We start from the raw sequence: 95117 nt of genomic DNA on the forward strand, positions 1-95117 counted from the left end.
GCCCCAATCAGAGGGCGCCCTTGCGAGCTCCGACAGGCTGGGAGGGACCGCGTCCTCGCGGTCCGCAAGAATATCGGGCACAGGGGACTGTGCCTCCCACAAGGTCCCACGGGAGGGACGGCGTCCCCGCCGTCCGCAAGGAAAGCAGACCCCGGGGGCCCGCGCCGAACCAGCGGCCCTTGGAAACGGTGCCGTCGCGGCGCGGCGACCATGCGGCCGGGCGCTGGCCGATGCTCAAATCGAAGGCCCCCAGGGTGAGGCTGTAAATGAGGTTGCCGACCGCGCGCAGGGCCTGTTCGGGCCGCTCCAGCCGGCCCATGACGCGGCGGAGCATGCCGTCCAGCTCAGTCGTGTTGGCAATGATGCGCATCAGGTTGGGAATGTGCCTTCCATTACCAAATCAGAGTGCCAGGCTTCCAATTGTAGTGGAAGACAGCTTCTATTTCCTCTTCGGTGAGCGGCCGGCCGCGATCGAGCGCGCGGCGGAGGAGTTCAATCCCCAAATGGGGATACTCAAATGCGCCAAAGCCTGGGCCGGGGGCACCAGGCCACCGGGCGACATATTGTATCAGCAAGTCCCAATACTCGTTCTCTGGGTCATTTTTCATAAACCGAGAAGGCTGCGGACAAAGCTGGTAACATTTGGGAAGGCGCTGTAAAATGCGGGGGCACCGTCGACCACAGCCGGGTGGTCATGTGCGAAGGCCCCCAGGGTGAGGCTGTAAATGAGGTTGCCGACCGCGCGCAGGGCCTGTTCGGGCTGCTCAAGCCGGCCTATGACGCGGCGGAGCATGCCGTCCAGCTCAGTCGTGTTGGCAATGATGCGCATCAGGTTGGGAATGTGCCTTCCATTACCAAATCAGAGTGCCAGGCTTCCAATTGTAGTGGAAGACAGCTTCTATTTCCTCTTCGGTGAGCGGCCGGCCGCGATCGAGCGCGCGGCGGAGGAGTTCAATCCCCAAATGGGGATACTCAAATGCGCCAAAGCCTGGGCCGGGGGCACCAGGCCACCGGGCGACATATTGTATCAGCAAGTCCCAATACTCGTTCTCTGGGTCATTTTTCATAAACCGAGAAGGCTGCGGACAAAGCTGGTAACATTTGGGAAGGCGCTGTAAAATGCGGGGGCACCGTCGACCACAGCCGGGTGGTCATGTGCGAAGGCCCCCAGGGTGAGGCTGTAAATGAGGTTACCGACCGCGCGCAGGGCCTGTTCGGGCTGTTCGAGCCGTCCAATGACGCGGCGGAGCATGCCGTCCAGTTCGCTCGTGTTGGCAATGACGCGGATCAAGTTTGGATTCTGCCCTTTTACAAGATCAGGGTTAGGTCGTCAGGCTTCCAATCTTCTGGGAAGACGGCATCGACCTCCTCTTGGGTGAGCGGTCGGCCGCGCTCAATGGCACGCCGCAGGAGTTCAACCCCCAAATCGGGGTACTCACAACCATAAAACCCAGGTGTTGGGCTGTTGGGCCAGAGGATGGCATACCGTATCAGCAATTCCCAGTATTCATCAATTGCAGCTTTCATGGGCCAATCAGATTGCGGACGTAGCCGGTAACGTTTGGGAAAGCTTTGTAAAAGACCGGATCGCCATCGATTACAGCCCGGAAGGCATGAGCGAAGGCCTCGTGGGCATCCATACCGGGACGTGCCCAATACCTTGGGCGGCGGGCGCCCTGGACGCGGCCTCTGGTCAACGCCGCCACCATGCCAACAAATTCGGCTCGCGGATCATCCTCGTCAAGGTTTGTGGCAATGGGTCGGTGCCGCGATTCCCGGATTCCGGCGGTTGACCGCTCCTGACAGGTGAACGGCCTTTGGGGCCCCCATTTGCAGACCGCCGGGATCCGACCCTCAGCGGGATCGTGGCGCATGGATTGCGCGGTCACCACTTCGTCCTCGACAATTCCGGCAGGGAAGCAACCATCCAGGACCCGAAACGGCGATTTGGGTGTATCGCTACAGGTTGGCACGCCCGAGCAGGGCACGAGGCTGGATCCCATGAACCCCGGTAGCATTGTTCGGTGTCGCAACCGCGAGTGGGTGCTGCTGCCCGCAGCCACTGACGATGTCTTTGTGCTCCGGCCCCTGACCGGGACGCCGGACGACGTTGTCCATGTGCACCGGGGCCTTGCGAACCACGTCGGCTACACTCTGCCCTTCGAGCGCGTGACACCCGCCTGGTTTCCCATGCCGGCGGCCGACGACGTCGCCGACGCGGCGAGCACTTATCTCCTCTGGCAGGCGGCGCGGCTGGTGCTGCGGGAGGGAGCGGCACCGTTTCGCTCGCTCGGGCGCATCTCCATCAGGCCGCGGACCTACCAGTTCGTGCCGCTCCTCATGGCCCTGCGGCTCAATCCCGTCCGGCTCTTCATCGCCGACGATGTCGGTGTGGGCAAGACCATCGAGGCGCTGCTCATCGCGCGGGAGTTGCTGGACCGCGGCGAGATCCGGCGCTTCTGCGTGCTCTGCCCGCCGTATCTTTGCGAACAGTGGGCCCGGGAACTGACGGAAAAATTCAATCTCGAACCCGTTGTGATCCGCTCGGGCACCGTGGGCCAGCTCGAGCGCGAGACCCCGCCCGGCAAGAGTATTTACGAGCATTTCCCTGTCCAGGTGGCGAGCATCGACTTCGTGAAGACCGACCGCAACCGCCACCAGTTCCTCCAGTTTTGTCCGGAACTCGTGATTGTCGACGAGGTGCACGGCGCCGCGGCAGCCCTGGGCGCGCGCCAACAGGAACGGCACGCGCTCTTGCGCGAGCTGGCAAAGAAACCGGATCGGCACCTGATTCTGCTGACCGCCACACCGCACAGCGGCATCGAGGATGCCTTCCGATCGCTTCTCGGCCTTTTGCGCCCGGAGTTTGCCGAATGGAACGTCGGCCAGTTGACCGAGCCCCAACGCATTGAGCTCGCCCGCCATTTCGTCCAGCGCACCCGTCGCGACATCGAGCAAAGCTGGGAGGCTGAGACCTGCTTCCCGAAGCGGGAAGCCGCGGACGAGACCTACGAACTCTCGGGCACGTATCGCGAACTTTTCGAGCGCACCTGCGCGTTTTGCTCGGAAATTGTGCGCACTGGCGAGGGCCTGGAGGAGCGCAAACGCCGGGTGCGTTACTGGGGTGCGCTGGCGCTCCTGCGCTGTGTGATGTCCAGCCCGGCTGCGGCGCAGGCGGCGCTGGCCAGGCGGGATGGCCCGCCCGGCCAGGCGCCGGCGTCGGACGAAGCGCCCGAGTTCCAATCCTTCGTCTTCGAGTCGACCGAGGATCGTACCGAGGATGAGGCGCCCACCCCGGCAGTCGGAGCGGTGGAGGATGTCCTGGCCGGAGAAGACCGCCGGAAACTGAGGGAGCTGGCCCGCCTGGCCGGGCGACTGCACGGCACCAGCGAAGACACCAAACTTCAGCGCGCGATCGAGGTCGTCGAGCGCCTGGTTACAGAGGGCTACCATCCCATTGTCTGGTGCCGTTACATCGCCACCGCCGAGTACGTCGCACAGCACCTGCATCAGCGGCTTGGCGAGGACGTGCAGGTCGTCTGTGTGACCGGCCGCATGGGCGATGAAGAGCGGGAGGCCAGGATCGCGGAGATCGAAGCCGACCGCCCCCGCGTGCTCGTTGCGACCGATTGCCTCTCCGAGGGCGTCAACCTTCAGGAGAAGTTCACGGCCGTCTTCCACTACGACCTCCCCTGGAACCCCAACCGCCTCGAGCAACGCGAGGGGCGGGTGGACCGCTACGGCCAGCCCGCCCGGACGGTCAGGGCGATCCGGTTCTTCGGACGCGATAATCCGGTGGACGGCGTGGTGATCGAGGTTCTGCTGGACAAGGCGCGAGAGATCCACCGCACACTGGGCACACACGTGCCCGTGCCGGAAGAGAGCGAAAGCGTCATGCAGGCCGTGCTGGAAGCGCTTTTCCTGCGGGGCGGGGGGCGGGGAGCTGGCCAGCAGCTGGCCCTCAACCTCGGGATCCCGCAGATGGCCGAACTTCACCGCCGGTGGGAGCGGGACGTGGAGCGCGAGCGGCTCAACCGCACCCGCTTCGCCCAGCGTGCCCTCAAGCCCGAGGAAGTCCGGCGCGAACTCGAGGCCACCGATGCGGTGCTGGGCGATCCCATGGCCGTGCGCGAGTTCGTGCTCACCGCGGCTCAGCGAATCGGTCTGCCGGTGGCGCAAGACCCCAAACGGGCCGGCATCTATCGCATAACCCTCGACCCGTCGGTGCTCGCGACCCTTCCGGACGTTATCCGCCTATCCCTCGCCCGCGGCTCGCCGCTCGCCACTCGCCAGTCGCCGAAACCATGGCTCATCAGCTTCGACTCGCCCACACCCGAGGGCGCCGAATACCTCGGGCGCAATCACCGGTTTGTCGCGGCGCTCGCACATTTTCTCTTCGAAGAGGCGCTGAGCCGACGCGACAAGGCCACCGTCTCGCGCTGCGGCGCCGTGCGCACGCGGGCCGTCCAGGTGCTGACCACGCTCCTTTTGCTGCGCGTGCGTTACCTCGTCGAACAGCCGCAGGTTCGGTCGCCTTTATTGTCCGAGGAGGTGCTGGTCGTGGGCTTCGCGGGTGCCCGGCCGGAGAACGCGCAGTGGCTGGACACCAGTGAGGCGCTCCGGCTGCTGGCCGGGGCCAAACCCGACGCCAACCTCTCGAAGGCCGAGAAGCAGGAGCTGGTCCGGCGAGCGCTCGGTCAGATAGGCGAGTGGCGAGCGGCGAGCGGCGAGCAGGGGAGTGGCGAGTGGGGGGAGGGCCATCCATTGCAGAGCGCCATTCGAAAGCGCATCCAGGAGCGCGCAAAAGAGTTGGAAGAGAGCCACAAGCGGATCCGGCAGGCGGTGTCGCTGCGGGTGCGCGGGCTTGACGTGAAGCCGCAGTTTCCTCCCGATCTCCTGGGACTCCTCGTGCTGCAACCGTTGGTGCTGCCATGAGCGTCTTTCCGTCCATACGCATCGAAGGCGGCCTGCTCGGGCCGGATATTCTGGAACAGCTCCTGGCGGGCGATCTTCCGGGCCAAAAGCCGCGGGATTTCGGGCTCGACGGCAAGCGAGGCCTTACCGATGAAATTGCGGCTGTCTTCGCGGATGCGCGCGCCCAGTGGGAGGTGTTCCAGCGACGGCTGGAGCGGCTGCCCGCCGATGATCCGGCGACATCGGTCACGCGCGATGCCTGGATGATTCCGTTCCTCAGCCTGCTCGGTTACGAGCTTCGGTACAACCCGCGGGCCTACGAGGTGGACGGCCTCACCTTCGCCATCTCCCATCGCGCAGGTGAAGCGGAGGACGCGCCGCCCGTGCACATCGTCGGCGCACGGCAGGAGCTGGGCCGTCTGGCACCCACCGGGCGGCCGCGGCTGGCCCCTCACTCCCTCCTGCAGGAATTCCTGAACCGCAGCGAACAGCTCTGGGGTATCGTCACCAACGGCCTCATTCTGCGTCTGCTCCGCGACTGCACCTACGTGCGCCGCCAGGCCTACGTGGAGTTCGACCTGCAGCGGATTTTCGAGGAGCAGCGGTTCAACGACTTTGCCGTGCTCTACCGCCTGCTCCACAGAAGCCGCCTGCCACGCTCCGTGGCGGACGCGAAGGATTGCCTGCTCGAGCGGTATCACCAGCACGCTCTGGAGCAGGGCGGTCGGGTGCGGGAGCACCTGCGCGACGGCGTTGAGGCGTGCATCAAGCGCCTGGGGAACGGCTTCCTCGCGCACCCTGCCAACCAGGCGCTGAGGCAGCGGGTGATGGTGGCGAATGGCGAATGGCGAATGGCGAATGGCGAGTGGCGAATGGCGAATGGCGAATGGCGAGCGGCGAGCGGGGAGCCGCGGCCATTGTCGCCGGGGGAGTTCTACCACCAACTGCTGCGCCTGGTGTACCGGCTCCTTTTTCTCCTGGTCTCCGAGGATCGCGGGCTGATCAGCACCAAGGCGCTCTACCGCGAACACTACGGCGTCGCCCGGCTGCGGCGGCTGGTCGATCGGCGCAGCGCCTACACCGAGCACGACGATATCTGGTGCAGCCTGAGGGTGCTCTGGAAGGTGCTTTCCGACGAGAAATGCGCTGCGCTCTTGGGTGCACCACCGCTCAACGGCGAACTGTTCGAGCCGTTGGACCTGGACGACTACACGATCACCAACCGCGACTTCCTCGAGGCGTTCTGGCACCTCGCGTATTACCGCGAATCGCCCTCCGCGCCGCCGCGCCGGGTCAATTACGCCGCCCTTGACGTGGAAGAACTCGGCTCGGTTTACGAGAGCCTGCTCGACTATCACCCGCAGATTTTGGCGAATGGCGAATGGCGAATAGCGAATGGCGAAGGGGAAGGGGCGAGTGGCGAATGGGGAGTGGCGAATGGCGAAGGGGAAGGGGCGAGTGGCGAATGGCGAGTGGCGAGTGGCGTCAGGTTCGACCTGGTCTTCGGCTCGGAGCGCAAGAGCACCGGTTCCTACTACACGCCACCGGAACTCGTCGCGGAACTCGTCCGATCCGCCCTGGACCCGGTGATTGCCGAACGGCTCGCAGAAGCCAGGCGAATGGCGAATGGGGAGCAGCGAATGGCGAATGGTGGATGGCGAATGGCGAATGGTGAATGGCGAATGGCGAATGGCGAGTGGCGAATGGTTCCAAAGGCGATCCAAATGAGGTTCACCCATGAAGTCTTTCCAAGATTATCGCGACCTGGAAGTTTGGAAACTGGCCATGGCCATTGCGCAGGAAGTCTACCGGCTCACGCAGGACTTCCCACGGGACGAGCTCTACGGCCTGACCAGCCAGATGCGACGGGCAGCGGTCTCGATTCCGGCGAACATCGCCGAGGGTTGGGGGCGCCGCTACACAGCGGAGTTCATTCAGTTCCTCCGTCAGGCCAACGGGAGCCGGACAGAATTGGAGACACTGCTCATCCTCAGCTCGGAAATCCACCTGTGTCCGCCCGAAGCGGCTCAGCCGATCCTCGACAATCTCCAGGTGATCGGCAAGCAACTGAACAGCTTGGAACGCAGCCTCCAACGGAAGAAGAACTCGCCCTAGCCTGGTCCCGCACCCCATTCGCCATTCGCTATTCGCTATTCGCCGAGCACGCCCTCCTCTCCCTCCGCATCCTCGACCCCGCCTGCGGCTCCGGCCACTTCCTCCTCGCCGCCGCCCGCCGGCTCGGCAAGGAACTGGCAAGAATCCGAACCGGTGAAGACGAACCCGCACCCGAGCGCGTGCGCGAGGCCACCCGCGACGTCGTCGCCCACTGCATCTACGGCGTGGACAAAAACCCCCTGGCGGTGGAGCTCTGCCGCGTGGCGCTCTGGCTCGAAGCCCATTGCGAAGGCAAACCGCTCACCTTCCTCGACCATCGCATCCGCTGCGGCGATTCGCTGGTGGGCGTCTTCGACCTGGCGGTGTTGGAGACCGGCATCCCCGACGAAGCCTTCGAGCCGGTGAGTGCCGACGAAAAGGCCGTGGCGACCCTCCTCAAAAAGCGCAACCGCGAAGAGCGGCGCGACCTGCAACAAGGTCAGCTGCGCCTGGGTTTGCATCCCCGGGCCGCCCTGCCGGCCCTGGCACAGCAGCACGCAGCGCTCGATGCCATCGCCGACGATTCCCCCGCCCATGTCCGAAACAAAAAGGAACTGTTTGAACGCCAGCGCAGCGACCGCGAGCATCGCCGGCTCCAGGAGGCCTGCAACCTCTGGACGGCGGCGTTTTTTCAGCGAGTGGCGAGCGGCGAGCGGCGAGCGGAAGGGCAAGGGAAGCGAGTGGCGAGCAGCGAGCAGCGAGTGGAAGGGGAGGGGATGCGAATGGCGAATGGCGAGTGGCGAATGGCGAATAGCGAGCGAATGGCGAATAGCGAATGGCGAATGGAATCGGCCATCACCACCCAAACGGTCGTGGATCGTCTGGCCGGACGGCAGAATCCCCAAGCCCAGGCAAAGGCCGATGTACTCGCCGCTGCTCATCGCTTCTTCCACTGGCCGCTGGAGTTTCCCGAAGTATTTGTGGCGAATAGCGAATGGCGAATGGCGAATGGGGAAGCGAATAGCGAATCGCGAATGGCGAATGGTGGGCAGGATCCATTCGCCACTCGCCACTCCCAACTCGCCGGCTTCGACGTGGTGCTGGGCAATCCGCCGTGGGAGCGCATCAAGCTGCAAGAGCAGGAGTTTTTTGCCGCGCGAGATGCGCAGGTGGCCGACGCCCCCACGGCCGCCCAGCGCAAACGGCTCATCGAGGGTCTCAGGCAGCACAAACCTGATCTATGGCAGGCTTATCGGCAGGCACTTCACGCTGCCGAGAGCGTGAGCCGCTTTCTGCGCGGCTCGGGCCAGTATCCGCTCACCGGCCGGGGCGACATCAACACCTATTCGGTCTTTGCCGAGCGCATGCGGCGCCTGCTTCGCGCGGGCGGGCGGGCCGGGGTCATCGTGCCCACCGGCATCGCCACCGACGACACCAACAAGTTCTTCTTCGCCGACCTCGTCGAACGGGGCGAGCTGGTGAGCCTGTTCGACTTTGAGAACCGACAGGCAATCTTCCCAGCGGTGCACCGAAGCTACAAGTTCTGCCTCCTCACCCTCCGCAGGGCAGGCGACCACGCGCCACCTTCCAGTCCACCATTCGCCATTCGCCATTCGCCCCTAATGATTCATTCGCCATTCGCCGAATTCGCCTTTTTCTGCCACGAGGCCCGCGACCTGGCCGACCCGGAGCGCCGGTTCACCCTTACGCCGGACGATTTCCGCCTGCTCAACCCCAACACCCGGACCGCGCCCATCTTCCGCAGCCGGCGGGACGCGGAGCTCACCAAGCACATCTACCGGCGGGTGCCGGTGCTCGTGGACGAGGGCCGGGCCGGTGCGGGAAACCCGTGGGGCCTACGCGATCGAATTAGACGATTCTTCGACATGAACAAAACAGAGGTTCTCGCGCTTTGCTGCCGGGCCCAACCCGGATTACCGCAACCTGCTGGTTCGTGCGCAATGTACGAAGCGAAGATGATCCACCAGTTCGACCACCGCTTCGGCGACTACGCCATGCAGCCGCACGGCTCGAAGGACACGCACCTGCCCGACGTGCCCCTTGAACGACTTGCCGACCCGGACTACCGTGTGCTTCCCCGTTACTGGGTGCCCGAGGCCGAGGTGGAAGCGCGCCTGCGCGCCAAAGGCTGGGACCGCGGCTGGCTCCTCGGCTGGCGGGACATAGCTCGATCCACGGACGAGCGCACCGTCATCGCCGCCGTCATCCCGCGGGTGGGGACCGACTTCACTATCCGCATTGCCATGCCGCAGGCTGTACCTACAGCATTCGCATTGCTCGCCATGCTTAACAGTTTTCTATTCGACTACGTTTCCCGGAACAAACTCGGCGGCACGCACCTTTCTGACTTCATCGTGGAGCAGCTCCCCGTCCTGCCGCCCGAGACCTTCGACCGTCCGCTGCCCTTCGCTTGGCAATCCGACCATTCGCCATTCGCCATTCGCCATTCGCCACTGACCATTCGCCATTCGCCTCCCACCATCGGCGACTTCATCCGCCCGCGGGTGCTGGAGCTGACCTACACCGCCTGGGACCTGGCGCCCTTCGCCCGCGACCTTGGCTACGATGGCCCGCCCTTCCGCTACGACCCGGAGCGCCGCGCCCGGCTGCGGGCCGAGCTGGACGCGCTCTTCTTCTTGCTCTATCTGGGCACGCCGGAGGAGTGGGAGCGAGAAGCGACGCCCGAGCTCAAGGCGCTGTTCCCCACGCCGCGCCACGCGGTGGAATACATCCTCGACCAGTTCCCCATCGTCCGCCGCAAGGACCAAGAGCGCTACGGCGAATACCGCACTAAGCGCCTGGTCCTAGAGGCATGGGAGAAGCTCGTGAGCGGCAAATGACACCTTTCGCTCGAGTCCCCGTTATGGATGAGCATGGAATGAGCCGCGTGAAGGAAGCTCAGAAGCGGTGGGATTGGATTAACGGGTGGCTGGCCGCGGCCCTGCATGCCTGCATTCGCGGTACAAAGTTGTCGGTGAGCCCTAGCCTGACAATCACGGAGGTGCTCAAGGAGTACTCCCGGAAAGTGAGAGGCGGATTACAGGGTGGCAGGAGCGTGCTCAGCACGGTGGTAGAAGATTGGGAAAGCGATTATGTGTTTCAACTCGAGCAAGAGCTATGGGGCGCGGACTGGCAGCATTACATCAACTTCTTCCCTGGGAAGAACCAAGCGTCAGTTCATCTGCAGACATTCCATTTCGTGCTGTGCTTCTACGTGGTGGAGCGGTGCCTTAAACTTTTGGTAAATCAAACTGAGCGCTATAAAATTAGCCGTGGGCGGCTGCGGCAGTGGATATTTGGGAAGGACAAAGGTCTTATGAGTGTCCAGTGGCCGAAAGGGATGCGGGCACTGGGTCTGCCATTCTGTTTGGCGGCGACGACACGGAACGTCGAGGTGCCAGATGTGGCTCGGGCGAGGTGGCAGATGTTGGGTCAAGAGTCGCTAGAGGGGGACATTCTGCGCTTTTACCGGGCGACAACGGGAAAAGCGCACTATGTAGAAATAGTGGAGGCGGCGCTGAGGAATGCGCACGAAGATCACCTGACAAAGAGCTTTCGCAAAAGGAAAGGAGAGAAGTTGCCCGACGCGACGCGTGCTTATTGGTACGATGTATTGTGGCACTACTCAGAAGCGATCCGGTACAGGCCTTTGCTACCCTCTCAACATGGCATGGCGCATCCGTATTACTGGAACCGGACAGTACGGTGGTTCACGTCGGTAGTGATCACCGGGCTCCTGTTGATGGCCCAAAGCATGGGAGCTTCGGTGGCGAGGGTGTGGGACGCACGAACTCAAGACGGGCTATGGCATGCGCTGGGAGGAAATGGAAGGTTCGGTGACGGGGGCATAACGATCAGTTGCCCGCGCCAAGAAGGGGGAGATGGTTGGACATAGGTTGGTAGGGGGCATCCAGATTGCGTTAGCTTCTGGCGTGGTGCATTGGAGTCGATGGGCGTCCGGCAGCCCCGGTTAGTCACAATATTAATGGCGGCAAGAGGCCCGGGGAATTCGTTAGAGCGGTGTAGTAGGAGGGAGATGACTGTTTGCATCTTCGACCTGCACGCACGCATCCCGGACGATGATCACGCCTTCATCGGCTCCTTGGTGAACGGGGCCGGTGTACCGTGACTGGAGGGACCAAGCTCGTTATTCGTCCGGCTCTTCCGTAGCACGTCCGGGGAGCGGGAGCCGACACCGGAGCTCAAGGCGCTTTTCCGGACTCCCCGCCAAGCGGTCGAATATATCTTCGACCAGTTCCCCATCGTCCGCCGCAAGGACGAAGAGCGCTACGGCGAATATCGGACCAAGCGGCTGATTCTGGAGATCTACGATGCCATGGCGGCGGGAAGTTCAGGGCGGTCTGCCATGGCGGACTGAAGGAAAGGGTGAAGGCGATCCATGAGCGCCAAAGAGTCCAAAACTTGGACGCTTCGGGCGCTTACCGACCTCCGGACCGGCGGCGGGTGCGGTCGGGCCCGGCCGGGTCGTCACCACCAGCTGGCCTTGCCAGCAGGACAGACGTGACGAACATTGTCCTTGTCAGAAGGACAGGGATGCGACAGGCTTGGGGCGTGGCTTTGCACCCGGTGCTCCAAGAGAAGCTGACGGCGGGGCTGGAGCCGGTTTCGGTAGAAGGCTGGACACGGCGGGACACACGCCTTCCGGCGATCCGCAACAAGGTGCATACCGGGCTGGGCATGCGGCGGGTTGGCAAGACCACCTTCCTGCGCCAGCTGCAGCAGGAACAGCAGCAGGCCCTGGGCCCGCAGCGCGCGGTGTACCTGAGCTTTGATGACGACCGCCTGGCCGACCTGTCGCTCTCTCAGCTGGATGCGCTCCTCGAGGAGTACTACCGCACCTTTCCCGAGTTTCGCAACTACCCGCTCATTCTCACCGACGCTCCTAAAGGTCCTTCTCTCAGCCACACTCTCGTGCTTCCCTCTCGACTGCGTTGCCCGCCAGAAAAGGTGGCGGAACCCACTTGAACTTCTTCATCTTCGAGCAGCTCCCCGTCCTCCCGCCCGAGACCTTCGACCGTCCGCTGCCCTTCGCTTGGCAATCCGACCATTCGCCACTCGCCATTCGCCATTCGCCACTGACCATTCGCCATTCGCCACTGACCATTCGCCATTCGCCATTCGCCATTCGCCATTCGCCTCCCACCATCGCCGACTTCATCCGCCCGCGGGTACTGGAGCTGACCTACACCGCCTGGGACCTGGCGCCCTTCGCCCGCGACCTGGGCTACGATGGCCCGCCTTTCCGCTACGACCCGGAGCGCCGCGCCCGGCTGCGGGCTGAGCTGGACGCGCTCTTCTTCCTGCTTTATCTTGGCACACCAGATGAGTGGGAGCGAGAAGCGACGCCCGAGCTCAAGGCGCTGTTCCCAACCCCGCGCCGCGCGGTGGAATACATCCTGGAGCAGTTCCCCATCGTCCGCCGCAAAGACGAAGAGCGTTTCGGCGAGTACCGGACCAAGCGGCTGATTCTGGAGATCTACGACGCCATGGTGGCGGGAGGTTCAGGGCGGTCTGCCATGGCGGACGGAAGGAAAGGGTGAAGGCGATCCATGAGCGATAAAGACTCCAAAACCTGGACGCTTCGGGCGCTTACCGACATCTGGACTGGCGACGCCGACGGCAAGCCGGATCGCCTGATCACCACCGGCCTGCTCGGGTCCATCCGCTGGTGGTTCGAGGTGCTCGTGCGGGGACTGGGCGGCCGCGCCTGTGATCCCACCAGCGACGTGCGCTGTCCCGATTCTCACGTAAAGGACCCGACCAAGCCCGGCCACCACTGTGTGGTCTGCGAACTCTTCGGCTGCACCGGTTGGGCCCGCAAGTTCCGCTTCGAAGTGCTGGACAAAAGTGGCCTGACCAGGATTTCGCAAATCAAGAAGGACGACATTTTTCAGCTTCGGTTCACCGAGCTCCGTCCGATCCAACCCGAAGAATGGGCCTTGCTAGACCTCACGCTGCGCCTCATCGCCGACTACGGCGCCATCGGCGGCAAGATGACGGCTAAGAATACCGACTGCGGCTTGATCAGGCTCGAGCAAGATGATTTGGTTCAGGCGCAAAGCCGGAGGGCACAACTAGAACACTATGTCCACAGCTCCCACTGGCGCCGCCTTAAGGATCATGGCTTCGTTTGGGCTTCCCTGAGTAATCTCTGGTTCGTCGCAGGCCGATTTCTGAATGCGGGTCAATTTGATGCCGTTTTGACAATCGACGAATGGGTGAAAGGAAGGCGAGGCGTCAGCAAGAAGGTGCTCAGCTTCAAGGAACCGGAGGAGCGCCGGAGGACGTTCGGCTTCGTCAAACCGGGGACGGTGGAGTTCGATGCGATTAAAAAGCGATTGCAGGAGAAGGCATGGAGCGGCTTAGAGGCGGAGTTTCGCAGAGGAGAACAGATTTTGGAGGAGCTCCTGCGAGCGGCAGGAGTGGAATCATGACCTTCGACTTCTACGCTCTACTAGCCGAGCTCGGAGCTTGCCCAACCGACGGTAAGCCCCCGGAGTGCCTGGTCTCGGGCTTGTTGGAGGGATGCACGACCTGGTTCGCCGTAAACAAGATTCGAGCCGACGAGTACGATGCGCGCATGAAAGCTAAACAAAACGAAGGCAAAAAGAAAGCGCTGAGCCGGGAGAATGGCAAGCACGAGAAGGCCAAGAACGACGCCCGGCGCTGTTACATGGAACGGGCCAAGGGCGCAGGATTGCAACTGCCGTCTGCCCTCGATCTTGACCCCTGGCCGCCCGCTCTTCTTCACAACTCATGGCTCGCCATCGCGGTCGAGTTCGAGCTCTTGACGCCCTGGTACTCCAAGGACGACCGGCTCTTTCACGTGCTGGACAACCCGGTGCGGAAGGATCGCGTGTTTGGTGTGCCGTACATGGCGGCAGCGAGCTGGAAGGGCATGCTCCGGTGGGCCTGCCGGATGCAAGACGGACTGCGAGACCACCTCGAGAGCGGCAAGCGCTTTGAGGAATGGAACGACCCCGAATGGGTACTTCACCTCTTCGGCAACGAGAAGGGGGAAGAAGAAGACTTCCACCAGGGGGCGTTGGGCTTCTACCCGACCTGGTTCGACAAGATCGGCTTCGAGGTGATCAACCCGCACGACCGCAGCCGCCGCGCCGGCACTCAACCCATCTACTACGAGGTGGTACCGGGACGGCGGCCCAAAGCGGGAGGTTCAAACGCGGACCAGGAAGGCGGAAAAGGCTTTCTGTGCCTGCTGTATGCCCCTTGGCCGGGGATGAAAGCCGAAACGAAGCCGGAAGAAGTGTTGCACCACCTGCTGGAAGCTATCGAAACCATGCTCACGGTCTACGGTGTCTCGGCCAAGCGCACCGTGGGCTGGGGCACGGCGGAGATCAAGAAGTGGCGCGCGTGGAAAAAGGAGACACCAGACAACAACCCCATCGAGGCGGACAATCGTGAGGGGCTTTTGCAGCAAATATTTCCGAAATCCGGAGGTGGGTCATGAGCCACGGCGCCCAGATGCTCCAGACCCTCCGTGACCACCGGCCGCTGCTTTTGGCGTGCGAGGCCATCGGCTGGCTCCACATGACGGGCAAGGCGCACCCGGATTTTCTCCGGCACCACGGTGGAACGGGTACCCAGTACGACGACCGCGATTGGCTGAACAGCGTTAGTCCGCCGTTTCCCTGGGACGCCAAGCTAAGCTGGCTATTAAACGAGGACACCCCTTGGCACGCACGTCTCTCGTCACATTGGCCCGCCACCCTGACCGAGTTTATCAGGAAGCATCGGGGGCGCGATCCCGGTATTCTTGGTCTCCTGCAAGCCGCGCACGGGATGGCTTCCGGCATCGAGAAAAACCTTCCCGGGGCAACTTCTAAATACCTGAGTCAGGACGCCACGCACATGTGGCTCGTATCGCCGTTCGGCCACCCCATTCGCAACCTGCTGGCGGATCCGCCGCCGCTCTTGCAGCCAGATGGCTGGCGCGAGTTGCTCGAGCGAATCGAGAAGCTTCTCGACGAACTTGCAGGATTGGGCTCATCGCCTCCACTCGATCCTGAACCTTGGTGGGAATGGCGCGAGCACGCGATCGGGCGGGAGGGCTGGCTGCGGCAGGCGTTTCTTTCGACCCTGGCCGAAACGCGGCTGCCGAACAACGACGTCACACTCTGGGACCAATCCTACGTGGCTGCCGCTCTGTTCAAGTCCGCTGTGGCCGGTGCAGTGCTCACCGGGCAGGGCTTTGAATGGGCCAACAACCTTAAACAACAAACGCGCTGGCGGGTGCTGACCGTGGGCCTGGGTACGCGCCACTACGAGGCGCGCGCCGTGAAGATCGGTGATTGGGTCGGGGCGCAGCGCGTCATCGAGGATTTCTTCGAGCAAGTTCGGAAGCTGATCGAGGTCGATTTAGCGCTGGGGTCCCTGGTCTATCGCGACGACGAAACGCTGGCCTTCACCTTCCCCGGCGAGCGCGACGACGAAACGCTGGCCTTCACCTTCCCCGGCGAGCGGGACGACGGCAAGGGAAGCTTCGCCGGCGATCAGGCAGAGTGCCTGTGCGCAGCGATTCAGCAGCAAATCGACAAGCTTGCCCAAAGCGCCGAGCTCGAGACTCCACCGCTGTGTCAGCTTTCCACATCCACCCGCTCGTTCGTGCCGATGGTCGCGGAGCTGCGAAAGGTTCGAGACCAGTTGACGGTTCCAATCGCCCGGGGGTGGACGATCCCGAACCAGACTCCGTCATCCGCCGGAACCCGCCATGTCTGCCCGGTGTGCCTGGTGCGCTTCAATGAGCCACCTGCAAGCGCGAACACGGAGAACGCGCGCAAGAGCCACCCGTGCCGCGTTTGCCGGGAGCGCCGACGCGGCCGCCTGGACGCCTGGCTGGCCGGCGAAGGCGACACGATCTGGATCTCGGAGGTGGCGGATGCCAACGACCGCGTCGCCCTGCTGAGCCTGAGCCTCAACCTCGAGCCCTGGCTGGAGGGGGAGCACGTCGATTCGCTGCGGGCGCAGAGCATCGCCCAATGGCGGCGGTTCAACCCGGTCTTGAAAAATAGTTCCAACCCTATCGACGCGGGTGCGCCGTTCGAGTCGCTGCGGCGGTACGTGCAAGGCAAACTCAGCGTCTACGACAGGAACGACCCCGTGCTCTCCAGCCTTCAAGAGGGCTATCAGCACGAGAACAACTGGCCCAGCTTTTTTTCGAAAATCGTGGAAGATCGAGCCGACGCGCCCGAGTGGGACAGGCTCGATGATGAGAAGCGGGTAGGTTGGCTTGCCCACCAGCTTTTCCGGAAGCTCCCTTCACCCGGGCGAGTGCATCGCTTCTGGCGCACCTGCGAGGCATTTTTCGACGAGCTGCTCGAACGGTTTCGGGAGATCGCGGCTGATCATGCCAACCGCTGGCGCACGCGACGGCTCTTGCTTCAGCCAAGTTCAGGCGGTCCCGGCAGTTGGGAGAACCGGGAGACCTATCTGGGACGGTGGCGTGGCGCGCCATTCGAGGTCGTCTACCTGGCCGAGCGACAGGCATTCATCACCATCTCGAACCTGGCGCGGTGTTTCGAGGCTCATGAGGATGGTGACGCGCTGGTGCAGGCATCGCAAGAGGAGACCATTTACGTCAAGGGCGACGACCAGCAGGAGCTTCCCCTGCAGGTGAAGTCGGTCTCCACGCCTGACAAGGTCGGCACGTATGCGCCCGTGATTCCGCTCGAGCGCAGTCCGCGACGGTTCCGGGTTCTGGTTCCGCTCGACCGCGCCACGGCCTGCATCGAGACTGCCATCGCCAAATGGCAGGAAGAATTCGCGCGGGTCTGGGATCGGATGCCGCTGCGCATCGGCGTCGTGGCGTTCCCGCGTTTGACTCCGTTCCAGGCCGTGATCGAGGCCGTGCGCAATGTCGAGGCGGCACTGGATCGGCAGGGGAGCGAAACCTGGCGCGTGCTCGCATGCCGCACACGCGAAGGCGTGACATCCCTGTCGCTGGAACATGAACGCGGTCAGGAACTGGTGGTTGTCCCGACGCGGGTTCCCGACGGACGCGAGGACGTGTTTTACCCGTATGTCAGGGTAGAAGATGGGGAGCTGCGCGCGCCACGCGATTTCAAGCACCCACAGGGTTACGTCTACCGCCACATGGCCGACTTGCGACCGGGTGACGGTATCTTCGTCCACCCGAGTCGCATTGCAGCTGTGTTTTTGGACACGACGGCGCGGCGATTCGAACCGCACGATGTCAGGCCCCTGGGGGAATTCGAACGGATGCGGGCAACCTGGGAGCTGCTGGTGCGCCACGCGCCAAGTATGACCGCGCTTCAAGGAGCCTGGTCCGAAATCGAAGAGCGCTCGCGCGCCTGGCGCGATCCCGATGGGCGCTGGCTACCTGGCGTAAAAAAGGAGTGGCTCGACCTTGTCCGGGCGATTCTTGGAGACCGCTTGAACGTTCGCGGTGCGGCACTTGAGAGCCTCGTGGAGGCGGCGGGACGAGGAACCCTGGAATGGGCGCTCGAGTGGCACCTCACCTGGCTCAAAACGGGTCTGGAAGGAGCAGGAACATGAGCAACAGCTATCAGCAGTTCACTGTCATCGGAATGGCGATCGACCCCATCCACGTGGGGACCGGCGGAGCGCGCCTCGGACGTGTGGACCTTTCGATCGTCCGAGACCCAGTCACGCGCGTACCGAAGATTCCCGGCTCAAGCCTCGCCGGAGTCTGCCGGGCGTACGCAGCCATGGACCAAGGCAAGTACCCCGATTGCGCCGGGCAGGGCCAACCGGGTAAGGCCGGCAAAGGCGGGCATTGCGGGCGGGCCGACTGTCCGATCTGCACTGTCTTCGGTTTTGCTCGCGGCACCGGCGGTGGGTTCGCGGGCCTTGCGGCGTTCGGGGACGCCCATGTCCTTCTCTTTCCGGTCGCGACGCGCGAGGGGCCTGTGTGGGTGACCTGCCCGGACGCGCTGCGAAGGGTCGGCCGCGAGATCAAAGGGGAACTGGGCGACGCTGTGTACCAACAACAGGGCGGCGGCAAGAAGCCGTTGAACCTGGGCTGGCTACTGCTGGAACGCAAGCACCTGTCCGATGACAGCTTCTGGGAGACTCTGAAGAAAAGGATTCCCGCCTACGACTACATCATCGAGCGGGTGGTGATCGTGTCCGACAAACTCTTCGCACACATCGTGAACAGCAACCTGGAGGTGCGGACATCGGTCTCCATCAACCCCGAAACCGGTGCGGCCGAGGAGGGCGCGCTCTTCAGCTATGAGGCGCTGCCGCGTGCCACGGTGCTCGTGTGGGATGTGGTATGCAAGAACCCGCAGCATTTCCAGGTTGCCGGACAGAAAGTTGCCGCTCAGATCAATGGAGCGGTCATCCAGAACTGTGAGAAGGTCTTCGCCGTGGTCAGCACAGCGCATCCGTACCTCGAACATCTCGGCATCGGCGGCATGGGCACACGGGGCATGGGCCGGCTCCGGGTGATCCACACCGGCGCCCTAGGGAGTGACGGCGGGCAATCGCAAAGTGTTCCAGCCACGACGGGAGGTGACTGATGGACAATCTGGACCTTAAGTGCGCAGAGTACGGCCGTAGGTTGGCGGAGGTAAAAACGGACGAACGCCAGCTTGTGGACGAGAAGGTGTTCGCCAACGCCCTCAGCGTGTTGGAAGAACAGGGTCCGTACGCTTGCTTCCTTTACCTGCAAGCCCGCGAGGGCGAGGTGGGTCGGAAAATCACGGAGGAAGCGACGGAATTTCTCAACAAGACTTTGAGGGCAGGCAAGAACGACAAGAAACCACTCGACTTTTTCGAGGATCTGGCGTTGGACGACTTGCTCTTCGCACGGGATCTGCTCAGGCAAGTCTTCGTGTACGCGCGTTACCACGCCAAGGCGCGCGGGAGTGTTGGAGAGAGAGAATGACGTGGTCACTTTACCGATGGGCGTGGCTGCTCGAGTCGCCGCTTTACGTCGGCATGCCGCCGGCCGGCAGCCTGAACCGGTGCCGCCTCTACGTCCCGGCGCGCGCCCTGTGGGGCTCAATCACGGCGGAACTGGCTCGGGACAAGGCAGACAACAGCTTCCCCAATTACCAGGAGGTCGGCGATAAGATCCGTCAGAGTGTGCGTTTTACATACCTCTTTCCGGCGGAAAAGGACGAATCGCAATGGCACGCGTGGCTTCCCCGCTACGAGCAGGGAAGGGGTTTGGTCTGGCAGCGGGAGGACGACGGTTCTCTCAAAGTCTCGGACCGCGAGTTTCGCATGCGACTCCTTTCGACGCGGCCGTCCACGGCAATTGACCCCTCCTCGGACACGGCGGCCGAAGGCTCGTTGCGGGAGACAGAATGCATCAATACCAAGTGGCGCGAATTCGAAAGCTTTTCGAGCGGGCCCGTGGGGTTCGCAGGCTATGTGTTCCTGAGCGGCGACCTGGACAAGGACCTTCGAAAGGATCTCGAGGCTCTGGATATGATGACGGTCGGCGGCGACACGCGTTACGGATTGGGACGTCTGCGCCGTATCGGTAATATGGCGCCGGCGGTCGACGTGTTTGGTTGCACGGTCGACCCGGGCATGGGTTATCCCCTCATCGAAGCAGACCGTGTGCTCGGCCACGCGGAGGTAAAAGAGGATGGGTCCCCGGAACTCCGTGGAGCTATGGAACTGCTGCGCGGCTGGGATTACGGCAGGGACGACCACTGGCGCAGCTCAAAACCGTTGTGGGTTCCTGGTTCGTCGGCTGACAAAGCCCGAAAGTGGCGCATCGACGAGTCGGGTCATTGGTCAAGTTCCGATTGAACGCACGCGACGAGATCAGCGGCTGTTTGGATCGCAGGAATCGGGCTGAGCGCGAAGAACCATGAACATCTTCGAACTGCAAGCGCGCGTCTTGGACGGTGACCGCGCCTTCATCGGCTCCTTGGTGAACGGGGCCGGTGTACCGTGACCCGAGGGGCCAAGCTCGTTATTCGTCCGCCTCTTCCGTACCACGTCCGGGGAGCGGGAGCCGACACCAGAGCTTGAGGCGCTCTCCCGGACTCCCCGCCAAGCGGTCGAATATATCCTCGACCAGTTCCCAATCGTCCGCCGCAAGGACGAAGAGCGCTACGGCGAGTATTGGACCAAGCGGATGATTCTGGAGATCTACGACGCCATGGTCGCGGGAAGTCCAGGGCGGTCTGCCATGACGGACGGAAGGAAAGGGTGAAGGCGATCCATGAGCGCCGAAGACCCCAAAACCTGGACCGCTTCCGGCGCTTACCGCCCCTCGGAGACATCCGGACCGGCGGCGGGCGCGCTGGAGCCCAACCGGCTCGTCGCCACCAGCTGGCCTTACCAGCAGGACAGACGTGACGAAAAGTGTCCTTGTCAGAAGGACAGGCATGCGACAGGCTTGGGGCGTGGCTTTGCACCCGGTGCTCCAAGAGAAGCTGACGGCGGGGCTGGAGCCGGTTTCGGTAGAAGGCTGGACACGGCGGGACACACGCCTTCCGGCGATCCGCAACAAGGTGCATACCGGGCTGGGCATGCGGCGGGTTGGCAAGACCACCTTCCTGCGCCAGCTGCAGCAGGAACAGCAGCAGGCCCTGGGCCCGCAGCGCGCGGTGTACCTGAGCTTCGATGACGACCGCCTGGCCGACCTGTCGCTCTCTCAGCTGGATGCGCTCCTCGAGGAGTACTACCGCAACTTTCCGGAGTTTCGCGGACGCGAGGTGGTGTGGTGGTTCTTCGACGAGATTCAGGTCGTCGCGGGGTGGGAGCTTTTCGTGCGGCGGCTCATGGACACCGAGAAGGTCGCGGTGGTCGTCTCCGGTTCTTCGGCGAGGCTGCTTTCGCGGGAGGTCCACACCTCGCTGCGCGGACGGGGATTCGAGACCGTTCTGCGCCCGTTCAGCTTCCGCGAGTTCCTCCGGCACCGGGGAGAAGAGCCCGGGAAACCGGTCTCCCGTCTGAGTCCCTCGGAACGCTCTTGGATCGAAAAACGCCTGCGCGAGTATCTCGAGGTCGGCGGTTTTCCGGAAGCCCAGGGGATCGAGGCGCGGCTTCGCATCCAGTTGCTTCAGGGCTATGTGGACACGCTTCTTTTGCGCGATGTGGTGGAGCGCTACCAGGTCAGCCAGATCGCTGCCCTGCGGTGGGTGGTACGGGCCTGTCTGCGCAACCCGGCCGGACTCTTGAGCGCCCACGGACTTTATCGCGACCTCAAGTCCCAGGGCCATGCGGTCTCGAAAGACACCGTTCATGCCCTGCTCGGGTATCTGGTGGACGCCTTCCTCCTGACGCTCGTGCCGCTGGATACGGAATCCGAGAGGCAGCGCAACACCAACCCCCGAAAAGTCTATCCGGCGGACCCCGGCTTGATCCGGGCGTTCGACACGAGCGGACGAGCCAACCCGGGCCGCGCCCTGGAAACGGCGGTGCTCAACGAACTGGAGCGGCGCGGCGCCGAGGTGGGCTACGTCAAGACCGGAGAAGGTTACGAAGTGGACTTCCATGCGCGCCTGCCCGAGGGCCAGAGTTTCCTGGTGCAAGTGTGCGCGGATGCTTTGGCGCCGGAGGTTCTGGAGCGCGAACTGCGCGCCCTGAAGGCGGCTGCTCCCCGATATCCTCGCGCGGAACGGGTGCTGATCGTTCTTACGCGGGAGCAGGCGGCTGCGGTGTCGGAGCCCGGCATCCGGGTCTGTCCGGCGTACGAGTGGTTCCTGGAGGAGCTTGAGCCATGACGATCTTCGACCTGCACTCGGCCGTGCTGGCCGACTATCGCGACTTCGTCCGGTCGTTTTTTCTGATCGCGGACGAGCGGGCGCGGGCGTTTGTGGACCGGGCCCTGGAAGAGGAGCAGCAACTGTGGCCGGAGCCGTTGGTGCAACTGAGCCCGGCGTATGCGCCGGGGGCGGCGGTGGATGAACTGGCGCGGCAAGGGCTTGTGACGGAGGAGACCGCGCGCATTTTCCGGCACCCGGACGGCAGGCCGTTTCGGCTGTATCGGCATCAGGAGGAGGCGATTCGGAAGGCGCTTGCGGGGGAGAGCATCGTGGTGACCAGCGGCACCGGCTCCGGCAAGAGCCTGTGCTATTTCCTGCCTATCCTGGACGATTTGATCCGGAGGCCCGACACGGGACGGCGGGTGGCGGCGCTGGTGGTGTATCCGATGAACGCCCTGGTCAACTCCCAGTTCCAGGCCTTGAGCGCGCTGAAAGAGCGCTACGAACGAGCGCTGGGACGCACCTTCCCGGTGACATTCGCGAAATACACGGGGGATACGACCGAGGCTCAGCGCCAGAACATGCGCGAGAATCCGCCGCAGGTCCTGCTCACGAACTACGTCATGGCCGAGTTGTTGCTGGTGCGGCCGGAGGATGGGCGGTTTCTGGACCGGGCCGGAGGCGGGTTGCGCTTTCTGGTTTTCGATGAGCTGCACACCTATCGGGGGCGTCAGGGGGCCGACGTGGCGATGTTGGTGCGGCGGCTGAAGGCCCGCTGTGGCGGTGCCGGCCTGGTGCACATTGGCACCAGCGCCACGATGATTGCCCGGCCGGGCGCGAGCGTGGTGGAGCGGCGTCAGAGCGTGGCGGAGTTTGCGACCCGCTTCTTCGGTCACCCGTTCGGGCCCGAACAGGTGATCGAGGAAACGCTGTCGCCTTTCACCGTGGGGGGTCCGCCGGAGGTGGAGGAGTTGCGGCGGGCGATGGCGGCGCCGTTGCCGGGCGACCTTGCCGGGCTGCGGACGCATCCGTTGATGCGCTGGCTTGAGCACGAGCTGGGTCTTGAGCGGGGCGCGGACGGTTCGTTGCAGCGCCGGGCGCCGAGGCCTTTGTCCGAGCTGGCCCGGCAACTGTCCGGGATCGTCGGGGTTGACCGGGGGGAGTGTGAGGGTCGGTTGCGGGAGCTGCTGGTGCTGGGGAGTCGTGCGGGTGTTGAGGGCGGGGAGCGGCCGGTGGCCTTCAAGTTGCATCAGTTTCTGACGCAGGGACGGACCTTGTATGCCACGTTGGAGGGGCGGGAAGAGCGGCGCTTTTCATTGGAGGGCCAGCTGCAGGCGGGGGAGGGGCGCCTGTTTTTCCCGGTGAAGTTCTGTCGTCAATGCGGTCAGGACTACTACCACGTCATCGAGTCGGACGGACGTTATTTGCCCCACCCGGTGGGCGCGGAGCCTGAGGACGAGGATGGTCGTGTGGGTTACCTGATGCTGGCAAACGAGGAGGAAGATTGGTCTCAGGACCAGCTCCCGGAGGAATGGTTCGAGACCAACGGCAGACTCAAATCGACCTGGCGGAGCCGGGTGCCGCAGGCCGTGTGGGTTTTGCCGGATGGACGGTTCAGCAGCACGTCGCGCCCCGGCGCGTTGAAGATGTGGTGGCAACCGCATCCGTTTTCGCTCTGTCTGGTCTGCGGCGAGTACTACACGGGGCGGGGGCGGGAGTTCATGAAACTGGCCTCGCTGTCCAGTGAAGGGCGATCGAGCGCCACCACCGTTCTGGCCACTTCGCTGCTGCGTCATGCGAGCCTGACCCGGGCGGCGCGGGACAAGTTGTTGACGTTTACGGACAACCGGCAGGACGCCTCGCTGCAGGCCGGGCACTTCAATGATTTTGTTCATGTGGCACTTTTGCGGGCGGCCCTGTACGCGGCGTTGAAGACCCACAAGGAGCTCACCTTCGACCGCATTGCGCAGGAGGTGGTCAGGGCTGCGGGGCTGCGCATTGCTGACATTGCCAGGAACCCGCAGTTGGACCCGGACAGCGACGCGGCGCGGGAGGTCTGGGAGGCGTTCACCGAGTTGACCGAGTACCGTCTTTATGAGGACCTGCGCCGCGGTTGGCGGGTGGTGCATCCCAACCTTGAACAGGTGGGTCTGCTGAAGGTGGAATACCGCGGCCTGGAGGAGCTCTGCCGGAGTGCTGAACTCGGAGCGTTGCATCCGCGGTTGGGTGACGCCGCGCCCGGGGAGCGGATGGCAATGCTGCGGCCGATCCTGGATCAGTTTCGGCGGAAGCTTGCGATTCAGGCGAGGGTGCTGGAGGAAGGCTTCCAGCAGCAGTTGCGGCGCCGGGCCGAGCAGCATTTGAACGAGTTTTGGGGGCTGGATCCCGAATCCGATGAATTGCGGGGTTCGCGCCGTTTTGTGAGCCCGGGAGCCACGGGCAGGCCGGCGGGGGGATTCAGTCTTGGGGAGTCCAGCCTGATTGGCCGTTACCTGAGGCGGTCGCTGGGCGTCCAGGGAGAGGCGTACTGGCAGGTGCTGGATGGTCTGCTGTCTCTGCTGGTGAGGCACGGGCTGTTGGTGAGTTGCGGACAGCAGGGAGACCACCGGTTCTACCAGTTGGAGGCGTCGTGCCTGCGTTGGCGGCTGGGTGATGGGTCGCCTCCGGAGCCCGATCCGCTGTATTCACGCCGGTCGGGGCATCAGAGTTACGCATCACCAACCCGGGCGGTGAACGAGTTCTTCAAACGGTTTTACCAGATCGAGGCGGCAACGTTCGCCGGCTTGGAAGCCCGGGAACATACTGCGCAGGTGGTGCAGGCGGGGGAACGGGAGCGACGGGAGCGGCGGTTCCGGTGGGAGGACCGGGATCGGACCAAGGAGGCCGACCTTGGTCGGCGTCTGCCCTATCTCGTTTGTTCACCCACCATGGAGCTGGGGGTGGATATTGCCGATCTGGAGCTGGTTCATCTCCGGAATGTGCCGCCCACCCCGGCGAATTATGCACAACGGAGCGGCCGGGCCGGTCGGCAGGGCCAACCGGGACTGATTGTGACCTACTGCGGGGCGCTGAACAGTCACGATCAGTACTTCTTCCGTCGCCGTGTCGAGATGGTGGCGGGGCAGGTGCGCCCGCCCCGGCTCGATCTGGCCAACGAGGCGCTGCTGCGCGCCCACATTCACGCGGTCTGGCTGGCGCACGTGCGGCTACCGCTGGGTGGTTCGATTGAGGAGGTGATTGACACGAGTCTGCAGGATCTGCCGTTGCGCGAGCACGCCGCTGCACAAATCCGGCTCAGCGAGGCGGCGCGAGGTGAGGTGGAGTGCCAGGTGCGCGAGATCCTGAAGCGTGACGAAGCGGCACTACGGGAGGTGGGCTGGTTCAATGAAGGCTGGGTGCGGCGGGTGATTGAGGAGGCTCCCAGGGAGTTCGACCGCGCTTTTGACCGCTGGCGCGAGCTTTTTCGGGCGGCTCAACGGCAACGGGAGGCGGCCCGGGCCGAGGAGGACCGGGCGCGGACGCTGGACGAGCAGCGCCGTGCCAGAGACCGGCAGGAGGAAGCGCGACGCCAGTTGAATCTCCTGCTTCAGGTGGGGGTGGCCCGTGAGGAAGGCGATTTCTACCCCTACCGATACCTGGCCAGCGAGGGGTTCCTGCCCGGCTACAACTTCCCCGCGCTCCCTGTGCGGGCGTGGGTGCCGCGAGGCGAGGAGGGCGATTTCATCGCCCGGCCCCGGTTCCTGGCCATCCGGGAGTTTGCTCCCCAAAACTTTCTGTACCACGAAGGGCGCCAGTGGGAATCGGTGGCGTTTCAATCGCCGCCCGGAGGGTTGGACGAGCGCAAGAGCCGCAAGCGCCTGTGCCGCACCTGCGGGGCGTTCGCAGAGCCCGACCTCGACTTGTGCCCCGTGTGCCAAACCCGGTTCGATGGATCGAACAGCCTGGTGACGACTCTTCTCGAGATGCCCAATGTCCGCATGCGGCGCAGGGGCCGCATCACGGCCGATGAAGAGGAGCGGCTGCGACGGGGCTACCAACTGGAAACATACTTCCAATTCGCCCCCGAAGCGTCGGGTTCCGGTCATCGTGCGTTCGAAGCCGACGTTGTGACCGGCAGTGGGCCTGTGATCAGGCTCGTTTACGCCCCAACGGCCACGCTGTTACGGATCAACCACGGCTGGAAAGCATCGGACGCGCAGGGATTTCTTGTGGATTTTGAGAGCGGCGAGGTGCTCGCCTCGCCACCCGACGAGGACAGACAGCCCTCGAGTGGGAAACGTCTGGAGCGGGTGCGACTCATGGTGCGTGCGACGCAGAACCTTCTTTTGGTCCGGTTTCTGGACTCCGAGTTCAGCCGTGATGAAACGGTCGAGGCGACGTTCCGTTACGCCCTGAAACGGGGGATCGAGGAGACGTTCCAGCTCGAAGAAACCGAGCTTGCCGCGGAACGCGTGGGTGAGGGAGAACACCGGGCAATCCTACTTTATGAGGCGGCCGAAGGTGGGGCCGGGGTGCTGCGACGACTGGTGGATGAAAGGGACGCGTTTGCCGAGGTGGCCCGGACCGCGCTTGAGATCTGTCACTTCCGGATCGAGGCAGGCGAATGGAGGGACCTCAAGCAGGACTGCCGCGCCGCCTGCTACGAATGCCTGCTGAGCTTCACCAACCAACATGAGGCACTGCACCTGGACCGGCACCGCATCCGCCCCCTGCTGGTCAGCCTGGCGGAAAGCCGTACCGAGCGCCGGATGAAAGAGCGGTCCCGTGAGGAGCACCTGGCCTGGCTGCGCTCGCTCACGGATACCCGCTCCGAGATTGAACGGCGGTTTCTTGAGGCGCTGGCTGAGGGCGGCCACAGGCTGCCCGATGAAGCGCAAAAGTCCATCAGCGCCGCGTCCTGCATCGCCGACTTTTTCTACGAACCGAATGTCTGCGTGTTTTGCGACGGCGCCGTGCATGACCAGCCGGAACAGGCAGCCCGGGACCAGGAGATTCGATCCGAGTTGCTGGCCCGGGGCTACCGGGTCGTTGTGATCCGCTACGACCGTGACCTCCAGCAGCAAATCGCCCAGTACGGTGACATCTTTGGGAAAGGCAAACCGTCGTGAGAGAGACTGCTTGCCTGTGTGTCTTCCGCTGGCCCGACACGATAGAGCCCGTGCCTCAGCGCACATGAGATCGATTCGCGCAAAACCAATTCGCACCAAACTGTTCCGTGGGTCCAAAGCCAGGGGGCATTGCTCTCAAGGGACGGCGACCCGGTGCAACGGAAGGGGTTGCAACCGGCAGCCACCTGGAAGTGGGTGAGCGGTCCTGACCTGAGGGAATCGGCTTGAGCGGAACCCGAATGGGATCGCTTATGCCTGCAACAACCACCTGGACATCACCATCCCGTACGAGTGGCAGGGCGTGCGGTACGAGTACCGCCCGGATTATTTCATCCGGTGGCGCTGCCAGAACGGACGGGAAATCAAGGTGATTCTGGAGGTCAAGGGTTTCGAAACGGAACAAAACCGTCAGAAGGAAACCGCTGCGAGGAGGTGGGTCCGGGCGGTCGATCACCATGGTGAGTTCGGGCGCTGGGCATTCGCTCTGTGTAAGAACCCTGGGAGCTTGAGGATGGCATTGGTAAATGAGGTCAAAACACTCTGCGGCGCGCCGTCTTGGCGGGAATGCCCGAGCCGGTGACCTGGCGCTCGAGCACCCGGCAGAGCAGGGGTTTTCGGACCGAGGTCAGCTCCGGGAGGAAGGCCAAGCTTTTTCTTCCGAACAAGCTCTGCCGCCAGTACGCTCGGAAGTACTCTCTGAACCGAGGGTCGTCTAGTCTACGACCTGTGCCCGGAGAATCGGCTGCGCAGGGGGAAGCCATGAACAGGAACGAGGTCAATATCGCTTTTGAGATTCTCTTGGAGGAGATCGAGTTCGTCGCCAACCAGCTCCACGAGTCCGGAGCGGCTGCTCTCCGTGCCGGGGATTACGAGAAGGCAAGGCAGGCGATCGAAGAAGCAATCCGGCTTGCCGAGTTCCGGGCGAAAGTCAGAGCCCTCCAGAACGAATGGGCGGGCCTGGTGTCACGGGGGCTCAAAGCACTTGGGGCAAAGCCACGACGAACCGCCAGGGAGCGCCTTCAACGCGGGCTTCGCACCCCGGAAGATGCGTTTCGCAGACCGATCCTGGAGAGCCTGGTGGAGCTTGGCGGCAGTGCCCCCATCGGCGAGGTTCTTGAAAGGGTGGGTGCCAGGATGAAGGGCGGACTCAACCAGTACGATTGTCAACCGCTCCCGTCGGATCCGCGCTCGGTGCGCTGGAAAAACACCGCACAATGGTGCCGGAACACCCTTGTCCGGGAAGGGTTGATGAAGAGCGACTCGCCCCACGGCATTTGGGAGATTACCGAGGCCGGGAGGAAATGGCTGCTCCATGAGAGCGGGCAGTAAGGGGCTTCTCGACTCCACAGTTACTGCCATGATTGCCGGGGCTGGTGGATCCAACCGGCCTGAATTGCCTGTCGCATCGCCAAACGACAGCGGGATACTGCCCGGGTCGAGAAGACCACGCCCGGACAGCGGACGAGCGGCGCCGCGTCCCGCTGCGGGCCGAGCTGAACGAGTCGCCCTTCCTACTCTAACTCGGCATGCCCGGGGAATGGGCGCGCGAAGCCACTCCGAACTGAAAACCCTGATCCCGACCTCGGGCCCCGCGGTCGAACGTATCCTCGACCAGTTCGCCATCGTTGGTTGCAAATGGGGTGGTAAGACCTTTCACAGCTGCCATGCATTTTTCCCCGGCGACTCGGTTGCGTGGGACAAACCTTGGCAGGCCCTCAAGCCGCAGATGGACTCGGCAGTCCTCGAGAAGATGCCGGGCAGCGTTTCGTTCCCCTGCGAGCCCGGGGAGCAAAAGCGGCTTGGCCTGAAACCGATTGATTGGCGGGGCCACGACGCTTATCGTTAACCGGAGACGCTCCAATGGATGAGAAGACTCGACCGACCGACACGTTGTTTGGGACAACGCTCCCGGCGGAGCTGGAGCGCTTCCTCAACGACATCAACCCCTGGTGGCAGGGCAAACCCATGCCTCCTTTGCCCCCGTTCCGCCGGTGGTTATTTGACCATGCCCTGCAGCGGTTGAAATCGGGACTCGCCCCGGTCACGGTGATTCGCGGGCCTCGTCAGGTCGGCAAGACCACCCTGCATCAGCAGATCATTGACCATCTCCTCTCCACGGAGAATGTCAACCCAAGGCGCATTTTTCGTGTCCAGTTTGATGAGATTCCATCGCTGAAGAGGCTTGAGGATCCCATCCTCAGCCTCTGCCGCTGGTATGAGAATCGGGTGCTCGGAGGCACCTTCAACGAGTGGGCGCGCAAAGGGGAACCTGTGTTCGTCTTCCTTGATGAGGTTCAAAACCTGACCGACTGGGCGCCGCAGGTCAAGGCGTTGGTGGATCACCATGCAATCCGCGTGTTACTGACGGGCAGCTCTGCGCTGCGCATCGAACATGGGCGGGATAGCCTGGCGGGCAGAATCTCCACCCTGGAGTTGGGCACACTTCTGCTGCGCGAGATTGCGGCGTTGCGTGGTTGGGGCGACCTGTCTCCTCTACTCCCGCTGAATGGCCTGAAGGAGCTCAAGGAGCGCCGCTTCTGGGAAGACCTGCGGAAGTATGGAAAGAAACATCAGGAAGTGCGGGATCGGGCTTTTGCCGCTTTTTCGGAACGCGGGGGCTATCCCGTGGCGCAGGCGCGCGTGGATCGCCCATGGGAAGAGGTTGCCGACCAGCTGAACGAGACCGTCATTCGTCGGGTGATCCAGCATGACCTGCGTCTCGGTGAACGGGGACGCAAGCGGGATCAGAATCTTTTGGAAGAGCTTTTTCGGCTTTCCTGCCGCTATGCAGGGCAGTCGCCGGGGCCTGCCCTTTTCGTGCAAGAGCTGCGGCAGGCACTGAATACCAATGTCGGCTACCAGCGGGTTCTGGCGTATCTGCGGTTCCTCAACGACACCTTGTTGATTCGCCTGGTTCCACCCCTGGAGCTTCGCCTCAAGCGGGCCAAGGGCTCTCCCAAGATTTGTCTTTGCGACCACTCGTTGCGAGCCAGCTGGCTCCAGGAGGTGATTCCTCTGACTCCGGAGGATCTTCAGCAAAACCCTCATTTGAGCGATCTGGCTGGGCATATTGCGGAGAGCGTGGTCGGATACTTTCTGGGCACCATGCCGGGCCTGGACCTGGCCTGGTTCCCAGGGCGCGGGATAGAGCCAGAGGTCGACTATGTCATTACGATCGGCGAACATCGGATTCCCATGGAAGTAAAATATCGTCACCGCATCGACGAGCATCGGGATACGTTGGGGCTGCGGGCATTTCTGGAAAAGACCGTCTATCATGCGCCCTTCGGCATTTTGATTACGCTCCGGGACGATGTCCCCATTACCGATCCGCGCATCATTGCGCTCCCTCTCTCATCGCTCTTGCTCATGAGGTGAGAAGATGACGACAGCTTTCTCGCGCGGCCCATACAACCGGACCGCCTTGAAAGGTCCGGAGTGTTGGGGGAACGAAGTGTTCCGGGTCATATGCCTCGGGGTGCGAAATGGGATCGCTGAGGGTTTGGATCGACGAGTCTGGGAAGGGCGACATGTTGGTCGTCGCCGGAGTTCTTTGCGACTGGGACGCAGTGCCGGGGATTGTCAACGAATGGCGAAACGTGAAGACTGCGCTCGGATTACCACCAGAGGTGGAGGTCAAATGGAATGTCCCTGAAGGTCATCCCACCCGTCAGGCGCTCGCACAAGTTCAGAGGACGAGCAAGGAACTCCGTGAACAAGCGGTAAAGTTTGTCGCAGGACGATACGATCTCACCTTCATTGCCGTTGTGATGCTCGAGCAGAGGGACTTGTCGTTCTGGAAAAAGTGGGTGTGGCGGAAGACAAGCGTGCGAGACTTCTATTGTGAGGGGCTCAAGTACCTTGTCCAGCGCGTGGCTCAGGAGGTTGTCGAGGCCCGGTTTCAAAGCTGCGTCATCATCTGCGACACTCCGGAGCTGGGACGGGAGTCTTTCACACTCAGAGCGATCCGGCGAGGGTCAACGGCAGTGGAGAAGACCTATCAAGACTGGTACCGGAACGGCGCAGGGCGGGGTCCTGGCGGGCAGCACAAAGTGGTTCCGCTTTGTGAAATCGGTTTTCATCCTTCGGTTTTGATCGGCGATGCCACGTATCACGACATGCTGCAAATCGCTGATGTCGTGGCCGGGGTCACAAGGGAATGGGTTGGCGCTGCACGGGAAAACCGTGAGACTTCCTGGAAAGTCGAGTGCTTCAAGGCGATAAGCGGTCGCTTTCGAAGTCGTCACGGAACGCCGGGTCTCTTTGGCGATGGTTTTGTATTATGGCCATCGAATCCCGGATTGTGGGAGCAGCTCAAACGAAGCTTGGGGTACGTAATGGAACGATGACTCCTCGTGGACCACGCCGTTCTGAACTTTCCGTTTGAGAAGCCGGGGCACCAAATGGGCCTGTGAAGATGGGCAGCCGGTCCTTGAGAAGGACCGGGGCCAGCCGCCTCATCTCCTGAAGCTCCACGTCTGTCCCAGGGTGGCAAAGTTTCGGAGACCCAGAAAGAGGATGGGCCGCCTCCGGACCTCCGGGATTCCCTCCGTGTGGACCACGTCTGCCAGGAAGAGGGCGTGGTCCCCGTCCGAGGGCCACTCCCGCGTCTTCAGCTCAAAGACCGCCAGCGCCGTGGCGGGTACCCGGGTGCGATCCAATCTCCGGGCCGGGCGGAGCTCCACCCCGAGCCGGGCTGCCTTGGAGCTTTTCCGCCCCGTGAGGTAGCCGGCCCGCACCACCCAGGCCCGCTCCTCCCAGGGGAGGAAGCAGAGGGCGGCCTCCCCCAGCTCCCGGAGGAGCCCCAGGCTGTAGTTTTGCCGGTCCACCGCCAAGAGGAAGCGGAAGGGGCTTTTGGAGACCGGAGTCCACCAGGCCATGGGGAAGAAGTTATCCCCCACGGCCAGGAGGGCCAGGTGCATGGGGTAGAAGAGGCTCCTGTACCTCACAGCGCCACCTCATCCCCCGCGTCGCCCAGAACGGCCTCCAGCACCTTTCGGGCCGCCTCCTCCGGAGCCAGGGCGCCCCGGGGCGGACCGCCCAGCGGAGTCCAGAGGGGAGTGGCCACCGCAGGGAGGCGCACCAGGATCAGGCGCACCCCATCCTTGCGCAGCTCCTTCCGGGCCACCTCGAGGTAGGCCTCGAGGGCGGCCTTGGCGGCGGCGTAGGCGCCAAAGCCCGGCACCCGCACGTAGGCCGGGTAGGCCCCGAAGAAGACGGCCCGGGCACCCTGCCCGAAGCGGGCGTACTTCAGGACATTGGCAGCGGAGAGAAAGTGGGCAGAGAGCATCGCCTCCAAGAGCTGCCGCCCGGTCTCCCGCGCCGGGGCCCGCCCCGCTACTCCCACCGCGTGGAAGAGGAGGTCCACCGGACCCGCTTGCTCCAAGAGGGCACTTGCCTCCAGCTCGTCCGAAAGGTCGCCCCGAAGGGAACTTCCTCCCAACTCCTGCGCGAGGTCGCGGAGCACTTGCGGCCTCCGCCCTACCAAAAGGAGTTCGCCCTGGCCCTGTAACTGCCGGGCCAATGCCTGGCCCAGCCCGCCCGTTGCACCTAGGATGAGGATTCGCATACGCGCTTTTTCGAGCCTTCGAATGGAACGTTGTTTGAACCGGTCCGTAAAACCTCGCGACGAACCGCCCCCACCAGGTCACTAAAGATTCGGCGGTGGAACGGGTAGAGGAGCCACCAATAGAGGAAGCCGCTGAGCCCTCGGGGAGCGAAGTAGGCCGTCTGGATCAAGCGGCATCCCTCGTCCTCGGGGTGGAGGCACCACTCCAACCAGGCTTCGCCAGGTAGTCGCATCTCCGCCCGTAACCGCAGGAGGCGGGCGGGCTCCAGGGCCTCTACGCGCCAGAAGTCGACCGCCTCTCCCGGGAGGAGCTCGGTGGGATGACGTCGACCCCGCCGGAGACCCGGCCCTCCCAGGAGCCGGTCCATGAGCCCGCGGAGCTGCCAAGCCCAACCCCAAACCAGCCAGCCCTTGTCCCCGCCCAGGGAGGTGAGGACCCGGAAGACCGACTCGGGTGGAGCCTCCACCCGAAGGGTCCGCACCTCCCGGATCATCCCTTCCCGGTCTTCAAGAAGATATCCGGGGCCGAAAAGGGCCCCAGACCAGCGGGTCTCAACTTTTCCCAAGGCCAGCCGTTCCAAGGCCAGGGCCACCGCTTTCTCGTAGGGGATGGGGTTCACTTCGGGGAACAAGGCCCGGGCCCGGGCGGTGTCCGCCACCAGAGGGTGAAGGATGCCCTCCACCAAGGGGACGGCCAGGCGATTGGGGATGGGAGTGACCAAGCCCACCCAGAGGGCGGCGAGCCGCGGTGCCAGGACAGGCACGGGCAGGATGACCCGCCTGAGCCCCCGCAGCCGGGCGTAGGTCTCCATCATGGCCCTGAAGGTGAGGGGCTCCGCTCCCACCTCCACCACATCAAGGGGCCCCTTCTCCAGGGCCAGGAGGAGGTAGGCCAGGACGTCCCGGACGGCGATGGGGGACACGAGGTTCAGCACCCAACGGGGGGCCACCATGACCGGGAGCCTTTCGGTAAGGTAACGGACCATTTCAAAGCTGGCCGAGCCCGAACCCACGATGGGCCCCGCCCGAAATTCCGTGGTGGGGAGGTGGGCCCGGAGGATCTCACCCACTCGTGCCCGGCTTGTCAGGTGTGAGGAGGGCCGGGCCCCTTTGGGCAGAAGACCTCCCAGGTAGACCACGTGCCCAAGTCCCGCCTCCCGGGCCGCTCGGGCGAAGGACTCCGCCTGGCGCTCTTCCGCCTTCTGGAAATCCTTCTCCGAGAGCATGGCGTGGACCAGGTAATAGGCGGTTCCCACCCCCTCCAAGGCCCGCTTGAGAGCCTCGGGGTCTTCCATGCTCCCCCGGTGGACCTCCACCCGGCCCGCCCAAGGGCGGCCCTCAAGCCGGGCCGGGTCGCGTACCAGGACCCGCACCGAGTGCCCCCGCTCCAAGAGCCGGGGGACCAGCCTGCCCCCTACGTATCCCGTGGCCCCGGTGACCAGTACCCGCATTGTGCCCACTTTAGCAGCCAAACCGGAGTCGGCAACCCGTGCAGCCTCAACCTGCATGGCGCACTCTGCAACTGGAACCTCTCCTGCTTTTGCGGGCGTTGGTGGTGGGTCTTCCCAAAGCGCGTCAGCCAAAGCCACGACGAACTGCCAAAGAACGCCTTCAACGCGGGCTTCGTACCTTGGAAGATGCGTTTCGCAAACCGATCTTGGAGAGTCTGGTGGAGCTTGGCGGCAGTGCCCCCATCGGCGAGGTTCTCGAAAGGGTGAAGGCGAGCCACTAGCGATGGAGACTGTAAAACCTGGACCGCTTCGCGCGATCACCGACATCCGGAGACATCCGGAGTGGCGGCGGGCGCGGTCGGGCCCAACCGAGTCGTCACCACCAGCTGGCCTTGCCAAAAGGACAGACGGGACCACAGGTGTCCTTCTCAGAAGGACAGAAATGCGGAAGGCCTGGGGCGGGGCATTGCATCCGGCGCTTCATGAGAAGCTGACGGCAGGTTGGAGCCGGGTTTTCGGGGGCGGGCGGTGGGCGTGAGTGGGTGGTTAAAGGCGTTCGGGCGGCACGAAGCTGAGAGATTCGTCCAGCCAGGTGTCGTGCCGCAACACACGCAAACGTTGTCGATAGGCTTCCCGGGCTGCCCGATGTTGGGCCAGGACACAGGCCGCCGCGGCGGCGCGTTCCGATCCCGGAACCCAGTGGCGGAGCATGTGGGTCAACGCCCGACGCAGTGAACCGGGCAGGAAACGGCGGAACAGTTCGTCTTCCAGACTCAGAAAGGCACGGGCACTGCCCGGATCGCCCTGGCGCCCGGCGCGGCCGTACAATTGCCGGTCAATTCGCGGACTTTCATGCTTTTCCGTAGCGATGACGTGCAAGCCGCCCAGGGCGGCCACGCCCGGGCCCAGTTTGATGTCCGTGCCGCGTCCGGCCATGTTGGTGGCGATGGTGATTCGTCCCGGTTGACCGGCCTGCGCGACGATGGCGGCTTCTTCGCGATGCCGCGTGGCGTTGAGGAGGTTGAACTCCAGGCCAGCTTCGCGCAGCCGGCGGGCCAGTTCTTCGCTGGCGGCGACGCTGCGCGTGCCCACCAGGACCGGTCGGCCGGTGGCATGGACCCGGCCGATCTCCTCCACCACGGCGCGCCATTTGCTTTCGGTGTCCGGGAACACGCAATCCGGCCACTGTTCACGGATGCAGGGTCGGTGTCGCGGGATCACGAGGACCGGCAGTCGGTAGACGTGCCAGAATTCGGCCGCGGCCTCTTGGGCGGTGCCGGTCATGCCACAGAGGTGGCGGTAGAGGCGGAAGAATCGCTGGAAACTGAGCCGGGCCAGGGTCTGGTCGGGCGGCGTCAGGGGCAGGCCTTCCCTGGCTTCGATGAGCTGGTGGAGCCCGGCGCGCCAGCGTCGGTGCGGCATGAGCCGGCCGGTGAATTCATCCACCAGGATGACTTGCCGATCCTGGACCACGTACTGGACGTTGCGATGGAAGAATTCGCGGGCCACCAGGGCCTGACGCAACAGTTGTTCGCGTCGCCACGGGCTGCGCCAGTAGCGGGGCACGGTTTCCCAAGCTTCCTCCAGGGCGGCGCGGCCGGGCGGGAGCAGCTCGACGTCGCGATGGCGGGGATCCACGCGGTAGTGCCGACCCGGCTGCAGCGAGGCGGCCACCGCCCAGGCCCGGCGGTAGATTTCCTCCTCTGCGGGCGTGTTGGTGGAGGCCGAAATGATCAGCGGGGTGACGGCCTCGTCAATGAGGACACTGTCCGCCTCGTCCACAATGGCGGTGTGGAGGCCCCGTTGGACGCAGGGTGCCGGGTGCGGTTGCGTGCCCACCAGTTGGGCCAGCCAGAGTCGTGCCGGATGGGAGCCGGCCGCCCCCAGGGCCAGACGGTCCCGGAGAAAATCGGCCACCACCTCCTTGCTGGTGGTGTAGGTGACGTCGCAGGCATAGGCGCGGCGACGTGCCGCGGCGTCCATGGTGGAGAGCACGCAACCGGAGGTTACCCCGCAGAACTCGAACAGGGGTCTCATCCAGGCGGCATCGCGTTCGGCCAGGTAATCGTTGACCGTGACGACGTGGCAGGGGCGACGGGTCCAGCCGAAAAGGACTGCGGCCAGGCCGGCGGTGAGGGTTTTGCCCTCGCCGGTGGCCATTTCGGCAAGGAACCCGCGATACAGCGCCAGGGCACCCAGGATCTGCTCGGGAAACGGTTCCAAGCCGATTGTGCGTGTCGCTGCTTCCCGGACCGCTGCCAGGGCCTCCCGGAGAACCGGTTCACTCACCCGGTCGGGTCGGCGGAACTGTTCGCGGTACCCGGTCAGGCGCTCGCGCAGCACGGCGTCCGAGCAAATCCGCAGTTGGGGGGCCAGCCGGATCACTTCCTCGGCCGTGTTGCGGAGCTGGTGCAGTCGGGCGCTCCGACGTTGCCAGTAGCCGATGCAGCGGTCCACCAGGGCGTCCAGGCCCCTGGTCAGGGGCGGCACCCGCGTGGGCGTCCATACTGCGATCTGGAGCGTGCTCGCGTTCACCACCCGTATTCGCGTTGGAGGAGTTGGTGCAGCCGCCGGCCCCACTGCCGGAGCAGCGGTTCCGGGGGCAGGGTGTAGCGGATCTGTCCGGAACGGCCGTGCATCAATGTCACCGCCGGATCCTGCGCCAGTTCGGCCCGGACCAGGAAAAACGGTTCGGCCGCGCGCCGGCCGGAGGGATCATCCAATGCGACCGGGATTTTGCCGCCGCCGCGCCATCCGAGGGCCGGGGAGGGCAACTGACGGTGCTCGGCCGGCACAACACGCTGGGCCGTTACGTTGAGGGGGGTGCCGGCCTGGCCGCGGAACCGCACTTCTGCGGCGCGCAGAGGTTGGGCGAACAGCCAGGCGGCTTCCCGCTGTGTCACCGCCGCTTCGAAAAGGAAATTTTCCTCGCTGAGCACCAGGCCCAGGGTGGTGCCCCGCGGGATCCAGCGTCCCACGGCCTGATCCAGCTCCGGTGCCACCCAACGGCCCGCGTGCGGGGCGCGGACCAGCTGCAGAGCCTGTTCGGCTTCGATTTCGCGGATTCGTTTTTCCAGGGCGGCGCGCCTAGCCGCCAGCGGTCGCAGGTCGGCGGTGGCGTCGTGCAGGGCCCGGCGTTCGCGGGCCACCGTTTCCTCCCATTGGGCCCGGGCCAGCTGTCGTTCCCATTCCAGCTCCGGATTCTCCAGCCGCAGCAGCGGGTCACCGGCCTGCACGTTGCGGCCGGGTGGGGCGAGGATCTCCACCAACCGACCTTCCGTGGGCGCCGCCAGCAGGGTGTACCGATCGGATCGGAGCACACCCTCGGCCCGGAAGTGATGGGGCAACGGCACCCCGCCCAGGACGAGGAACACCCCGGCCAACGCGGCGCCGCTGACCGTCCAGGCGCGCAGCCGACATCGTTCCAGACGCGGGCTGGCTGCCAGGTAGGCCACGGCACGGACCAGGGGTGCCACCACCCAGCCGATCAGGCAGGCCACGGCCATCAACACACCCAGTAGGAGGAACCGTTTGCCGACGAACAACAGGATGCCTGCAAACACCACGACGCGGTACACGTGCCCGCACACCGCATACAACAGCAGCCAGACCGCTTCACGCCGGCTCCGGGCCGGACTCACGGCAGTCGTGCAACCGAAGGCAAACCGTTCCACCACATAACCCAGCATCTGGTTGGCCCGACTGTACAGGTTGGGGATGTCCAGCAGGTCCGACAGCACGAAATACCCGTCGAACCGCATCAGCGGGTTGGCGTTGAACAGGATGGTGGAGACGGAGGCCACGAACATCATGTTGAACGCCAGGGAATGGACGGTGCCCGGGGCGGTACCCGCCCACACGAAGGTCATCAGCGCCGCCACGAACAATTCCACCCACATGCCGGCCAGCCCCACCCAGATGCGATGGGCCCGTTCGCGAAATCCCCAGGCCGAGGTTACGTCCACGTAGGGCACGGGCGTGAAAATGAGGAACATGATGCCCAGGGTGTGCACCTCGCCACCCAGATGGCGGCAGACCAGGGCGTGTCCCAACTCGTGCAGCAACTTGAGCAGGGCGAACCCGACGTACAACAGGAGCCAGTTGTCGGGGGCCAGGATCCGATCCGTTTGCTGCATCAACTCCGGCGCGTGGTCCACCGCCACCTTGACGGCCCAACCCACCGTCGCCACCCACAGGCACCAGCCGGCCGGGCCCAAAAACCAGCGCATCAAGGGCAGGACCCGCTGGAGGAACCGGTCGGGATCCCACAGTGGAATGCGCGCGAACATGATGCCCAGGAGTCGCGCCTGCCACTGGCGGCGTTCGCGCTGGCGTTGACGTTCGAACAGGCGGGCGCTGTCCGGCGGTTGATCGGATTGCAGCAGGTTGGCCTGATGCAAGCGGGCCAGCAGTTGGATGGTCTCCTCCTGGCCGGGCGCCGTATCCGGCTGGGCGCGCACGCAGGCTTCCCAGGCCTGTTGCACGGTGAGGTCGGGTCGCAGCCGCGCCACGAAGGCCCAGGCCCGGGCCGGGAGCCGGAAGAACTGGTTGGTGAGGGGATCCTCCAACACGTACCAGAGTTCACCCCGGAAAAACTGTCGGCGCACGCGCACGTCCGGCCGGAGCGTGAGCCGTTGGTCGGCCGCTCGATGCCAGCTTTCACTTGGGACGCTGCCGGGCAGCATGGGATCAGAGCCAGAAGAACAGGCGCAGGAAATCGACCGTGCGATGGGTGAGGATCCAGAAGAAGGTTCGGTGACCGACCTCCAATTTGGCCACGCCGGTCATGCCGGGACGCCACCATTCGGGGGGCGGATCCAGCGTGGTGCAACGGACCAGGTAGACGTTTTGACCCTCGTGGGTTTGGGCGGCGGGTTCGATTCGTTCGACGCGGACGGGAAACTTGAGGCGGGGCTGGCTCAGGAAGGCGACCTCGCCCGGCGCGCCGGGCCGGACCTCGTGGATGTCGGTCTCGCGCACGCGGCATTCGAAGTACAACCGGTCCAGTCGCGCCACCCGGAACAGCGGGTCGCCGGGCCGCACGGGCGCGCCCAGGTGTTCCTTCAGATCGCCCTCCACCACCACGCCGTCAAAGGGACTGCGCAGGTGGGCTTGGGACAGCCGGTGCCGGATCAAGCCGAGGCGTGCCCGGGCCTGTCGGGCTTGGGCTTCCGCCACGCGCATGTCGGCCAATGCACCGGCGGCGCGGGCCTTTTCGGCTTCGCGCAGGGCGCGGTCCAGATCGGCCAGTGCGGCCGCTTCTTCCAGCAACAGCTCGCGCGTGTCCAGCGACAACAACAGGTCGCCCGAGGGCACCACGTCGCCGACCTCGTGAGGCACCTCGGCGATGTAACCGGCAAACGGCGCGGTCAGTACCGCCACGTCCTCGGTCTGCAGTTCGAAGGGGGCTTCCACGCGGTAGGTCATGCCGCCCAACAGCAGGACGGCCAGGGCAGTGACCCCGGCCAGGGCGCCCACCTTGGCCCAGGTGTGTTCCGGGCCCAGCCAACGGGCCAGGCGACGGCGAGCGGCTGCGGCGGCGCGGGCGCCGACCCAGCGGTCCGCCTCGAACCGTTCGGCCAGTCGGCGGACCACCAGTTCGGCCACCAGCCCGAGAAACTGTTGATCCGTCTCACCGAAGGGGCGGTTGGCTCGTTCACAGGTCAACACGCCCACGACCTGACCCTGGACTCGGAGCGGGACGGAAATCACATACGCCACGCCCTGGAAGGCCGCCAGGGCGGCGTGGTCGCGGGTCACGTGCGGGTCGGAAGGGTCGGCCGGCCACCGGAGGATGTCGTTCTGGTCCATGGCCTCTTCCATGGCCTGTTCCAGTCGGCGCACGGCTTCCATTTTCCGTTCGAACCGGTCGGTGTGACTGATGGCCTGCAGACGGATGTAGGGTCCGCGGCGCCAACCCAGAGCCACCCGCGTGCATTCCAGGCGGCCGGCCAGTTCGTTCACCAGGGCCAGTGCCAGGGCCGGGAAACGGTCGTGCGCATTGAGGACGGCCATCAGGTCCGTTACCGAGGCGAGTTGACCCAGTGTTTCCCGGGCTTGTTGCACCCGCTGACGCAGTTGGTAGAGCCGGGGTGTATCGGCCATCAACCGCAGGTGCCGCAGAGCCGCTGCGGCCTGAACCTCGCTGGCCGATTCCAGGTAAAACACCGAGATCAGGCGCGGGCCGGGCTCGGCTGTTTCCCATCGCACGGCCAGTGCATACGAGCCGGGGCCCTTGCCGGCACCGTTCAGAGGTGCCAGCGCGGCTTCGCGTCCGGCCACGGCCCGGGCCACCTCCGGCGCGGCCCGCCAGAAGAGTTGCAGGCCGGGTTGAAGGTGGAGGTGTTCCGGCCATTGTCGCACCGGCTGCAACGGCGCGCCATCCTCCTGTCGGAACAGCACGCCGGCCCGGGCACCGGCCAACAGGGTGGTGGTTTCCTGGAACAGAGCCCAGAATTCTTCGGGCGGGCCTTCGAACAGGCGCAGCGTGTTCAGGCGTTGCAAACCCGCCTCGAACCGTTCAGCGGCTGAGGCCGGGATTTCCGTCATGTTCGCCGTGTTCATGGCACTTTCAGGGTTGGCGAGGGGGGAGGTCCGGCGGTGGTTTCGGGGATGAGTCGACCGGCCACGCCCGGGGCCACGGCGCCCTCGGGGTTTTCGAACCAGACCTCCACGCGCCGCAGGCCGCTGGCCGGATCTGCCACCGGCGAGACAAAGGCGACCCTGCCCTGCACGCGCACCGGTGCCGGTGCAGCGTCCAGTTCCACCGTCACCGTCCGGCCGGGCTGCAGTGCGGCGCACCATGCCGGTTCCAGGTTGGCGGTGAAGCGCACGCGGCGGGTGTCCACCAGCCGAACCAGCGGTTGGTAGGCCTGCACCGCTTCCCCCACCTCGGGCAGGACGTCCACCACCACACCGTCGCAGGGCGCCACCAGCCGGCGCCGACGGAGTTGTTCCTCGGCCATTCGCAGTTCGGTTTCGGCGATCTGGTAATCGGCCCGTGCCTTGTCGAGTTCCTCCTTCTTCACCGAAATGCTGTTCTGCTCGAAGAGCCGCCGGAGGGCTTCGTATTCGGTCCGGCGGTTTTCCAAAACCAATCGTCGGCGTGTGACTTCGAGCTCTTCCAGGGCGGTGTCGAGTTCCAGCAACACATCCCCGGCGCGCACGGCCGAGCCTTCGCGCACGGGGCATCGGGTGACGATTCCCGCCACCGGCAGGCTGAGTGTGCCGTCGTACATGGCCTCGGTGATGCCGGGGGCCGGTTCGGTCCCCCGTGCCAGCCAGGCCACCATGCAGGCTGCAGCCAGCCAGGTCCGCACACGGGCGGAACAATCCCTTCTGCGGTGTACAAGTTTCGAGTTTTTCATGGGGTCACGTCCGGTTGCCGCCGCAGCGCCTCCAGGGCTCGACGCTGAGCCGGGGTTTCGTGCCCGGCCGGATCGGTGGGCCGGGCGGGCTCCGGGTTTGCCGAACCGGCTGCGACGATTTCATCCGCGCGGGTCTGCCACCGGCGCAGACCCGCCGCCAATTGCGTGCGATCCGGTTCGCATCCGCGTGCCTCCAGGAGCCGCCCGCTGACCACCTCCAGCTCCAGGATTGCGCGTTGACGTTGGACCAGGGTTTCCGCCAGCTGATTCCGCGCTTCCAAAAGGTCCTGCTCGATTTCCAGCACCTTGCGACTGTCCAGCTTGCCCACTTCCAGGCGGGCCAGTGCGGATTCCAACAAGGTGCGATTGAATCGCACGAGGGCCTCGTAACCTTCGATCCCGGCGCGTGTGGCCCGGAGTTTTTGCCGGACCACCTCGAGGGCGTTGGCGATCTGGCGTTCCAGTTCGCGCAGCGCCAGTTCCGCCGCTTCATATTGGAGTCGCGCGGCGCGGAATTGGTTCCGCTGTTTGATGCCACCGCCCACGGGAAATCGCAGTTCCAGTCCCAGTGTCCAACTGGGGAATCCGCCATCCTCCACCACCGCCCAGGAATCCCCCGGCGTCTCGCCCAGGCCGTTCCAGCCGTAGCTGCCCACGAGGTTCAGCTCGGGCAGCCGCTGGTTGCGCTGGTAACCCACGCGATTGGCTTCCTGCATGACCTTGAAGCGCTGAATCTGATAGTCCGGATTCCGTTGCCAGGCAGCCTGCCACAAGGCGAAGGAATCCGGTTCTGCGGCCTCCGGCGGCGGGGTGTCCACGGCCACCACCCGGGTCCGGCTCTCGCTCAGCGTGCGCGAGCAAAACGCCAGGACGCGGGCGGCTGCTTCTTCCCGTTTTTGCAGGGCTTCCTCCAGCTTGGCGCGTCGTAGCGCCACACCCGCCTCCGCCTCCAGGATCTCCAACTCCGAACCCCGCCCCGCCTCAAACCTTTTCCGGTTGTCTTCCAGCAGTTTTTCCGCCGTGGCCAGCGACTCTTCAAAGAACCGGACCTGCTCCTGGGCCAGGTACAGGTTCCAGTAGGCGTCCTCGGCCTGTGCCAGCGTGATCATCAATTGTCGCCGGTACTCGTGAAAAGCGATGTCCGATTCCAGCGCCGCGATGCGCAGGGCCGCCAACGTGGCCGCGGGCCCGGCGTCCTTCAGCAGTGGCTGCGTCACCGACACGCCCACGAACGTGACAAACTCGCCATTGGTGGCGCCGCGGAACAAAAACAGCGGCTGGCTTTGCAGGTTGTTTTTCAGATCCCGGAGCGTGTAGCCCACCCGCACGCGCGCCCCGCTGGGTAACAAACCCTCCAGGCCGCCCTGATAGATGTTGTTCCGCTCGCTGAAGACGCTGGTCAACGTGCTTCGTTGTTGCTCGACGGTGTTGAGTCGTTCGTTGATCTGGCGCTGGACCGAGGCGAACAGTTCCGGTTCAAACGCGCCCCGCTCGGCCCGTGCCCGGCGCCAGGCCGCCACGCTCTCCAACCAGCGCGCCTGCAGCGTCTCGTTGGCCTCCAGTACCGTCCGCAGGTAGTTGGTCAGGGTCAGCTCCCAGACCGTGTCCGGTCCGGTTTGCGCCTGTCCCGGACCCTGCCCCGCGGGTGCCCGGTTCACCAGCACCCAAACCAGTGTCCAGCCAGACAGCCAAACCGTTACCGCAGTCAGGGGTCCCTTCACGGGTTGCCAACTTACCCGGTCCGACCCGCCCGGCAAACTTCGGTTTTTTACGGACCTGCGACTCCGGGTCGTTCCGGACAACCGCCCGGTGGCGTCCCCGGGGACCCCCACTGCGCCCCCGCAAAAGGAATCCGCCGCGACTAGCGAACCGGTGTCCAGCCCTGACCCGGTCGGTACTCGCGCGCCCCGCTTTCACGGGGACACCGGCACCCCAGGAGTCCGGCCGTCACCAGCACCAACACCAACAACCATGCCCAACGCGTTTTCACGAGGCCAATGTAAACCGGGTTGTCAGCCGGACAAGGTTGCGCGACATTCAGTTGCGGAACGAGGCATTTATGGCAGTGGGCAAATCGCTGAAAGGTTATTTGCTACTGGACAGCGGGCAGTTGAGCGGATCGTTCTTCGCGCGGACGGTGATTCTCATCTGCCGGCACGATGAGGACGGTGCCTTCGGCCTGGTGCTGAACCGGCCCACCGGCACGCGCGTGGGCGAGGTGCTGCTGGCCGACCTGCCGGATTCGCTGCGTGAGTTGCCCCTGTATCTGGGCGGCCCGGTCGAGCCCACCACCATGTGTTACCTTCACTCGGACGTCCTCCTGCCCGACGCCGACGTCATGCCCAATCTCAGCCTGGGGATGTCCCTGGAAAAACTGGTCGAGCTGGGCGAGTCGTTTTCACCAGAGAAAAAGGTCAAATTCTTCGCCGGCTATTCCGGTTGGGCCCCCGGTCAATTGGAGGATGAAATCCGGCGCAAGGCCTGGCTGACCCACCCGGCTTCGCTGGACGTGGTGTTCGACGAGGACACCGAGAACCTGTGGGCCCGGGTCCTCCGCAAAAAGGGATGGCGTTACCGGCTGCTTTCGCAGATCCCGGACAATCCCTCCCTCAACTGAACCCGTGAGGATCTTCCAGGCCGTGTCTCCACCCGATCGAAACCGGGCGGGGGAGGGGACCCACTCGCATGACACGCCAGCGCCGTTAACCGGCTTCGCAGCCGGTGCGTGGCATGTGCGAGGGCTTGTACGCCGCCGCCCGGCGCTCACGCCAGGGCACGCACCCTGGCCACAATCGCATCGGCGTTGATCCCGTACCGGGCCAGCAGTTCGTCCGGTTTGCCCGAGCGCGGCAGCTCGCGCACCGCCAGTTTGTGGACCTGCACACCCTGCGCGCTCAGTTCCCCGGCCACGGCATCGCCCAGACCGCCCTCGGCGTAGTGGTCCTCCACCGTCACCACCAGGTTCCGCGTTCGTCGCGCCGCGTTCAGAATTACGTCCGCGGCCAGCGGTTTGATGCTGTAAGCGTCGATGACGGTGATCCCGATGCCTTCCTGGGCCAGGCGATCGGCGGCCTTCAGGGCCTCGTGCAGGGTGACACCCGCGGCCACCACCGTCACGCGGTCACCTTCCTTCTGTCGGAGCACCTTGGCGCCGCCAATGGGGAAGGTTTCGTCGTTGTTGTAGATCACGGGCGTCTTGGGCCGCGAGGTCCGCAGGTAGCACAGCCCCTGCCGCAGCGCCATCTGTTCCACCAGCTTCTCCGTGCTCACCGCGTCACAGGGATACAACACCACCGAATCGGCTACGGCCCGCATCATGGCAAGGTCTTCCAGTCCCATTTGCGAAGGGCCGTCCTCGCCGATGCTCACGCCGACGTGCGAACCCACCAGCTTGATGTTCGCCCGCGAAATCCCCGCCACGCGGATGTGGTCGTAGGCGCGCGTGAAGAAACAGGCAAACGTGGAGGCAAACGGCACAAACCCGCGCGTGCTGAATCCGACCGCCACCGCCACCAATGTCTGCTCGGCGATGTAACACTCGGTGTACCGGTCCGGGAATTTCTTGGCGAACTTTTCCGCAAAGGTGGAGTTTTTGGTGTCGCCGTCCATGGCCACGATGCGCTGGTCCACCTCGCCCATCCGCGCCAGGGCGTTTCCGTAAGCCTCGCGCGTGGCCACCATCTGCCCCACCTGATAGTGCAGGGGCGGATACGCGGCGGGCACGGGTCGCTCCGGCGGTGTCATGGGGGATGGGGCCGGGATCTGGACCCCTGCCGCCGATCGCGCCGTGGGCACCAACTCCGCAATGGCCCTGGCGGCTTCATCCTTGCTGAGCGGTTTGCCATGCCACCCGTCCTTGTCCTGGAGGAACGACACCCCCGCGCCCTTGTAGGTCCGGGCCAGAATGCAGAGGGGTTGATCGCCCAGGCCCACCCCGCTCAACACCTCCAGAATTTCCTCCAGGTCATGGCCGTCCACGTCTTCCACCCGCCAACCGAAGGCTTCGAACCGGCGCCGATACGTCGCCAGATCGTGCCCGAACGCCGTGGCCTCGCTCTGGCCCAGCCGGTTCACGTCCACGATGCCGATGAGGTTGTTCAGTTTACGGACGCCGGCCAGCGAAGCAGCCTCCCAAACGGCGCCTTCGGCAATCTCACCGTCGCCCATCAGCACATAGGTCCGGTAGTCCAACCCGTTTTGACGGGCGGCCAGGGCCATGCCGACCCCGATGCCCAGCCCCTGGCCCAACGAACCCGTGGCCACGTCCACAAACGGCAGCCGCGGCGTGGGATGGCCTTCAAGGTCGGAGGTGATCTGCCGGAGCTGGCCCAGTTGTTCAACCGGCAGGAAACCGGCCTCGGCCCAGGCCGCGTACAACAGCGGCGCCGCGTGGCCTTTGGATAGAATGAATCGGTCGTTGTTCGGATGCTTCGGATTCTTCGGGTCGAACCTCATGTGCCCGAAGAACAGCGCCGCCACCAGGTCGGCGGCGGACAGGCAGGATGTCGGGTGCCCACTGCCGGCCGCCGTGGTCGCGGTGATGCAGTGAATCCGCAACTGATTTGCGATTCCCCTCAGCAGTTCCAAGTCGGTCTCAATCATGCGGCTGGCAAGCATAAGCAGAGGTCGGCTCCGGGGAAAGCAGGAAAAAAAAACAATCCACCGACGCGGCCCGGTGCGCAGTGAAAAACAGGGACGCATTGTGCCGCGTGAGAACGATCGGCCCCGGTAGACCATGGACGCGTTTGCGCCGTGCCAAACCGACCCGCCGGGCAGGCCCCAATACCAATCCCCGGGGGCTTGCCCCGACGGCGCGGAGGGTGGCCCTCAAGGAGTGATGGGCCGCCCCGACGTTGTGTGACCACAACCGACTCACCCGGGCCAAGGGGTGAAATCCGGGAATCGCTGCATGGAGACGGTCGGTTTTGCCGGGACGCCCGCACCGGTGGCGTAGGGCTTCTCCGTCCGCAAGCCGGCCCGGCTTGTGTCGCCGTGGAACGGTTGTCAGGTCCGGGTGCTCCAGCCTCCGGACCCCTCCAGCGGAGCAGCTCGCGACCCGGCCCCCGGCCTCTTGTGAATCGCACCCGGCCGCAGCCCCTGCACCCTTGAGCCCGTTCTTCTACCCCCTGGCAGCTCCGATCGAACCGGCGCGGGCCCCGGCCAAAGATCCCACCGGTTTCCAGTCGTCACCAGTGCCGGAATCACCTACGTTCCGTGAGGATTCAAGGATGGATCGGCAGTGCCCATGGTCGGCTGAGGGGTTGGTACGCCTGTTTGCAGGCGTGCTCACCTGCGTGTTGATGGGGTCTTGGGCGGGTTTGCTCATCCGCATCGGGGCCGGTGAGGTCCCCGTGCGCGTGGGCTGGCTGGCCTTGCCCGGGCTGGCGGGTTTGGCGACAGCGCTGGGTTTCACCCTGCAGCGCTGGACCTGGGACCGTTTTCGGCGGCAGTTGATCGGCTTTTCGCTGTCGTTCTACGTGGGTCTGGTCCTCCTGAGCCTGGCTCATCACTGGGCCGGCCGCAGCACAGCCCCGCCGGATTACCGGCAGGTGCTCGTGGCCGGTCTGAGTTTTCAGGGGGCGGCGCTGCTCCTGATCACGCGGTTCCTCCGCAGTCACGGCACCACCTGGCGCGACTCCTTTGGCCTGGATCAGAGCCCCGTGCGCGCCCTGCTCCTCGGCGCCGCCGCCGGGTGTGTGGTGCTGCCCGTGGCGTGGACCTTGCAATTGCTCACCATGGCGCTGTTGCAGCGTTTGCACCTCACCGCGGAAGTCCAGGTGGCGGTTCAGGTGCTGCAGGATACCACCGATTGGCGCCGGCAATTGTGGTTGGCCGCGGTCGCCGTGGGTCTGGCCCCGCCCGCCGAAGAGGCCTTGTTTCGCGGGTTGTTGTTCCGTTCCCTTCAGGCGGCCGGGTACCCCCGTCTGGCCTGGTGGGGCACGGCCCTGCTGTTTGCCCTCGTGCACGCCAATGCAGCCTCGTTCATCGCGCTCGTGTTGCTGGCGCTCTGGTTGACTTGGTTGTTCGTGAGGACGGGCAACCTGCTTGCCCCCATCGCAGCTCATGCGATATTCAACGCCCTGAACTTCGCCGCCATCCAGCTTTATCAGCACACCTGGAGCGGCTCCGGATGAGACTCCCCGGATGGACGAGTTTGCCTTGATCGAAACCCTCGTGCGCGGCCTGCCGGGCCGACCCGAAGTGATCGTGCCTGCCGGTGACGATTGCGCCGTGCTCCGGCCCGCAGGCGACGACCGCGACTGGCTGTTCAAAACCGATGCCGTGGTCGAAGGGGTCCACTTCACCCCGGACGCGCCCCCGGAAAAGGTCGGGCACAAGGCGCTGGGACGGTGCCTGAGTGATTTGGCGGCCATGGGCGGGCAACCCTTCGCCGCCGTGATCACGCTGGGCCTGCCCGCGTCGTTTCAACCGGATCACGTGCAGCGCGTGTATGCGGGTCTGTCCGATCTGGCCCGGCGCCATCAGGTGGCCGTGGTGGGGGGCGAAACCACGCGCAGCCCGGGCGGCATGTTCCTCTCGGTCGCGCTCTGGGGCTGGGTGCCGCGAGGCCGCGCCGTGTTGCGGTCCGGCGCCCGCCCCGGCGACGCCATCTTCGTCACGGGTGAACTGGGTGGTTCGGCAGAGGGAAAACACCTGGATTTCGAACCCCGCGTGGCCGAGGCATGGTGGCTGGTCAACCATTTCGACGTCCACGCAATGATCGACCTGAGCGATGGCTTGGCCAGTGACCTGCGCCACGTGTTGCGCGCCAGCGGAGTGGGGGCCGAACTTCTCAAACGCGCCATCCCCATCAGCCGGGCCGCCCGCCGGGCCGCCCTCCGTTCCAGCGCCGCCAAACCGCCACTCGTCGCAGCCCTCACCGATGGCGAGGATTTTGAGCTGCTGTTCACCGTGGCGGCCCGCGACGCAGTCCCCCTGCTGGATGCTTGGAAAAAGGCGTTCCCCGGCCTCCGCCTCTCCTGCATCGGCAAGATCCTGGCCGAACCCACCCTGGTCCTCCGCGACCGCCAGGGTGTCCAACCCCTGACCCTCCAGGGCTACCGCCACTTCGCCGAAACCCCGTCCGACCCCGAAACCTGATCGCGTCCACACGCCGTTCAGTCCCGGATCCACGCCCAGTCCCGAAACTCGTACCGGACCGGCCCGGGCCCGTTGCCGCCCAGTTTCAAGACCCGAATCTCCGCCGCATCCAACCGACCGTTCGGATCCGGCCGACTCCAACCCGCACCCCATACGCCCTGATCAAACCACAAAAACACCTGTCTCCATTCCCCCGCCGGCACATCCCCCAGATCCAGGACATAAGCCGCCCCCGACGTTTCCTGCGCAATCAGCCGATAAATGGCGCGACCTTCGTCCCGCCGAAACCAGAACGTCACCCCGCGCGCGTCAGCCGGCGCAAACTCCCCCGGCTCCAGATCCAGTTCCGGATAAAACCACGGGTCCGACCCCGCCGGTTCGGCCACCACCTCCACCCCGCCCGCACCCGACTGCACCCGACACCGCCCGGCTCCGGAAACCCCGGCCCGCCATCGGCCCGCCTCATCCATCCGCGGAAGCCGCTTCAAGATCGCGCGAGCCGGCACCGGCACCGGCATCACCCGAAACGACAACACCGAGTCCGGTTCTCCGGCCCACCGACCCAGCAGCCGGACCGGTTGAATCCACCCAGATTTCCCCGGCTGCACCCGCAACTGCAGGACCTCCTCGCGCATCTCACCCGGCGCCAACGTCATCTCCCCGGTAAACCGGGCTTCCCACCCCTCGGGCACCCGAACCTCCACCCGACCACGCACCGGCCGGGACCCGAAATGGTACAAACGAATCGGGACCTCAACCGGCCGATCCACCGCAACCCGGTACGCCGACTGCGCCAGTTCCACCCGTTCCGCCGGCCATACCGCCTGCAGCACCACCGGAGAGGGTTGACCCGGCCGCTCCACCGGCCGTGCCGGCGCAGATTCCTCCGCCCAGCCCGCCGCCCGGCCCGCTCGAAACACCACAAACTGCGGTGCCCGACCCGCCCGTAAAACCCGCACCGCCGGCTGCAGCCGACCCAACACGTCCCGGATCTGCAAGGGCGGGCCCGGCAGGGTCAATTCCTTCGGACCCGCATCCGACCAAACCACCGCCACATCCCGTTCATCCCCGTCTGGCCGGGCCCGAAACACATACACCTGCACCCCCTCCGGCCCGGTTCGCATCCGGCCCACCGGTCGCGCCCCGGCCAACCACCGCCCCACCGCCGCCAACGCCACATACCCCGGCCGGGGCGTCAGGTCCCGTCGCAACAACCCGAACTGCGTAGGGCCCTCCACATAGTGCGGCAACAGAAAGTAAAACACGGCCGCCGCACCCTCGTGCAATGCACAGACAAACGTCTTCACCACACGCTCCGCCTGCAGCCGCAAATCTTCCTCGCTCAACTCCTGGAGCCCTGCATCGCCGCTCCAACGCACCGGCCAGGCACACTCCGTCACCCACATCGGCCGCCCTGCCGATACCGCCCGATGCCGTCGGTAAAGCTCCGGATACCGCTCGAACGGCTCGTAGTGATGAAAGTTGTAAGTGTCGAAAAAGGGCCAGGCCACGTTCGCATCCAGGTCGGCCAAGTGAGCCGGGCGCGCTCCCGCAAACACGTTCCAGCACACCAGCGTCTCCGGCGCGCCGGACCGGATCCCCCACCAGGCCGCCTTTTGGTACGTGGCCATTTCCGAACCCGTGTGCCCGCCAAAGCCGGGGATGTCCGCCTCGTTCCACGGCTCAAAGGCCGTCACCTGCCCCGCCCACCGGCGCGAAATCTCCCGCCAAAACCGCCGGACCACCCGCAAATCCCCGGGAAACCGTCGCGGATCGTCACCGGCCCACGCCGGCGCATCGTGAACCACCTGCAACACCTGCAAACCCGCCTCCCGCTGCACCCGCGCCGCCACGTCGTAGCGCGTCGGCCCCGCCCACTCGGCCGGACCCGGCTCCAATTCCGCCCAGCGCATCCGATCCCGCACCCGCACCACACCGGCCCACCGACACAACCGCGCCACCGCCTCCATCCGGGCCGGTTCGTAAAACCAGGACATCGCCACATCCACGCCGATGGGGGAATCCGGACCCGGAGGCACGCGCATGCGTCCCAACACCGCCAACGAAATCCACCGGGCCGTGTCACCCTGCATCGGGCGCAACCGGTAAAACCCGATCGGAAGCCGACCCAACTCCACACCAGACCCCTCCGCCTTGACCCGACGCAGCGTTCGTCCGTCGTAATCCTCCAAAGCCCAATCGCCCGATCCCGCAGGCAACCACACCCTCACCGGCTCCCCCTCGAGAAACACATTGCCCGGAGCCATGTGGTTCACTCCCTCTGCCAGGGCCACCGTCACCGGCCACATCAGCTCCGGCACGCTTAGCGCCCAAATCAAGACCCGGATCCTGAGGAAAGCCCACGTCATGGCAACGACCCTCTCAAACACCCGGACGCCACGCGTTTGGTACCGTCACCTGGCACAACCCCGCACCAGTGGCCCGCCATTTCGAGAAACCCGGCCAACCGACCGCGGAGCGAAGCCCGCTGGATTCGAACGCCGGCCCTGAACAGACTTTCCACCTTTGCGCCGGGTCTTCCCCCGGCCATGGCCGGCCCCCGCCGGCCAACCGCAGCCGCAAGCGGGATCCCGCGCCCGGCCTCAAACACCCGTCACTTCGGCCAGCGGCAGCGTGATCCGCACCACACCCGCAGCCGGTTCGCCCGCCGGAACCACTTCCAGTCGGCCCCGATGCGATTCCACGATCCGCCGGGTCACCGCCAACCCCAGCCCCAGTCCCACGTTCCGTGTCGTGAAAAACGGTTCCCCGGCCTTTTGCGCCGTTTCCTGGGTGAACCCGCTGCCCTGATCCCGGATCTCGATCGCCAGCGCCGGATGACCACTGCCGTTGGTCTGGGTCGCCAACTCCACGTGGACCACGGCCTGATCGGGACTGGATTGCAGCGCGTTCAACAGCACCTCCGTGAGCGCATGACGCAGCGCCCCGCGGTCCCCGCGCACAAACACCGGCCGGCCCGGATCCCGAAACTCCAGTTCCACCCGGCACTGCGGCAGATGCTTGCGCGCCTCCTGAAACGCCTCCTGCACCAGCGGCGCCAGCGGCACGGGTTCGTCCCCCACCACCGCCTCCGCTGCCAGAAACCGCATCTGCTGCAGCAACCGGCTGATCCGCTGCACACCCGTGGCCAGCGCATGATCCAGCGAACGCCGGAACTCCGGATCCTCAAACCGTTCCGACAGGAGCTGCTGATGCGTCGTCAGCGGCACCAGCGCATTGCCAATCTCGTGCACCAGCCGGTCCGCCATGGTCCGCAGCAACCGCAGATGCGCCGTCTCCAGCTCCAGCTTCTGCAGCCGTTCCGCCTGCGTCCGGTCGTCCGCAATCAGCAGCGCCGACGTCAGCGCCCCGCCACTGCCCTGACTACGGAACGGCACGATGCTCACCATGAACACCGTGCCCGGCTGATCCTCCGGCGTGTAACGGAATGTGGGCAGACCCGCACCGGTTTTCAGCACCTGGTACACCTTCGACCCCAACGCCGCCGGCAGATCCGAAAAGTCCGGTTCGCCCGTCCGCCGGCCGCCGCTCCGGAACAACCGCCGCGCCGCCCGATTGGCATGCAGAATCGTCAGGTTCGGCCCCACCACCACACACGCACTGTTCAGCTCCCGCAGAATCTCGGCCAGCATCTGGTGGTTGGCCTGCAACTGATCGTGCAACCAGATGTTCCGCAGCGCCAGACCCACCTGCTCCAGTAAATGAAACACCAGCTCCAGCTCCGCATTGCTCAGCGGTTCACCCGTGATGTGCCCGTCAAACAACGCCACCCCCAGCAAACGCTCGCGGTCCATGATCGGCACCGCCACCTGCATCCCCAGCAACTCAAACTCCTTCTGAGCCTCCGGATCCTGCAACAGCTCCGGACTGTTCCGCCTCAGGATCCGGCCCCATTGCTGCAGCGCACCCCCCAAACCCGCCTCCAGCGACAACTCCACCTGCTCCACCAAACTGCCCGGCATGCTCAACCAACACGCCGCACGCAACCGCTGATCCGCGTCCGCCGACGCTACCCCCGCCGGCTCCAAAACCGGCCGCCGCAAAAACACCACCGCCCGGTTCACCCCAAACAACTCCCGCAACAAAAACAGGAACTGCCGCAGTAAACCCTCCGAATCCAGCGAATGCGTCAAAATGGCCGAAAACTTGCGGAGGATTTCAAACCCCTGCCGCCCCGGCGCCGGACCAGCCGGCACCTCCGGGGCCGCTTCCGGTGGCCGCACCGCCGCCAGCGGAATGAAGTCCGTCCCCGACGACGTCTTGGCAGTCAACCGACTCGTATGCCCGTTGGACGGCGCCGGTTCCACCGCCACCTTCGCACCCACCAAACGCTCCACCACCGCCTGGAAAAGCCGCGGCCGAATCGGCTTGCTCACCACCTGCGACACCCCCTGCAACACCGCCTCCTCCTCCCACTCCGGCTGCCGCGCCCCCGCCAACACCACCAACGGACACTTCGTCGTCCGACGCCGGATCCGCTCAATCATCCACAGCGCCTGCACACCCGTCAAATCCACGTCCACCACACACAACTGCACCAGCCCGTGCGCCAGCAACGGTTCCGATTCCTCCAACGAAATCCGATGCACCACGCGGTACTCCTGTGGATTCAGCGCCGCCCGTACCGCTTCGGCCGTGTCCGGATGATCCGCCAGAACTAGAATGGTCTTCATCCCGTCTTCACACCCCTCGGCGGTGAACCTGCACAAGCCACCTGCGCCGGTTACCCGACAAACCCTCTGCCGCGAACCCTCGCCGGGTCCAGGTCCGCTGCCGCTGGATCATGGATACAATCGCCACGCAGTTAACCGCCTTCGCCGCGGGCCGTCAATGCTCCGCCATGATGCACCATCTCCCGTATCCCGCCCATCGGGCTGCACCCGAAACCGGCATCCGGATCAAACCCGGCCCCTCCCGGGCAAACCCCTGGATCACACCCCGGTGCTTCCCCGGTCCCCACCCGACCCCAACCCCGCCGGCACAGCCACTTCAGACACCCGCGGCAGCCCCTCCAAAAACCGCAAAATCTCCCTCAGCCGCGCCCCCGGTGCCTTCCGTGTCAAACGCGGAAACCGGCCATTCCACTGCAACCAATCCCCCTGCCGGCTCAGCATCAATCGATCCTGCCGCACCTCCACATGCGTGATCCCCCGGGCCGCCGCCGCCAGCTTGATCCGCACCGTCCACAGCAACCATTCCACCGGTTCCGGCAACGGACCAAACCGGTCCCGCAATTCAGCCTCCAGCGCCTTCAACCCCTCCTCATCCGTCACCTGCGCCAGCCGCCGATACACCTCGATCCGATGCCGCGGCTCCGGTACATACCGATGCGGCAAAAACGCCGCCGGGCCCCCAACCTCGCCCGCGCCCCCCGACAGCACATCCAGAAAATCCAGCCGCAGCGTCACCTCCACCCGCCGCGGCAACGGTTTGCCCTGCAGCGCCGCGATGCTCTGCTGCAGCAACTGGCAGTACAGCTCAAACCCCACCGCGGTAATGTGCCCGCTCTGCTCCGGACCCAACAGATTGCCCGCCCCCCGGATCTCCAAATCCCGCATGGCCACCTTGAACCCGCTACCCAACGACGCATACTGCCGCACCGCACTCAACCGTTTCCGCACCTGGGTCAACAACCGCCCGTGCCGCGGCAACAACAAATACGCGTACGCCTGGTGCTTGTAGCGGCCCACCCGGCCCCGCAACTGGTACAAATCGCTCAGCCCGAACCGGTCCGCCCGATCAATGATGATCGTGTTGGCATTCGGGATGTCCAGGCCGCTCTCAATAATCGTCGTGCTCAACAGCACGTCCGCCTCCCCGTTCACAAACCGCGTCATCACCTCCTCCAGCTCCTCCGCCTTCATCTGACCGTGCCCCACCACGATCCGCGCCTCCGGCACCAGCGCCTGCAGCCGCGCCCGCATCGTCTCAATCGTCGTCACCCGATTGTGCAAAAAGTACACCTGGCCGCCCCGGTTCAACTCCCGCAAAATCGCCTGCCGAATCACCCCGTCATCCCACGGAATCACAATCGTCTCCACCGGCAACCGGTCCTGCGGCGGCGTCTGGATCAAACTCAAATCCCGCGCCCCCATCAACGCCAGATACAACGTCCGCGGAATCGGCGTCGCGCTCAACGTCAGCACATCCACCTCCGTCCGCAACTGCTTCAGCCGTTCCTTGTGCAACACGCCGAACCGCTGCTCCTCATCCACCACCACCAACCCCAGATCCCGAAACCGCACATCCGGCTGCAGCAACCGGTGCGTCCCGATCACAATGTCCACCGCCCCGCTGGCCAACCCCTCAATCACCCGCCTCTGCTCCCCGCGGGTCCGAAACCGCGACAACAACTCCACCCGCACCGGGTAATCCGCCATCCGATCCCGAAACGTGTTGTAATGCTGCTGCGCCAGCACCGTCGTGGGCACCAGCACCGCCACCTGCTTGCCGTCCATCACCGCCTTGAACGCCGCCCGCAACGCCACCTCCGTCTTCCCAAAACCCACATCCCCGCACACCAGCCGGTCCATCGGCCGCGGCCGTTCCATGTCCGCCTTCACCTCCGCAATTGTCCGCAACTGGTCCGGCGTCTCCTCATACGGAAACGCCGCCTCAAACTCCCGCTGCCAGGGCGTGTCCGGCCCGAACGCATGCCCCGGCCGCGCCGCCCGCGCCGCCGCCACCGCCAACAGCTCCGCCGCCACATCCCGCACCGCACGCTCCGCACGCTCCCGCGCCAGCCGCCACCGATGCCCGCTCAACGTATGCAGCGGCGGCCGCACCCGGCCCGCACCCACATACTTGCTCACCAAATGCGCCTCGCTCACCGGCACGTACAACCGCGGCGGCGGCTGGCCCGGCTCCTCCGGCGCATACTCCAACACCAGACACTCCGTCCCCCCCGGCCCACCCGCACCCCCCTCCGGCAACGTCGTCAATCCCAGATACCGCCCAATCCCGTAATTCAAATGCACCACCAAATCCCCCACCTCCCACTCCGAAAAATCGATCTCAAACACCGACCGCATCGCCGCCGCATGCCGCGATTTCAGCCGCCGCGGCCGCGGTACCCGGGTCCGACCAAACACCTCCGCATCCGACACCACCACCAAACCTGCACCGGCCGACCAAAACCCGCGCCGCAACGATCCCGCATGCACCTCCGGCCGAAGCCCATCCCCCGCCGGCGTCAAATCCACCCACAACTCCTCAAACCGCTGCCGTTCACCCGTCGTAGGACAAAACACCACCACCGACATCCCCTGCCGCAACCACCGGTGCATCTGCTCGAAAAACGCCCGCCGCTGTACCTCGGCCACCTCCGGCGGCGGCGGCCGCTCCGGCAACGGCCGAAACACCTCAAGGTCCTCCCACACCACCTCCTCCCCGCTCAAACCCGACACCCCTTCCTCCAACCCCACCGCAACCCCCGCCCCGCCACCCTCCACCGACCCCCGCAAACCGTCCGGAGTCTCCCACACCTCCGCCCCGGCACCCAACACCACTTGCGCAGCCGCCCGCGACCGCACCCGATCCTCCACCCCGGCCCAATCACTCCAACACGGATCCTCCACACCCACGCCCTGCAACAATTCCCTCGCCCGCAACCGCACCTCCATCGGATCACTCCACACCACCACCGTCCCCGGCGGCCAATGCTCCGCCAACCCCCCAAGCTCCGGCCCCGCCCCCTCACCAGCCGCCGCACTCCGCAACGCCCGCCGAATCAACCCCAGCTCCCCGGCCGGCCCCAACACCACCGACTCCCGCTGCCCCCGCGAAACCTGCGTCAGCGGATCAAACTCCCGAATCGACTCCACCGTGTCCCCAAAAAACTCCAGCCGCACCGGCCACGGTTCCGTCGGCGGAAACACATCCACAATCCCACCCCGCATCGACACCTCCGGCTTCTGCGTGACCTGCACCTCCGGCTCGTACCCCTGCGCCTCCAGCCACTCCACCAGCTCCAACGGATCGATCCGATCCCCCCGCCGCACCCGCCGCAGCCGCCTCTCCAGCTCCCCGGGCGCAAACGTCCGCTGCATCAACGCCACACCACTCGTCACAATCACCAGCCCCGACCCGCCACCCAACCGCACCTCCGCCAGCCGCACCAGCGTCTCCAGCCGCTCACTCACCGTGTCCACATGCGGCAGCCCATCCTCTCCCGGCAACACCTCCCACGCAGGAAACGTCAACACCTGACCCGCACCCGGTTCCGCCTCCGCCGACCCCGCCCCGGCCCACTCCTCGCGCCCCTCCATCACCCGCAACCACGTCTCCAGGTCCTGCTGAAACCCGTCCAAACGCCGCGCGTCCGGAACCACCACCACCAACGGCCGGTCCCCAAAACAGCGGTGTAACCACGCCACCAAAAAAGGCCGCGCCGGCTCCGCCACCCGACCCGCACAACACACCGCCCCCGCCTCCACACGCCGCACCAGCTCCCGTGCAGCGGGAGTCGTCTCCCACCGGGTCCAACCCGGCACCTCCATGCGCCCGAGCGCTTTCTCCACCAAAAACCGCTGGAACCTGAGCCCGACCCGCCACCCCGTCAAGCACACGCCCCCTCAACCCGACTCCGCCAGCGACCGCGCCAGCAACTGCGCCATGTGCAGCGCGGGCACCGACGCCATATGCGCCACCTGCTGCCGGCAGCTCGTGCCCGACGCCACCACCACCGTCCCATACGGCGTGTGCGCAATCTGCTCCACAAACGGTTCCCCCACCCGCAACGACAACTCATACGTCGCCGCCATCGCCCCAAACGCACCCGCCATCCCGCAACAACCCGTCTCCAACAACCGCACCGTGCGCCCCGGCAGCCGACCCGCCAGCCGCGCCATCACCGGCCCCAACCCCTTCACATGACAATGCGCATGAATCAACACCAGACCGGCCCCGGATTCCCACCGCACCCGATCCGGCTCCGCCGCCAGCGCCCGCTCCACAAACACCTCAAACAACACGCACCGACCCGCCACCGCCTCCGCACCCTCCAACCCCAACTGCCCGTAATCCTCCGCAAACATCGTGTAACACGACGGCTCCAAAAACACCACCGGCACCCGCGGATCCTCCCCCCGCAGCAAATCCAGGTTCCACCGACCCAACGCCCGCGCACGCTCCAGATCCCCCTGACTGAACGCCGGCCGACCACAACAACGCCGACCCCGCACCAGCTCCACCTGATACCCCAACGCCTCCAACACCCGCACCGCCGCCCGACCCACCCCGGGCTCGTGATACCGCACAAACGTGTCATCCCACAAAAGCACCCGGCCACGATCCCCGCCCCCCACACGACCCCGCCGCGCAAACCACCGGTCAAACCGCTCCCGCGCAAACGCCGGCAACGGCCGCTCCGCCGAAATCCCCAAAACCCTCTCCATCCCCCACCGCACCCACCGCCACCGGAGCATCGCATTCGCCAACCGCGGAAACCGCGTCCCCCACGGCCCCAACAAATCCACCCGACTCACCCACCACGCCCCCCACGGCATCCCCACCGCCCGATGCCGCGCCTGCAACAAATCCGCCTTCAATAACGCCAGATTCACATTCGACGGACACTCCACCTCACACCCCCGACACCCCAAACAACTCTCCAGAGCCAACTGTAACTCCTCCGAATCCCACAAACTCCGCCCCTCCAGCCCCCGACCCTCCAGGACCGACCGGATCAAATTGGCCCGGCCCCGCGTCGTCAGCGCCTCCCAGCCCGTCACCGGCCACGTCGGACACATCACCGGCGTCGACTTCAAACATCCCCCACACCCGTTGCACTGCTCCAGGTTCGCCACCAACGATCCGTCCCGCGGCCCGTACACCAACATCGGCTCAAACGGCAGCTTCAACTCGTACCCCGGCCCCTGCCGCAAATCCCGGTCACACGCATACCGACCGTCCGGAATGATCTTTCCCGGATTGAACAGTTGATGCGGATCAAACGACCGTTTGATCTCCCGCATCGCCCCCAGCAGATCCTCCCCCAACTGCGCCTCCATGAACTCCGTCCGCGCGATCCCCACCCCGTGCTCCGCCGCCAGCGACCCCCCAAAACACGCCACCAACCGCGACACCCCCTCCGCCACCTGCCGTAACCGCCGCACATCCTCCGCCCGATGCAGATCCAACACCGGCCGCACATGCAGCAGACCCGAGGCCGCATGCCCGTAAAACGACGCCTCCAAACCCAGCTCACCCAACAACCCCTCCAACGCCTCCACATACGCCGGTAACCGTTCCGGCCGCACCGCCGTGTCCTCAATGATCGTCGTCGGCTTGGCCGGCCCCTTCCGACTCGTCAGCAGGGACAACCCCGCCTTTCGCAGCGACCACACCAGCCGCATCTCCCGTTCCCCGCGCAACACCAGACAACCCAAACCCAACCGCCGCCGCTCCAGAGCCGCCAGCTTCTCCTCCACCGCCTCCAGAAACTCCACCACCAACAGCGACTCGCACGGACGGTCGTCCAACCCCAGCAGCGCGCGCGCCTCCGCAAACGCCGGTTGCCCCCGCGTCTGATCCAGCAGCAACCGGTCCAGATGCTCCACCGCCGCCGGCTTCAAATCCAGCACCGCCACCGCCGCCTCCAACGCCTCCCGACGCGTCGCAAAAAACAAAATCCCCAACCCCTTCTCCGCCGGCAGCGGCACCACCCGCAACACCGCACTCAAAATCCCCGCCAGCGTCCCTTCACTGCCGCAGATCAACTGCACCAGATCCCCCGGCCGCTCCAGGTACCGGTCCAACGCATACCCGGGCCAGCGCTTCAACAGCCCCGGCGGCATCCGCTCCCGAATCCGCAGCTCGTGCAACTGCACCACGTCATCCGCCACCCGACGCTGCGCCGGCAACGCATCCTCCCCGGGCCGCAACCACCGGATCCGCCCATCCGACAACACCACCTCCACCGCCACCACGTGATCCGCCGTCGTCCCGTACCACGGCGCCCGTGCCCCCGACGAATTGTTCGCAATCATCCCTCCAATCGTCGCACGGTCACTCGTCGCCACGTCCGGCCCGAAACAAAACCCGTGCGGCCGCAAAAACGCATTCAACCGATCCAACACCACCCCCGCCTCCACCTCCACCGTCCGCGTCTCCGGATCCAACCGCCGGATCTCCCGCAGGTGGCGCGAAAAATCCATCACCACCCCGTCGCCCAGGGCGCCCCCCGCCAGACCCGTGCCGGCCCCCCGCGGGATCACACTCAAACCCGCCTCCAACGCCGCCTTCACCAGCGCACTGGCCTGCCGCCCGTTCCGCGGAAACGCCACCGCCGCCGGCTCAATCCGGTAAATCGAGGCGTCCGTCGCGTACAACTGACGGGTCACATTGTCGAACGCCACCTCACACGAGGCCGCCGACAACAACGCGCGCTGCTGCGTCGTGGTCATGGGTCCACCAACGGTTCCCCGCCCATCCACACCCCACCGCTTCCCCGCGCCCGCCTGCCTCCGCCACCCGCACCGCCCGGCCGAACTGCCCGGCCAACCCGCCGTCCACACCCGCCCCCGAATCCATCCCGGCAGCCCCGCCCCATCCCGCGGGACGCCCGGATCACGACGACGGGCCCTCGCCCGGGTCCGCATCCTCACCCGCCGCCAGTTTCCGCACCTGCAACGGAATGCTCACCAGCGGCTCGCCGTCCATCCGAATGTCCACCGCATACAACCCCGGCGCCGGAAACGACACCTGCTGCATGTTGAAAATGAAATTCCGCGTCGCAAAATGCGTCTCCTCCGGCAGGTAGATCTCAAACCCGATCTCCAAAGGCGGCACAATCGGCCGCCCGTCCGCGTCCATCAACTGCAACTGCAACCGATGCACCCCCTCGTCCGCCGTGGTGAACGTCAAACGCAACGCCACCGCACATTGCGGGTGCACCGCCGGCATCCGCGGCGCACAAATCGTGTCGAATGCACCCAGCAAATTCAACTTGCCGCGATCATCCGTGGCGGCATCGCACAGGACGGCCACCTGCACGTTCATGCCCCCGAGTCTACAACCCGCCCCCGACCCGCACCAGTCACACCTTGCCGCACCCCCTGAACCCCCGCGCACCGCCACCATTCCCCAAGGGCCCCTCGTGACACCCACCCGGCCCGAAAGGACCGCCTCCCCTGACTCCGCAAAACCACGGGCACCATGAACCTCGCTCCCCCGGCGGCTCCGTCCCCTCACAACCCGCCCCGCAGAATCCAACCGCCCTCCGCTCCAAACCCCCTCTCCATGTCCGACCTCCGAACCCTTTGTGTCACCGGTGTTCCTCCACTCCGCACCCTCGTGGGGGGCGGCGCGCAGAGCGACCTGCACCCGGCAGTGCTGGTACAGACGCCGGAACGGATCAGCTACGACCCCGGTCGGAAATGTTGTCCGGGACGGTCGATGGGTGTAGAGTCGAGATGCTGCGAACCGGCTGGTTTGCTGCATGGATGGCCGGGTGCGTTATTCGTGGAGCGGTGTCCGCGACCTCACCGGCCGGGCTCGCCATTGCGACGAGTGATCAAATTGCTGACCACTGCCCGGCACTTCAAGCAGACCGGACCTGCAAATCTTCCCCGTTCAACCCGCATGGACGACCTGAACTGGAAGTCCCCATGGGCCGTTTCCCCGTTGTGCCCGGCGTTCCGGCTTGCGACGGCCGGGCAGCCCGTGCCTTCTGCGGTTACCGAGGCTCGCACCGAGCGATCGACCACGATCGAGACCGTGTTCATCGATGGCGCCGGACAACCCTTGAGGAAAGACCGGGACCGGCATTTGCGTGTTTCTCCGGGAAGACACCGTGTCGAGTTTCGCTTCGGACCCACGCAGGTTGCGGCAGACGACCCGTCGCGGCCCGGCATCCCCACTGTCTGGCCGGCCCGGGATTGGCGCCGGGCGGTGTGTTCTGCCGGTTCGAAGCGCGGCGTGGGTGGTGTGCGGCCCTCGCTTCCAGCCAGACGACGTGCTGGTGAGTTGATCTCGCGATTGCACGAGTTTCATCCCGAACTCCGGCTGCCCCCGGAGCCATTCTTCCGCTTTTTCGCCGACGCGGCCAACCTCGACGCGCTCACGCCGCCGCGGCTGCATGTTTACATCGCCTCGCCGTTGCCCACCGAGATGAAAACCGGCACGCTGATGAATGACCGGCTGCGTGTGCACGGTCTGCCGTTGCACCGGTGCACCCGCGTCAACGTCTGGCAGCCGCCGCATCGATTCATGGACGAACCAATTCGTGGCCCTTATCGGCAATCGATTCACGAACACACTTTCGAGGTGCGCCACGGCGGCACGCCCGCCCGCAACCACGTGCGCCACGCTGTGCCGTTGGATTGGCCGGTTCAGCGCCGGCCGGGGCGGCCGAGCATCGAGCGGAGCTTCCGGTTTCGTTCCGAAGCCTTGCGCGGACGCTCCCCGGCAACGCAGCCAACTCCCGTATGACAACTTCAAACCCCACCACTCGTGCTCCGCGGCCTTACCTCGCGCTGGCCGGCTGGGTGTTGCTCTGTTTTGCCGCCGCGTCATTCGGCGGTTTGTTCATGCCGGGCGAATGGTATGCCGGACTGAAGAAACCGTCGTGGAATCCGCCGGCCCGGGTGTTCGGACCGGTGTGGACGGCGCTCTACACGATGATGGCGGTGGCGGCCTGGCTGGTGTGGAAGCGCGGCGGGTTCGCGGCACAGCGCCGGCCGCTCGCACTCTTCCTCGTGCAGCTGGCACTCAACGCTGCGTGGACGCCGCTGTTCTTCGGGCTGCATTGGACCGGCGTGGCCTTCGCCGAAATCGTGCTGCTTTGGCTGGCAATTGCGGCGACGATCGCCGCGTTTCGTCCGGTCAGCCGCGTCGCCGCGTGGCTGCTCGTGCCCTATCTGACGTGGGTCGGTTTTGCGGCGGTATTGAATTTCACGCTCTGGCGCTTGAACTCCTGACCTTTCCACTTTCAAATGACCACGCACTCTGCAACCTCTCTCCGGCAGATCACCACGCTCGCATTGACCCTTGTGATTGGTACCATGAACGCGGATGCCGCTTCCGAGATCATCCTTTTCGACTTCACGACCTCCACGAATTCACCCGGGTGGCAGGTCGTCAACGACGATGTCATGGGCGGCGTGTCCACCAGCCGCTTTGAAGTTCTTCCCCATGGCGCGGTGTTCAGCGGCGTCTTATCGCTGGAAAACAACGGTGGTTTTGCCTCGGTCCGCTCCTCGCCGATCCGCCAGAGCCTCAGCGGCTTCGATGCCTTCGTGATCCGGGTGCGCGGCGATGGTCGCCGCTACAAATTCACCGTGCGAACCGGGACGGGTTTCGACACGCCGCTTTACCAATGCGACTTCACCACGAAACGCGGCGAGTGGGAGGAGCACCGGCTGCCGTTCAAAGACTTCATCCCGACCTTTCGCGGACGGGTTTTGACCGACGCGCCGCCGCTGAACCCCGCCAAAGTGGCCTCGGTGGGATTCTTGATTTCCGACAAGCAGGAGGGTCCTTTCCAACTGGAAGTGGCGTGGATTAAAGCGTCAGCCAGCGCAGGCGAATGAGCATGAACGTCCTTGTCACCGCGGCGGCTTCCCCGGCCGGGCCGTGGTTGCACGGCCGGCGCAAGCGCCGGGTTGGGCACGCCCGCCGAACACCCGGCCCTGGCGACCGCCCGCCCGGCCGTCGCGCCGAACGCCCGGAGCGCCGGCTTCCTCGATGCCGCCAATCAAAACCTCGGCCACCTTGAAACCCAGGTTTTCCACGACATCAAGAGAGAGCCTCCAGCGCCAGACGCTCCGGCGCGCCGCCCGGTCCAAACCTGCCGCCAATCTCCCGCCCCGGGGCTGCCCGGTCTGCGGCCGGGCCTTGAGCCGCTGCTCCCCGGGCGACGACCGCACCCCCCAGAGCCCTTCCAGCCACATCACCATCCGACGCACCCGCGGCCAGTCCAAGCGCTGACGCAGGTGGCGTACCTGACGACCAACCCTTTGGAGCGGGCATGAGGGCAGGTTGGCCTGCGTCTTTTTGCCTGTCTTTCGGTCCATTGTTTGTGGTGGCCCGTCCGCCGTGCGGCGCGAGTCGCAGCAACTCTGCCGTCCTGGAACTCGACGGGAAGCGTCCAGTCGCTCGCGCCAACCTCCATCGGGATTCGAATGTCCCGAACCGTCGGTCCCTCTGTGCCGGGACACAAAAACGTCCATGGAGCGCTGCCAATTCGCCATTGCGCCCCTTGGCCGACTGAGCGCCGGGCTGACGGCCTCTCGTAAACCCGCAGTGGAGCACCTCAGCCCGGCGCGTTGCGGTCGCATGTGAAAGTTCCACGTTCGCAAACACGTCCAAAGAAGTCTACCGATGGAACCCGGCGACCGACGCCCTCACCGCGCCAACATCCGCCCCGCTCAACAACCAAAGCGCCTCTTCGTAACCCTTGATCTCCGGGTGCGCATTGAAGCGATTGCCCGCTCCAGCAATCCGGTTGGCCGTCATGCTTCTCACCCGCTTCGTCAGCAACCATGGATCGAAGGCGCCGGGCAACCAGGCGGTCGTATCGGTCACGGCTTCAGTGGGAAACGGCGTACACGAACAGGGCGGTGCCCATACCGCAGGTCATGAGCGCCTTGATCACCCAATACATCCCCACTCGCAGTGCAGCAACCCGGGCGTGTCCCTGTGAAACGACCCACTGCAGCGAGCTATCGAAGTTCTCGATCACCGCGGGCGGGAGCTCCAGCGTGGTGCGCATTTTCACGCACAAGCGGTCGACAGCCAGCAGAACAACCAATCCGGGGGACAAGACAACCGACAATCAACCAGCGCAACACGCGCCAGTGTCGGCTGCGCTTGTCCAGGCAAGCTGCAGAATCGGGGACCACCTGTCGTTCCCCGGTTGGAAGGCCGACGTTGTGCGTGTGTGCTAACGACCCGGGCTCGGCCCCCGGGCACACAAGGAGGCCCGCTTGCAATCCCGCTGCAAGGGCCGCATTCCATGCAGCGCGTGATCGGGCAGCGTAATGATCACCAGAACCACGCACGCCATGCCCGGGCCACAACAAGGAGCACGATGTAGCTGGCGATGTTGGCAATGGCTGACATGCGGTAAATCCCCCGAACAGGTTCCGGCTCCTTCCGCATGCTCCATCGAAGGAACCAACCCTCAATGAAAATGCTGAGAACGCACGCCAGAACGTAGGCCATGACGACGTAGGTCTCGAAATACGGGCCCGGGCCGACTGTCCGTGTACCACTCGGCAAGATCTTCGGAACGAGGCCCGAAGGCAGAACAAGGCTGATCAGGAAGCCGACACCCCCCGAAAGGATGTTCGCGCCCAGCACGTCACCAAAACCCGGGCGCGTTGGATGAGTGCTCAATCGTCGGTAGCAAAGAAACTCGGTAACGAGGGCTGCAATGCCGGCAACCGGAAACAGCAGCGGCCAAATAAACGGCGCCATGAACGCGGGGAATATGATATTCGCAAGTATCGGCGTCATCGTATACGAGTGGCCCGGCATTTACCTGAGCACCATTGGATCGTGGAATGCAGTCGCCATATCGCTCGGATACAACTGTGGCTTGGCGTCTAGAGCTGTCAAACAAAAACGTCGCGCGCTGACCGATGTTCGTTTATTGAGCCCGACCAGCAAATAAGCCACCGACCCTCTGACGGCCTGCGGTCGATTTCCCGGACCCGCTTCGGGAAGCTGATGCGTTAAATGATGCGGTGCCGCTGCGCCTCGGGTGCCACGAGACACCGGGAAGCGAGGAGTTGCGTGATTCCTTCTCACAATAAACGCCACGTTCGTGCCTGGCGTGGTGTTTTGGCGTCACGCCCGGGGTGTGCAAGTGTACCCGCCTGGCGCCCCGGCTGCCGCTGACGATCAAGCTGGCGGCCACCAACGTGGTTTACGGCGCGCTGCTCCTGCTGGCCTACGGCGTCGGGCACTGCGCGGTGATTGTCGCTGCAGGCACATCCGCCGAATTGGTGCAAAAGCTGCTCGACTGGAACGAGCAATCAAAAGGGTTGACGATACTCAAGATTGTGTGTGGTGTGCTGGTGATGCTGGGCGGCGTGTGGCTGGTGTACACCGGGCCATGAGCCGGACGGGCGTAAAGGCGCGATTCACCTTAAAGAAACTGTTGTTCCCAGCAGGAGGGTGAAAGTAGCGCGACGTGCGCCCGGCGTTGGTGGTGCAAGCGCCGGAGCTGCTCGTCCACGACCTGGACCGGAATCTTGTCCGGGATGGTCGGTGGATGTACAGTTGGGATGCTGAGAACCGGCTGGTGCGCCTGATGAGCTGGGGCAATGTGGATCGGCGTCGGGTGGACTGGACGTACGATCCGTTGGGGGTCGGGCACGGCAGGTGCGCCGCGTCTGGACCAACAGCACGAAGCGGACGGAGGACGGCACAGGCCTGGTGCTGTACGAATACCGCGCCCACAGTCCCGCCCTGGGAAGGTGGTTGAGCCGGGATCCGATTGAGGAGCAGGGTAGAGCGAACCTGTTTGCATTCTGCGTGAATCAAGCGGTTGGGACCACCGATTATTTGGGATTGCAGTTTGCGCCGCCAGGTTGGCCCCGGGCTGGTCCCGGATCACCTCCGTTTCCACCACCGCAGCCTCCTTTGCCGCAACCGCCGCAAACTCATGATCCGGAAGAATTCGCCTTGTGGAGGCGGGTCGTCGATGGCAGCGACAAGAAGTTCCTTGAACGGCTCTGTACGCGTGTGATAAGCACGTGTAGTGGTTTCCGAACGCACGTTCAGCATTACAAGTCTGCGCAGGAGCCTTGCCCGGGGCCGCCTCACCTGTGGGGCCGGCGATTCAGTGGGCGCGAAGTCACGACGCCTGAGAAGCATTGCAATCGATTGGTATGTGGTCCCTGCAACAACAATGGTACAGCTCTGAAGCATGGGTCGGGCGCGGGCAAACCAGGCACGAGCGCATCTGATGAAGAGATCATGGACTGCATTCAGATGGAAAACCTGATCGGCGGTACAACGTTCCAACATACGTGTGTAGTACCTGCGCGAGGCAGGCGGTGCGGGATTGTGGCCTCGCATGTCAGTGACGTACATACAAGTTGTAGCCTATGTTGGGTCTTATTGTCCCTACCCTGGTGATTGCTGCAGTAATAGTGTGTGGCGTGCGCGTGGTGCGGACGCTTCGTGCACAAAAGTCTCGCGGAAAGCTACTGCTGTTTGTCCTCCTAACTGTATGCGCCGTTGCTGTCGGCATCCAATACGGGGTTCTCCATGTATTTCCATTAAGCGAGCGTTCCGGGGTACAGGGCATACCAATGCCATTAGTGATGTTTGTCAACGAAGATGGCCAATGGACATGCTATGCGATTCCCACCCCGGTCGGGTATTATTGTATGGTTGCAAACGTATTGGCTCCCGTCCTGGTTGTGTGGTCGGCGTGGTTATTGGGTGGAAGGTTGTGGCGTCTTAAGGGGAAAGGGGGTAGGAAAACGCCTCAGCAGCCGAGCAACACCAACATGTAGAGAATACATCCCGGTCAGGTGTGAAAGTTGGCCCTGTGCACTCAATGTGGGACGGGATTAGAGGCATTGGCGAGCGGGCCTCCTGACCTGCAAGGGTCCGATGCGCCCGTGGAAAAGAACAAGGGCAAGTGCGCGTGTAGAACGAGATGCACCTGACGATCGTGAGCATACGGACGATGGGCGTGCCAGCGATGAGGGTGCGGCGGTGCAGCCAAGGGAGACACCCTCTCGTCACGGTCCGTGGAAGCATGCGGCACGGGGGACCGTGCCCTCCCCCGCCATTGCCAAATCAAGGCACCCTGGCGCATTTGCCAGGCCGGGAGGGACCGCGTCCCCACGGCCAGCAAGAATATGGGGCGCAGAGGCCTGTGCCCCTCCCGGCGGGCGATCACCGGCCCAATATGTTCAGTCGCCGAGGACGGCGACCCTGTGGAGCGGCGTGAGCCGCCGCATGGGCGGGCACTGGGGACCGTGCCCCCTCCCGGTGTGGCACCCAACTTAGGGCATGCTGCGACATCGGCCCGTCCGCGAGGGACCGCGTGGTTGCGATCTGCGTCCGGCCGGGAGCGGGGACGGTACGCCCCCCGGATTTTTGCCGAATCGCAAGGCCCTCCGCGAACTCCGTCAGGTCGGGATGTGCCGCGTCCCCGCGGTCCGAAGAATGCCGGGCACCGGGGGCGATGGCCCTTCTGCAGTGGTGCCAGCTCTTAGCGCGCCCCGGAACACCGGACAGCAGAGGGACCGCGTGGCGGACGTCGGCAAGCAGGCGCCCGCGCAGGCAAGCCAAGGGCCGTGGGTCCCTCAGGGCGCCTGGTGCAACGGCAAATCCGAAGCGGACTTCCCTTGGAGCCCGCCGGCTGGCCCTCCCCGAAGCCCTCTCCGTTTCCAACCTCTGTGCCCTCTGTGTCTCCGGGGTTTAATCGCTGCGTGCCTCCGTGGTGGAACGCGCGGTGCCTCGCGCCCGAAGAAATTTCTCCACGTACTTGCCCAGCAGATCCGCCTCCAGGTTCACCACATCACCCACCCTGCGTGTGCGCAGGTTCGTCACCTCATAGGTGTGGGGAATGATCCAGATCCGAAAACCGCGCCGGTTCACCCCCGCGACCGTGAGGCTGATTCCGTCCACGGCGACGGACCCCTTGTACACAATGTACCGCATCACCTCCGGCGGGGCGGCAATGTCCAGCACATGATCCTGCCCGGCTCGTTCCCATCGGGTGATCCGGCCCACGCCGTCGATGTGGCCGGTGACGAAATGTCCCCCGAACTCGCCCCCGGCACGCAGCGGCCGTTCCAGGTTCACCAGGCTGCCGGGCTGGAGATACTGGAAGTTGGTTCGTTCCCACGTCTCCCGCAAAAGGTCGAACCGCACCAGCGTGGACCCGGCACGTTTCCGGACCTGCACGGCGGTCAGGCAACAACCGTTCACGGCCAGGCTGCCCCCCACTTTCAACCCCCGGCCGGTCTTTCGAGCCCGGACGGTCAGTTCGATGGCCCTGGCGCCGGGCTGGATTTCCACCACTTCCCCCGCTTCCTCGACGATGCCCGTAAACATGCAGGCATGGTGGGAACTCAACCGCCCACCATGCAAGCCCCGCCTTGTCAACGGGGACCCGCGACGCTTCGAGACCCTCGCGCGGGCCGAACGTCCCTGCTGGATTGCATCAGGTGCGCCCGGGATGCCGTGTGGGCGGCCGGGGAGGGAACAAGAGATGACCTTGGTGGCCGGCCCACGCCGCAGGCGCGGCCGCAGCCCGGGGGGTCGAGGGATCAAAAAATGACGTGAATCGGAAGAGCCGGCCGGTTATGACGTGGGCATGCGCTCTCTCCTGATCGGCATCGACAGCGGAACCCAGTCCACCAAAGCGTTGGTGGTGGATGCTCGCAGCGGCCGCGTGCTGGGTGCGGCCGCCCAGGCCTACGATCTCATCCCCAACCTCCCGCCCGGAGCCAAGGAACAACATCCGCACACATGGCGGGACGCCACCATCAAGGCGGTGCGCGCCGCCCTGCGGGCCGCCGGGGCGCGACCTTCCGAGGTGGTCGCCATCGGAGTCTCGGGTCAGCAGCACGGGTTTGTGCCCCTGGACAAAAACGGCGAGGTAATCCGCCCGGCCAAGTTGTGGTGTGACACCTCCACCGCGGCCGAGTGCGAGGAAATCATGGCGGCCCTGGGCGGATTCAAAGCCACCCTTCGCTTGCAGGGCATCGCCGTGCTGCCGGGCTTCACCGCGTCCAAGATCCTGTGGCTGAAGAAGCATGAACCGGAAAACTATGCGCGGCTGGCCACGGTGCTGTTGCCCCATGACTACCTCAACTTCTGGCTCACCGGCGAACGGGTGATGGAGTACGGCGACGCCAGCGGCACGGCCTTGATGGACATCCGGAAACGCCGGTGGTGCGAGGCGACCATCCGTGCCATTGATCCGGAGTTGATGGACAAGCTGCCGCCCTTGATCCCCAGCGACCAGCCGGCCGGCCGATTGCGGCCGGAGGCCGCGCGGCAGTTGGGGCTGGAGCCGGGTGTCCTCGTGAGCGCCGGCGGGGGCGACAACATGATGGGCGCCATCGGCACCGGAAACACCCGTCCGGGCATCGTCACCGCCAGCTTCGGCACCAGTGGCACCATTTACGCCTGCTCGGAAAAGCCCGTGGTGGATCCCGCCGGTGAAATAGCCGCTTTCTGCGATTCAACCAATCGATGGTTGCCCCTGCTCTGCACCATGAATGTGACCGTGGCCACCGAGATGATGCGGCAGGACTTCGGGTACACCCACGCCCAGTTCGAAAAAAAGGCCGCCCAGGTCCCGCCCGGTGCGCATGGTCTGCTGCTGCTGCCCTACCTCGAAGGCGAACGCACGCCCAACGTGCCCGACGGCACGGGCGTGATGATCGGCATCAACCCGCGAACGTTCAGCGCCAGCCACTATTGTCGGGCTGCCATGGAAGGCGTGACACTGGGCATGAACTACGGACTGCAACGGCTGGTGCGGCTCGGAGTGCGGGCCGACCAGATCCGGGCCACCGGGGGCGGATCCAAATCGCGCCTCTGGCGACAGATCATGGCGGATGTGTTCAACGCCGAAGTGGTGACTTTGAAGGTCTCCGAGGGGGCTGCCTATGGCGCGGCCCTGCAGGCCCTGTGGTGCTGGCGGTTGCAAAAAGGTGAGAAGGTGGCCATCCACGAAATCACCGATGCCTTCGTGAAAATAAACCCCGCAGAAACCACGCGGCCCCGGCCGGAAGCCGTGGCGGTGTATCGGGAACTGCAGGCCCTGCAGGATGAACTGTCGCGCCGACTGCGACCCCTTTTCCCGCAACACCGCCAGTTCGTGCTGCGTCACGGCTGAAACGTTGGGACCTTGCCAATGGTGGGCGGCCGCGGTCCCTGCCGGTGGCTTTGAACTCACGCGTCGGGAGGGCTACCCCCGCTCGAGGAGTGATACGGGGCTGTTGCCTCCGGTTTCCCGGTCCCGGCACGGCGATGACTTCCGCAGACAACCTCGGCACCGGTTCCTCACCGCCGGGCCGCGTTCAAGCTCCCACCAAAGCCCGGGGCCCGGAACCACCCGTATGACCCTGCAGGATTCGTGACGATCCCCTGGCGCATTGGGGCAAAGTTTCAGGGGGAACGGCGGAACCGATGTGGATCGGAGCCGGGGCCGCGGGGCCGGTTGTAACCTCCGGCCCCGGCCCCGGCTCCATTTGCGGAGAGACGTAACCGCGCCCGGTTGTCGAGGTGGCGGTTCCGTGCAAATTTGCTGATGTGAAAGGGCGTATGAATGATGCTTCGGTGGGGTCATGGTTGGGGGTGATCCTGGCCATCGTGGTGGCTGTGATCTGGTTGCGGCGATCCGCTGTGGCAGCGGGGCTGACCCCGGAGCAGGTCCGGGCGCATCTGAAGGCCGGTGCGCAGGTGGTGGACGTGCGCACCCCGGAGGAATATCGTCAGGGGCATGTCTCCGGAGCGACCAATGTGCCGTTGGACCAGATTCGGGCCCGCGCACCGCAGGTGTTTCCCGACAAGCAGCGGCCCTTGTTGCTGTATTGTCGCAGCGGTCGGCGAAGCAGCCTGGCGGAACAGGAACTGAAACAGATCGGTTACACGAATGTCTGGAGCCTGGGCGGCCTGGATCGTGCCCGCAGTTTGGTCGAATCGGCCAGAACTGACACCTCCGACACCGAACGGCCCTCGCGGCCGGCTGCCGGCGAATCCACGTCTCGGCCCCGCTGAACCCGAACAGGCGGCATCCGGTCTGCTTTGTGACCTCGCTGATCTTGCCGGGGGGGGCGGTCCCATCGGGTGGCGGTCCAAAGCCGTTCCCAAATCCAGCCGGCGCGAAAAGCCCATCGGAATTCGCAACCCCAACGCGACTGTTGTGCCCGACCCGTATGGTGCACGCTCCGCCCTGCCCGTTGATGCACTCCAGAGGCACAGAGGCAGATGCACGGAGGAAAGTGGGCCGCCAGAGACCGGGCGGACCCGGGAGTGGGAGGTGACTCAACGATCAAGCAAGTGGGCCGAGGGTGTCTTGTCCTCTGACTTCTTCCCATTTGCCGCGGTGACACCCGGGCTTCAGCCGATGTGACCTCGGTTATGATGCCGAGGCTCGGGCCGCAGACTTTCCCCGGGTGATGCCGGCGGGGTTGGTGGGGGTGGTTTGTGTGGAGTAGCAGGTGGCAGCAGTGCGGTTTGCAGGGGCGGTTTGCGGCGTTGGTGTGATGCTTGACAGTCGGGCGGGGGCGTTCTAGGAATGGCGGCGCTCTTTGAGAGAGGAGTGGCCGGTCCGAGGGACCGGCTGAACAAGGACCTTCACAAGCCAATGTGACGGGAACCCCGTGCGAATCGGGGACGGTTGCGCCACTGTAACGGGTGACGAGCTCCCAGAGGCCACTGCGCCGCAAGGCGTGGGAAGGCGGGAGTAAGGTTTGGAGCCCGGAGTCAGGAGACCGATTGGCTTGTGCTCGTCAGGGCGTCGCCCCGGAGGCGATGCCCACTTCTCCGCAAAAGAGAAGGATGAGGCCAGTCCGAAACCGGCACGCCGTGGGTGCGGATTGTGTCGGGGAAACCGGATTTTTGCGAAAACGCCTTCCTTCGTGTTTTGCCGGAGGAAGGCGTTTTTGTTTCGGCAACCCGGAGCCGAAACCGGTTGGCGCCTGATCCGGCCTGGTCTCGTCCCGGGACAAATCAAGAACCGCGTGTCCGGGGCGCGGGTCATCCTGGGCAGGAGAGGAGGATCGGTACGTCATGAAACGGAGTGTGCTGGGTTGGATGGGCCTTGGTTTGGTGGTGGCCCTTGGGTCGGGTCGTGCGCCGGCTGCCACGTTTGCGGACATTGAGTTCTGGGTTGGCAGTGGCACCAACCAGGCCGCGTTGGTGATTGATTGGGCGGACGGTTTGGGGCCCGAGTCGCTGGTCTGGGGCTATCAATGGGACGGCGACGCCACCGGGTTGGACATGTTGTTGGCGGTGGTGCGGGCGGACTCGCGCCTGTTTGCGCACCTGGGTCAATACGGTTGGGGCACGGCGGTGTATGGGTTGGGGTATGATCGCAATGGCAACGGGGTGTTTGGGGTGTCACCCGACCCGGGGTTTGATGCGCAGGGTGTGGCACTGTCGCTGAGTCCCAATGATGCCCGGGCTGCCACCGATGCGGGCGACCATTGGCGTGAGGGATGGAACACGGGTTACTGGGCCTATTACCTGTCGTCGGATGGCGGGACCACGTGGACCTCGTCGTCGGTGGGGGTGGCAAGCCGGGCGTTGGTTTCCGGGGCATGGGACGGTTGGCGTTTTGCGCCCGGATTTAGTGCGCAGCCTCCGGGGGTGCCGGTACCGGCGCCGGTGCCCGAGCCGGGTACGGTGGCTTTGGTATTGATGGGATTGGCGGGGTGGATTGGTCTGCGGGGCCGAACCCGGTCATGAAACGTGCCTGGTCTCATGCGCTGGCGTGGACGTTTGTTGGGGCGGTCGGCACGACGGCTTCGGCTCTTTCACTGGACGAGCTGGCATGCTGGGCGGGCGCGGGCACGAACCGGGCCGGACTGGTGATCGTATGGCCCGTGCCCGCCGATCCGGTTGTTTGCGGAGATCACCGGGTCGGTTGGCGGGCGCGTGCGTGGGGTTACCGATGGAACGGACGCGCCACCGTGTGGGACATGGTCCGGAGCGTATTGGCTGCGGACCCGCGGTTGTTCGGCGTCGTGTCGGCCGGCGAGACGAACGGCACCGCGTTGTTCGGGCTGGGCTTCGACGCCAACGGGAACGAACGCTTTGGCTTGCGCGGCGCGGGCAGGGTCTGGTTGCCCGAGGCGTTTGGGGGAGGATTGCTGATGTTGGCGCCCGGGGAGCGGACGAATCTGACGTCGCTGGAGCCGGGCGACTGGTTTGCCGACGCAGGCGGTGGCCGCGGTTGGCAGGCGTGGCGTGAGCCGGGGGAAACCGGCGGATGGCTTGCAGCCCCTGCGTCCTCGGATTGGGTGCATGTGGACGCTGCCTGGGCCGCGGCGGAACTGCAAGACGGTGCGTGGCTGGCCCTAACACAGGGGGATTTTGCAGAAGCGCGGCCGCCGAATGACATCCGCGCAGCCGGGCCGCCGGAGCGCCCGTTTGCGACCGCAGTGGTGCAGGTGAAGGGTACCTTGGGCACGCCGCCTTACGACGATCCTGCAGCGCTGTTGGGGAGTCCGTCGCGATGGTTTTATGATCCCTGGGCGGCCGGGTCCGGCCGGGCGGCCATGCGCCGGTCCAGTTTGTGGGAGGCGCCGTTTTACAAATCGTCCGAGACGGGATCCAATGTGCTGGTCACGCTCGGCCCGGGCAGCCGGGTTGTCGTGGCACTGAGTCGGCCGGTCACCAATCACCCAGCCCACCCTTACGGTGTGGATTTCGTGGTGTTTGGCAACGCGTTCTTTGTGACGGGAGTGCCCATGGGGGATGAGGTGGATCCGACTTCGGTGTGGTTGGGTCGGGCGTTGTTTGAGGAACCCATGGTGGTTTCCGTGAGCCCTGGTTACACGGGGCGCCCGGGCGAGGTGGAGACGGACCCGGACACGTGGCCCTGGTACCGGTACGAGACCGGGCCGTTTGCCGACACGGCGTATCCCACGTTGGGATTCTTGTGGGATGCGGCGGCGGGTCGCTGGTCGGAAGAACCCACCGATTTCACGCGGCCGGTGCATCCGCGGCTGCTGGAGTGGCTGGCGGACGGGCCGTGGCGGGCGAGTGAGGTGTTGTCGTGGTACGGCGGGTCCGGCGGCGGCACGGGGTTTGACCTGACGGAATCGGGTTTCGACGTGGTGCGGTACGTGAAGATTGAGGGATTGGACCCGGACCGCGCGTGGGGTGAGGTGGATGCGGTGGCGGCGGTGCGGATGGCGAATTTTGGGGAATCCTGGTTGTTACTGCCGCCGGCTCCAGGGCCCGGAGAAGACGGGTTATGGTTTGTGGATCCGGCGGGTTGGGAGGCGGGAGCGGTTCAAGTGCGGGTGCACGATCTGCCGGGGCCAACCTGGACGCGCGTGGACGGGTTGGGTCCGACGAACCGGCCGCCGGCAGCGCCGGGCTGCGGGTTGATCGGGGTGGAGGCGGAACTGGAGCCGGCCTGGGACGGGCCCGGGACCAACGCGCACTGGGAGTTGCGGGTCAAACTCCCCGCCACGTACGAGGGGGACGGGTCGGACCTGGATGTTTGGTGTTGGAGGGACGGTGTCTGGGTTCGGCAGTCGTTTGATTGGGTGGCGGACCCGGCCGGGATCCGGGTCAGCGCTCACGGGTCCTCGTGGGGTGTGTGGGTGAGTCGGATTGAGCGGCCGGTTTTGGTGGCGGTGCGTTTGGGACGGGAATTGCGGCTGAGCTGTCGCGGCGTGGCGGGTTGGCGGCATGTGTTGGAGGAAAGCCTCGACGGGGTCGGCTGGTCGGAGGTGGATACGGTGTGGCCCTCGGAGCCGGTGGAATTGGAGTGGCGCCGGACCCTGGACCGGCCCGGTCCGGTCTTCTATCGGGTGCGGTTGGAGCGGCCATGAAGATTGTGAGATGGATTTGGCGCAGGGGCCGGGTGGGGTCGTCCGCGTGGGCGCGCGGTCGGGCAGCCGGCTTTACGCTGGTGGAACTGCTGCTGGTGTTGGGGATTGTGGGGCTGCTGGCCGGGCTGCTGCTGCCGGCGTTGGTGCGTGCCAAAGTGGCGGGTCGGCAGGCCCGGTGCGCCGGGCAGCTGCGGCAACTGGCAGTGGCGATGCAGCTGTACCTGGACGACTCCGGCGGTTGGTTTGTGCCCGCGTACGGATACGAAGTGCGTGATGGGGTACGGTATCTGCGGGCGTGGGATTTCACGACCGTGGAGGGAGATCCGGCGCAGGTGTTGCCCGGGACATTGTGGCAGGGCACAACCGCTCCGGCGGTGCACCAATGTCCGGAGTATCGGGGCCCGGCCAACTGGGCCGTCGACCCTTACACGGGTTACAACTACAACACCAGCTACCTGGGCCACGGCCAGTTCGAGTCCATACCCGAACCGGCGCGGCTGGGGGCGGTGCGGCATCCGGCCGGCACGGTGATGTTTGGCGACGGCCAATATGGCGGGGGCGCCAACAAGTTCATGCGGGCGCCGTGGCCCAATCCGGGGGATGCATCCTTTCGCGGGCGTTGGGCGGGGACGCAAGGGTTTCGCCATGGTGGCCGCACCCTGGCGGCGTTTGTGGACGGGCACGGAGAAGCCCTGAAACAGCGGTTTGTGGAAAACGCGGACGGGGCGGCGCGTGTCGCCGCGGGCACGGGCTTTTTGTCGGCGGACAATTCGCTGTACGACCTGGAGTGACCGGGCGGGCGGCGCCACGGGTGGGCCACTCCCATGGATCCGCAGCGGCAGAACAGGTCGGGCAAGCAAACACGAGCCCGGGGGTGGGGCTCGGTTTCGGGGTCAAGGCCAATGAACACGGGCATCCCTCAACGGATCGTATGCCTGAGCGCGGAATCGGCGGACTGGTTGGCGCGGATTGGGGCGTGGAAGCAGGTGGTGGGCGTGACGCGGCACTTTGAGCCCGGGCAGGAGCTGCCGCCGGTGCCCACGGTGGGCGGGTTTGCCGCCGTTCAGGTGGAGAAGGTGTTGGCGCTGCGGCCGGACCTGGTGATTCTGTTTTCGGATGTGCAGGCCGGGTTGGCGTCGCGGCTGGTATCGGCCGGCTGCACCGTGTTTGTGACCAATCCCCGGAGCTTGGCGGAGGTGGAGCTGTCGCTGGCGATGTTGTCCCGGCTGGTGGGCAATCCCCCCGGAGCCGCAATGTGGCTGGAGGAATTTGCGCGGCGGCTGGCGCCGCGGTCCCCGTTACGGCGGCGGGTGCGGGTGTACTTCGAGGAATGGGACAACCCGATGATCACCGGCATTGGTTGGATCAGCGACATGATTGAACGCGCCGGGGGTGAGGATGTTTTTGCGAAGTTGGGCGTGCGCGCGCGTGCGGCCGATCGGGTGGTGACTCCCGACCAGGTTCGAGAGGCGGATCCGGAAGTGATTCTGGCCTGTTGGTGCGGCAAACCGACCGTGGTGGAGCAGATCGTATCGCGACCGGGCTGGGAGAACATCTCGGCGGTGCGACACGGTGCCGTGTTTCCGGTGAAACCCGAACTGTTTTTACAGCCGGGGTTTCGGCTTGTGGAGGGGTACGAACTGTTGCGGTGGATTCTGGAGTCGGTGGCCGCGTGATGGGCGTGGGTGGGACGGCCCGGTGGGGGTTGGTTGGCGGATGGCTTTGGCCGGCATGTTTTGCGGGCGACCGGGTGGGGGCGGTTCGAAACGGGTTGGAAAACCGAAGGGCCGGACCTTGATTTGGTCCGGCCCCTCGGGAGACCCAAAGCACTGAAATTGTCTCGCTTTGCGATGCGGCGCGGCAGCTTTACGCCCTCAACGTCTTGCACACGGTCTGCCTTTTTGCATCGTCAATTTCCGGTTCCAATGTAGCCGGTCCTTGCGGCTCCGGTAGTCCCCAATTCTGGGGACAAAGCCGTATCCGGGTCGGGGGTTGCCCCTCGTGCGCCGGACCGGTGCGTCAAGTGGCGCGGTGCTGCCGCTCTCCGTCCGTCACAAGTGGGCCTTGTCAGCGTAAGCCTTGGAACCAGGTCGGCAGCGTGGTGTTCCCGGGGTGATTCCGGGAGCATCCGCCTTACGACTGGAAGTCGGGGCTGCGCTGGACGCCGGCCTCGTCCAAAGGTTCCTCGACTGCGTTGCGGAGCCACACCGGGTCGAATCCGTCCGAAGAAATCGCCTCCACGCTGACCGTTACCATACGCTCGTCTGATTTGTCGGCCAGCTCGCTCAGGGGGCGAAAGATTTTGAAAAGCTGATCTCTTGTGGCCTTGAAGCGGGTGCGGTAATGGGTTTTTCGTGTCGTGGCGATTTGTCCTCCGGGCGGTCCTCCTCCGGGCGGTTCGCTCAGAATCTGAGGTTGGGGCCCGGCACCTGTGGCGCCATCCTGTCGGGGGCTTGGCGTCGAGGGGTGCGGCACAGCGGCGGGGACCATGAGAAAACCACTCTCGAGGTCAATTTCGTCCTCACGCAACTGCCTGCCCAGGGTGACCTTGTCGGGTGCAATTTGGAATTTGCCGTCCGCTCCCAAAGTTGGTATACCGCCGCTTGCATAGCCAAATATCCCTTCGGACACTCCGCGCACAATGGCCTTGCGGAGGACGTCGGCCGAGGTGATTCGGGGCGGTGCCAGGTCTCGGAAGAACGACTCCAGCACTTCAGCCGTCGGGATGCCCAGCACCGGGGGTTGATCCTGGGCGACCGGTTCGCCGAGTCTGACCCGCTCGATGATCTTGTGCGGTGTAACGCTTTCGTAAACGCGGGGAATGCGATCGCGGATCAGGAGTTCCATGATCCTCTCGTGAACCCCTGTGGCCTGCAGGGGGCGCCCACTGCGTTCCACCCGCTCGATCTCGATTTGGCCACCTTCCATTCGTGGCAACCACACGGCCGCATACAAATCCCGTAAAGCCGCCGTGGCCGCCGCCTGTTCTGTTCGCTTTCTTTCGTTGAGCTGGTCCAGTTGGTCAGGGGTCAGGCGCAGTTGTTGTTTCCGACCCTCCACCCGCTCAATGGCCAACAAGTAGCGCACTGCACGGCGAAGCCCTTCGATCTGTTTTTTGTCCGGGATGGCCAGGCCCAGGCCGTTACGGTAGCGTCTCGGTTTGTCGCCGCACCTGGAGAAGTAATCCCTCGCCCTTCGCTCCTGCTCCTCCCTGCTTTCCACTGCGAACTCCAGGGGCAGATAGGCAACCAGGAATAGCGGCTGCTGGTCCGGGATATCGAGGCTGCGCTCGGGCCAGACAACCACTTCGCAATGTCCCGCAAGCTGAGCTTCGAGCATGGCCTTGAGCCTTTCGTGGACGGGGCCGTGCCCGGGGGTATCGGTTTCCTCCTGTGCCACCACCTGCTCGGCGTCCTCGATCAGCTTGGTGACGTTGGGATCTTTTTTGAAGCAATAGCGGGTACCGTCATGGTGGAGATACAGGCACGTGCTCCGCAGTTCGGAGAGCACGGAGGTGGCGGTGATGTTGTCCAGGTCGGGCGCCAGACATGCCTCGAGCAATTCTTCCTGGGTCACTCCCGGGGGCAACGTTTGCGAGCCCTCGGTCGCATTCCGTTTCAGACCTCCAAAAGAGTAGAGGAGGATGGCGGTGGCCAGGCGCGTGGCCGGTCGGACGCGCCCCAATTCCGGTCGTTCCCGGCTGAGCCGGTCGTCAATCCTTTTTGCCCGTGCGTTTGGGCCATGGATATCTGCGAGGATGACCGGATCGTAGTCATTCTGGACTCCGAGCTCTTTGAGCATTTTCATTCGGACTTCGGGGTCGTGGAGCGGGACGTCACCGGGGCCGAGTAACGGTCCTGCAGTCCCCTGCTTTTTGAGTGAGTACATGCAGGAGGCCAGAAACCGAAGGGCTCCTCTCGTCCGTTGGAAGGCGTCCACGGCCGTCCACCGTTCCCGCATCAGGTCCACGAGGGCCGGGTGGAAGGGGTAGGAACGCTGGAGGCGCTCGCGCCAGTGACGCCCCTGTTCTTCGGCTTCCTGCTGCTCGGAGGGATTCTCGGCACGGGCCATGCGCATTTGAGTCAGCTGCTTCGCGTAGGCTGCTGCCACCTGCGAGGCCACCTGCGGGCGGGGCGGCTCAGCCAGCAACCGACGTTGCAGGATGGGTAGAATCTCGTCGCCCGTGACCGGTTCCCGAAGTTGGTCGACCCGGGCGGCCAATTTGTCGATCTCCGAAAGTAATCCGACGTTGCCCAGGGACTCGCGGGCACTCCAGGTCAGGGAATACACCAGGGCAGCGTTCCGGCTGCCGGCCACTTCCACGGTCAGGTTCTGAAAGAAGTCCTTGGCCTGGCGCTGCAGGGTGGAATCCGAGACCTGCACCGCCCCTGCGCGTTCCATGTATTTCAGGACCTCGTCCAACAGGATCAGCACAGGTCGGCCGCCGGCGCCCTCGGTCAGCATCTTCCGAATCACGTCCCCACCCGGCGCCACACGGTCGCGGTCGTGCCCCTCGACCAGGGCAAACGCACGCTGCGGATCGATCTGCCAGGCGATCCAGCCCCACATGGTCCGGATCGTTCGGCCGTCTGGAAGTTCCTTGCCGTTCCGGGCATCGAACTTTTCGCCGTCGAACACGGCCACGGCCACGTCCCTGGGCCTGGGAAACGACCGTGCTTCGGGGACCGCGTCGAGTACGTCGGGATGGCGTGCGGCATGCAACAACGCCGCCAGCGTATGGGATTTCCCTCCGCCGAAGGGCGTGCGCAGCTTCAAGACCCGATTGTAGCCCGTGGTGCCCGCCAGCGAGGCCAGCACCTCCTGGAGTAATTTGGCCAGGTCAGCCGTCAGATAGGTGGCCCGGAAAAACTCCTCCGGGTCACGGTACACCACCGGCACATTCGAATCTCCGGCCGCAATGGCCCCCAAATCAATGGCAAAAACCGCTTCCGTCAGTGCGCCCGCTTCCACATCCGGGTGCAGCTTCACCAGGTCGGTCCAGGGACGAAGGGCAAGTGTGCTCATGGGTGTGGCTTAGATCGGCAACTGCGCCCGGGCAGAATCGCTTTCCCGGCCCCAGCGCTGAAGCTTCGGGTACAAAACCTCAAGGATGATCCAATTCTTCGGATGGTGGTGGGTGCTCAGTGTCACAGGTGAATCACCTCCATTCCGGTTGCTTTGGCCACAGCGTTGGCCAGGCGGCTGCGATGGCAGCACCGGACATCCCGTTCCACACAGAGCAGGACCGAGGCTTTTTGCCGCATGAGCTGTCCGACCCGGTGCACGTCAGCGGAACGTGCCGGCAGCGTCACCCGTTCGTATCGCTCGAGAAGACGTTGATACGACGCAAATCCGCCCAGGCCGACCCGCTCGGCGCTCGGGATGCCCAAGGAAGGCTCGTGGCGGTACTCCAGCCCCAGCTTCTTGCAGATTTCCCCCAGCCGCACCCCGGAGAATCCGTATTTCCGCGAGACGGGGTTCGCTCGGACGTCAATGACCACTTGGATGCCGTTCTTCAGGAGATCATTCAGGAAGGCATCCACGGACTTGCCCTCGTAACCGGCGGTATAGACCGCCGGTGGCGCCTGGTTCGGCCCGGGTAAAGGGTTGGGCAACAGATCGCTTCGCCCGCTCCTGGTGGCATACCAGGGGTAGCGCGCGTAAACATCGCGGATCAGGGCCTCTGGCTCCATCCTGCCGTATCGGCTCAGAATCTGGCCCACCGCGGCCTGGACGTGTTCAGGCAGCGACTCGATCTGTGCCCGCACACCGGCCCAACCGCCGGCCGCCAGGGCAATTTGGCTGTCATCGGCTGCCACCCACCCGGCCTGACGCAGGCCGCCGAGCTCCCGGTAAAGCGTGAAGGAGAACGGCCCAAATTGGTATGGCACGAAGTCGTAGAAAGCCGGGTCGTCTCTCAACGCCGTTTCCTGACGCAGCAGAAACATGAGCTTCACAAAGACCGTCGGCGAGAGCGCCCGGCCGGCGCGGGCCAAGAGGCTCAAGACTATTTTTTGCCCGGTCAGCATGGGGTTTTTCCCGTGCACGGCCTCATTCTATTTTCGCCCCAGATCGAACAACGTTCCTTCCTCGGCCGCCAGGCGCTGGTCAATCAGCGTCCGCCAGTTGGCCAGCAGCTTCTTCAACGCCTCCTGTTCGGCCGGCGTGGTGATGACGCCGCGCTCGTCTTCCACCGCGCCGGAAAGCGCCCGGCCGGCCAGGGCTTGCGCCACCAGGCGCAACCGCTCCCGGTCGGGCCGCGCCTCGTCCAGGAACTTGTTCAGCGCCCGGGTCTGGTTCTCCACAAGCCACAGGATCCGGTGGAGCGTGTCGATGACCGGAGCCGGGGTGCCGTCGTCCGCCGGCAGGCCCAGTTTCTCATCCCGACCCCGTTCGGTGAAGTCGCGCAACCGATACTTACCCTTTTTCTTTTCCACCAGGGCGTGCCGTCCGGTGGACAACCCCTTCGGCCCGTCCAGCTCCACGTTCTGGCCGTAAGTGAACACGATGGCCTCGCCGGCGTCCAGCTCGGCCGCCTTGTAGGCGTAACGCCAGAGCACGTAGAAACGGCTGGGACCGTCCACCGCCGCCACCCCGCTGCCCGGCAGGCCGAAGATCTTCTCCAGCAGCGTCTCCAGCACCACGCCTTCCACCTCGGCCAGAAACCTGTCCGCCGGGACCTCCTCGCCGTTGGCATACTCGACGCGGGCAAACCGGGTGTAGGCCCGCAGACCCGCGCCCACGGCCGCAATCACCAGGTCCGCTCCCGCAATTCCCATCTTCCAGAGCGTGTCCACCCGTTCGCGGACAATGTGTTCCAACTCCGGGCGAACCTGGTCCTCGTAGGAGCCGACCAACTCCCCTCTCCCTCTGGCAGAGGGGCCGGGGGTGAGGGCGCCTTCCCGCTTGCGCGCGACGAGGAAGATGCTCGACGCAAGGGCAGCGGACTCTTTCGCTAAGACTCTCGCCTGCATCTCTGTGTCCAACGGCCACGCCTCTGTGACCATGAATCCGGCTCGCCGGAGCGCGTCCACAAGCGTGGACCAGCCGAGGGTCGTCTTGTGCGCATAGACGACCACCATCGGCCCGCCCGGCTTGAGCACGCGGTTCGCCTCGGCGAACGACCGGGCCATCATCTGCTCGTACGCCTGCCGCGCGTTCTCCTTGCGGCCGCCGTGCCTGGATGCTTCAGCTACTGCCTCGCCCTTCTTGGGAGTGGCTTCAGCCGCGAAGTGCTCAAGATATAGCTCACCAATGGTGCGGCGGAGCCAGACATAGAAGAAATCGGACAAGTTCGCGTAGGAAACATTATCGTAGTAGGGCGGATCCGTGACGACGGCGTCGAACTGGGTCAGGCTGCCAGCTTGACCAGATCCCCAGGGAAGCGCCATCGCCGTGCCGCGCGTAACGGTGGCGGGAAGGCCGCTGTTCGCTTGAGTTTCAGCAACACCAACGATCCAATCAAGCGCACCTTCTCCTGATCCGGACCCGCCGCCAAATGGTGCTAGCTCAGCAAAGTCCCACACCATCGGCAAAGCCTGGCGTGCGAACATGTTGCCCATGACTTCGCGGGTCACGTGCCAAGTACAGAGCGATGAGTTCAGCATGGCAATTCTATCTACGAGTAGTGCCAAATACGTCGCCACCGCCTTCGCCCGCTCACTTTCCACGCTCGCACGCTCCAACTCTCCCACGCACTGCCTCACCGCCGCGGCGAAGGTGAGCAGGCAGAGCATCTGGCGCGGGGTGAAGAGGTCGCCCCATGTACAGAGGCCGTAGAGGTGCGTCTTGCAAGTGAAGGAGTCCAGGCTTGGGACTGGCTCGCTCGGCACCGTCAGGCCCGTACGCCGGCACAGGGCCTCGATGCGGTTGCGGATGGCTTCGTCGTCCGGGCGGAACTGTGGGAAATCGTCGGCTGAGAGGTAGATCTTGCCCTGCCGGCCGGGCCGAGTGCAGACGATGGCCATCATCTGCTGGCCCATGCGTTTGGCCCGGCCTTCGGCCTTGACGTAATCGCTGTCGGCCACCGTCCCGCAGAAAGGGCAGGTGGCGTTGCCGCCCTTGGAGAAGCCGGCCGGGTCGAACCCGAGGCCCTTTTCGGAGGCACTTTCCACCACCTCGAACCGGACCTGCTTTTGCCCTTTGGGCGCGATCATGCGCAGGGCGACGTAGCGGTCTTTCTTTTTGCAGAGCCAGGTCTGGCGGACCAGCGGGACGGTGGCGCCGCAGTTGGGGTTTTTGCAGCGGACAGTGCGGGTCCAGAGATAGGCCACTGGCACGAGACAGCCGGTCGGGACGGTTTCCCGGGCCTGCCACATGTCGGCCTGGCGGAGTGATTCTGTGGCCCCGGCCTCGGGATCGGGAATGGGCGGGTAAAGGTCGCCGATCTCGGCCTTGACCTTCTGGAGCACCCAGTTGCCCCAGTAACGGACCTCGTTGGCCAAGCCGCCCCAGGTGGTCTCACCGTTGGCGTTCTTGGGACCGGTCAGGCCGCGGGCGGTGGGGTCGGGTTTGCCGTATTTCTGGGGGTAAACGAGGGTGCAGAGTTCGATGATGTGGGCGACGGGGTTGAGGTCGAGGGCGTAGGCCTCGCAGCCCAGGCGCAGGGCTTCGAGTGGGATGGCGCCGCCGCCGGCGAACATGTCCAGCACCTTCGGTCTGGGCGCGCGGCCCTCGAGGATGTCCTCCACGGTGACGGGTTTGCCGGTCTGGGCGGAGAGCCGTTCGGCATGGGCCTGGAGGATGTGGCGCTGCGCCTCGGCGATGGTCTGGGGCGAGCCCGGGTATTGGCAGAGCCGCTCCAGGAATTTGGCGGCGTTGGCGCGGCCGAGGCTTTGCTTTTTGTTGTCGGGCCCGTTGTCGGGGACGAACCGGGCGGCCGGCACCAGGGCTGCATAGACGGCGGCGCGGCAGGCCACCAGCGGCCGGCGCGCCCACCAGAGGTGGAGGGTGGAGATGTGGCCTTTGCGGACGGATTTCTCCCGCGAGGCCTCGGCGCTGATGGCCTGGATGGGCAGGTAATCCTCGATGAGCCGTTTGTCGGGGTCTTTCATGAACGTTCCTCCCTTTTGGCGCGTTCGGCCTCGATGTAGAAGTAGAGGGCGTGGAGTTGATTGGAAAAGCGGTAGGCCCCGGGACCACCTTCGGCGTCTGGCAGGATCACACCCAGTTTTCGCATCCGGGTGAGGAAATTATCGAGGACTTTTTTCTCCTCGGGGGAGAGGGCTTTGAGCAGGTCGGCCCGGCGGAAGGTCAGGCGGAGGGGGTGGGCGGCGAGCTTGCGCAGTATGGAGCGATAGCGTTGGCTGCGGATGGCCTGGAGGACCTGGGGTTCGAGCAGCTTGCGCCCGATGACTTCCGCTGCATCCACGACGCCCCTCGATGCCTCGTGCTCCTTGACGGGCGAGCCGGCGGCCACGCGCCACACAGCGTCGCCGATCTCGTGGGCGAGCACGGGTAAACCGCCGGAGAAACGCACCATAATTCCGAGGGCTGTTTGTTCCACGTCCACTTTGCGTTGTCCGAAGGCTTTGCGGAAGAAGTCCGTGGTTTCCTCCTTCGACCAAGGTTTGATTTCCACCAGGTCAAACACCCGGGCGAGGGAAGGTTGCAGGCCAATCAGCTCGCGGCGGCGCTCCTCCAACCCGACCAACAGCAGGCAGGCGGCCAGGCCGGCGCCGGAGGTGGGCACTTCGTCCACGATGCTTTTGAGCCAGTTGGCGAACTCGGCCGAGCGGGCCAGGCCGTTGATGTCGTCCAGAATCAGGAGCAGCGCCTTTCGTTCTCCCTGCAACTGTTCCAGTAGCCGGCGGAGGGAGGGAGCGAAGCCATTGACCAGGCTGCCAAGGTCCGGCTCGGCCAACTCCAGCTCGACGCTGATGCCGAACAGCCCGATTTGCCTGACGTGTTTTCCAAACAGCTCGCGGATTCTTTGATGCCAGGGTCGTTCGAGACTGTCCTTGAGGAGACGGTCAAAGGTCCGCCGCACCATTTCGGGCAGGGTGTCCACGCCCCCCAGGAACACATGCGCTCCAGCGACTCCTTCGTCGCGCTCGACCAAATGGCGCAAGAACGAGACAAGGGAACTCTTGCCGATACCCCGCTCTCCCGCGACAAAACCGACGCGGAATTGGCCCCGGCACGCGGCGCGCACCAGCGAACGCAGCTGGTTGATTTCGCCGACGCGGCCGACGAAGAACTCAATCGGCACGGGCTGTCCGGGAGTGAACGGACTGTGTTCCGGATCCATACGGCGCTATTAAGGGGCGGCGGGCGGGGTTTGGCAACGTCTCGGGTGTGCCTCGCCCTCGGGCGTTCTCGACCTGCCTTTTGAAGGGCGGCCAGTCTGCGGAAAGACCGGTCGGTGCGCCCACCGCAGGCGGGGCCTGATGGGTTGGCATTTGCGGATGGATTCCTCCCGTGAGGTCTCGGCGCTGATGGCCTTGAGGGGGAGGAAGTCCTCGATGAGTTTGGGGTCGTTGTTCACGGTTTTCATGTCAGAGGGCTTTCGGCAAACCAAGCCTGCACGATTCGCTTAAAGGCGTGGAATGCCCGGTCCTTGCAGCGTTCCAGCCCAACCCGCTCTGCCAGTTCGCGGTAAATGGCTGGGGACCGTCTGACCCTGACCTGTCGCAACGCAGCCTCGAGGCATTCCTTGGGGCGATTCGGCTTTGGAGCACCTTGTGTCCACAATCCTCGCTGTTTTAACCACTGTCGAAGGTCAGGCTGGTGCCCGGCCCAGCCCAAGACGTCATCCACATGTGGGGAGTCGCTCCACACCCAACTTTCGAGCTCCGGTTCAAGTACCAAAACTTCCGCGCGATCTTTCCACCCCGAATCCTCCAATCGCTTTTTCAGGTCGGCTGCAACATCGGAGGCGGGTCGCTTTTCCTGTCCACTGCCCTCGTGGTCGAGCACGACGAGACAGTAATTGGCCCGGTTCAAAAAAGTCTGTAAAACGGCGGGTGCCTCGTGAAAACAGCCGGAATCGCGGCGGGTGTGGACGAGAATCTTGTAACGTACCGCACGAATGCCAAGACTTAGTCTGCGACTTGAGAGCAAGGCGTCGAAGCACTCACGCTCGTCCATCCCCGGCACAAGCATTATGAGGTCGAGGTTGACTGCAGCATTCATCCGAGAACCCCAGTGGCGAACAGCGTTCCAAGATCGGCTCCCCGCTTCCAGTCTCGCAAATTCGGGTGCTCGTCGCCCCGGACGATATCCGTAGCCCCCTTTGGCGTCTTGGCGAAGCAAAGCACATCTTTGGGTTCTGCGAGGGAGAGAATTATGGGCGAATGCGTTGCGCACAAGATCTGAGCCTCGTACGCCGAGGCCAACGACTGATACACGGTTTCCACCGCCAACGGGTGAATCCCGTTCTCTGGTTCCTCGATCAGAAACACCTTTCCGGAATTCCCGGTATGGCCCAGAAGTGTCAGCGCCAACAACCGCAAGGTTCCATCCGAAGCGGTCCACGACGGCACGGCCACTCCCGTGTTGTAAACGAGGCGCAGGTAGCGGTGTTTATCCTCGGGACGCTCCACCGTCTCAATGGTTTCGAGATCCGGCAGAGCCGTACGCACGTGAGCCAACCATCGTTCGAAATCCCGGGGGCGCGTGTTTTTGAACTGCTCGACCACCCACGGGAGATTGGAACCATCCGGGCGAAACATCTTTGGCTGCCCCGGGGGACTTGGTTTGCGCATGGAGGCGCTGTTGAGGGCGATGGTCTCTATGCCGGTCGTGAGGATCGATTTTACCCATGTTGCAACGGGGAATTTCGTCTCGTCTTCAGGCAGGTTTCCAAGCGCTGACTTGCGAGGTCCGAGTTTGAAGGCGTGATCCCAACCTTTTCCGGTTTCGTCGTAAAAGTTGTCATTTCCTGCGGGCACCTTGTTGACGACGGTTTTGATCCCGCGCGCAGGCACCTTCTTGAGAATGGTCTTGGGCGGCGTTTGCACATCAGGGAAAATTTCCCTTTGCACGGGCTTTCCGTCGCCCTCCGAGGTCATAAGAAGAAGTCGCTCTGCCAGGATGCTGTTCTCCCGCGATTTGAGATCGATACCGATGCGGACTTCGTAGCGGCAAACGTCGTAATGCGATGGCAAAAGCTGCCTGCGTTCTTTCGGGATATCGACTTCAATGGCGAGTTCGAATGCATCCTTCTGGTGTTGCCAGACCAAATCTTCCAGATTCTCGGAACGTTCGCCGATGGCAGCATCGAGCCCCTCGGAGACCAGCAGGCCGAGAAATCGAATGATATCGAGAAAGGAGGTCTTGCCGCTGGCATTCGGCCCCACAAGGATCTGGAACGCGGAAATAGGCCGACTCACATGCAGCAGGCACCGGTATCGAAGCGCTTCAACCTTCCGGATCATCTTCCTAACTCCTTCCTAACTCCTGTGCGTTGCTGGCCGCCACGACTGCGTCGGCCGGGATTTCGAAGAATCGTGCGGCGACGATTTCCCGTTTGGCATGGTCGAGTTTTGCGGCCGGGTTTTGGATGCGAACGAGTTCCGGGTTGGGCCCGAGCGGATCCCACACCACATAGAGCCAGTAGGTTTCTGCGAGCTGTTGGGCTTTGTACCACTCGTTGGTGGTCAGGCGCACGGGCTGTCCGCGCGCGCGGCCCTTGACTTCGACACGTTTGACGAGGATCTCGCCCGTGGCGGGATCGAGGATGCGGTGGGCGCGGAGGTCGAAGCCGAGTTTCTGGTGGCCCACCCGCTCGATGCGGTCTTCGGGGAATCCCTCCTGGCGGAGGGCGGCGATGGCGATCTCCTCGGCGGCTTTCTCGCTTTGTTGTCGGAGGTTGGGGTCGGATTCGTTGGCCAGGTCGGCGAGTTGGCTGGCGGTGTCTGTGCCGGGCAACAGGACGACAGCCGTGGCGAGGTGACGGACCGGACCGGTTCGGGCCAGTTCGAGTCGTTTCAGGCCCTGGAGGCGTTCGTCGCGTTGGCGGGATAGTTCTTCCACATATTTGCAGGCCTCATCGGCGGCAAGTTTGAACTCGGGCTTTGTAGAGATTTGGCTCATGAGTTCCATGGCCTGGTTCTGGGCGCGTTTGATGCGCACATCGAAGGAGCGTACCAGGTATTCGCGGCAGATTTGGGCATAGCGGCGCCGTTCTTCCAGGCAGCGGTTTCGGCAGACCTGCTGGTGGGTGGCCTTCAGATAGTCGGCGGCGTCCCGGGGATGGCCGGGCTGGACCGTGGGCGGTGGGTTGGGGTGGGAGGGCAGGTTGAGCAGGATATCGGCGGGCACAACCTCATAGGTCCCCTGCAGTTCGCGCACGGCGACGACTTCTCCGTGGAGGGGAATCTCCTTACCCCGTGAGTCCTCGCCGCGGATGGTGAGTTCGAAGAAGTGGAGGAAGTAAGGGTCAGTGCTCCATGGGTCGAGGTAGATGCCCACGCCTCCCCGGAGGGCGGCGAGTTTTTGGTTGAGCTTTTCGTCCACGGCCGCGTACAGGGGGTGCCCCGGGCCCATCAGGACCGCATCGAGGTGTGCGTCTTGTTCGAGATGGGATTTGTGGAAGGTGACCTTGCGGTAGGAGGGCTCGGGTTTACCAAGGCGCTGGACCGAATGAAGTCGGTCGGAACGCAGGTCGGCCAGCACATGATCGATGCGCCAGAGACCGTCGGCGCGGGGTTCGATCCGCAAACCCACCTCGCGGGCGGCGGCGAGGAAGTAGGCCTCGACGTAACGCGGCATGAGGCGATGTTCCTCGGCTTCAAGGTTGCGGTGCTGGAAGCTGGCGAAGTCCACGTGGCTTCGGGCCAGGGCGATGCCCGTGGCCAGTTCGTACTGTTTGAGTTTTTCGGGGTCGATGCGGTCGATCCGGTCAAGATACTGGTCGAGCCGGCGGGGGTCGTAAGCGGCTTCGCGGAGCATTTCGGGCAGGTTGACCTCATTGAGCGAGAGGACCTGGCCGATGACGTCGAAGACGCGCCCTTCCAGGGCCTGGTTCATGGTCTCCAGCTTTTCGAGTAGACGCTGGAGGATGCGCCCCTCGACGATGGGCTGCCCGTCTTCGGACTCGGTGGCGACGAAATTGAACACGTAGACGTCCCTGTCCTGCCCGATGCGATGGATCCGGCCGAGTCGTTGCTCGAGGCGGGTGGGGTTCCAGGGCATGTCGTAGTTGATCATGAGGTGGCAGAACTGGAGGTTGATGCCCTCGCCGGCTGCCTCGGTGGCCACGCACACCTGGGCGCTGGTGCGGAACTGTTCCTGGGCGCGTTTGCGCTCGTGGGGGTTCATGCCGCCATGGATTTCGCACGTGGTGAAGCCATGGCGCTCGAGGTGCTCCCGAACGTAGGCGAGTGTGTCCCGGTGTTCGGTAAAGATCAGGAGCTTGCCCCGGCCGTCCCGGAGCTCGGCAAACTGAGCCTCCTGAAGGCACTGCGTGAGGGCGGTCAACTTGGAGTCGCTGCCGGATTCCCGCACCCTGCGCGCTTGTTCGACCAGTTCCTTGAGCGCCAGGATTTCCCGGCGGAGTTGGTCCAGCTCAAGGGCGGCGGTGTATTCGTCCACCAAGCGGTCGCGCTGTTCTTCATCGAGGTCGTCCTCATCCTGTTCGGTGTCGGCCAACCGACCCTGGACGGCGGCGAGTCGCTTGAGACGCTGAGCAGGTGGGAGCGTTGCAAGTTCCTGCAGGAGCTCCTGCTGTTTCCTGAGACGCCGTTTCAACGACTCGTGGATGGCGCAGGTTGAGCTGACCAGGCGCCGCTGCAGAACCGTGCGGGTGAGGGCCGCTGATGATCGGCGTGGACCCGACGGCTGGGGGATGAACTCGTTAATGTAGGCCGTGACAGCCTGATAAAGGGCGTACTCCTCGCGATTCAGGCGAAACGTCACCGTCTTCGCATGCCGGTCGGGGAAAAGGCGGCGGCCGTTGAGGTCTCGCAGATCCTCCTTGAGGCGGCGCAGGCACCACGGGGAATTCCTGCCGAGTTTCAGGACGTCTTTTCGGATGATCTGGGCCTCGCCTCCCAGGCGGTGGGGCTCGGGGAAGAGATCGGGATCCAACAGGCGCAAGAAGTGGGCAAATCGATCCTCGTCGCCATGGTGCGGGGTGGCGGTCAACAGAAGGAGGTGGTCGGCCTTTTCGGAGAGTCGTTTGGCCAGTTGGTAGCGTTTGGTTTCGACCACTTCGTCACTGCGCCCGGCCTGGGATTTGGTGTAGGCCGAGCATTTGTGCGCCTCGTCAATGACGACCAGATCCCAGTGTTGCTGCCAGACGCGTTCGCGGACGTCCTCCTGTTTGGCGTAGTCGATGGAGGCGATGACCTGGGAGCATCGCTGCCAGGGGTTGGTGAGTTGCTGCTGGTCCACGGCGGAGAAGATGATGTCGAAAGGCTCGCCGAACCAGCGAAGCATCTCGTCCTGCCACTGAATGGTGAGCGGAGCGGGGCACAGGATCAGGATTCGTTCGATGGCCTCTCGGAGTTTGAGTTCCTTGATGAGGAGCCCCGCCATGATGGTCTTGCCCGCGCCCGGATCATCCGCCAGGAGGAATCGAAGGCGCGGTTGAGGCAGCATGGCCTGGTAGACGGCCTCGATTTGGTGGGGCAGCGTGCGGATGCCCGAAAGACTTACGGCAAACTGGCGATCATGAGCGTAGGCAAGCCGGATCCGCGCTGATTCAACCAGCAGTCGTAACCGTTCCGGATCCGCCGGTCGGAGCGGTGTCGTGCGTTCAGCGCATTCCTCCAATAAAGTGGCAGCTTCGGCCGGCGAGATCACGGTTTCCGCCAAAGTACCGTCCGGCAGGCGGACGCGGCATTCGTAGCCGACCGAGCCGTCTCCGCGAAGGGGTCGTATGTCCTCAAGCCGCACCGGGCAATCGAAGTGCCCGGTGAGGACCACTTCTCTGCCGATGAGTCCGGGAAGGCGATCTTCAGTCATGCCGCTTCTTTTGGTGGGATCTCGCGGGTTGGTTGATGACCGTGGCTGCCATTCGGGACCTTGCAAGGTTGGGGCAGGGGCCTGCCTCGGAACAGGTGTGGGGAAGCGCCAGCACATACCAGCCGGCGGAGCGCGGGAGGGCTTTTCGAAACCCCAGGGAAGCCCGGGGCACCGATCGACCGGTCGGGGACAGGCCGGCCCGGCCCAGGGCGAGGGACGGTTCCTGTTGGCTCATGTCTTCTGTGCGTGACCGCGCTGGCTGATTGATCCTCAATCCCATGGAGAACGTGCCTGCCACGTGAGATGCCATGGGAAGTGTACAGTTGCATACCCCCTCGTCAAAGGGATCCTCGCTGTCGCCCTGGCTCAGACCTGGAGAGGATGGTGTGCGGAGTGCGACCCCTGTGGTGCCAAGCCCGAGCCTCATGGCCTGGCAAATGATGGAAAGCTGCTCCGACGAGGTGACCGCGCCCGATTTTCGGACTGCGCGATCGGTGATCGCGGGGAGCGTTTTGCCACGGTTAAACGCCTCCGAGGATGAGGAGCAGGTCTGGCGACTAGAGTTTGAGGGCTTTGAATCGGTAGGGGAGGTGGCGGAAATGGAATTCGAGGGAGCAGAGGCGCTCGAGTTCGCCGGGCTCGAAATGCCGCGCCACCTCGGGGTCCGCCTTCAGGGTTTGCAGGAAATCGGCATCGTCGCGGCCGGCATGCCGGACCTCCCAGGTCTTCATCGCATTGCGCTGGACGAGGGCGTAGGCCTCCTCCCGGGTCAGTCCCTTGCGGATGAGGGCCAGCAGCACGGTCTGACTGTGGTACATGCCCAGGGAGAGGCCCAGGTTGCGGCGCATGTTTTCGGGATACACCTGCAGGCCGTCCATGAGCCGGCGGAGCAGGTGCAACATGTAATCCAGGAGCGTGCACGAGTCGGGGAAGATGACGCGTTCGACGGAGCTGTGGCTGATGTCGCGTTCGTGCCAGAGGGCGACGTTTTCGAGGGCGGCCATGGCGTTGGCGCGGAGGATGCGGGCCAGTCCGGTGAGCCGTTCCCAGGTGATGGGATTGCGTTTATGGGGCATGGCGCTGCTGCCCTTTTGGCCCTTGCCGAAGGGTTCCTCGGTTTCCAGGACCTCGGTGCGCTGGAGGTGGCGGAATTCGACGGCCCAGCGTTCGATGCTGGCGCCGATGAGGGCCAGCACGGTTTGGAATTCGGCGTGGAGGTCACGGGGCACGACCTGGGTGGCGACGGGGACCGGCCGCAGGCCGAGTTTGCGGCAGACGTAGGTTTCGATGCGGGGGTGCAGGTGGGCGCTGGTCCCCACGGCCCCGCTGAGTTTGCCCACGGCCACGGAGTAGCGGGCGGATTCAAGCCGGCGCCGGGCGCGCCGGAACTCGTCGTACATGCCGGCCAGTTTGAAGCCGAAGGTGATGGGCTCGGCATGGATGCCGTGGCTGCGGCCGATGCAGGGGGTGGATTTGTGTTCGCGGGCGCGTCGGGCGATGACGGGCAGCAGGGCATCGAGATCGGCCAGCAACAGATCGGCGCTCTGGACCAGTTGCAGGGCGAAGGCGGTGTCCACGACGTCGCTGGAGGTGAGCCCGTAGTGCAACCAACGGCTGGCGCGATGGTTGATGCGCTCGGCCACGGCGGTGGTGAAGGCGATGACGTCGTGCTGGAGGGTCTGTTCCAGTTCGCGCTGGCGCCGGAGCAGTCCGGGCAGGTCCTTCAGGCAGGCCTGGCAACCGGCGCGGATGCGGCGGTAATCGGCGGCGGGGACGATTCCGGCCCGGACGAGCGCCTCGGTGGTGAGCAGTTCGATCTGCAACCACAGCCGCAGTTTGTTCTCCTCGGACCAGATGGCCCGCATCTCGGGGCGGGAATAGCGTTCGATCATGGAATCATGATTTCGGGAAGGTTGACCGGGGGCAAATGGGAAAGTGGCCGGGTTCGGCGCGCGCGGTGAGCGGTCGGCCGGAAGGGTCCGGGCGATGCGAGGCGGCCGCGTTTTGGGCTGGGACAAACGGACGGCCCCGTCTGCACCGGTAGAGTTCGATTCGGATACGGCGACCTAGACCAGCGAGGCCACCAGGTCGCCCACCTCGCTGGTGCTGTAGCCCATCTGGCCGGCGGCCAGGCTCTTGAGCTTTTCCCGGACCACGCGGATCACGGCTTCTTCGACGGCCGCCGCCGCGGCGGTCTCGCCCAGGTGAGCCAGCATCATCTGACCTGCGCAAATGGCGGCCAGCGGATTGATGACGCCCTTGCCGGTGTATTTGGGTGCGCTGCCGCCGATGGGTTCGAACATGCTGGTTCCGGCCGGATTAATGTTGCCGCCGGCGGCAATGCCCATGCCACCCTGGATCATCGCGCCGAGGTCGGTGATGATGTCACCGAACATGTTGTCGGTGACGATGACGTCGAACCACTCGGGATTCTTGACGAACCACATGGTGGTGGCGTCCACGTGGGCATAGTCGCGTTTGACGTCCGGGTACTCGCGGCCGACCTCGTGAAAGGCCCGTTCCCAGAGGTCGAAGGCGTAAGTGAGCACGTTGGTTTTGCCGCAGAGGGTGAGCTGGGCGCGTTTGCCCTCGGCGACCTCCTCGGGTTTGAGTCCGCGCCACGGGGTTTGGGCATGGCGTTTTCGGGCGAATTCGAAGGCGTAGCGGAGGCAACGTTCGACGCCCCGGCGGGTGTTGATGCTTTCCTGGATGGCCACCTCGTGGGGTGTACCCTTGAAGACGAATCCGCCCGCCCCCGTGTAAAGTCCCTCGTTGTTTTCGCGGACGACGACGAAGTCAATGTCCTCGGGACGTTTGTCCTTGAGGGGGCAGAAACGCGCGTCGTAGAGCCGGACCGGCCGGAGGTTGATGTATTGCTCGAGTTCGAACCGGATGCGGAGGAGGATGCCTTTCTCGAGGATGCCCGGTTTGACGCCGGGATGACCGATGGCGCCCAGCAGGATCGCGGGGAACCGGCGGAGTTCGGCCAGAACGCTGTCCGGTAGCGTTTCGCCGGTTCGGAGGTAGCGTTCTCCGCCCAGGTCGTAATGGGTGTAGTTGAGTTTGAAACCGAATCGGGCCGAAGCGGCATCGAGGACCTTGAGGGCCTCGCGGATGACTTCGGGACCGGTACCGTCTCCGGGAATGACTGCAATGTCGTATGTTTTCATCTTCCGAACCATCCGGGCGGCCGGGCCGCCGGAGCCCCCCATGCTACGGGTCGCCCGGAGGAGGGCAACCGCTTTCTGAACGGCCGGGCCCGCCGGTTTTGGGCCGGGAGGATTGTTACGCTGGCGGGGTTGGCCCGGTTTGGGGGAACGGGTTGGCGCGCCAAAAGTCGGTGTTACCCCGAATGGACACCGAAACCAGCGCAGCAAGCGACCGCGAAATTCCGGCCGGACTGTGGCTTGGCCGCCTCCGAGCCAATGGCTTTACCGGGAGTTGCGGCGAGGTCGGGCGCGCCGGCGCAGTCTTGGCAGTGGTGTTGGCGGGCCGCCCTGCCGGTTCCGGAGGTTGGTGTCGGTGTCCGGCGATCACCGGCCGGATCGCCAAGCAAACACGGCGTGCGGTTGAACCGGGCCGGCTTCGTCTGCCAGGCGCCGTGGATCGGCGGGCAAGGGCTTGATTTTGCAAGCCGGGGCCGGTCTTCGGAGGAAGGTACGAAGGGTTGCCTCCGACCGTGTTGGCCGGGTGGGGCGGCGCCTTGTTACTCGCGGGTTCGGTAGAATCGGCTTGTCTCGCCCGGGGTGATGCGATGGGGCGAGGCCGGGTTGCCGGGCACATCCGTCCACGGCCCGGTCACCGCCGGCGCATGCTGCAGCACGCCCCGGTTCCATTGCAGCTCAATCTGGTTGCCGACCTTGTGTACGGACAACAGCAACACCCGGGAGGGCGGGTTGGTGATGGGGGTTTGTTGCAGGATCTGGATTTCCTCCGGTGTGAGGGCCCGGTTCCAGAGCGCCACCTCGTCAATCAACCCGGTAAACCAGGCCGAGGCCGCCGCCCGCCGCACCATCCCAACGGCCGTGACCATCGCCGTCAGCGGCCGTACCGGCGTGATCTCCACCGGATCCGGCAGCCCATCCACATACAACTGCGCCCGGTACAGCCCCGGTCCCACCTGCCGCTGCACATACGCAATATGATGCCACGTGCCGTCAAAAGCCGTCCCCAACGAATGCCGATGATCCCCCACCGTCCCGCCCGTGTCGTTGCGAATGTAAATGTCCACCGTCCCGTCAGCCCCGGTGTTGTGCGTCCCAATGCTGAACATCGGATTGTTGTTGGTCAGCGAAGCCTCGCAGAAAACCCGCCGATCCGACTGCACCGGCCCGTTGACCCACAGCGACACCGTAAAGTCCGGATGAT

Annotated in this window: 65 protein-coding genes and 1 riboswitch; of the genes, 31 read left to right on the plus strand and 34 right to left on the minus strand. The window is 64.7% G+C overall.

Features of this window, described 5'->3' with window-relative positions; translation table 11 throughout:
- Positions 1–7 precede the first annotated feature (7 nt).
- The 4 genes from G4L39_RS06450 to G4L39_RS06465 all read right to left on the minus strand — a co-directional run bounded on the left by G4L39_RS06450 (position 8) and on the right by G4L39_RS06465 (position 1527).
- The gene (locus G4L39_RS06450; RefSeq protein WP_165106825.1) at positions 8–370 is read right to left on the minus strand and encodes a hypothetical protein; all 363 of its coding nucleotides are present in this window, start codon (positions 368–370) and stop codon (positions 8–10) included.
- Positions 371–604: 234 nt separating this feature from the next.
- Positions 605–829, minus strand: a complete 225-nt coding sequence (locus G4L39_RS06455; RefSeq protein ID WP_165106827.1) for a hypothetical protein — start codon at positions 827–829, stop codon at positions 605–607.
- 234 nt (positions 830–1063) lie between these two features.
- Positions 1064–1291, minus strand: coding sequence for a hypothetical protein (locus G4L39_RS06460; RefSeq protein ID WP_165106829.1), 228 nt, complete (start codon positions 1289–1291; stop codon positions 1064–1066).
- A gap of 17 nt (positions 1292–1308) precedes the next feature.
- On the minus strand, positions 1309–1527 hold the full coding sequence (locus G4L39_RS06465) for a hypothetical protein (RefSeq protein ID WP_165106830.1): 219 nt from the start codon (positions 1525–1527) through the stop codon (positions 1309–1311).
- Positions 1528–2001: 474 nt separating this feature from the next.
- On the opposite strand from G4L39_RS06465, the gene G4L39_RS06470 reads away from it, so the two are divergent.
- The 17 genes from G4L39_RS06470 (at position 2002) to G4L39_RS06550 (ending at position 31185) form a co-directional block, all read left to right on the plus strand.
- The gene (locus G4L39_RS06470) at positions 2002–4935 is read left to right on the plus strand and encodes a helicase-related protein (protein ID WP_165106832.1); all 2934 of its coding nucleotides are present in this window, start codon (positions 2002–2004) and stop codon (positions 4933–4935) included.
- The gene (locus G4L39_RS15905) at positions 4932–9869 is read left to right on the plus strand and encodes an Eco57I restriction-modification methylase domain-containing protein (protein ID WP_240893844.1); all 4938 of its coding nucleotides are present in this window, start codon (positions 4932–4934) and stop codon (positions 9867–9869) included. Before G4L39_RS06470 ends, G4L39_RS15905 begins: the two co-directional genes overlap by 4 nt.
- 38 nt (positions 9870–9907) lie before the next feature.
- The gene (locus tag G4L39_RS06480) at positions 9908–10924 is read left to right on the plus strand and encodes a hypothetical protein (RefSeq protein ID WP_165106833.1); all 1017 of its coding nucleotides are present in this window, start codon (positions 9908–9910) and stop codon (positions 10922–10924) included.
- 659 nt (positions 10925–11583) lie between these two features.
- Positions 11584–12015 (plus strand): AAA family ATPase, encoded by a 432-nt coding sequence (locus G4L39_RS06485; protein ID WP_165106834.1) that lies wholly within the window; start codon positions 11584–11586, stop codon positions 12013–12015.
- Positions 12012–12590 (plus strand): hypothetical protein, encoded by a 579-nt coding sequence (locus G4L39_RS06490; RefSeq protein WP_165106835.1) that lies wholly within the window; start codon positions 12012–12014, stop codon positions 12588–12590. The genes G4L39_RS06485 and G4L39_RS06490 overlap by 4 nt, the downstream gene beginning before the upstream one ends.
- A gap of 9 nt (positions 12591–12599) precedes the next feature.
- Positions 12600–13484, plus strand: coding sequence for a type III-B CRISPR module RAMP protein Cmr1 (gene cmr1, locus G4L39_RS06495; RefSeq protein WP_165106837.1), 885 nt, complete (start codon positions 12600–12602; stop codon positions 13482–13484).
- Positions 13481–14521 carry an RAMP superfamily CRISPR-associated protein gene (locus tag G4L39_RS06500; protein WP_205880839.1) on the plus strand — a complete coding sequence of 347 codons (1041 nt, stop codon included), beginning with the start codon at positions 13481–13483 and terminating at the stop codon, positions 14519–14521. The genes cmr1 and G4L39_RS06500 overlap by 4 nt, the downstream gene beginning before the upstream one ends.
- A complete protein-coding gene (locus G4L39_RS06505; protein WP_165106838.1) occupies positions 14518–17586 on the plus strand; it encodes a CRISPR-associated protein Csx11 in 3069 nt (1022 codons plus the stop codon). The genes G4L39_RS06500 and G4L39_RS06505 overlap by 4 nt, the downstream gene beginning before the upstream one ends.
- The gene (gene cmr4, locus G4L39_RS06510) at positions 17583–18575 is read left to right on the plus strand and encodes a type III-B CRISPR module RAMP protein Cmr4 (RefSeq protein WP_165106840.1); all 993 of its coding nucleotides are present in this window, start codon (positions 17583–17585) and stop codon (positions 18573–18575) included. Before G4L39_RS06505 ends, cmr4 begins: the two co-directional genes overlap by 4 nt.
- Complete coding sequence (locus G4L39_RS06515; protein WP_165106841.1) at positions 18575–18943, plus strand: hypothetical protein; 369 nt, start codon at positions 18575–18577, stop codon at positions 18941–18943. The genes cmr4 and G4L39_RS06515 overlap by 1 nt, the downstream gene beginning before the upstream one ends.
- On the plus strand, positions 18940–19821 hold the full coding sequence (locus G4L39_RS06520) for a hypothetical protein (RefSeq protein ID WP_165106843.1): 882 nt from the start codon (positions 18940–18942) through the stop codon (positions 19819–19821). The genes G4L39_RS06515 and G4L39_RS06520 overlap by 4 nt, the downstream gene beginning before the upstream one ends.
- Positions 19822–20405: 584 nt before the next feature.
- Positions 20406–21746 carry an ATP-binding protein gene (locus tag G4L39_RS06525; protein WP_165106844.1) on the plus strand — a complete coding sequence of 447 codons (1341 nt, stop codon included), beginning with the start codon at positions 20406–20408 and terminating at the stop codon, positions 21744–21746.
- Positions 21743–26836, plus strand: coding sequence for a DEAD/DEAH box helicase (locus G4L39_RS06530; RefSeq protein ID WP_165106846.1), 5094 nt, complete (start codon positions 21743–21745; stop codon positions 26834–26836). Before G4L39_RS06525 ends, G4L39_RS06530 begins: the two co-directional genes overlap by 4 nt.
- A 759-nt stretch (positions 26837–27595) precedes the next feature.
- Positions 27596–28165, plus strand: a complete 570-nt coding sequence (locus G4L39_RS06535; protein WP_165106847.1) for a winged helix-turn-helix domain-containing protein — start codon at positions 27596–27598, stop codon at positions 28163–28165.
- A gap of 208 nt (positions 28166–28373) precedes the next feature.
- A complete protein-coding gene (locus tag G4L39_RS06540) occupies positions 28374–28682 on the plus strand; it encodes a hypothetical protein (RefSeq protein ID WP_165106849.1) in 309 nt (102 codons plus the stop codon).
- A gap of 14 nt (positions 28683–28696) precedes the next feature.
- Entirely contained in the window at positions 28697–30214 is a 1518-nt protein-coding gene (locus tag G4L39_RS06545; RefSeq protein WP_165106850.1) for an ATP-binding protein, read from the plus strand.
- Between the two features lie 107 nt (positions 30215–30321).
- A complete protein-coding gene (locus G4L39_RS06550; RefSeq protein ID WP_276607549.1) occupies positions 30322–31185 on the plus strand; it encodes a DUF3800 domain-containing protein in 864 nt (287 codons plus the stop codon).
- Positions 31186–31293: 108 nt separating this feature from the next.
- Here the strand turns inward: G4L39_RS06550 and G4L39_RS06555 are convergent, their stop codons facing one another.
- The 9 genes from G4L39_RS06555 to G4L39_RS15405 form a co-directional block, all read right to left on the minus strand.
- A complete protein-coding gene (locus G4L39_RS06555) occupies positions 31294–31785 on the minus strand; it encodes a flavin reductase (RefSeq protein ID WP_205880840.1) in 492 nt (163 codons plus the stop codon).
- Entirely contained in the window at positions 31782–32405 is a 624-nt protein-coding gene (locus tag G4L39_RS06560; RefSeq protein WP_165106853.1) for an SDR family NAD(P)-dependent oxidoreductase, read from the minus strand. The genes G4L39_RS06555 and G4L39_RS06560 overlap by 4 nt, the downstream gene beginning before the upstream one ends.
- Positions 32387–33856: an SDR family oxidoreductase gene (locus G4L39_RS06565; RefSeq protein ID WP_165106854.1), complete on the minus strand. Its 1470-nt coding sequence runs from the start codon at positions 33854–33856 to the stop codon at positions 32387–32389. Before G4L39_RS06565 ends, G4L39_RS06560 begins: the two co-directional genes overlap by 19 nt.
- Before the next feature lie 546 nt (positions 33857–34402).
- Complete coding sequence (locus G4L39_RS06570) at positions 34403–36391, minus strand: preprotein translocase subunit SecA (RefSeq protein ID WP_165106856.1); 1989 nt, start codon at positions 36389–36391, stop codon at positions 34403–34405.
- Positions 36388–38541, minus strand: coding sequence for a hypothetical protein (locus G4L39_RS06575; protein WP_165106857.1), 2154 nt, complete (start codon positions 38539–38541; stop codon positions 36388–36390). The genes G4L39_RS06570 and G4L39_RS06575 overlap by 4 nt, the downstream gene beginning before the upstream one ends.
- A 4-nt stretch (positions 38542–38545) precedes the next feature.
- Positions 38546–40420 carry a GAF domain-containing protein gene (locus G4L39_RS06580; RefSeq protein ID WP_165106858.1) on the minus strand — a complete coding sequence of 625 codons (1875 nt, stop codon included), beginning with the start codon at positions 40418–40420 and terminating at the stop codon, positions 38546–38548.
- A complete protein-coding gene (locus G4L39_RS06585) occupies positions 40417–41223 on the minus strand; it encodes an efflux RND transporter periplasmic adaptor subunit (RefSeq protein ID WP_165106859.1) in 807 nt (268 codons plus the stop codon). Before G4L39_RS06585 ends, G4L39_RS06580 begins: the two co-directional genes overlap by 4 nt.
- Positions 41220–42944 carry a TolC family protein gene (locus G4L39_RS06590; RefSeq protein WP_165106860.1) on the minus strand — a complete coding sequence of 575 codons (1725 nt, stop codon included), beginning with the start codon at positions 42942–42944 and terminating at the stop codon, positions 41220–41222. Before G4L39_RS06590 ends, G4L39_RS06585 begins: the two co-directional genes overlap by 4 nt.
- A 140-nt stretch (positions 42945–43084) precedes the next feature.
- A complete protein-coding gene (locus G4L39_RS15405) occupies positions 43085–43213 on the minus strand; it encodes a hypothetical protein (RefSeq protein WP_276607551.1) in 129 nt (42 codons plus the stop codon).
- A 69-nt stretch (positions 43214–43282) separates the two neighbouring features.
- Between G4L39_RS15405 and G4L39_RS06595 the strand changes: the two genes are divergently transcribed.
- Entirely contained in the window at positions 43283–43840 is a 558-nt protein-coding gene (locus G4L39_RS06595; protein ID WP_165106862.1) for a YqgE/AlgH family protein, read from the plus strand.
- A 146-nt stretch (positions 43841–43986) separates the two neighbouring features.
- On the opposite strand, the gene G4L39_RS06600 is transcribed toward G4L39_RS06595, so the two are convergent.
- A complete protein-coding gene (locus tag G4L39_RS06600) occupies positions 43987–45825 on the minus strand; it encodes a transketolase (RefSeq protein WP_165106863.1) in 1839 nt (612 codons plus the stop codon).
- A gap of 626 nt (positions 45826–46451) precedes the next feature.
- On the opposite strand from G4L39_RS06600, the gene G4L39_RS06605 reads away from it, so the two are divergent.
- Together G4L39_RS06605 and G4L39_RS06610 are read left to right on the plus strand one after the other, a co-directional pair.
- Complete coding sequence (locus tag G4L39_RS06605; RefSeq protein WP_165106865.1) at positions 46452–47357, plus strand: CPBP family intramembrane glutamic endopeptidase; 906 nt, start codon at positions 46452–46454, stop codon at positions 47355–47357.
- 10 nt (positions 47358–47367) lie between these two features.
- On the plus strand, positions 47368–48324 hold the full coding sequence (locus G4L39_RS06610) for a thiamine-phosphate kinase (protein WP_165106866.1): 957 nt from the start codon (positions 47368–47370) through the stop codon (positions 48322–48324).
- Positions 48325–48341: 17 nt separating this feature from the next.
- Here the strand turns inward: G4L39_RS06610 and G4L39_RS06615 are convergent, their stop codons facing one another.
- The 5 genes from G4L39_RS06615 to G4L39_RS06635 all read right to left on the minus strand — a co-directional run bounded on the left by G4L39_RS06615 (position 48342) and on the right by G4L39_RS06635 (position 60345).
- Positions 48342–50693: a hypothetical protein gene (locus G4L39_RS06615; RefSeq protein ID WP_165106867.1), complete on the minus strand. Its 2352-nt coding sequence runs from the start codon at positions 50691–50693 to the stop codon at positions 48342–48344.
- Positions 50694–50927: 234 nt separating this feature from the next.
- The gene (locus tag G4L39_RS06620) at positions 50928–53018 is read right to left on the minus strand and encodes an ATP-binding protein (protein WP_165106868.1); all 2091 of its coding nucleotides are present in this window, start codon (positions 53016–53018) and stop codon (positions 50928–50930) included.
- Between the two features lie 258 nt (positions 53019–53276).
- On the minus strand, positions 53277–56843 hold the full coding sequence (mfd, locus tag G4L39_RS06625) for a transcription-repair coupling factor (RefSeq protein ID WP_165106869.1): 3567 nt from the start codon (positions 56841–56843) through the stop codon (positions 53277–53279).
- Positions 56844–56918: 75 nt separating this feature from the next.
- Positions 56919–59750, minus strand: coding sequence for an FAD-binding and (Fe-S)-binding domain-containing protein (locus tag G4L39_RS06630; RefSeq protein WP_165106870.1), 2832 nt, complete (start codon positions 59748–59750; stop codon positions 56919–56921).
- A gap of 163 nt (positions 59751–59913) precedes the next feature.
- Entirely contained in the window at positions 59914–60345 is a 432-nt protein-coding gene (locus G4L39_RS06635) for a DUF6941 family protein (protein ID WP_165106871.1), read from the minus strand.
- Positions 60346–61311: 966 nt separating this feature from the next.
- On the opposite strand from G4L39_RS06635, the gene G4L39_RS06640 reads away from it, so the two are divergent.
- The 3 genes from G4L39_RS06640 (at position 61312) to G4L39_RS06650 (ending at position 62876) form a co-directional block, all read left to right on the plus strand.
- Positions 61312–61776 carry an SRPBCC family protein gene (locus tag G4L39_RS06640; protein WP_165106872.1) on the plus strand — a complete coding sequence of 155 codons (465 nt, stop codon included), beginning with the start codon at positions 61312–61314 and terminating at the stop codon, positions 61774–61776.
- A complete protein-coding gene (locus G4L39_RS06645; RefSeq protein ID WP_165106873.1) occupies positions 61773–62264 on the plus strand; it encodes a TspO/MBR family protein in 492 nt (163 codons plus the stop codon). The genes G4L39_RS06640 and G4L39_RS06645 overlap by 4 nt, the downstream gene beginning before the upstream one ends.
- 84 nt (positions 62265–62348) lie before the next feature.
- Positions 62349–62876 (plus strand): CIA30 family protein, encoded by a 528-nt coding sequence (locus G4L39_RS06650; RefSeq protein ID WP_205880841.1) that lies wholly within the window; start codon positions 62349–62351, stop codon positions 62874–62876.
- 15 nt (positions 62877–62891) lie between these two features.
- Here the strand turns inward: G4L39_RS06650 and G4L39_RS06655 are convergent, their stop codons facing one another.
- The 4 genes from G4L39_RS06655 to G4L39_RS06670 form a co-directional block, all read right to left on the minus strand.
- Positions 62892–63359, minus strand: coding sequence for a hypothetical protein (locus G4L39_RS06655; RefSeq protein ID WP_165106874.1), 468 nt, complete (start codon positions 63357–63359; stop codon positions 62892–62894).
- Between the two features lie 301 nt (positions 63360–63660).
- On the minus strand, positions 63661–63870 hold the full coding sequence (locus G4L39_RS06660) for a hypothetical protein (RefSeq protein ID WP_165106876.1): 210 nt from the start codon (positions 63868–63870) through the stop codon (positions 63661–63663).
- Between the two features lie 4 nt (positions 63871–63874).
- Entirely contained in the window at positions 63875–64063 is a 189-nt protein-coding gene (locus tag G4L39_RS06665) for a hypothetical protein (RefSeq protein ID WP_165106878.1), read from the minus strand.
- A 266-nt stretch (positions 64064–64329) separates the two neighbouring features.
- On the minus strand, positions 64330–64764 hold the full coding sequence (locus tag G4L39_RS06670; protein ID WP_165106880.1) for a hypothetical protein: 435 nt from the start codon (positions 64762–64764) through the stop codon (positions 64330–64332).
- Positions 64765–65147: 383 nt separating this feature from the next.
- Between G4L39_RS06670 and G4L39_RS06675 the strand changes: the two genes are divergently transcribed.
- Together G4L39_RS06675 and G4L39_RS15770 are read left to right on the plus strand one after the other, a co-directional pair.
- The gene (locus G4L39_RS06675; RefSeq protein ID WP_165106881.1) at positions 65148–65408 is read left to right on the plus strand and encodes a hypothetical protein; all 261 of its coding nucleotides are present in this window, start codon (positions 65148–65150) and stop codon (positions 65406–65408) included.
- Positions 65409–65673: 265 nt separating this feature from the next.
- On the plus strand, positions 65674–66432 hold the full coding sequence (locus tag G4L39_RS15770; RefSeq protein WP_205880842.1) for an RHS repeat-associated core domain-containing protein: 759 nt from the start codon (positions 65674–65676) through the stop codon (positions 66430–66432).
- Positions 66433–67731: 1299 nt separating this feature from the next.
- Here the strand turns inward: G4L39_RS15770 and G4L39_RS06685 are convergent.
- Positions 67732–68370: a riboflavin synthase gene (locus tag G4L39_RS06685; RefSeq protein WP_165106883.1), complete on the minus strand. Its 639-nt coding sequence runs from the start codon at positions 68368–68370 to the stop codon at positions 67732–67734.
- Positions 68371–68632: 262 nt separating this feature from the next.
- Between G4L39_RS06685 and xylB the strand changes: the two genes are divergently transcribed.
- The 6 genes from xylB (at position 68633) to G4L39_RS06715 (ending at position 76516) form a co-directional block, all read left to right on the plus strand.
- A complete protein-coding gene (xylB, locus tag G4L39_RS06690) occupies positions 68633–70165 on the plus strand; it encodes a xylulokinase (RefSeq protein WP_165106885.1) in 1533 nt (510 codons plus the stop codon).
- A 428-nt stretch (positions 70166–70593) separates the two neighbouring features.
- Positions 70594–71049 (plus strand): rhodanese-like domain-containing protein, encoded by a 456-nt coding sequence (locus G4L39_RS06695; RefSeq protein ID WP_165106886.1) that lies wholly within the window; start codon positions 70594–70596, stop codon positions 71047–71049.
- A 570-nt stretch (positions 71050–71619) separates the two neighbouring features.
- A riboswitch (cobalamin riboswitch) is annotated at positions 71620–71788 on the plus strand.
- 275 nt (positions 71789–72063) lie between these two features.
- The gene (locus G4L39_RS06700) at positions 72064–72741 is read left to right on the plus strand and encodes a PEP-CTERM sorting domain-containing protein (protein WP_165106888.1); all 678 of its coding nucleotides are present in this window, start codon (positions 72064–72066) and stop codon (positions 72739–72741) included.
- Positions 72738–74840 (plus strand): hypothetical protein, encoded by a 2103-nt coding sequence (locus tag G4L39_RS06705; protein WP_165106889.1) that lies wholly within the window; start codon positions 72738–72740, stop codon positions 74838–74840. The genes G4L39_RS06700 and G4L39_RS06705 overlap by 4 nt, the downstream gene beginning before the upstream one ends.
- Positions 74837–75631, plus strand: coding sequence for a prepilin-type N-terminal cleavage/methylation domain-containing protein (locus G4L39_RS06710; RefSeq protein ID WP_165106891.1), 795 nt, complete (start codon positions 74837–74839; stop codon positions 75629–75631). The genes G4L39_RS06705 and G4L39_RS06710 overlap by 4 nt, the downstream gene beginning before the upstream one ends.
- A gap of 111 nt (positions 75632–75742) precedes the next feature.
- Positions 75743–76516: a helical backbone metal receptor gene (locus tag G4L39_RS06715; protein WP_165106892.1), complete on the plus strand. Its 774-nt coding sequence runs from the start codon at positions 75743–75745 to the stop codon at positions 76514–76516.
- A 457-nt stretch (positions 76517–76973) separates the two neighbouring features.
- Here the strand turns inward: G4L39_RS06715 and G4L39_RS06720 are convergent, their stop codons facing one another.
- The 10 genes from G4L39_RS06720 to G4L39_RS06765 all read right to left on the minus strand — a co-directional run.
- Entirely contained in the window at positions 76974–79865 is a 2892-nt protein-coding gene (locus tag G4L39_RS06720; protein ID WP_165106894.1) for an ATP-binding protein, read from the minus strand.
- Positions 79866–79987: 122 nt separating this feature from the next.
- Positions 79988–80887, minus strand: a complete 900-nt coding sequence (locus G4L39_RS15775; protein WP_165106895.1) for a DUF488 family protein — start codon at positions 80885–80887, stop codon at positions 79988–79990.
- 9 nt (positions 80888–80896) lie between these two features.
- Positions 80897–83893, minus strand: coding sequence for a DUF1156 domain-containing protein (locus tag G4L39_RS06730; protein WP_165106897.1), 2997 nt, complete (start codon positions 83891–83893; stop codon positions 80897–80899).
- The gene (locus tag G4L39_RS06735) at positions 83890–85089 is read right to left on the minus strand and encodes an ATP-binding protein (RefSeq protein ID WP_165106899.1); all 1200 of its coding nucleotides are present in this window, start codon (positions 85087–85089) and stop codon (positions 83890–83892) included. Before G4L39_RS06735 ends, G4L39_RS06730 begins: the two co-directional genes overlap by 4 nt.
- Positions 85090–85331: 242 nt before the next feature.
- The gene (mads4, locus tag G4L39_RS06740) at positions 85332–85973 is read right to left on the minus strand and encodes a methylation-associated defense system protein MAD4 (RefSeq protein WP_165106900.1); all 642 of its coding nucleotides are present in this window, start codon (positions 85971–85973) and stop codon (positions 85332–85334) included.
- Positions 85970–87217: a methylation-associated defense system AAA family ATPase MAD3 gene (gene mads3, locus G4L39_RS06745; RefSeq protein ID WP_165106902.1), complete on the minus strand. Its 1248-nt coding sequence runs from the start codon at positions 87215–87217 to the stop codon at positions 85970–85972. Before mads3 ends, mads4 begins: the two co-directional genes overlap by 4 nt.
- 4 nt (positions 87218–87221) lie before the next feature.
- A complete protein-coding gene (locus G4L39_RS06750) occupies positions 87222–90749 on the minus strand; it encodes a helicase-related protein (protein WP_165106904.1) in 3528 nt (1175 codons plus the stop codon).
- Positions 90750–91306: 557 nt separating this feature from the next.
- A complete protein-coding gene (gene purB, locus G4L39_RS06755; RefSeq protein WP_165106905.1) occupies positions 91307–92641 on the minus strand; it encodes an adenylosuccinate lyase in 1335 nt (444 codons plus the stop codon).
- Between the two features lie 174 nt (positions 92642–92815).
- A complete protein-coding gene (locus G4L39_RS06760) occupies positions 92816–93919 on the minus strand; it encodes a 3-isopropylmalate dehydrogenase (RefSeq protein ID WP_165106907.1) in 1104 nt (367 codons plus the stop codon).
- Positions 93920–94455: 536 nt separating this feature from the next.
- On the minus strand, positions 94456–95117 hold a 662-nt coding region (locus G4L39_RS06765), incomplete at its 5' end, for a LamG domain-containing protein (protein ID WP_165106909.1).

It is taken from the genome of Limisphaera ngatamarikiensis, from assembly GCF_011044775.1.
GTDB classification, from domain to species: domain Bacteria; phylum Verrucomicrobiota; class Verrucomicrobiia; order Limisphaerales; family Limisphaeraceae; genus Limisphaera; species Limisphaera ngatamarikiensis.

Bases quoted from the DNA above. Each gene is read 5' to 3' on its own strand.
- G4L39_RS06450 (WP_165106825.1), bottom strand. From the start codon at position 370: ATGCGCATCATTGCCAACACGACTGAGCTGGACGGCATGCTCCGCCGC.
- G4L39_RS06455 (WP_165106827.1), bottom strand. From the start codon at position 829: ATGCGCATCATTGCCAACACGACTGAGCTGGACGGCATGCTCCGCCGC.
- G4L39_RS06465 (WP_165106830.1), bottom strand. From the start codon at position 1,527: ATGAAAGCTGCAATTGATGAATACTGGGAATTGCTGATACGGTATGCC.
- G4L39_RS06470 (WP_165106832.1), top strand. From the start codon at position 2,002: ATGAACCCCGGTAGCATTGTTCGGTGTCGCAACCGCGAGTGGGTGCTG.
- G4L39_RS15905 (WP_240893844.1), top strand. From the start codon at position 4,932: ATGAGCGTCTTTCCGTCCATACGCATCGAAGGCGGCCTGCTCGGGCCG.
- G4L39_RS06480 (WP_165106833.1), top strand. From the start codon at position 9,908: ATGAGCCGCGTGAAGGAAGCTCAGAAGCGGTGGGATTGGATTAACGGG.
- G4L39_RS06485 (WP_165106834.1), top strand. From the start codon at position 11,584: ATGCGACAGGCTTGGGGCGTGGCTTTGCACCCGGTGCTCCAAGAGAAG.
- cmr1 (WP_165106837.1), top strand. From the start codon at position 12,600: ATGAGCGATAAAGACTCCAAAACCTGGACGCTTCGGGCGCTTACCGAC.
- G4L39_RS06500 (WP_205880839.1), top strand. From the start codon at position 13,481: ATGACCTTCGACTTCTACGCTCTACTAGCCGAGCTCGGAGCTTGCCCA.
- G4L39_RS06505 (WP_165106838.1), top strand. From the start codon at position 14,518: ATGAGCCACGGCGCCCAGATGCTCCAGACCCTCCGTGACCACCGGCCG.
- cmr4 (WP_165106840.1), top strand. From the start codon at position 17,583: ATGAGCAACAGCTATCAGCAGTTCACTGTCATCGGAATGGCGATCGAC.
- G4L39_RS06515 (WP_165106841.1), top strand. From the start codon at position 18,575: ATGGACAATCTGGACCTTAAGTGCGCAGAGTACGGCCGTAGGTTGGCG.
- G4L39_RS06520 (WP_165106843.1), top strand. From the start codon at position 18,940: ATGACGTGGTCACTTTACCGATGGGCGTGGCTGCTCGAGTCGCCGCTT.
- G4L39_RS06525 (WP_165106844.1), top strand. From the start codon at position 20,406: ATGCGACAGGCTTGGGGCGTGGCTTTGCACCCGGTGCTCCAAGAGAAG.
- G4L39_RS06530 (WP_165106846.1), top strand. From the start codon at position 21,743: ATGACGATCTTCGACCTGCACTCGGCCGTGCTGGCCGACTATCGCGAC.
- G4L39_RS06535 (WP_165106847.1), top strand. From the start codon at position 27,596: ATGAACAGGAACGAGGTCAATATCGCTTTTGAGATTCTCTTGGAGGAG.
- G4L39_RS06540 (WP_165106849.1), top strand. From the start codon at position 28,374: ATGGGCGCGCGAAGCCACTCCGAACTGAAAACCCTGATCCCGACCTCG.
- G4L39_RS06545 (WP_165106850.1), top strand. From the start codon at position 28,697: ATGGATGAGAAGACTCGACCGACCGACACGTTGTTTGGGACAACGCTC.
- G4L39_RS06550 (WP_276607549.1), top strand. From the start codon at position 30,322: ATGGGATCGCTGAGGGTTTGGATCGACGAGTCTGGGAAGGGCGACATG.
- G4L39_RS06560 (WP_165106853.1), bottom strand. From the start codon at position 32,405: ATGCGAATCCTCATCCTAGGTGCAACGGGCGGGCTGGGCCAGGCATTG.
- G4L39_RS06565 (WP_165106854.1), bottom strand. From the start codon at position 33,856: ATGCGGGTACTGGTCACCGGGGCCACGGGATACGTAGGGGGCAGGCTG.
- G4L39_RS06575 (WP_165106857.1), bottom strand. From the start codon at position 38,541: ATGCTGCCCGGCAGCGTCCCAAGTGAAAGCTGGCATCGAGCGGCCGAC.
- G4L39_RS06580 (WP_165106858.1), bottom strand. From the start codon at position 40,420: ATGAACACGGCGAACATGACGGAAATCCCGGCCTCAGCCGCTGAACGG.
- G4L39_RS06585 (WP_165106859.1), bottom strand. From the start codon at position 41,223: ATGAAAAACTCGAAACTTGTACACCGCAGAAGGGATTGTTCCGCCCGT.
- G4L39_RS06595 (WP_165106862.1), top strand. From the start codon at position 43,283: ATGGCAGTGGGCAAATCGCTGAAAGGTTATTTGCTACTGGACAGCGGG.
- G4L39_RS06600 (WP_165106863.1), bottom strand. From the start codon at position 45,825: ATGATTGAGACCGACTTGGAACTGCTGAGGGGAATCGCAAATCAGTTG.
- G4L39_RS06605 (WP_165106865.1), top strand. From the start codon at position 46,452: ATGGATCGGCAGTGCCCATGGTCGGCTGAGGGGTTGGTACGCCTGTTT.
- G4L39_RS06610 (WP_165106866.1), top strand. From the start codon at position 47,368: ATGGACGAGTTTGCCTTGATCGAAACCCTCGTGCGCGGCCTGCCGGGC.
- G4L39_RS06615 (WP_165106867.1), bottom strand. From the start codon at position 50,693: ATGACGTGGGCTTTCCTCAGGATCCGGGTCTTGATTTGGGCGCTAAGC.
- G4L39_RS06620 (WP_165106868.1), bottom strand. From the start codon at position 53,018: ATGAAGACCATTCTAGTTCTGGCGGATCATCCGGACACGGCCGAAGCG.
- mfd (WP_165106869.1), bottom strand. From the start codon at position 56,843: ATGGAGGTGCCGGGTTGGACCCGGTGGGAGACGACTCCCGCTGCACGG.
- G4L39_RS06630 (WP_165106870.1), bottom strand. From the start codon at position 59,750: ATGACCACGACGCAGCAGCGCGCGTTGTTGTCGGCGGCCTCGTGTGAG.
- G4L39_RS06635 (WP_165106871.1), bottom strand. From the start codon at position 60,345: ATGAACGTGCAGGTGGCCGTCCTGTGCGATGCCGCCACGGATGATCGC.
- G4L39_RS06645 (WP_165106873.1), top strand. From the start codon at position 61,773: ATGACAACTTCAAACCCCACCACTCGTGCTCCGCGGCCTTACCTCGCG.
- G4L39_RS06650 (WP_205880841.1), top strand. From the start codon at position 62,349: ATGAACGCGGATGCCGCTTCCGAGATCATCCTTTTCGACTTCACGACC.
- G4L39_RS06655 (WP_165106874.1), bottom strand. From the start codon at position 63,359: ATGGACCGAAAGACAGGCAAAAAGACGCAGGCCAACCTGCCCTCATGC.
- G4L39_RS06670 (WP_165106880.1), bottom strand. From the start codon at position 64,764: ATGGCGCCGTTTATTTGGCCGCTGCTGTTTCCGGTTGCCGGCATTGCA.
- G4L39_RS06685 (WP_165106883.1), bottom strand. From the start codon at position 68,370: ATGTTTACGGGCATCGTCGAGGAAGCGGGGGAAGTGGTGGAAATCCAG.
- xylB (WP_165106885.1), top strand. From the start codon at position 68,633: ATGCGCTCTCTCCTGATCGGCATCGACAGCGGAACCCAGTCCACCAAA.
- G4L39_RS06695 (WP_165106886.1), top strand. From the start codon at position 70,594: ATGAATGATGCTTCGGTGGGGTCATGGTTGGGGGTGATCCTGGCCATC.
- G4L39_RS06700 (WP_165106888.1), top strand. From the start codon at position 72,064: ATGAAACGGAGTGTGCTGGGTTGGATGGGCCTTGGTTTGGTGGTGGCC.
- G4L39_RS06705 (WP_165106889.1), top strand. From the start codon at position 72,738: ATGAAACGTGCCTGGTCTCATGCGCTGGCGTGGACGTTTGTTGGGGCG.
- G4L39_RS06710 (WP_165106891.1), top strand. From the start codon at position 74,837: ATGAAGATTGTGAGATGGATTTGGCGCAGGGGCCGGGTGGGGTCGTCC.
- G4L39_RS06715 (WP_165106892.1), top strand. From the start codon at position 75,743: ATGAACACGGGCATCCCTCAACGGATCGTATGCCTGAGCGCGGAATCG.
- G4L39_RS06720 (WP_165106894.1), bottom strand. From the start codon at position 79,865: ATGAGCACACTTGCCCTTCGTCCCTGGACCGACCTGGTGAAGCTGCAC.
- G4L39_RS06730 (WP_165106897.1), bottom strand. From the start codon at position 83,893: ATGAAAGACCCCGACAAACGGCTCATCGAGGATTACCTGCCCATCCAG.
- G4L39_RS06735 (WP_165106899.1), bottom strand. From the start codon at position 85,089: ATGGATCCGGAACACAGTCCGTTCACTCCCGGACAGCCCGTGCCGATT.
- mads4 (WP_165106900.1), bottom strand. From the start codon at position 85,973: ATGAATGCTGCAGTCAACCTCGACCTCATAATGCTTGTGCCGGGGATG.
- mads3 (WP_165106902.1), bottom strand. From the start codon at position 87,217: ATGATCCGGAAGGTTGAAGCGCTTCGATACCGGTGCCTGCTGCATGTG.
- G4L39_RS06750 (WP_165106904.1), bottom strand. From the start codon at position 90,749: ATGACTGAAGATCGCCTTCCCGGACTCATCGGCAGAGAAGTGGTCCTC.
- purB (WP_165106905.1), bottom strand. From the start codon at position 92,641: ATGATCGAACGCTATTCCCGCCCCGAGATGCGGGCCATCTGGTCCGAG.
- G4L39_RS06760 (WP_165106907.1), bottom strand. From the start codon at position 93,919: ATGAAAACATACGACATTGCAGTCATTCCCGGAGACGGTACCGGTCCC.